Genomic DNA, 115,343 nt, shown 5'->3' with positions numbered 1-115,343 from the left:
TGCCGGCATCGGCATGATCCACCAGGAGTTCAACCTGCTGCCGGCGCGCACCGTCGCGGAGAACGTGTACCTGGGCCACGAGCCGCGACGCCGAGGGTTGGTCGACCGCCGGGAGATGCTGCGCCGCACCAGCCAACTGCTCGCCTCGATCGGGGAGACCGCGCTGCCGGCCGACGCCCAGGTGGGACGTCTCGGCGTCGCGCAGCAACAGGTCGTCGAGATCGCCAAGGCGCTCGCCCTCGACGCGCGGCTGCTCATCATGGACGAACCCACCGCGGCGCTGGCCGACCACGAGGTCGAGTTGCTGTACGGGCTGGTACGCCGGCTACAGGACCGGGGCATCGGCCTGCTCTACGTCTCGCACCGGCTCGCCGAGGTCTTCGACCTGTCCGGTCGGATCACGGTACTCAAGGACGGCCGCCAGGTGACCACCCTGCGCACCCCGGACACCACCGCCGACGAACTGGTCCGGCACATGGTCGGCCGGGAACTGTCCAGCTACTACCCGGACCGGGCCGGCCCCGAGGAGCGCGGTCCGGTCCGGCTCACCGTCCACGGTGGAGGGAACCGGAAGCTGCGCGGGGTGCACCTGGAACTGCGGGCGGGTGAGGTGCTCGGCGTCGGCGGCCTCCAGGGTGCCGGGCGGTCGGCGCTGGCCCGGGCGCTCTTCGGCGCGGACCCCTTCACCACCGGCGAGGTCACCCTCGACGGCACGCCGGTCCGGCTGCGCTCGCCGCGCGCCGCGATCCGGGCCGGCATCGCCTACGTCACCGAGGACCGCAAGGGCGAAGGCATCGTCGCCCGGCAGTCCGTGCTCGACAACGCGCTGCTCGCCAGCCGCGCAGTCGTTTCGGCCCGGTCCGGCCGCACCGCCCGGGCTGTGCGGGTCCGCGAGCTGCTCGCCGCTATGCAGGTGCGGGCCGCCGACGAGAACCAGGAGATCCGCTTCCTGTCCGGCGGCAACCAGCAGAAGGTCGTGCTGGCCCGGTGGCTCGCCATCGAGCCGCGCGTCCTGCTCTTCGACGAGCCGACCCGGGGCATCGACGTGGGGGCGAAGGCGGCCATCCACGATCTCGTCCGCCGCCTGGCCCGTGACGGTGCGGCGGTCCTGATGATTTCGTCCGACCTTCCGGAGCTGCTGGGGATGAGTGACCGGATCATCGTGATGCGGCACGGCCGCGTCGCGGGCGAGTTGCCCGGCGGCGCGACCGAGGAGGACGTCGTCGCACTGGCGCTCGGGACCGTACCGGAGGCGGTCGCGTGAGCGTGCGGAGTGAGCCGGGTCTGCGAGCCCCGGAGTCGCGAACAGAGGCGGCCCGGTGAGTGGCCTGCCGCTGCTGCCGGCCCGACGGCCCGTACCCGGCGTGTTCCTGGCCCTGACCATCGTCCTCGCGATCGGCTGGCTGGTCGTGACGATCGACGGCGGCCAACTGTTCAACCAGTCGACCACGGTGAGCCTGCTGCACGTCGCCGCCGGGCTCGGGCTCGTCGCCGTGGGTCAGACCCTGGTCATCCTCGGCGGCTCGCTGGACCTCTCCGTCGCGTACGTGGTCAGCCTCAGCACCCTGGTCGCGGCCGAGACGATGGACGGCCGCGACGGCGCGCTGCTGCCGGCGGTCGGCCTGGCGCTCGCCGTGAGCGCCGGCATCGGGCTGCTCAACGGGCTGCTCGTCACCAAACTGCGGATCAACGCGTTCATCGCGACCCTCGGCGTCGGGCTGCTGCTCAAGGGGTACCTCGACAACGGTTACGACGGCCCTGCCGGCCGTACCGCCCAGTCGCTTGTGCAGACCCTCGGGTACCAGCGCGTCGGTCCGGTACCGCTCTCCTTCCTGCTGCTGGTCGCCGTCACCGGAGCGGCCTGGGTCGTGCTCTCGCGGACCCGGTTCGGTCACCACCTGGTCGCGGTCGGCGGTGACCCGGAGGTCGCCCGGCTCTCCGGCGTACGCACCGACCGGGTCCTGGTGACCGCCCACGTGCTCTGCGCGCTCTGCGCCGGACTCGCCGGGATCTACCTCGCCAGCCGGCTCGGTGCGGGTGCGCCCCGGGTCGGCACCGAGGGCCTCTACGACCTGGAGTCGATCGCCGCGGTGGTGCTCGGCGGCACCGCCCTCGCCGGCGGTCGCGGCGGTGTCGTCGGCACGGTCGGCGGGGTGCTGCTGCTCGCCAGCATCGACGCCATCTTCAACCAACTAGAGGTGGACGCCTTCTTCAAGCAGGTGGTCCGGGGCGCCGTCATCATCATCGCGGTCGCCGTCTACGCCCACCGGGCCGTGCGGAAGGCGGACTCCTAGTCATGCAGACCGTCCAACGCCCCGCGCTGCGGATCCTGCGGCCCCGTGCCGGCGGCATCCTGCCGATCCTGGCGCTCCTCGTGGTGCTGCTGGTGCTCGTCGCGGCCCGGCAGCCCGACTTTCTGACCCCGCCGTCGCTGATGTCGTTTCTCGGCCGCTCGGCGCCGATCATCCTGCTCGCCGCCGGCCAGTACTTCGTGATCGTCTCCGGCGAGTTCGACCTCTCCGTCGGCTCCCTGGTCACCGCCCAGGTGGTCGTCGCCGCCCGGCTCATCGACAGCGAGCCGTCCCGAACCTGGCCGGTGGTACTCGTGCTGCTCGTCGGCGGTGCGCTCGTCGGGCTGGTCAACGGTCTGGTCACGACGCGGCTGCGGGTGCCCTCGTTCATCACCACCCTCGGCATGTTCCTGATCCTCGTCGGCGCGGTGTACTTCTGGTCCGACGGTGCGCCGAAGGGCGGGCTCTCCGAGGAGTTCCGCCAGTTCGGCCGGCGCGGGTTCGAGGACGTGCCGGTGCTCGGCCGTGTCCCGTACGCCCTGGTCGTGCTGCTGGTCCTCGCCGCGCTGGCCGTACTGCTGATGCGCTCCGACCACGGCCGCACACTCGTCGCCGTCGGCGACAATCCGCGTACGGCCGAGCTGACCGGGGTGCGGGTCTGGCGTACCCGGACCGGTGCCTTCGTGCTGAGCGGAGTCGCGGCGGCGGTCGCGGCGATCCTCCTCGGCGGCTACGGCGGCGTCTCGTTCCAGGCCGGCGCCGGCCTGGAGTTCGGGGCGATCACCGCGGTCGTCCTGGGCGGCGTCGCGCTGGGTGGCGGTCGCGGTTCGGTGCTCGGGGCGATGCTCGGCGCGTTGACCCTCGAACTGCTCTTCGCCCTCCTGAACTTCTACGGCGTCTCCGGCGCCCTACGACCGACCGTCCAGGGCGCGATCATCCTCTGCGCCGTGGCGGTCTCGGCCCTGCGTTTCTCGTCCAGATAAGGGGAATTGACAGTGCGACGTCATCTGGCGGCCCTGGCCGCGGTCACCCTGCTGTCGCTCGCCGGCTGTGCCACCGACGAGCCGGCCGCAACGCCGTCGGGCACCTCCACCGGCGCTGCGGGGGCGGGCACGGGGGAGCAGTCCAGGTTCTTCGTGCAGGCCGACTACGACAACGAACTATCACTGCTCGCCGCCGCGCCGACCGGGCCGGCCGACAAGCCGTGGGAGCAGGCGCTCAACCCGACGATGGTGCCGACGGCGAAGTTCAAGAAGCCCGGCCCGCACAAGATCTGCTTTTCCAACGCGGCACTGAACAACCCGTGGCGGCAGGTCGGGTTCAAGACCATGCAGGCCGAGGTCGAAGCCCAGCGGAGCCGGATCAGGGAGTTCGTGCACATCGACGCCGAGGGCAGGGACCAGAAGCAGATCGCGGACATCAACGACCTGCTCGGCCGGGGCTGCGACGCGCTCATCGTCTCGCCGAACACCACCGCCACGCTCACCCCGGCCGTCGAGGCGGCCTGCCGGGCCGGCCTGCCGGTCGTCGTCTTCGACCGCGGCGTCGACACGGAGTGCCCGGTGACGTTCATCAACCCCATCGGCGGGTACGGGTTCGGCCACGTCGGAGCCGAGTTCGTCAGCCAGCGGGTGAAACCCGGCGGCAAGGTGCTCGCGCTGCGGATCCTGCCCGGCGTCGACGTCCTGGAGACCCGGTGGTCCGCCGCGAAGGTCGTCTTCGACAAGGCGAAGATCGACGTCATCGGAGTCGAGTTCACCGACGGCGACCCGGCCAAGACCAAGAAGATCGTGAACGACTACCTCCAGCGGCACGGCACCATCGACGGCGTCTGGATGGACGCCGGTGCGGTCGCGGTGGCGGCGGTGGAGGCCTTCCAGGACGCGGGCAAGCCGGTGCCGCCGATCAACGGCGAGGACCAGCTCGACTTCCTGAAGATCTGGAAGGACCGGAACCTCACCGCGATCGCGCCGACCTACCCGACCTACCAGTGGCGTACGCCGATCATCGCCGCACTGCGGATCCTCGACGGGCAGCAGGTCGCCAACCCGTGGAAACTGCCTCAGCCGACGATCACCCGGGAGAACCTGGACAGCTATCTCGACCCGGCGATGCCACCACTGCACTACGCGATGTGCGGCTGCACCGACCTGCCCGGATACCCGCAGCGCTGGAAGTAGGTTCGGTTTGTACGCCATCGGCGTCAATCCCTGGGTGTGGACCTCGCCGGTCGACGACGCGGCCCTGGCCGAGCTGGTGCCACGGATCGCCGCGTTCGGCTTCGACGCGGTCGAGCTGCCGATCGAACAGCCCGGGGACTGGGATCCGGTCCGCACCCGGGACCTGCTGGCGACGCACGGTCTGGCCGCGGCCGGCGTCTGCGCGGTCACCCCACCCGGGCGTGACCTCGTGGACGCCGCCCCGGCGGTCGTCGAGGCGACCGTGGCGTACCTGAAGGAGTGTGTGCGCAGCGCGGCAGTGGTGGGCGCGCCGTGCGTGGGAGGTCCGGTCTACGCCGCCGTCGGCCGGACCTGGCGGATGACCCAGCCGGCCCGCGCGGCCTGTTACGCGGACTTCCGCCGGGCGCTGGCGCCGGTCGCCGACCATGCCGGCGAGCGGGGCGTGTCGATCGGGGTGGAGGCGCTCAACCGGTACGAGACGAGTGTCGTCAACACCGTCGAGCAGACGCTGGAGCTGCTCGACGGCCTGCCGTCGAATGTCGGCATCATGATCGACACGTACCACATGAACATCGAGGAAGCCGACCCGTACGCGGCGCTCGGCCTGGCCGGCCCGTACGTCAAGCATGTCCAGGTCAGCGGCACCAACCGGGGTGCTCCCGGTACCGACCATTTCGACTGGCCCCGCTTCTTCGCCGCACTGGCCGCCACCGGCTACCGGGGTGCGGTCTGTATCGAGTCGTTCACCGCCGAGAACGAGACCATCGCCACCGCCGCGTCGATCTGGCGTCCGCTCGCCCCGTCGCAGGATCGACTCGCCCGGGACGGCCTGGCTCATCTCCGGCGGATCCTTGGCTGACCGCGAACCCTCCCGCCTGCCGATGCAGGTGAGGGCTCCGGTCAACTCGATTGATTCTTGCAAATACATCATTCGTATGATGAACTTTTCGTAGTCGAGTTACCGGTGCCGCCTTCGCGGCGCTGCGGTTGGTTCCCGGCGTGGCCGTCCGGCCCCGCCCGCTGTCGGTGGCGGCTCCTGCTCAGCGCCGACAACCGCGCAGTGTCGACCAGCCACAGCTGGATCATCGGCCACACCACACCACCCCCATCCAGGCAAGGAGACCTCCCGTGTCCGTACCCTCAGTTCCCGCTGCCCGGCGGCGGGTGCTGGTCGGAGCTGCGGCGGCGGCGTTGACCACGCTGGCCGCCGCGACCGTCCTGGCCACCTCGGCCGCCCCCGCACTCGCGGCGACCACCACCCTCTACGCCTCGCCCTCCGGCAGTGGCTCCGCGTGCACCGCCACCGCGCCGTGTTCGTTGAGCGGCGCACAGAGCGCGGTCCGCTCGCGCACCGGTGCGATGTCCGGCGACATCGTCGTCGAGTTGGCCGACGGGGTGTACCGACTTCCCGCACCGCTCCGGTTCACGGCCGCCGACTCGGGCACGAACGGGTACCGGGTGATGTGGCAGGCGGCCCCGTCGGCCCGTCCCGTGATCAGCGGCGCCCGGGCGGTGACCGGCTGGTCCCTCGTCGACGCCGGCCGGAACATCTGGCGGGCCAACGTCGGCGCCGGGGTCGACAGCCGGCAGCTCTACGTCAACGGCGCCATCGCCACCCGGGCGCGTACCCAGGTCAACCGGGCCGACTTCACCGCGGACAGCACCGGCATGAGGTTCACCAACAGCGGGTTGAGCTATCTCAACAACCTGGCCAACGAGAACCGGATCCAGATGGAGAGCGTGAACTCGTTCACCGACCGGTACGTCTCGGTGCAGAGCATCAGTGGAAACCTGATCACGATGCAGCAGCCCGGCTGGAGCAACAACAATTTCGGGTACGACACCTTCACCAGCCCGCACCGGGCGGGTCCGCTCTATCTGAGCAACGCCTACGAATTCCTGGACGCGCCCGGGGAATGGCATCTCGACCCGGGCAGCGGAGCCCTGTCCTACATCCCGCTCGCCGGCCAGAACATGAGCAACGTCAGTGTGGAACTGCCGACCCTCCAGTCCCTGGTGAACGTCGGCGGCAGTTACGACGCACCCGCCCACCACATGACCTTCAGCGGGATCACCTTCACCGGTACGAGCTGGCTCGGGCCGAGCAGCAACCAGGGCTACGTGGACCAGCAGACCGGCGCCTACATCGCGGGCAACTGGAGCTGGCCCAGCTTCAGCTCCTGCCACAACGGCTGTCCGCAGTTCGAGGCCACCCGACCGAACTGGCTCCAGTCGCCCGCCGCCGTACAGGTCTCGGCCGCCAACAACATCACCTTCACCGACTCCCAGTTCGTGAACCTCGGGCAGACGGCAGTCGGCATCGGCAACGACGCCAACGCGCACACCAGCGGGGTCGGGCTCGGCACCAGCAACATCACCGTCACCAGGTCGGAGATCGCCCGCAACTCGGCCGGTGGCATCGTCGTCGGCGGCGTGCGGGCGGACGCGCACCATCCCAGCGACCAGCGGATGGTCAACCGGGACATCACCATCAGCAACAACCGGCTGCACGATCTCGGCGTGGAACACCGGGGCATCGTGTCGGTGCTGACCACCTACGTCACCAACGCCACCGTCTCGTACAACGAGGTCTACAACATGCCTTACACCGGCATGTCGATGGGCTACGGCTGGGGCTCCAACGACGCCGGGGGCAGCAACCACTACGCCGACCGGGGCCTGTACAACTACCAGCCGCGATACGCCACGGCCACCACCGCGAGCAACAACCGGCTGGTCGGCAACTACGTGCACGACGTGATGCAGCAGATGAACGACGGCGGCTGCATCTACACGCTGTCGGCGAACCCGGGCGGGTTGATCAGCGACAACTACTGCCTGCGTACCAACGGCTATTTCGGGATCTACTTCGACGAGGGCTCCCGCTACTACACCGCCCGGAACAACGTCTTCTCCGCCACCGGCACCTGGGCGACCGCCAACTACTGGTTCGCCGAGAACATGGGCAACTTCACCGTCACCAACAACTGGTCGACGAACGGCAGCACCAACGTCACCAACGGCGACCGGGGCAACGTCGTCTCCGGCAACGTCACGGTGACGAACGGCAACTGGCCCTCGGGCGCCCAGGCCGTGATGTCGGCCGCCGGGCCGCAGAGCGGTAGCGGGCAGCAGAACGTGCGGATCGTCGGGGGCCAGTCCGGCCGCTGCCTCGAGATCGGCGGTTCGAGTACCACGAACGGCACCCAGGCGCAGCTCTGGGACTGCCACGGCGGGACGAACCAGCGGTGGACCTACACCGCGAGCAGGCAGTTGACCGTGTACGGCAACAAGTGCCTGGACGCCAACGGGCAGGGTACGGCCAACGGCACCCTGGCGATCATCTGGGACTGCAACGGCCAGGCGAACCAGCAGTGGAACGTCAACGCCAACGGCACCATCACCGGCGTGCAGTCCGGACTCTGCCTCGATGCGAGCGGCAATGCCACCGCGAATGGCACGAAAATCCATCTCTGGGCCTGCCACGGCGGCGCCAACCAGGTGTGGAACCTGGCGAGCTGACCCGGGTGGCGGGGCGGATCAGGGGTCACCGGCCGGCCGGAGCGGAACCCGACCAGTGAGCGGGCCGGGGACTGTTTCTCACCTGTCCGCATAACAGGAAGTCGCCGCGGCTCTGCATCTTCGCAGTTTCCGCCCCGCCAACGGGAAAGTGTTATCGACCGAGTTCCTCCAAGGTCCGCAGCGGGCAGAGCGTCGATTTCCCGTAGGTGTCCCCGGATACCCTCTTGAAGCCTTCGAAACAATCTGGCAATCTCCATATATCAATGTGAGCGCTCTCCTGCTATGGATCCTTCCTCAGTCCGGGCCTGAGGTAGCAGCGTGTGAGCGCTCACAAATGGGCAACGTATGTGAGGACGGGCGTGTCCTCATCGGGCAGAACGCTGCCCTGTCACCAGTGTCGAGAGGCTATTGACCCATGAACGAACGCGGATATCCAAACAGACCTCCCCGGCGACGGTGGTGGACGAGACTCGTCCCGTCACTGCTGGCGACCGGACTGCTCGGGGTCGGCCTGGCGGTGCAGGTCGCGAGTCCCGCCAGCGCCGGTACCACGTTGGGCGCCTCGGCGGCGGAGAAGGGCCGGTACTTCGGCGCGGCCATCGCGGCCGGCCGAATGGGTGACAACACGTACATGACGATCCTGAACCGTGAGTTCAACAGCGTCACCGCCGAGAACGAGATGAAGTGGGTCGCGACCGAGCCGCAGCAGGGCCGGTTCAGCTACACCAACGCGGACCGGATCGTCAACCACGCCCGGTCCCGGGGCATGTCGGTGCGGGGTCACGCGCTGCTCTGGCACGCCCAGCAGCCGGGTTGGGCGGAGGGCATGTCCGGCAGTGCGCTGCGCAACGCGGCGATCAACCACGTGACGCAGGTCGCCAGCTACTACCGGGGAAAGATCCACTCCTGGGACGTGGTGAACGAGGCGTTCGCCGACGGCGGCGGGGGCGGGCGGCGGGACTCGAACCTGCAACGCACCGGCAACGACTGGATCGAGGCTGCCTTCCGCGCCGCGGACGCCGCCGACCCGGGTGCCAGGCTCTGTTACAACGACTACAACACCGACGGGATCAACGCGAAGTCCACCGGCATCTACAACATGGTGCGCGACTTCAAGTCCCGGGGGGTGCCGATCGACTGCGTCGGCTTCCAGTCGCATCTGAGCAACTCGGTGCCCAGCGACTACCAGGCCAACCTGCAACGTTTCGCCGACCTCGGTGTCGACGTGCAGATCACCGAGCTGGACATCTCAGGCTCCAACCAGGCCAGCGTCTACGGCACCGTCACCAGGGCCTGTCTCGCCGTCGCCCGCTGCACCGGCATCACCGTCTGGGGCATCCGCGACACCGACTCATGGCGTACCGGGCAGAACCCGCTGCTCTTCGACGGCAACGGCAACAAGAAGCCCGCCTACGACGCGGTGCTCACCGCACTGAACGGCGGCAGCGTCCCCAACCCGGGCCAGATCGACACGTCGGCCTGGTACGTGCTGGTCAACCGCAACAGTGGTCGAGCCCTGGACGTGTACAACATGGCCACCAACGACGGGGCGCGGATCACCCAGTGGGCCCGTAACGACGGTGCCTGGCAGCAGTGGCAGTTCGTGGATTCCGGTGGCGGCTACTACCGGCTCCGGTCCCGGCACTCGGGCAAGGTGCTCGACGTCGCCAACGCCTCCACCGCGGATGGTGCTGCGGTGGTGCAGTGGACCGATCACAACGGGACGAACCAGCAGTTCCGGCCCACCGATCCGGCGGGCGGCTACCTCCGGCTGATCAACCGCAACAGCGGCAAGGTGCTGGAGGTGCAGGGCGCCGCTCTCAACGACGGCGGGAACATCGTGCAGTACGCCGACTGGGGTGGCAACAACCAGCAATGGCAACTCGTCCGCGTCGGATAGCCGGCGCGAGGCCGGCGTGTCCGCTGGACCGCCGTGCCGGGGGGAGGGTCGGCGCGGAGCGGACGAACTCCGCGCCGGCCCGGGCCGGCGACGACGACTCGCGACGACAGCCGCGAGGAGCACCTGCGACGAATCGACCGCGCGTGTGCCGAGCGCGCGCCCCGAGGAGGAACGAATGAGGTCGAAACCCGCCATCCGCGCAGCGACCACCCGCGGCATAGCCGCGATCTCCGCGCTGCTGTGTCTCGCGATGCTGCTCCCCGGGACGGCCCGGGCGGACAACCCCATCGTGCAGACCATCTACACGGCCGATCCGGCCCCGCTGGTGCACAACGGCCGGGTGTACCTCTACACCGGTCACGACGAGGACGGCTCGACGTACTTCACCATGCGCGAGTGGCGGGTGTGGTCGTCGGTCGACATGGTGAACTGGACCGACCACGGCTCGCCGATGAGCCTGGCCACCTTCAGCTGGGCCAGCGCCGACGCGTGGGCCGGACACACCATCCAGCGCAACGGCAGGTTCTACTGGTACGTACCGGTGAAGAACCGGGCGACCGGCCGGATGGCGATCGGGGTGGGCGTGTCGGAGAGCCCCACCGGGCCGTTCCGGGACGCGCTCGGTCGTCCACTCGTGGAGAACGGCGAGATCGATCCGGCCGCCTTCATCGACGACAACGGGCAGGCGTACCTGTACTGGGGCAACCCGAATCTGTGGTACGTGCGGCTGAACAGTGACATGATCTCGATTTCCGGCGGTCCGACGCAGATTCCGCTCACCGCTGCGGGCTTCGGCGCCCGGAGCGGCAACTCGAGCCGGCCGACCCTCTACGAGGAGGGCCCCTGGGTCTACAAGCGGAACGGGTTGTACTACAACGTTTTCGCGGCGGAATGCTGCTCGGAGTTCATCGGCTACTCGACCGCCCCCGGGCCGACCGGGCCGTGGACCTATCGTGGCACCGTCATGCCCCGGCAGGGCAGCAGCTTCACCAACCACCCCGGCATCATCGACTACAACGGCGGATCGTACTTCTTCTATCACAACGGTGCGCTGCCCGGCGGCGGTGGCTTCACCCGATCCGTGGCGGTGGAAAGGTTCAACTACAACGCCGACGGCACGATTCCGATCATCAACATGACCTCGGCGGGAGCGCCCCAGATCGGCACCCTGAACCCCTACGTCCGGCAGGAGGCCGAGACGATCGCCTGGGCATCAGGTGTGGAGACCGAGCCGGCCAGCGGCGGCGGCATGAACGTCGGCTGGATCGAGAACGGCGACTGGATCAAGGTCAAGGGCGTGGCCTTCGGCGCCGGTGCCGGTTCGCTCAGCGCCCGAGTCGCCTCGGCGACCAGCGGTGGCCGGATCGAGCTGCGCCTGGGCGGCAGCAACGGCACGCTCGTAGGCACCTGCACCGTGCCGGGCACCGGAGGTTGGCAGACCTGGACGACCGTCACCTGCCCGACAAGCGGTGCGACCGGCACCCAGGACCTGTACCTGCGATTCGCCGGCGGGAGCGGCTATCTGCTCAACCTCGACTGGTGGCAGTTCCAGCAACGGTAGGAGCCGCCCTCGACGACGACGTCACGGCCGACAACCCCACCCGTTGACGGCACCGACGTCGCCTCCCGGGCCGGCCGTCGCGGTCACGGCGATCCGTGTACCGACGACGGCCGGCCCGACACCGTCGGCGATCTCGCGGCAGCCGGCGGTGGCCGCAGGGGCGGGCAGCCGTGAGCAGCGCGACAGCCCGGGGACGGGAACCCGCGCTGATCAGCCCTTGAACGCGCCCTCCATGATCCCCTGCACCAGGCGCCGCCCGACGAAGACGAACAACACCAGCAGCGGCAGCGTGGCCAGGAACGAGCCCGACATGGCCAGGCCCAGGTCGATGTCCCGGCTGTTCTGCAGGGCCTTGATGGCGATCTGCACGGTGTACCGCTCCGGAGACTTCAACACGATGAACGGCCACAGGAAGTCGTTCCAGGCGTTGACGAACCCGAACAGCCCAAGCACGAATGCGGCGGGGCGAACCAGTGGGAACGCGATGCGCCAGAAGACCTGCCAGGTCGTCGCGCCGTCGACCCGGGCGGCGTGCAGGAGGTCGTCGTCGAGGGTCGCACTCATGTGTTGACGCATCCAGAAGATGCCGAAGGCGCTCACCAGCCCGGGGACGATAAGCGCCTGGAGGGTGTCGACCCAGCCGAGCTCCGACATGATGAGGTACTGCGGGATGACCGAGAGCTGGGCCGGCACGGTCATGGTCAACACGACGATGAGGAACAGCGTGTTGCGGCCCCGGAAGTGCAGCTTGGCGAAGGCGAAACCGGCAAGCGCGCAGAGCACCGCCTGACCCACGCCGATCGCGGTGGAGACGACCAGGCTGTTGACGAGTGCCTGCACGAACGGCACGGTCTCGAAGACCAGGTTCGCCAGGTAGAGGAAGTTGCCGCCTGGCAGGACGTGCGGTGGAAGGCTCGTCGCGGTGGCCGAATCCGTCGTGGCCACCACGAACATCCAGTAGAGCGGGAACACGCTGAGGAAGACCATGGCGCCGAGCACCACGTACACCAGGAACGGGACCTGGTTGACGCGGTGTCGGCGGCGCGGTGCCCGCCCGGTGGTCGACGAGGCTGCGGATGCGGATGCGGGATTCATGGGCGCTCCGAACGGATCCGGGTGACCAACAGGTAGTTGATCGCGGCGACGATCACGACCATGACGAACAGCGCGACGGCGATGGCGGAGCCGTAGCCGAAATGGAACCGGCCGAACCCCTGCTCGTAGAGGAAGAGGGTGAGGGTCTGGCACTGCCGGGCCGCTCCGCAGGTGAGTCCGCCCACCGGGTTGACAAGCAGTGGCTCGGTGAAGATCTGTAGTCCGCCGATCGTCGACGTGACGACGGTGAAGACGATGATCGGCCGCAGCGCCGGGATGGTGACGTGCCGGAACCGCTGCCAGCCGTTGGCGCCGTCGACGGCGGCGGCCTCGAACAGTTCCCGGGGTACGGCCTGGAGCGAGGCGAGGTACAGCAGGGTGTTGTAGCCGGTCCACCGCCAGGCGACCATCGTGGCGATCATGAGGTGGCTGCCCCAGACCGACGCCGTGAAGTCGACGTGCGAGAAGCCCAGCAGTTCGAGGAACCAGTTGAGCATGCCGTAGTCGCGGTCGAACAGTTGGGCGAAGACGATAGTCGTCGCGGCCACCGACGTGACGTAGGGGACCAGTACCGACATCCGGAACATCGCGGCCGCCCGTAGCCGTACGTGGTTGAGCAGGTGCGCCATGCCGAGCGCGAGCAGCAACTGCGGGACCGTCGACAGTACCCAGATGCTGAAGGTGTTGCGCATCGCGCCCCAGAACCGGGGGTCGTCGCCGAGTTGCGCGAAGTTGGCCAACCCGACGAAGTGCCGCTCGCCGATGGGGTCCCAGTCGAACAGGGCTACGTAGAACGTGAACAGCAGCGGGAAGAGACCGAAGACGAAGAAGAGGAGAAAGAACGGCGCCACGTAGGCGTACGGCGCGAGTCGCTCGCGCAGGCCCTGCCGCAGGTACCGGTGACCGGTCGGTGGCGGGCTGGCCTCCGTTGCCGTGGCCGGGCTGACCGTGGTGGTCACAGCGATCGCCTCCCCGGCGTGCGGCGGTCGGCTGGTGCCGACCGCGCACCACCAGTCGTCCGGTCAGCCGCGGAGGGCATTTTTCACGTTGGTCAGCGCGGTTTCCCATGCCTTCGCCGGTTCGACCTTGCCCTGTTCGACGCTGGTCAGGGTGTTGAGCAGTTCCGACCCGATGGTGGCGTCGTCGGGACCGATGTAGAACGGCTTGATGTTCACGACCGACTCGGTGTAGATCTTGCCGATCGGCGCGCCGGAGAAGAACGGGTCGGTCCTGCCGACGAGTTGTGCGTCCGAGTAGACGGACGGCGTCGTGGGCAGGGAGCCCTGCGACAGGAAGTGCGCGAGCTGCCCGGCCGGGGACTGCATCTCGCTGATGTAGGCCCAGGCCGCCTTCGGGTTCTTCGCCCGCTTGGGAATGGCGAGATAGCTACCACCCCAGTTTCCCGAGCCGCCGGGGATGGTGGCGATATCCCACTTGCCGGCGGTGCCGGGCGCGTTGGTACGGATCGAGTTGAGCATCCACGACGGGGCGGAGACGACGGCGAACTCGCCCTTGCTCATGCCCGCGGTCCACCCGGTCGAGAAGGAGCTCTGCTTGGCCGAGATGCCTGTCGCGAAGATCTTCAGGGTCAGCTCGAACGCGGCCCTGACCTGCGGATTGCGGTCGTACGACAGCTTGTGATCCGCGTCGTAGTAGCGCTCTGTCCCCTGGTTGACCGCCTGGAAGAAGATGCTCGTCGGCGTGTTGTCCAGGAACGGCTTGCCGGTGGCCTGGACGTACTGCTTGCCGACCTCCGCGAACGCGTCCCAGGTCGGCCACAGCTTGGAGACCTGGTCCCGGTCGGTGGGCAGACCCGCGGCCGCGAACAGGTCCCGGCGGTACGCGATCGCCATGCCGCCCACGTCGGTCGGTATCCCGATCACCTTGCCGTCATCGGTCATCGACTGCTTCATCACCCAGTCGAGATAGTCGTCTTTCATCTTGTCGGCGCCGAGCGTGGAAAGGTCCACGAAGTTCTCCGGGGACTGCATGAACTTCGGCAGGTCGTCACCCTGGATCAACACGAGGTCGGGCACCTTGCCGCCGGCCAGTGCCGCGGTGAGTGCCTGCGCGGTCTCGCTCGTGCTGCCCACTTCGGTGAGTTTGATCGATACGTCGGGGTGCGCCTTCGTGTAGGCATCGACATCGGCCTTCTGGTTGATTCCGGTGAATGACCAGAACTCGAACCCGGGGGACGAGTCGCTCTCCGATCCTGGCGAACAGCCGGATACCAGCAGCAGGGCTGCGGCGAAGACGGCTGCGGAGGTGATGGCACGCTTCACGGGGCCCTCCATACGAGGTGCGATTCGGCGGTCCGACAGTGACCGCGATGAGTTAGGGCGAATCAGATGTCGACCGGGTGCACCGCGTGGCGGAGGGGTCTGGTTTCCACCTTCGGCTCGGGGTGCGCGCCGTGGCCCAATCGTCATGGACTTCGTTACGAAGCCGGTCGTAGACTTCGACTTATGTCGATCTCTATCATATGACGTATGAGGATACTCATCGATATGGGATCCGTCAACGACGGGCGGTGCGGCGACGTCCGGGCGCGGCGGTCGAGGGTGGGCGGCGATGAGTTCGCCGCCGGACACGGTGGCCAGGGGGCGGTGCCGGCGGGAGATCTCCTCGCGGGCACCCGGGCGGGCCGCCTGCCGAAGGCGGAAGAAGTCCGCATCGAAACATTCGACTCGATTGTTGTGGGTGAGCCCGGGAAGCGTGGTCGTCGCGCATCGACCGGGGCGGCGTAGCGGCAGGAAAGCGGCCCTGTCGCGGGATCGGGAACACCCGTCGGCTCCGCTCGCTATTCGCGTCGAGCGCCGCTCCACACAGGAGCATCTATTTAGATGTACGAGGATTCGATTGACTCGGGGGCACCCTCCGCAAGCGTCGAACGAACGGGTGGGTCGCCCTGGACGGGGCACTTGGTGATGCCGTTTTTGGCCAAACTTGGATCTTGCGTGATTGCGCGGTAAGGGGCAAGATGCGGGGAAAGCGCTTGCCCAACGAAGGGCGATGCGAGATGGGAACTAATAGTGCGAAAGACACTGCGTACCCTCGTACCCTTGCCCCTGACACTGGTCCTGAGTCTGTCCCTGTCCGGCGTCGCTTCTCCGGCTGCGAGCGCTGCCCCTGCCTCCAGCCTGCGCCAGATGGAGTACCTGACCCGTGGCCTGGTCGCCGCCCAGACCTCCGACGGCATATTGCTGAGTTGGCGCTTCCTGGGCAACGAACCTGACGGCATCTCCTGGAACGTCTACCGCAAAGACGGTGATGCCGACTTCGCGAAGATAGCCACGATCGCACCCAGGGATGTCCAGCCCGAAAGCGATTACGAGACGAACCCCGGCATCGTCAAGGAAGACGTCACCCCGTCCAACTACACCGACCCCGACGGCACGCTCACCTCAGGCTACGAGGTCGCTCCGGTCGTCAACGGCGTCGAGGGTGAGCGGCAGGGCATGAGCGTGCCCATGCTCTCGGCACTGCCCGGCCAGACGGGCCAGGCAAACCGGGGAGCGGCCACCTACATCCCGCTCAAGCCCGCGCCGGCTCCCGTACCGCTGGCGCACTTCACCTACCGTGGGCAGCGGTTCGGCCCGGGTGCCAACCTGAGCGCGGCCAACATGGTCATCCCGGACACCGGAAACCAGAACTGGTACGTCGTCGACATGAATCTGCTCCGCGAGTTCCGGGTGGCGTACGACGACCAGGCGACGGTGACCCAGGAGAAGTTGGACGGTTGGGTCGCCAGGCTCAACGAGCACAACACCACCCCGAACGCGCTCGGGGTCGCCACCTACAACGCCCCTCGGCCGGTGACGAACTCCCTGGTCAACGGCAAGATCACCGAGGCGCTCTACAAGGAACTGGAAGCCGAGTTCGTCAAGTACGTGCAGAACCTGGATTCCGGTACGTCGCTTCCGTACGCGAAGACCAGCACCGGTGCGATCCACACCTCCCAGAGCAGCCCCTACACCACCCACGACATGACTGTGGGGGACTTCGACGGTGACGGCGAGTACGAGATCGTCGTCAAGTGGCGCAGCACCCAGCAGGACCCGATGTACTCCGAGCCGATCTTCGGCGGCAGCAACACCACCACCGCCCCGGAGTACGTCGACGTGTACAAGCTCGACGGCACCCTGCTGTTCCGGGTCGACATGGGCTACAACGTCAGGGCGGCCAACGACCACGAGACCACCCTGTTCAGCGAGGACTTCGACGGTGACGGCAAGGCCGAGCTGATGCTCAAGACCGGGCTCGGCACCCGCATCGGCAACTGGGACGAGGCGTCGCAGTCCGTCGTGTACCCGAACTCCCTCGACACCGTCGTCGGCGGCGAGGACGGTCTCAAGACGACCACGAACAAGTTCGTCGAGTACTTCACCAACGGCGACACCGCGTCGCTCGACACCTACTGGTCGTTGCTGAACAGCTTCACCATCAGCTACCGCAGCCCGGTGGCCGGCGGCGGCAACGACGGAGTCAACGATCCGGCCCTCAAGCGGTGGATCAAGACGTACCACGTCGGTCCGATCGGTCCGGCAAAGGACGACCAGGAGTTCTTCTCGGCCTTCAAGTGGGACGCCGGTGCCGGCAAGGGCGTACTCCTGGACAGCGCCAGGTATCCACACCCCTACGCGGGCAGCGTCGACGGCGACAACTGGGCCATGACGCCGGCCACCCAGCGCGGCAACTACTCCTACCTGGCCTTCCCCGGCCCGGGTGCCGGTAGCGGCCCCGCCGACTACAAGTCGCAGATGATGGCTCCCTCCGAGGCGTACTGGCTCGAGCACCCGTGGAAGGCGGCCGTGTGGGGCGACGCGCAGGGCAACCGCGGCAACCGCTACGTCGGCGTCGTGGCAGCCCTGGACGGCAAGCACCAGTACGCGGTCTCCCAGCGGGGCTACTACGCCAGGACGACCCTGGCCGCGTTCCGGATCGTCGACGGCAAGGTCGTCCTGCAGGCCAGCTTCGACTCGGCCGACCCGCAGTACTGGTCGCTGGGCGGCAGCGCCTACGACTACCAGAACCGCGGCAACCACCACACCTCGTCCGGTGACCTCGACGGCGACGGCCGGGACGAGGTCGTGATCAAGGCCATGGTCCTCGAACTGAACGCCGACGGCACGAAGATCCTGCCCGAGGTGATCAACGGCGACACCATGCCGACGATCGAGGGGCAGAACAGCGTTCCTCCGGTGGCCGGCAGTTTCGAGTTCGCCACCGAGGCGGTCCGGAACAACCCGCAGAACATCTGGGCTCCGCTCCGCCACGGCGACCGCAGCGCGCTGCTCCCGGTCGACAAGGAGAACAACATCCGGATGTGGTCCGGCAGCGAGGAGAACCTGCTGGACGACATCCGTACCGGTAGGCAACTGGGCTGGATACCCGGCCCGGAGGCACACGACCCGATGAAGGGCAAGCGGCGCAACGCCCAGGGGGAGATCGTCCACGAGAACTCGCTCGTCTACGGCGTGTACGCCGGCACGGACGCCGAGGGCGCGGTGGCCGGAAACTTCTCCAACCGCTGGCCAGGTGCTCAGGGACACTCGCAGAACGGTGCCCGGAGCATGGTCACCGGCGAGCTGCTCAACGGCAACCGCAACCTGAGCAGTGGGCAGTACGCCATCTGGTTCGGCGGTGGCCTGACGGCGATGGCCGCCAGCGGCGCGACCATCAGCACTGTCGACGACCTGACCTTCGCGACCACTCCGTATCTGGCGACCGGTCTCACCTCGACCGGCAACAAGAGCACCTCGACCCTCAAGGCCGACCTGTTGGGCGACTGGCGCGAGGAACTCGTGCTCCGCGCGTCCAACAACCGGCTGGCCATCGTCACCACCCTGTCGCCGACCGAGTACGGCATCCGCACCCTGATGCACGACCCGATGTATCGCCTCGGGGTGGCCAACAAGAACACCGGCTACGACCAGTTCGGGTTCGCCAGCTTCTACCTCGGCGACGAGGCCGAGCTGCCCGCGATGCGGACCGACATCGCTGTGCCGGCCGCACCCGACAAGACCGCTCCGACGATCACTGTGAAGCCGGAGTCGCAGGGCAGGGACGGGATCTACCGCAGTGTCTCGTTCAAGCTCTTCGACGCGGGCAAGGTCGACAGGCTCACCCTGAACGGGGTGGCGAAGGACCTGACCGACAACACCTACTCCGACCTCAACGAGGTCGTGCCGGGCAGGTTCGGTGGCAAGGCCGGTAGCAACGAGCTGAAGGTGTACGACGTGGCGGGCAACGTCACGACGCTCACCTTCGTCCTCGATGTCACCGGCCCGACGGTGACGGTGAAGGACGGCGCCACCGAGACGGTCGGCACGCCCGCGACCGGCTACGAGCTGGTGTCGTTCAAGCTGTTCGATGCGGGCAAGGTCGACAGGCTCACGTTGAACGGGGTGGCGAAGGACCTGACCGACAACACCTACTCCGACCTCAACGGGGTGAAGCCCGGCGTGTTCGGGGCGGTGCTCGGGGCGAACGAGCTGAAGGTGTACGACGTGGCGGGCAACGTCACGACGGTGACCTTCACGCTCGTCGAACCGGAGCCGGCGGTTCCGGCGTGGGACTCGAAGAAGGTGTACGACAGCGGCGACCAGGTGTCCTACGACGGGGCGGTCTACCTCGCCCAGTGGTGGACGCAGAACGAGAAGCCCGGTAGCACCGCGACCGGCGCCTGGCTGGAACGGGGCGCCCTCGTCCCGGCTGCCGGGGCCGGTGTCCGGGCCTGGACCGCGTCGTGGATCTACACCGGCGGCGAGACCGTCGCGCACGACGGCCACACCTGGAAGGCCAAGTGGTGGACCCGCAACCAGCAGCCGGGTGATCCGAACGGCCCGTGGCAGGACCTCGGCACGTACTGACGATCTCGGCACGTACCGACGACTGACGCCAGGGAAGGGCCGGCCCGCTGGGGCCGGCCCTTCTGCGCTGCGGTGTCAAATTCGGGTGCGGCTGCCACCGTCGAGGCTGGCGGGGTGGCTAAAGGATCGGCCGGCGGTCAGCAGGCTCTCGTCGAGTACTGTCGCTCGGGCGTGTGCTGACCAGCCTCGCCGGCAGCGTGCGGGTGTGCCGACGCGGCAGCGTGCGGGTGTGCCGTGGCGGCACCGGGGATCGGCAGGTCCTGACCATCTCGCACGGTCGTCGCGGTCCGGCGTCGAACAGGTCCGGCCGGCCGGGGTCGTGCGGCTGTGTCGCCACCTCCGCCGCGTCCGACGGACAGTTGCCCGGCCGCGAGCGCGGTGAGTGCCAGCGCGAAGCCGACCGCCTGGATCGGGCCGAAGGTCTGGCGGAGGAGGACGGCGCCGAGCGCGGCGGCGACCAGCGGCGAGATCAGTGCGAGCAGCGCGACGGCGGCGACGGGCAGCGTGGCGATGCCACGGAACCAGAGGACGTACGCCGCGAGCCCGCCGACCAGCCCGAGCCACAGGTAACCGCCCACCGCGGGGAGGTCGACGGCGGGCGGACGGCCTTCGAGGAGCGCGGTCAGCGGGAGCAGGACCAGCCCGCCAGCGGTCAACTGCCAGCCGGCGAGCGCGACCGGGCTCACCTCGTCGGTCCGCCAGTGCTTGGTAAGCGTGACACCGAGCGCCATCGACAACGCGCCCGCGAGTCCGGCGACGAGGCCGATCGGGTCCAGACCAGCCTGCGGGCCGAGGACGACGAGGCCGACTCCGGCGGCTCCGGCGATCCCCCAGCCGATTCGCCACCACGACGGCGACTCCCGCAGGATGCCCACCGCGAGAGCCGCCACGACCAGCGGCTGGGTCGCGCCGAGCGTGGCTGCGACACCGCCGGGGAGCCGCTCGGCCGAGATGAAGAGCAGCGGGAAGAAGAACCCGATGTTGAGGGCGCCGAGCAGTAGCGAGCGCCACCACCACACGCCACGGGGGAGCACCCGGAGCACCGCCAGCACGACGAGGCCGGCCGGCAGCGATCGGAGCAGGCCGGCGAAGAAGGGGTGGCCGGCGGGCAGGAGTTCGGTAGTCACGATGTACGTCGTGCCCCACACCGCCGGAGCGAGAGCCGTGGCGAGCGTCCGCGCGCCGGTGGAAGTTCCCATTCCACCACCCTGCGGCGGCACCAGTTATGAGTCCAATACATTGTTGTCATACGTTCGATCGTGATTGACGATTGACGGGTGAACCTCCAGCAGCTCCGGTACGTCGTCGCCGTGGCCGAACTCGGCAACTTCACCCGCGCCGCCGAGCGGTGCTTCGTCGTACAGTCGGCGTTGAGTCACCAGATCGCGAAGCTGGAACAGGAGCTCGGCGCGCGACTTTTCCACCGGACCAGCAGGTCGGTGGCGTTGACGCCGGCCGGCGCAGCCCTGTTGCCGGCGGCCCGCGAGTGCCTCGCGGCGGCGGAGCGCGCGCAGGCGGAGGTCTTCGCGGCGACCGGCGAGATCCGGGGCCGGCTCGCCGTCGGCATGATCCCGACGGTGGCGGCGGTCGACGTGCCGGCCGAGCTGCGGCTCTTCCATCAGGAGTACCCGCAGGTGCGGATCAGCCTGCTGACCCGGGGCAGCGACGACCTGGTCGACCGGGTCCGCGACGGTGCGCTCGACATCGCGTTCCTCGGTCTGCCCGAGGGCAGCGAGATTCCGGACCTGAACGGCCGGCAGCTCGCCCGCGACCCGCTGGCCGCACTGCTGGCGCCCGGTCACCGGCTCGCCCGCCGCAAGCGGATCCGGCTGGCGGAGATCTGCACCGAGGAGTTCGTCGACTTTCTCGCCGGAGGCAGTGGCCGGGTCCAGGCTGACCGGGCGTTCGCCGCCGCCGGCCTGGAGCGAACGGTCGCCTTCGAGATCACCGACCCGCACGTGATGGCGCGGTTCGTGGCCGAGGGTCTCGGCGTCGCCCTCCTCGCCTCCAGCTATGCGGTGCGGCTGCCCGGCGTCGCCGTCGTTCCCGTCGTGGACACGTCGTATCGCGTCGAGCACCTGGTCTGGAGCCGGCTGGGGCCGACGCCAGCGGCAGATGCCTTCATCGCCCGGCTGGCGCCGCAGTAGCCCCGATCCGTTCGTGTCCCGCCCGCACCGGTACCTCGAGGATCGTGGCGGCGGCGTGGTCGGCGTCGACGAGGTGCTCCTCCAGGGTGGGTCCGGCGACGGTCAGGCCCCGACGGCGCAGCCAGTCGAACAGGTCGAGTCCGGCCCGGACCACTCCGGTCGTGGGTGGCACGACGGCTCGCACCACCGTACGGGCGGGCAGGTCGAGTCGTTCGCCGCCCCGCTCGACGGCGACGGCCACGGCGAAGTCCCCGGTGGGTTGCCCGGTGAGCCAGGTGAGCAGGGTCGTCGGGGCTGGCGGGCAGAGCGTGGCCAGCGCGGACGGGTGGTCGATGCGCAGGTGGCGGACGTGCAGACGGCGCGCGCCGACCGTGGCTTTCTGCGGCAGCACCGACGTCGGTGTGCCGAGCTGCTCCTCGGCCATGGCCACGGCCGCGGACCTGATCGCGATGTCGCGTCGAAGGGCGGCCACGGTCTCGGCCAACGCCTGCTGTAGCTGCGTGTCGGGGGCGTCCAGGACCTCGGCGATCTGACGCAGTGACAGGCCGAGGTCCTGTAGTCCACGGATGCGTTCCAGCCGGGCCAGTTCGGTCACCCCGTACCACCGGTAGCGGGTCACGCCGTCCACCGTGGCCGGAACCAGTAGCCCGATCCTGTCGTAGTGCCGCAGGGCGCGTTCGGAGATCCCGACCATCCGCGCCAGCTCACCGATCCGCCACACGCCATCCTCCTGCCGCCTTGACCTTCTCCGTGTGTCAGGGTCCTAGCGTGCCGTCATGAGTCCCGCTCACCATCGCTCGGCCGCCCGGTTGACAGGCGTGCTGCTGATTGTCTCGTTGTTGGCCATGCTCGCCGGGGTGGCCGTTGTCGTGCCATCGGGTTTGACCCTGAATCCGGCCGATCCCAGCGCCGTGTTGGCAGCGGTGAACGCCCGGGTCGCGTCGCATCTGATCGGGTTGGGCCTCGATGTCGTCGGCTGGCTCGCCCTCCTCGCGGCCGGGCTCGTGGTGGCGGCCTGCCCCGCCGGCCGCAGACCGCACCTGGTCACGCTCGCCGGCGGACTGCTGGCCTGCGCCGGGCTGGCGGGTCTGCTGCACGACGCGGGAAACCTCGGGTTGACCCAGTTGGCGGCCGAACCCGCCGAGCCGACGACAGCCGAGGTGGCCCGGGCGGTCCTCGTCACCGCCAAGTGGGCCGTCAACCTGGCCGGGCTGCTCTGGGTCGCCGCGACCATCACCACCGTGCTCGGCGTACCGCTGCCCGCCGCGCTTCGCCGCACCGGCCCGGCCGCGGCTGCCTCCGGCCTCGCCGGGGTACTTCTGCCGTGGACCACCGGGCTCGACGGCCCGTCGGCAACGCTGGAGCAGCTCGGCTACGGTCTCCACCTACCCGTCATGGTCTGGTACGGCGTACTGGGCTGGTGGCAGCTCCGCCACACCGCCGCCGTCCCAGCCCGACCAGCGGGCGTACCTGAGCACACCTGAGCGACGGTCGCCGGTCGGCTGTCGGTGGTGCGGAAGGTCCGGAGGTCCGGTCTCCACCGGCGGACGACACAGGCTGCCGTCCTGGATCCGGGTGCTGTGCATCCACGGGCAGCAGGGCGCTGGATCTGATCGCCCCCGGGCCGGGTCACCGGCGTCGACGCCCCCGGACCGGTCGACCGGGACATCGTGCAGCGCCTGTGCCCAGGCTGCCACGATCTGCTGGTCGCCGTCCCGGACCGTACGCTGGGTATCCGACAGACAGGCTCCGGGCCACAGGGTGACGGCTACCATTTTCTCGACGCCGGGCAGGCCGGATGTCAGCATCCGCGACCGGGCTTCGGACGGTGACCGGCGAGCGCGGCACGCACCTGGAAATCCGGCTCCGGCCATTTCGGATCATCGGAGCGGACCACTCCGGGCGTGCCTGGCGCAGGTGTGACGCCGGATCGGCTCTCGCACGCCGCGCGGCTGGACCGACGCGATGTGCGGCACACCGCGGCTGGTCATTTCGACGTGCGGTCGAGGGGAGGGCTCGTGGCGCAGAACGGCGGCGTCGCCGCCCGCACGTTCCTGGGGAGCCGAGCGCCGTCGCGTCCAGCGCACGTTCAGTCGCGGTTCAGTCGCGTTTGGCACTGTCGACAGATACAACGACGTCGAGGGAGTGCTCGTCACGCTGGCACAGGATCCGCAGTCCGTTGGTGGCAGCACCGCGCGGCAGGATCCGACGGACCGATTCGATCGACCGGTGTGGGTATGGGGCCGATGGAGCTGAGGTCCTGGACGTTGTCACCGCCGGCATCGGTACGGCGCCTCGCCGGCGCGCACGGAACCGTACCCGTTCTGCCGCGGTGGCGCGGCACGGGACGGATCCGGGCCCGGCCACCGACTTGACGGCGGTTCGGGTACGTGCCGGAAGACCGTCGCGACGGGTGCGTCCGTGGCCGGCGTCGACCGAGCCACGATCCCGAACGGCTCAACCGACATCTGGGGGGATGTCGGCGTCCGCGGCAGGGAGGGGGCAATCCGTGGACCGCATCGGGGCACCGCTGATCGCGCGATCCGGCCTGGTCCAGCAGATTCTCAGCGCGGTGACCGCAGACCGTGGCGCCGTGCTGGTGGGGAAACGGGGCACCGGCCGTACCACCCTGGTCGAGCTCGTGACCAGGCAGCTGTCGGCCGACCGGTACGCCGTGACCCGTACCACCGCGACCGAGGCGGGCCGGCCGATCCCGTTCGGACCGTTCTGCCAACTGTTTCCGGTCACCGGCGACCCGGCTCTGGTACCGGGCCGGATCCGTACCGAACTCGTCCGACGTGGACAGCCGCGTACCCCGCTGCTGGTGGTGGAGGACGCGCACTGGATGGACGACCGCTCCGCGAGTACCCTGCTCGGCCTCGCCCAGGACGGACACATCCGGTTGATGGTCACCACCCGGGCGGAGGTGCCGACGCCCGACGCCGTCGTCGCGCTCTGGAAGGACCGGCACCTGCGTCGGGTCGATTTGCCACCGCTGGACCTGACGGAGACGGCCGTCCTGATGCGGGCCATGCTCGGTGACGCGGTCGCCTCGACCACCGTGCAGCTCGTCTACCAGTGGACCGGCGGCAACCCGCGACTGGCGACCGAGCTGGTCCGGCACGGCACCGCCACGGGCCGGCTGGTGCACGATCGGGGTCTGTGGTGGTGGCGCGGCCAGCTCAGCGTGCCACCGCACCTGGTCGAACTCTTCCTGCCCGGGCCGAACCGGCTCACCCCGACCCACCGGGACGCGCTGGCGGCGGTCGCGGTGAGCGACGACCTGCCGATCGAGCTGATCGACCGGGTCGCCCCGGCCGCCGTCGAGGACCTGGAGGACCTGGACCTGCTGCGTACCACGGACACCGAGGACGGGGTGTCGGTGGGATTCAGCCATCCGCTGCTCCAGGCGATCGTCTGGGCACAGGTCTCACCGGCCCGGCGGCGCCGGGTCGCGTCGGCACTCATCGGGGCGGCCGTCGGCGGTGCGACACCCGATCCGGTCACGGCCGCCCGCTGGCAACTGGCCGCCGGCGCGCCGGTCACCCCCAGGGTGCTGACCGATGCCGCCCGCCGGGTGCGGTCGCACAGTCCGGAGCAGGCGCTCCGGCTGGCGCGGATCGCGTGCGGTCAGGACCGGTCGGCCCGCGCCGCTGTGGTATTGGCCGACGCACTCGCCGAGCAGGGTACCGGCCGCGAGGCACAGTCGATTCTCCACCAGGCGACCGCGTCCGAGCACTCGGCCACCGGGCGGATCGTGCTCTCCACAGCGCTCGCCGTGCACCGCTGTGTGGCGGAACGTGACCCGGCCGCGGCCCACGCCGACCTGCGGGCGCTACGCGCCAGCGCGTCACTCGCCGCCCCCGAGGCCGTGGACGTGGTCGACGGTGCCGATGCGCTGGTACTGCTGCTCGGCCAGCGTCCGGCCGAAGCGGTCCGGGTCGCCGACCGGCTGCTGCACCGGCTCTCCGCCGCCGGAACCGTCGGCAACCCCGTCGTACTGCGGTGCCGGATCGCCCGGACGGCGGCGCTGGCCCTCCTCGGCCGTACCGACGAGGCGGCCGCCGAGGGGGCGGCGGTACTCGCCACCGCCACCGGCGACGACCGGGCGCCGGAGACGGCGGGTCTGCTCGGAGCGGTCCTCTGCATGATCGCGCTCTGGCGGGACGGCAGCGCGGCACTGCCGGCCACCGATCCCGTCCTCGGACGCTGGCCGAGACCACCGGGGGAGGTACCCGGCACCCGGCTGCGGGCCGTCGACTGGCCGCTGCTGGCCGGCTACGCGCGGCTGCTCCGGGGCGAGTACGCCGCCGCGATCGAGCCCCTGCGGGAGGCGTTGACGCAACAGAGCGTCGGATTCCGGCTGTTCCGGTCGGAGGCGTCGGCGTGGCTCGCCGTGTCACTGGCCTCGGCGGGGCGGCCCGACGACGCGCAGCGGGTGCTCGACGCGGACCCTCCGGACCGAATGGCGGCGCTGCCGGGCCTCGGGCCGTGGGCCGCCGGGGCGGTCGCCGCCGCCCGTGGCGACACCCGGTCCGCCGGGCGCCTTCACGGCGTGGCGGCGACGGCGGCGCGCGCGGCGGGCTGCCGGAGCGTGGAGTTGCAGTACCTGACCTGGGCGGCGCGGCTGCCACCCGCCGACCGGCCGGTCGCGCTTGCCGACCGGCTCGCCACCTGCCTGAGCCACGTCGAGGCGAGCCGGCTGGCGACCGAGGCGCGCGGCGAGCTGGCGCTGCTCAACCGGGACCACGCGGGCCTGCTCGAGGCGGCCAACCGGCTCGCCGAGATGGGGCTGCACCTGCGGGCCTTCCGGCTGACCGAGGCCGCCACCAGGGTGTTGCCCGGGCGAGACCAGGACTACGCCGGGGCGGTCGCGCTGGCCGGCCGGCTCCGCAACGCCCTCGGACTGCCCGCACCGAACCTGGCCTCGCCGACCCTTACAGCCCGGGAGAACGAGGTCGCGGCCCTCGCCGCCACCGGCCTGCCCAATCGGGAGATCGCGACCCGGCTGGTCGTGTCGGCCAGGACCGTCGAGAGCCACCTGGCCCGGGTGTACCGCAAACTCGGCATCGGTTCCCGTCGTGAGCTGCGGGCGGAGTGGTTCAGCCGCTCGGTCGAGGGCGGTCCCGAACCGCCAAGCTGCCCCGACGGTTACCCGGGCTGAGCAGCGGCGGCTCGGACGGTTACCCGGGTTGGGTCGCGCCCGCCCGGACCTCGATCCCGGTCGCTCCGACGGTCGAGGGCAGCACCGTCGGGCCGGCGGCGTACGCGGCGGCGTGCAACGCGTACATCTCCGCGTAGCGGCCGCCCCGGGCGAGCAGTTCGGCGTGCGGGCCGTACTCCACGATCCGCCCCTCGTGCAGCACCACGATCAGGTCGGCGTCGCGTACCGTGTTCAGCCGGTGCGACACGACCACGGTGATCGGTGCACCGGCGGCCGGGGTGGCCGGGGCGAGGTACTTCCGTAGCAGTTCGGCCTCGCTGTCCGGGTCGAGGCTGGCCGCCGGCTCGTCGAGCAGCACCAGCGCGGCTGCGGTACGCATCCGGCCCCGGGCCAGCGCCAGCTTCTGCCACTGCCCGGAAGACAGGTCGGTGCCGTCCGGAAAGGTCCGGCCGAGCCGACTCTCGATGCCGGCGGGGAGTTCGGCGACGAAGGTGTCCGCGCCGGCCGATTCCAGCGCACTGCCCACCGCGTCCCGGTCGTCGATCGCGTCGAGCCGGCCGACGCCGACCGACTCCCTCGCCAGCAGCTCGAACCGGCAGAAGTCCTGGAACACCCCGCTGACCCGGTCGCGCCAGGCCTCCGGGTCCACCTGCGCCAGATCCTGCCCGCCGAACGTGATGCGCCCGGTCGACGGTGGGTAGAGGCCGGCCAGCAGCGCGACCAGGGTGGACTTGCCGGCACCGTTGTCACCGACGACCGCCACGGTGGCCCCGGCCGGCAGCCGCAGGTCGACCGGACCCAGCGCCGTGGTCGGCTCGCCGGGGTACCCGAAGCTGACGCCGTGCAGCACGAGGTCGCCGCGCTCGGGCAGGTCCCGGCCGGTTCCGGCGGCGGCGCGGTGCGGGTGCCGGGCCAGGCGCTGGTAGAGCGCGACGGTGTGCAGTGCGCGGCGCAGCCAGCCGATCAGCCAGCTCAGTCCGGTGGTGGCACCGACCAGCCGGGTACCGAGCAGCAGGACCAGCACCGCCTCCCCGGCGGACGCGGTGCCGGAGAGCACGGAGCGGGTGACGATGTAGAGCCCGGCCACCAGCGCGACGCAGAAGAGCAGCCAGCCGGCCGCCGCCGCGAGAGCGCCACGGGTCCGGGCGGCCTCCCGACGGCGCGCCGAGAGGTCGAACTCCGCCCGGTGCCGATCCGCGATCTCGCCGCCGAGCCGATACAGCCGGACCTCGGCGGCCGCGCCCGGATCGGTGGCCAGGGTCAGCAGGGCGGCGCGGTGCCGGTCGGCCTCGGCGCCGGCCACCTCGGCCGCGGCCACGATGTTCGCCTGCCAGCGGACGGCGAGGGCCAGCGGGACGATGAAGACCGGCAGCAGCGCCAGCATCGGGCTGACCAGGGCCATCAGCACCACCGCGGCCACGAACCGGGCCAGCAGGCCGGCGTTCTCGACGAGCGCCGCGAACGCCCCGCCGAACTCGGTCCGGCGCTGCCGTACCAGCTCGGCGGTGTCGAGGAACTCCGGGTCGTGGTAGTGGCTTAGGTGGGCGGGGCCGGAGCACAACGTCATCAGGCGGCGGTCGAACTCCAGCCCGACCCGCTGCTGGAGCACCTGCCGCAGGTCGGTGGCGACCGCGCTCGCCTGGTGCACGAAGACGGTGACCAGCACCAGGACCAGTCCGCCGGTCAGCGCCTCGGCGAGCCGCCCGGCGACCGCGCCGTCGACCATGCCACGTAACCCGAGCGCCTGCGCCGCCGCGACGATGTTGAACAGCGGGACGAGCACCATGACCAGCACCGCGCGTCGCGGGTCGGCCCGGACCGCGACGCCGACGACGAGCCGGGCGGCGCTCAACCAGCTACCCACGACGGCCTCCTGCGGAATCGGTGAAGGGCGCGGACTGCACCCGGAACATCTGGGCGTACCGGCCGTCGGCGGCGAGCAGTTCGTCGTGGCTGCCGTACTCGGCCACCCGGCCGTTGCGCAGCACGGCGATCCGCTCGGCGAGCCGGACGGTGGCGAACCGGTGTGACACCAGGATCGTGGTGATCCCGGCGGTGATCTCCAGGAACCGCGCGTAGAGCTCGTACTCCGCCTCGATGTCCAGGTGCGCGGTGGGTTCGTCGAGGACGAGGACCTTGGCGCCGTGCCGCACCGCGTAGAGTGCCCGGCTGAGCGCCAGCCGCTGCCACTGCCCGCCGGACAGCTCGGTCCCACCGGTATAGGCGCTGGTCAGCGGGGTGTTCCAGCCGTCCGTCAACCCCTGCTCGACGCCGAGGAACCCGCCGAGCCGGGCAGCCTCGACGACCGCGTCGTCGGTGGCGGTGGCCTCGACCGCGCCGAAGGCGATGTTGTCGCGTACCGAGAACGGGTACCGGCCGAAGTCCTGGAACACCACGGCCAGTTGCCGGCGCCAGCTCGCGAGGTCGTGGTCGTGCAGGTCCCGCCCGTCGACCCGGATCAGGCCGGCGTCCGGGCGGTACAGCCCGGCCAGCAGCTTGGTGATGGTGCTCTTGCCGGCGCCGTTGTCCCCGACGATCGCCAGCGAGGATCCGGCCGGGATGACGAGGTCCAGGTTGTCGACGACCGGGCGGGCGGCGCCGGGATATCCGAAGCGGACCCGCTCGAAGCGGATCTCCCGCCGCGGCAGCCCGTTTGCAGGCAGCCCGTTCGCAGGCAGTCCGGTGGTGGCCGGCCCGCTGGCGCCGGTCGCCGGGGTACCCAGCGCGCTCACCGCCAGCGCCGGCGGTACGGCGGCACTGGCCAGGTGCAGCCGCCGTTGCAGGTCACCGGTGAAGCCGAGGGCGAAGAACCCGAGCAGTGCCTGGAGGGCGATGGTCAGCTCTCCGACGGACGGGTCTCCGTTGCTGGCCCCGTACGCCAGCGGCACCACCACGACGACGTGTGCCGCCAGCAGCAGCGCGCTCGCCACCAGGTGCCGCCGGCCGTCGGTGGTCCTGCGGCGCATCTCGATCACGCCGTCCCACCACTCCCGGGTGAAGCGCTCGACGAGCCACTGGTGCAGGCCGAACAGGCGCAGCTCCTTTGCCGACGGCGCGGTCACCGCGATGTCGCGCAGGTACCCCGCGTGTCGCAGTTGGACGGTTCTTGCGGTGTTCGCGGCGACGGCCCGGGCCATCTCGCGCTCCTGCCAGCGGCCGGTGACGATCCAGGCGGCACCGAGTACGACAGGCAGCCACCACTGCCCGGCCCAGCCGAGCAGGATCGCGGCGGCCAGTCCGGTGAGCCGGAGCGGGACCAGGGCGGCGAGTGCGTTGACTGCCTGTCCGGGGGCGTACGCGCCGATCCCGACCCCGCGCGCCCGTTCGATCTGGTCGACGACGGCCGGGTCGTCGAGGTGTGCCACCCCGGCGGGGCGCAGCGCACCCTCGACGGTGCGTTGGGCCAGGCTGCCGTCGACCGCGGTACTCAGCCTCGCGGTGACCATCGCGCGGATCGGCTCCAGGGCGATGTCCAGGACGAGCGCCAGGGCCAGCAGGGTTAGCCCCGACCACGCCTGCCGGGACGCCACCGGGCCGGGGTCGGCGGTCAACGCCGTGACCAGCCGCCCGATCGCCAGCGGCAGCAGCACGACACCCGCGACCTGTACGGCGATCAACGCGCCGAGCAGCACGGTCAGCGGGGTGTCGACGCGGGGCAGCTCGCGGACGAGCGCCGCCACTGCGCCGGTGCGGCGGGACTGGCCGGCTTTCGCTGTGGTCGGCACGGGCACACTCCTTGCGACGTCGAGGTTTCGGCGATCCGGCGCCGGCGGTGGCCACCCGTCAGGGGTGGCCACCGCCATCAGGCGTCTGCCTCTTACGAGACGTCGACCGGCGGGTAGGCCGAGACGTCGACCGGCGGGTATGTGCGCATGATCCACCTCCTCTGCTGGCGACGGGACGGCGGACCGATGGCGGCCCGCCACGCCGCAACGCTAGGTGTCGCGACGCACCGGGGAATCGGTGTTCGATTACGCAAATGCGGGGCCAGCATTACCGACGGTCGACGGGTACGGAGGGCTCGTCGGGCACCCCGCCTGCGTATCCGGTCGGGGCGCTTGCGTACCCGTCGCCCGATGTCCCGGGCGGTCCGGCGCCCGTACGGTTCCGGCGACCGCACCGCCGATCCCCCGGGAGAGCCGTCTCATGAATGCCGACGCGGGTCCCAACGTCCTCATCTGGGACGTCACCTTCGCCTGTCCACTGCGCTGCTCCCACTGCTACACGGAGTCGGGGCGGCGCCGCCCGCAGAACCTGAGTCACGAGGAGATGCTGAGGGTGACGGACGCGCTGATCACCTTCCGGCCCGCCATGATCACCCTCTGCGGGGGTGAACCGCTCACCGTGCCGCGCATCGTGGAGGTGGTGCAGCGGTTCGCGGCGGCGGGCGTACGGGTCTTCCTGTACACAAGTGGCTGGTCACTGCCGGAGCAGACCGTCCGGGACCTGGCCGGCCTCGTCGCCAAGCTGGTGGTCAGTGTCGACGGTGCGACGGCGGAGGTGCACGACCGGATCCGTGGCCGGGCCGGCTCCTTCGACCGGGCGATGGCCGCGCTCGCCCTGCTCGACGCGGAGGCCGCCCGACGTGCCTCGGCGGGGGAGTCCCCGCTGCGGTTCGGCATCGACAACGTGGTGGTCCGCAGCAACTACCACCAGCTCGACGAGATGTGTGCCTCGGTCGCGCCACGGTTTGCGCACCTGAGCGACGTGGCGTTCGGTGCTGTGGTGCCGACCGGCCTGGCCAGCCGGGTGTCGTACGGCGAGCAGGAGATGCTCTCCGACGAGCAGGTCGCGGCACTCGTCGACGAGGGGACGCGGCAGCGGCTCCAGCAGGCGGCGCCAGCGTCGGTGAAGGTCACCACCACCGACAACTTCGGCGTGCAGATGCACCCCGACTACATCGCCAGTCATCCCGACTTCCGGCCACTTGAGATCGAGCCGGACGGCGGGGTACGGGCGATGCCGATCTACGAGGGGACCGTCGGCAACCTGTTGACCGAGGATCCGTACCTGCTCTGGGAACGCGCCCGGAGCCGCTGGGACGATCCCTTCGTGGTGGAGACGCTGCGCGGCATTCGCGGCCGGACGGACTGGGCCGAGGCGGTGCGCCGGATCGACTACCGGTTCGGTTCGGACGAGGTCCGGGCCCGGATCGACCGTCGCCCGGTCTTCGACCCGACGCAGGCACCCCGGCGGCTCGCGCTGCGCCCGGTCGGCGCCCGGTCGCCGCGCTGAGCCGGGTCGGAGCGGGTTCGCCCGGCGACACCCTGGACCTGCCTCACCGGCACCGGCCGGTGTCACCGGTGCCCGCCGCCCCCGGCGCGCACTACTGCCTCGGAGCGCCGCTGGCCCGGTTGGAGGCCCAGATCGCATTCCCACTGCTGCTGACCATGCTGCCCCGGCTGAGCCTGGCGGGCCGAGGCGAGCGCCGCGATCGCCTGGTGCTGCGCGGGTATTCAACGCTGCCGGTGACCACCGCCTGAGCCTGGGGCGCCGGTTGCTCCACGGTCGGGCGGTTCGGCGTTCGGCGGGCCGAGGAGAGCACCACCCAGCCCGCCGGCCCAGCAGGGCCCCGGCAAAGTCGTTAGTGATGCCAGGTGGCGCCAGCGGGCGGATGCTGTCGTGGGCGTGGTGGAGGTTGGCGGCGGCGATGTTCGTGACGCCGCGGGGATCGTAGCGGGCATGGATAGACTTCGTTGTCATCGGCGGCCGGCGAAGCATCCGGTGGTGAGGAGGATCCCGTGATACCTCAACCGTGTACGGACGGCACGCTCCAGCACCTGTCCGTGGATCTCAGCGACGAGGGCGGCGGGGAGGGCGGGATGACGGGTTACACGCTGTGTTCGGTTCCGGAGCGTCCGGTCCGGGGCAGCGACCAGGAGGCGACGGACATCCCGTACGACATGTATCGCACTGACGCGTGGGTCGAGATCGCCGCGTTGCCGCCGTGTGAGGAGTGCCTGCGGGTGGCGGAGTTACTGGCCGCCCCCGAAACGGCGCCGCCGCTGCATCGGAGTCCCCGGCTGGACTCTTCCTCCGAGTTGACCGGTGATGGGATTCGGCGTCTTCTCGCCACCGACCTCGCCACCGGCGCCACGCTCGGCCGGCGGGCCGCCGTGCATCTGCTGACCTTCACGGCCGTTCCCGACCAGCCGGGCTTCGGTGGCTTTGTGGAGCGCATCAGTCTGGTGTGGGACGCGGATGCCACCGTGGAGATAGGGCAGGTCCGCGATTGGGCGGCGGTGGTCGGCTTCGCGGCGGTCGCCGACGTGCCGGACCGTGACCGGCAGATGGTCGCGGTGGCCGCGAGCCTCGCCGGCGGGCCGCCGGTCGGCCTCGAAGCCGCCGTCAGATTCGTCGATGATCCGGCAGCGGCCCGACGGGTGATCGAGGCGATCGCGATCGCCACGGGTCACGGCGACCGGTGGGAGCTCACGGAGAGGCCGGCCCCGAGCGCCCACACCTGACCGCGGTCAGGTGCGTGCCCCGGCCCGAGAGGCACTGGGATGGCTGCCGCCCGGGCAGGTCTCCTCCACCTCGATGAAGATGCCGTGTATGGCGGTTTCGCCGATGTCCCCGCCCGTGTGCACCGGCTCGCCGGCCCAGCGTGCCGCTACGCCCGAGAACCAGGCATCCGGGGTCGTGGCAGCGACGTTGCCGGGGCCCTGGCCGGCCCAGCCGATGGCCACCTTAATGGTGATTCGTCGGTCGTGACCGACCGTCCATTCTCGCGGCAATGCGGGATCGCGCCACGGCTGATTCGGGTGCGGCTGTTTCCGGATGTTCTCCGGGGTGCGGGCAACCGATATTCGGCATCGATGGTAGGGGGTAAGGCTGATGGTAGCTCCCTTCCGTTCGTCGGTGCCGACCGAAGCACGCGCCGATTTCAGTTCTCTGACCGGCACTGAACCTATCGACCTGGCGAACCGGCGGTAGTCGCTCGAGTAGCGGCCGGAACGGGTCGTGGCCGCCGGGGACGGGCGCTCCGGACGGTTGGGAGGCGCTGCTTCCCGGTCGGGTCGGCGGTCGGCTCTCGGCGGTGTCGCCGTTCGGCTTCTGGTCGCGGCCGTCCACCTTCTCCGGGTCGGGACAGGCCCGCCTCGGCACGGTCTCGCGAACGTGGCGAACCTCACCGCCCGGCCACCCTCGCCCCAGAGCTGAGCGGGCGGTGCGGGCGTCGTCGTGGCTGGGCCGATGCCCATACAACCGGTGTGACCAGGGAGTTCCTGCCCGGCCACCGGGCCGCGCCGGGCTCGACGAACGTGATCATGTTTCCGGTACGGCGCCTCACCGGCCGTCGACCGGCGGAAACTCGCATTCACCGAGCTCTTGGTGTCGCCCTGACCGTGGGGCGGTCCGGTGCTGCCGGGTGGCCGGTGCCGACCGGTGGCCGGCGACATTTCTCAAATCAGCGCAGTTCAATGGCCCTGTGGTGTCCGAAATCGACGGGCGCAGGTGGTCCATAGTGGACCAAACTACCGCTGAACCTCTTGACAGGGTGGATAAGGTGTAGGCAGCCCAGAGAAACTCGATCAATGACGAGCATCTGAGGCGACACACGGGGATCCTTCGACGGGTAAGCATGCGGCCTACAACAGCGCCCTGATCTGCCCGATCGGCCATTCCTCGCGCGTCGGTTCGGTGCCTGTCCCTGACGACGTAGGGAATTGAAGCCGCTGCGATGCGATTCTATCGAAATAGTCCCTGACCAGTGGGACCGGGACAGCGGCGGCGACCCACGGCATGGTCGCATTGGCTGGCACCGTTGTCGTCGCCAAATCCCGTGCCGCGAAATTGACAATCACGGTTCCAGATGAGAGGGGGCTCAGGATAACCGTGGTGACAACGGACATCTTCGATCGTTGCCGGTCGTACACAGAGGCCCGGGTGGCCCAGGCAGCGGAGCTCTACCCGTACTTCACCGTCTTCGAGGGCTCGGACACCACAGTCGCCCGTACCTCGCTGGGCGACGTGCTGATGTGCGGCTCGAACAACTACCTCGGCCTCACCTCCGACCGGCGGGTACGTGCCGCGGCGCAGGCGGCGATCGAGGAGTACGGCTCGTCGCGTACGGGTTCGCGGCTGCTCAACGGCAACACCCCGCTGCACGAGGAACTGGAACGGGAACTGGCCGACTTCCTCGGGATGCCGGCCGCGCTTGTCTTCCCGACCGGCTACCAGGCGAACCTCGGCGTGATCGCCGCACTGCTGACCCGCAACGACGTGGTCATCATCGACCGCGAGGCCCACGCCTCGGTCTACGACGGCTGTGGGCTGAGCCCGGCAAAGGTGCGCCGGTTCGCCCACAACGACATGGCGGAGCTGGAACGGCGGCTGGCGGCCTGCCCGCCCGACGTCGGTCGGTTGGTAGTGGTGGACGGGGTCTACTCGATGGCCGGCGACCTCTGTCCGCTGCCCGAGACGGTGCGGCTCTGCCAGAAATACGGTGCCCGTCTCCTTGTCGACGACGCGCACGGCCTCGGCGTGCTGGCCGACGGCCGGGGCACCAGCGCCCACTTCGGGCTGACCGACCAGGTCGACCTCGTCACCGTGACCTTCAGCAAGTCGTTGGCGTCGATCGGTGGTGCGGTGCTCGGGCCGACCGACGTGATCGAGTACCTCCGCCACCATGCCCGCAGTCTGATCTTCAGTGCCGCCGCCCCGCCGGCCAGCGTCGCCGCTGCCCAGGCCGCGCTGCGGATCCTGCGCGCCGAGCCGTGGCGGTGCCGGCAGGCGCTGGAGAACGCGTCGTACGTGCACCGCGAGCTGACCGCGCTCGGGTACGAGCCGCTGCCCAGCGAGACACCCATCGTCTGCGTACCGCTCGACGGCGTCGTACCGACCATCTTCACCTGGCGCAGCCTGTTGGAGCGTGGGGTCTACGTCAACGCGGTGATCCCGCCCGCGGCCTCGTCCCGGGTGCGGGCCAGCTTCACCGCGACACACACCCCGGAGCAGCTCAAACGCGCCGTGGCGGCGTTCGCCGAGGTCCGCGAGTTGACGCCGCCGGACTGGGCGCTGGCGGACCTGCCACCGGCGGAGTACGTCGCGGAAGGCGTGCGGTGAGCCGGCTCCACGCCGGTGGTCCGGTGTCGACGGTGGACGGTCCGCAGCACTCGACGAGGTACGGCGGTGCGTCAGCCGCCCGAACGGAGGCCCGATGAGCGTCACCCAGGTCCAGAACCCCATCCGGCCCCGTGACCGGGCGGTCGCGTGGGCGAGGATGTGGCGGTTCCACTTCGTACCCCTGTCGCTGTCGGCCGGTCTGGTCGGCATGACGGCGCCGTCGGCCGGGGCGACCACCGCGAGCGTGGTCATCGGCCTGCTCTTCTGCATCTTCGGCTACGGCGTCGGCGTGGTCATCAACGACTGGTTCGACCGCAAGGCCGACGCGGTCAACGCCCCGGACCGCCCCTTCGTCGCGGGGCTGATCAACCCGCACGCCGGGCTCGCGCTGACCCTGGCGCTCTCCGGGAGCCTCCTGCTGGTGGCGGTCGTCGTGGCGCCCGCGCTGGCGATCTGGAGCGCCATCGCGATCGCCGGGCACCTGGTCTACACCTGGACCAAGGGCATCCCGATGGTCGGCAACCTCGCCAACGGGGTGGACATGTCGCTGTTCACCGTGCTCGGCGCGGTCGCGGTCCGGCCCGACGCCGGGTGGCTGGACATTCCCGCCACGACGTGGTTCCAGACGGCGCTGGTCGCGGTCGTGCTGAGCGGCTTCTGTCTCGTCGGCTACTTCAAGGACATCGAGGGCGACCGGCTGGCGGGCTACCGTACCCTGCCGGTGGCGGTGGGCACCCGGACGGCGAGCCGGGTCGCGTTGATCTTCCCGCCGGTGGCCCTCGGTGCGGCGGCGGTGGGCGCGGTGGCCGGTCCCGAACGCGGCGCCTACGCCCAGACGGCCTTCTGGCTGCTGCTCGTCGTCTCGGGGCTGGCGTTCGCCCGGAGCCTGATGAACCTGATCCAGGCGCCGCAGGCGAGGGCCTACGAGGCGCTGCTCTGGTTCACCCGGGCGACCACGCTCTTCGTACTCTCCCTCGGTGCGTTGCAGCGGCCGACGTTCTTCCTGGTCGCGGCGATCCCGATGATGCTCTACCTGGAGCTGACGTTGCGGGCGACGACCTCCTCCCGGCAGGCGTGACGTGACCTCTGTCGACTGGACCCGGCTCGGTCTGGACGCGGCCGAGGGGTCCCTGATCACGGCGATGTGCGAGGGGATCGCCCGGTCCCCCCGCCAGCTCAACGCCGCCTTCGAAGCCGACGCCGAACTGCTCGACCTGGGTGCCGCCGGGGTGCTGGCGATGACCGTCGACACGTTGAACGCCGGTGCCGAGCTGGCCACCGCCCCGACGCCGTACGCGAAGGGGTGGCTGACCACCACCGTCAGCGTGAGCGACCTCGCCGCCGTCGCCGCCGACCCGGTGGCCGTGCTGGTGTCGTGTTCGCTGGTCAGGGCGGGCTGGACCGCCGAGGACGCCCGCCAGTTCGGACGCGGCGCCTCCGACGCGGCCCAGCGGTACGGCTGTCACATCGTCGGCGGCGACACCAACTGGGCCCGGGAGGAGAGTTTCACCTCGTGCGCCATCGGGACGGTCCGGGGCGGGCAGCGCCTGAGCCGGGTCGGTGCGCGGCCGGGAGACCTGTTGTATGCGACGGGCCGGATCGGCGCCGGCAACGCCGCCGGGTTCCGTGGCATCGCGCTGGGCCGGACCGACCACGCCCGGCCCTGGCTGCCCGAGGCGCGGGTGGTCGCGGGCGACGCGCTGCGCGGGTACGCCCGGGCCTGCGTCGACACCAGCGACGGGCTGTTGACAGCGGCGGTGACTCTCGCCGAGGTCAACGGGCTCGGTGTCGAGGCGACGCTGCGGGCCGAGGTGTACGACCCGGCCGCGGCCGCGCTCGCCGACTCCTTCGGGCTGCCCCGCTGGTTGATGGCTGCCGGAGAGTGGGGCGAGTTCGAGCTGCTGTACGCGGTCGACGCCGCCGACGAGGACCGCTGTGCCCGGGCGCTGGCCGAGGGCGGGCTGGAGGCAGTCCGGGTGGGACGGCTGACCGCCGGTCCGGAGCTGCTCTTCTGCGACGAGTCCGGTGTGCGCCGCGACCTGCGGGACGTGTTGCCGCAGCTGCGGGCGATCGATCCGGCCGGCGGGCTCTTCGACGACCTCCAGAAGCTGCTGGCGAGAGGGGTGTGATGGCGCAGGGCGTGGCGCTGGTGACAGGTGTCACCGGCTGCGTCGGCCGGGCGGTCGCCGCCGCGCTCCTTCAGGCCGGCTGGTCGGTGCGGGGACTGGTCCGCGAGCCCTCCCCAGGCGGCGCGAAGTACGCGGAACATCTCGGGGACCTGACCGACCCGGCGACACTGCGCGGCTCGTGCGAGGACGTCGAGCTCGTGGTGCACGCGGCCGCGGATCTGAGCGACTGGCGGCCGGGGCGCCGCATCTGGCAGGTGAACCGGGACGGGACCCGGGCGATCCTCGAGGAGGCGCTGCGCTGCGGGGTCGGGCGCTTCGTCTACCTGAGTACCGTCGACGTCTTCGGGTTCGACCCGCGCCGGGTCATCGACGAGACCTCGCCGAAACGGGTACCCCGCTACGCGTACTCCCGGTCGAAGCTGGCGGGGGAGAACCTCGCGTGGTCGTACCAGCGACGCGGGCTGGACGTGACGGTCATCTATCCGACCTGGATATTCGGCCCCGGTGACCGGCACTTCGTTCCGGAACTGGTGCGTGGGCTCCGGGACGGCAAGCTCGTGCACATCGACAGTGGCGCCGCCCCGATCGAGTTGACCTACAGCGAGAACCTGGCCGACGCGGTCGTGCTGGCCGGCACCACGCCGGAGTGCGCGGGCGGCCGGTTCATCGTCGGCGACTCGTACGGCCTGACGGTGGGAGAGCTGTTCGACCGGGTCGCCGAGCAGGTGGGGGTACTGCCGCCGACCCGGTCGGTCCCGTTGCCCGTCGCGATGGGGGTGGCGGCGTTCTCCGAACTCGCCGGGCTGGCCGGTATCGGTGTCGGCAGTGGCCGGCCGATGCTCACCCGCTACGCGGTACGCTCCGTCGCCGGCGGGCTGCGCTACGACCTCGACCGGATCAGGGCGATCGGCTACACCCCCCGGGTGCCGGTGGCGGAGGCGCTCGGCCGCACCATCGCCGCGCTGGAGGAGGAGGCGCGCCATGGTGACGGTTGACGGCGAACGGGTCGTCTGCATCGTCAACCCGGCATCCGGGGTGCAGCGCCGGCGGATGATCGAGCAGCGGCTCTCCGCCGAACTGCCCGGGGCCGACTGCTGGCAGACCCGCTACCCCGGTCACGCCGTCGAACTCGGTCGACAGGCGGTGACGGACGGGTACGGCACGGTGGTGGCGATCGGTGGGGACGGGACGCTCTCCGACGTCGCCAACGGGATACTCGCGACGGGCGACGAGAAGGTACGGCTCGGCTACGTACCCGCTGGGACCTGCAACGATTTCGTCCGTGGCCTGGACCAGGTCACCGATCTCGGCGACCTGCTCGACCGTGGCCGGGACCGTGCCACCGAGGTCGGGTCGGTGACGTTCACCCGGCCCGACGGCACCCTCGCGCACCGCTTCTTCCTGGTCAACTGCACCGTCGGGCTGATCAGCATGGTCGGGCTGCGGTTCACCGAGAAGACGCCGGTCAACCGGGTGCTCAAGCGGGTCAACCTCCAGCTCGCCGAGGCGGCCTCCAGCGTCCGGGTACTGCTCGGCTGGCGCCCGGTCGAGGTGCGGTTGGAGCTGGACGGGGAGGAGGCACGGCATTCGATCAGCAATGTCGCGGTGCTGAAGGTCCCGTTCTTCGCCGGAGGGCTGACGTTCGGGTCGACGGAGCCGCCGGAGGCCGGTCATCTGGACGCGGTGCAGGTGCGCGGCCTCGGCCGGGTCGGCGTGCTCGGCACGATGTGGCAGGTGCTGCGCGGGAACGGGGCGCGGCATCCCGCGATCCGTCGTCGCCAGGTCCGCACGCTGCGGATCGAGGCGGAGACGCCGCTGCCGCTGGAGGTGGACGGCGAGATCGTCGGCCAGACCCCGGCCACCTTCTCGGTGCATCCGTCGCGGCTGACGACCGTGGTCTGACCGACGAGCGCAAGGGAGTGAAACACCGTGTCGCGTATTGGCATAGTTTGCCCGGACTACACCGGTCACCTCAGTCCGATGTCCACGCTCGGCCGCGAACTGCTCCGGCGTGGCCACCAGGTGACCCTCTTCTCCCTGCCGGACGCCGGACCGAAGCCGTACGTCGCCGGGTTCGAGTTCGTGCCGGTCGGCGAGCGGGAGTTCCCGCCCGGTTCCCTGGCCCGCTTCTCCGAGGAACAGGGCCGGCTGTCCGGGCTCGCCGCCATTCGTTTCATGGTCAACGGCTACGTCCGCGAGGTCGAGGTGCTGCTCCGTGACCTGCCGCCCCTGCTGCGCGAGCACGAGGTGGACGCGCTACTGGTCGATCAGGTCTACGGCGCGGCCAACACCGTCGCCGAGAGGTTCGACATCCCCGTCGTGACCGTCTGCAACGCGATGGCGCTGAACGCCGAGCCGAGCGTCCCGCCCTTCATGACGGCCTGGCCGTACCGCGACTCCGCCCTCGCCCGGCTGCGCAACATGCTGGGCTACCGGGTGATGGACCGGGTGATCGGGCCGGTGGTGAAACGGATCAACGATCGTCGCGTCGAGTGGGGGATGACTCCGGTAAGCGGGTTGAACGACGGGCTGGGCCTGGCGCAGGTCACCCAACAGCCGGCCTTCTTCGACTTTCCCCGCAGGGAACTCCCGGACTGCTTCCACTACACCGGCCCGTTCCACGACGAGGACAGCAGCGAGCCGGTCTCGTTTCCCTGGGAGCGCCTGGACGACCGGCCGCTGATCTACGCCTCGATGGGGACGCTGCAGAACCGCCTGCCACGGATCTTCCAGGCCATCGCGACCGCCTGCGCGGGGCTCGACGCACAACTCGTGATCGGGCTGGGCAGCCGGGAGTTGGCACCGCCCACCGATCTTCCGGGCAACCCGGTCGTCGTCCCGTACGCCCCGCAACTGGAACTGCTCGCCCGGGCCTCGCTCGTCGTCACGCACGCCGGGATCAACACGGCGCTGGAGTCGCTCACCCACGGCGTGCCGACGGTGGCGCTGCCGGTGGCGAACGACCAGCCCGGCGTGGCAGCCCGGCTCAGGTATCTCGGCGTGGGCGAGTTCATCCCGGTGCACCGGGCCAGCGTCTCCCGGCTGCGGGCCACCATCGAGAAGGTCCGGAACGACCCGGCGTACCGGACGAATGCCCAGGAATGCCGACGCCGGATTGCGGAACTGGACGGCCTCGGCCGCGCCGCCGACATCGCGGAGGAGGCGTTCCGGACCGGGCGGCCGGTGCTCAGGAGTACGGCCTCCAGCGTCGGCGACGGCGGCGCCCACTGACGAGCGAGGCCGCTGTCGCTCGGGTCGCCGCCCAGCGCTCACCACTGCGCGGCGTCACCGGCGCGCTCACCAGGGTTGCTACGACGGTTGCCCGGTCCCGGCTGCCGGGCCGGGCTCGGGCTCGGGTTCGAGCAGCGGAACGGTCTCGCCACGGCGGATGGCCCGCACGCCCGGTTCGACGCCCTGTCGCCGGACGAGGTCGAGGAAGTCCCGCAGCGGGGAGCGGAAGACCGGATAGTCGTCGTAGTGGATGGGTACTGTCAGGCGCGGCCGGACGAGCTGGACCAGGTCGACACCCTGCCGGTCGTCCATCGTGAGGAGTACGCCGAGGAGCCGCGTCCCGCCGAGGTGGATCAGCATGGCGTCGATGTCGGGAAAGCGTCGTGGGATCTCGGCCAGCGCCGCGTGGTTGAGGGTGTCTCCGGTGACGTAGAGCCGGAGGCGGCGCTGACCCTGCTCTTCAAAATCGAGAATGCTGCCCATCACCGTGGGCAGTGCCCGGGCCAGCAGCCCCGGCCCGTGCTTGCCGGGTACCGCGGTGATCCGCACCAGGTGGTCGCCCCGGCTGATCTCGTGACTCTCCCAGGTGGTCAACGCGGTGGCCGAGCCGAAACCCCAGCGGTCGAGTCGGGCCTGGGCCTGTGGCGTCGTGATGATCGGGAGGGTCTTCGGCAGGTTCCGCCGGGCGACCCGGTCGAAGTGGTCGCCGTGCAGGTGCGACAGGACGACACCGTCCAGGGGCGGCAGCTCGCCGATCCCGATGGCGGGATCCGTGCGCCGCCGGCTCCACAACCCGTAGCCGAGGTAGGCGCGCTGACCGGCGTGCAGGAAGTTGGGGTCGGTCAACAGGGTGACGTCGCCCAGCCTCAGCAGGGTGGTTGCCGTACCGACGAACGTGACGGTGGCCTGCGGCCGAGGCTGGGCAACCATGTGCGCTCCTTCCTCAGCTGCGAAACCGCAGAGCACGGTACCCACGAGTTCGGGAAGTACACCCGCGCCAGCCGGAAGGCGGCCACACGCAGCTCACGCTGCCGGTACGCCTCTGATCCGGCGCCTACCGGTCGGTACGCCCGCCGGGCCGGGTAGCGGCGGGTTCCTCGGGACCCGAGTCGGGGCGTTCGAGGTGCGCGCGACCGGGCGCGGTGCCAGGGTCGGAGGGGAGGGCCGGACGACCGGGCAGTGCGATCGAGGGCGGGTGGAGGGGGACGGAATGGGCAGCGTTGACCGGATCGCGCAACCCTGGGGGAGCCGGACCCCGTACGGGCCGGGAGAGTCGTGGCCGATCCGGGTGGACACGTTCCTGGCCGACGGGGTACGCCCCGAGCAGGTCGACAGGTGGGTGCAGTCCGCCTCGGTCCTGCACTCCAACGGTGACGGCCTCGACATCGCGGTCAGCGACGGCAGGATCGTCGGCGTACGGGGCCGGGCGGTGGACCGGGTGAACCCCGGAGGGTACCGAGCGTCTCTACGCCGACGGCAGGTTCTGGGCCGCTCCGGACTACTGCGAGAGCTACGGCCGGGACCTGGTTACCGGAGCGCCGCTGGAGCCGACCGAGTACGCGGCACTGAACCCCTCGGGCAAGGCGGTGATCAAGGCGGCCGAGTACCTTCCGCCGCACGAGCTGCCGAGCGAGGAGTACCCGTTCCAACTGATCACCGGTCGTACCCTGTACCAGTTCCACACCCGGACGAAGACGGCGCGGGCGCCGCAGTTGCAGGCTGCGGCACCGGAGGTCTGGGTGGAGATGGCGGCCACCGAGCGCGGCCGACCAGGGCTTTGCCGAGGGCGACCTGCTGGAGGTCGCCACCCCGCGCGGCTCGGTACGGGCCCGGCTGCGGGTCAGCGGCATCCGGCGGGACGTGCTCTTCCTGCCGTTCCACTACGGCTACTGGGACGAATCCGGCGGGTCCGGGCCGGACGGCCGGGACCACGGACGGGCGGCCAACGAGTTGACGATCACCGACTGGGACCCGGTGTCCAAGCAGCCGCTGTTCAAGTCGGCGGTGGCCCGGGTGAGCCGGGTGCGTGGCGGCGACGGGGTACCCGCGACCGCGCCGACGACCACCGGGTCCCGGCCGGTGGCGAGTGGGGTACCGGACACGGTGGGTGGCACCGCCGCCCTGACCGACGAGCGGTTGCCCGAAGCCCCGAGGGCGGCCGGAGCCCCCGTCCCGGCGGCGGGAGTCTCCGTCCCAGCCGCCGGAATCTCCGGTCCGGCGGCCGGAATCTCCGGTCCGAGGGCTGGAGGCGAGCGATGAGCAAGCTTGACATGGTCATCCGGGAGCTGCACCGGTCGGAGAACAAGCTCGCCGTCGACCTGATGCGGATGGCGGACCGGCACAGCGCTGACCACGAGGTCCACCACGTCGCCCGGGACCTCGCCCGTTGGTCCCGGCAGCACGTCACCGAACTCGCCCGGGTCGGCCGCGAGTACGGGCTGCGCCTCGACGAGGAGGCCGGGGACGACTCGGGGCTGCTCGCGACGGTGGAGCAGAAGGCGTCCGAGCTGCTCGGCCGGCGCCGCGAGCCCGGACTGCTCCTCCTCGCCGACCTGCGCCACCTCTACCGGGACGCCTCCGGTGTCTCGCTGGACTGGGAGATCCTCGCCCAGGTCGCCCAGGCCACCCGGGACCTGGAACTGCTGGCACTGGCCAAGCGCTGCCATCCGCAGACCCTGCGGCAGGCCCGGTGGGCCAACGCGAAGCTCAAGGAGACCTCCGCCCAGGCTCTGGTGAGCTGATCGACGACCCCGACCCGCGGCATCTCGCCGTCACCCGATTGATCTGCGTCCGATCGCCCGCCACTCGCAGCGGTGCCGCTTCCGCTGGCCGACGCACGTCCCACCGGCGCGGCGTATGGTGGAGAACTGCCGCCGACGAGCACTTCGAGACATCGGCGGGCCGGCGTCGAACCGGGGGCGCGGGTACCGGACCCAGCTCCGGCTGATCTACGCAGCGGCTCGCGACCGCGGGCTGCCACCGTCCGTCGTCGTTGCCGAGCACGACCGGGCGCCGTTCACGAGGACTCTCCGCATGCCTGACACCCCGCTCGAGCCCGCCGACGCGTTCACCCAACTCGGCCAGATCAGGCTGGGCGAAACGGACATCGACGGAGTGCTGGACCTGATTGCCCAGCTCGCCAGGCGTACCCTCTCGAACGCGGACGAAGTGTCGGTGACCCTGCTGGCCGGCAGTGAACGCCGTTCCGCCGCGTCCACCAGCCGGCTCGCCCGCAGGCTCGACGAGTGGCAGTACCAGCGCGGGCACGGTCCGTGCCTGGACGCCGCCCAGGCCGGCGCCACCTACTCGCTGCCCGACATCGCCACCGAGGCCCGCTGGCCGGACTGGGCCGTGCACGCCAAGGCGGAGGGGATCTCCAGTTCGCTGTCGATTGGGCTGCCGGTGCAGGAGAAGGTCTTCGGGGCGCTCAACGTCTACAGCGCCGAGTCGGAGGCGTTCGACGACGATGCTGTGCGGCTCGCCGAGGCGTTCGCCAGCTACGCCGCCGTGGCCCTGGCCAACGCCCACCTCTACGACACCACCGCCACCATGGCTCAGCACATGCAACTGGCGATGCAGAGCCGAGCCGTCATCGAGCAGGCCAAGGGCATCGTCATGGCGGAACGGCGCTGCACCGCCGACGAGGCGTTCGCGATCCTCGCGAAGATGTCGCAGGACTCCAACCGCAAACTCCGGGACGTCGCCGCCGCGCTCGTCGGGCGCGTCTCGGAGCCTTCCCGCGCTGGCGCAGCGAAGCCGCCCGCCGGCTGATTCCGGTCAACCACCTCTGACCTCGCGCCGGTCAGTCCTTGTCGCGCTGTGATTCGCGCCAGTCGCGGACGGCGTCGCGCATGCGGTCGAAGACGGCAAGCGGCGGGCCGGCCATCAGGTTCGCCGGGGCGGACTCTCCGGCGTGCGGATGCGGACGCGTCGGGGCCATCGCCTCGGCCGCGCGGAGTGCTCCGGCCATCCGTCCGAGCTGGGCGGGGGAGAGACTGCGACGCAGGGCCGGAAACTCCTCGGTCTCCTCCCGGGTGGCGTGCGCGATCACCGCCTGGGAGAACTTCGCCAGCCGCCGGTCGAAGTCGGGATGGTCGACGCCGAGGTCGTAGAGGGCCGCCAGTTCCTTCTTGGCCTCGTCCTCCTCGTGCCGGAGCTGCCCGGTGACCGTGTCACCCCGTTCGATCTTGCGCTTCGCGCTCGGGTGTACGACGATCTCCTCCGCGCTCTCGTGTACGGCGAGCAGGCGTACCAGATCCTGGAACAGTTCCCGCTTCTGGCTTCCCTCCGCACGACCGAGCTGGCCGAACAGCGTCTTGATCTGCTTGTGCTGCTCGATCAGCAGGTCCAGAACGTCCTGCTTCACCCCTGCGGTCACGTTCGTCACCCTCCTCCGGTCGACATCGGCACGCCACGTCTTTCCCGACACCACGGCTTCCATGTGTCCTGCCCGGCCGCCCGCCGCCCGGCGAGGCCGTTCGACGGCGTGGAACGGCCAACCGGCCAGCGCGGGCCTGCGGGACCCCTCGGCTCAGCCGAGCAGTACGAGCAGCGCCAGTCCGACCAGGATCGCCGGGATGGTGGTGATCACGGTCGCGGTCGCGGCGGCACGGCGGCGTAGTGCCGCGAGCGGGATCAGGGCATCCCCGTCCTGGCTGATCGCGTTCGCCACCAGCGTCGTCACCGGCAGGCCGCCGCTGACGAAGATGCCGGTGAAGACGATCTGGACGGCACAGCCGGGAATGAGGCCGATCAGCGCCCCGACCAGCACTCCGGCGACTCCGGCGAAGGCCAGTTGGGAGCCGTCGAAACCGGTGGTGCCGCTGAGAACCTGCCAGCCGACATAGGCCACCGCGACCCAGACGGTGATGAACGAGGCCTCGTGCGCGCTGTGCCGCATCGCCTCCCGCCGGCTCGACGGGGTTGCCGTGGCGACGGTGTCGTCGGCGAACCGGCCCCGTCCGGCGGCGAAGATGGCCGCCGCGATCAGCGTTCCGACGCAACCGAGCGCGAGGTAGGGGTCGACACCGCCGAGCGCGGCGGTCAGGCGTCGCGGGTCGACGGCGTGGAACACGACGGGTACCGACACCAGGAAGGCCGGCATGGTGAGTGCCCAGAACACCAGGGACATCCGGATCGGGCGTACCGGCGTCGCGCCCGCGACCATCGCCACGGCCTGGGGCGCCGCCGAAACCGGATAGCTGCCAAGTATCGCCGGCCGGCCACCGCCACTGGCACCGCCACTGGCACCGGCACTGCCACTGCCGCCGGCACCGGTACCGGTCGTGGCTGTGGGTTCCGGGCGTGGGGCGTCCACCGGCAGGAGCACTCCGGCCGCACTGGCGGCGGCGTGGCGCCGGGGCAGCCACCACTTCCGGGACCGGACTGCCTGGGCGGGGTCGATGCCGAGCAGGTCGACGACGTACCCGGTGACCAGGCCGACGACGAAGAGCAGGGCATGGATCTTGACGGCGAACTCGGGGTTCGCCGCGATGACCACCCAGGACGAGTCGCCCATGGTCGCCGCGAGGGCGGCCACGACGGTACCGAAGGAGACCTTGCCGCGGGCGTACAGCGGCATGAGGATGATGGCGCCGCCGCAGCCTGGGCTGACGCCCAGCAGTGCGCCGACCAGGGGGCCGAGCCGGGGGCGATGGGTCAGATGGTCGGTGACCCGGTCGCCGTACCGCCAGCGCAGCCAGCCGAAGAGCGCGACCATCACCGCGACGTAGACCCCGACCTGCATGAACGCGTCCGCCAGCGGACGAGCGAAGAATTCGATCATGTTCTTGTCCTCCGGGTGGGGCCACGCCGATCCACCGTCCAGGCGACGGATCGGCGTGGCGAGACGAGACGAGACGACAGGGACGGTGTGCGCCCGATCGTCAGGTGCCGACGGGCGGGGTGTTCTGCAGGCGCGGGTCGCCCGGCGGCAGCACGGGCGCGTCCGCGTACGACGTCGGGTTCGCCTGGTAGTCGAACTGGCCCTTGCCGTCCGGGCTGGGTCCGGTGGCCCAGCGTCCCTCGGCCGCCTCCTCACCCGCGGAGAAGTTGATGTACTGGTAGGCGAACTCGTTCTCCTGCTCGGCGTCCGGGAACGCCTCCGGGACCGGCATCTCCTCGAGGCCGTCCTCCTTGAGCTGCTCGATCGCGGCCAGCCACATGTTCTGGTGCATGGTGTCCCGGGCCAGCAGGAACCGGAGCATCTGCTTCACGCCGGGGTCGTCGGTCATGTGGAAGAGCCGGGCGACCTGGAGCCGGCCCTGCGCCTCGGCGGTGACGTTGAGGTGGAAGTCGGCGAGCAGGTTTCCGCTGGCGGTGATGTAGCTGCCGTTCCACGGCACTCCGGCGCTGTCCACCGGCAGCGGGCCACCGCCGGAATGGATGAAGTGCGCGGGATTCGACCCCGCGTAGATCGCGCTCAGCATCGGGTTGTCCTCGGCGGCCGCCTCCTGCATCGACAGTGGTGCGCTGTCCAGCAGGTGGGCGATCATCGTGCAGATCATCTCGACGTGCCCGATCTCCTCGGTGCCGACGTCGAGTAGCAGATCCTTGTACTTGCCGGGCAGCCGGCAACTCCAGCCCTGGAAGAGGTACTGGTTGGCGACCGTCATCTCGCCCCACTTGCCGCCGAGCACCTCCTGTAGGCGGCGGGCGAAGGCGGCGTCCGGAGCGTCCGGCTTGGCGTGGAACTGTAGTTCCTTGACATGGCTGAACACGGCGTCCTCCTGGTAGAAGTGGCAGACCGTGCCCGGCTACCCGTTCCGCCGGCCCGAGGGGGCCACCCGTGGCCCTGGCGGGTCAGGTGACCCCGGATGGCCAGTTGCCCCACAGGGTCAGGTCGCGCCGACGCCTCCGACGCGGTGGCGCGACACGGGCAGGCTCACCCGCACCGTCACGCCCCGCGTGGCGCGGTACGCCGTGATCGTGCCGCCCTCGGCGGCGACCAGGTGTCGCACGATCCACAGCCCCAGGCCGGAGACGCCGGGCGGCGGGGCGGTCCGGCGCAACGCGGCCAGCAGCGGACGGCAGGACCGGCCCTCGTCGGTCACGACCAGGACCAGGGCGCCCGCCCGCACCGAGGCGGACACCCGGACGCGACCCTCGGCCGGCCCGTGCCGCAGGGCGTTGTCGACCAGGTTGGTGATGATCTGACGGATCCGGTGGGCGTGTACCGGCCGGTCGGCGGCACGGCGGGACAGCCTGACGGTCATCCGGTGCGGCGCGTCGGTCGTGACCGCGATCGGCAACACCTGGCGGAGCGGTACCGGCCGGTCGACCGGCGCCGCCAGGCTCTGCGTCACCGACACCGCCTGGCGCCACAGGACCGCCAGGTGCGCCGCCTGTTCCTGGGCGAGCGCGGCCAGGCCACGCCGTTGCTCCGGGGTGAGCGCCACCGGCTCCTGGGCGAGTGCTCGGGTCAGCGAGCGCAGGGACTCGATCGGTGACCGCAGTTCGTGACAGAACATCCGCAGCAGCAGCGAGTCACCGCCGGGACCGGATGACCGCGCGACCTCCGCCGGTGCGCTCGCGGCGCCGGTCGGCGGCCGGACCTGACCGCCGCTTCGGTGGGCCAGCAGCGACAGGCGCCCCATGACCGCCGACCCGAGGCTGCGCAGGAACGGCGGGCCGTCACGTCCAGTGCGGCGCCACCTGGACCCGATACGAGCCGGATGAGTGCTCTCGGGTCGGCCGGGCATGATCGGTCGCAGATCGGGAAACGCCGCCGCGTGTCCGAATCCGGAGCTCTCCGTCTCGTACTGGTCGATGACCATCCCCTCTTCGTCCGGGGCCTCGAACTCCTGCTTCCGGTCAGCACCGGGGGACGGGCCCGGATCGTCGGCTCCACCGGTGACGCGGCCGCCGCCGCTGCCACAGTCCGTCGTCTCGCCCCCGACCTGGCCCTGGTCGACCTGCACATGCCGCCGCCGGGCGGGATCCGGGCCATCACCGCCATCCGGCGGACCACGCCACGGGTACGGGTGGTCGCCATCTCCGGGCTGGAGGACAGCGACCTCATGGTGCAGGCCCTGCGGGCCGGTGCCGAGGGCTACCTGCCGAAGACAAGCGAACCCGAGGAACTGCTGCCGCCGCTACTGGCGATCCTGGACGGCTGGGCCGTGCTCCCCGCCGGCCTGCTCGGATCCCTGCTCCGCCCGGCGCACAACGGCCTGCCCGCGACGGCCCTGCTCGACGACGAGGAGCGCCGTCTCCTGCAGCTTATTGCGAAGGGTTGCCGCACGGTGGAAATCGCGGAAGAGCTGAACTTCTCCGAACGTACGGTGAAGCGACTCACCGCCTCCCTGCTGCGCAAGCTGCGGGTGTCGAACCGGACGGAAGCCGCCGCGGTGGCCGGAAACGCCGGACTGCTCTGAGTCGCTCCGCCCCCGGTGCCCTGGACAGGACAGGACGGCACGGCGCAGGGAGTTTGCCCGGTTGCCCGGCGGGTAGGGCCTGTCTGGGAGGCGCCGTGTCCCCATGGGAGTTTCGGGCCCGGCGCAGGGTCGAGCCGGGGCCGGGGAACGGCCGCCGGACTTCGGGTTGGGAGGAGCGGCATGGTCGGCAGGGGCGCCAGGATCGGCGGATGGCTGGTGGTGACGGTGGCGGCCGGCGTGGGCGCCAGCCTGCTCGTGCGGCGGCGCCGGGAGTCACTGCCGGCGCGTCAGGACGGCGGGTACCGGACCCTCCGGGCGGTGACCGTGGACCGTTCGGCACAGTCCATCGTGGAGTTCTGTGGTCAGTCGTCGCACCTCTCGGCGATGCTGGACCTGCCGGTCCAGGTGCGGCCGGGTGACGGCGAACGGGGCCTTGTCCTCACTGACGGCTCCGGAACGGCCGGCTGGACCGTCGAGGTCAGCGCCGAGGCCGAAACCGGGCCGTTCCACTGGCGGGTGCCCGACGGGCCGATGCCGCACCAGGGTCGGGTCGAGCTGGTTTCCGCGCCGGGTGCCCGGGGCACCGAGGTCAGGGTCGAGCTGCGTTACCCGGAGAGCCGGATCGGACACCGGGCGGCGGTGCTGCGGGGACGTGACCTCGACCAGTTGCTCCGTACGGTGCTGCGGCGGGCCAAGTCCCTGATCGAGGCGGGGGAGGTGGTCTCCACCATGACCGAGCCGTCCGGCCGGGCCGGCATCACGGAGCGGACCACCCGGGTCGTCCGGGAGAAGCTGTCGACGGGAGGACGGCCGTGAAGGCGCTGTGCTGGGAGGGTGTCGGGAAGCTGCGTGTGCAGGAGGTGCCCGACCCGACGATCCAGGGCCCGGGTGACGCGATCGTCCGGGTGCGGGCGAGCAGTGTGTGCGGGTCGGACCTGCACCTGATCAACGGCTACCTGCCGGCGATGCGCGAGGGCGACATCCTCGGCCACGAGTTCATGGGCGAGGTCGTCGAGGTCGGGTCGGGGGTCGGAAAGCTCAGGGTCGGTGACCGGGTGGTGGTCGGGTCGGTACTGGCCTGCGGCGGCTGCTGGTACTGCCGCACCGAGCAGTACTCGCTCTGCGACAACTCCAACCCACAGCCGAACTTCACCGAGACGCTCTGGGGACACGCGCCCGCGGGGATCATCGGCTACTCGCACGCCGCCGGTGGCTTCGCCGGCAGCCACGCCGAGTACGTCCGGGTGCCGTTCGCCGACGTCGGCGCGTTCCCGGTCCCGGAGGGGGTTCCCGACGACGCCGTGGTCTTCGCCTCCGACGCGATGCCCACCGGTTGGATGGCGGCCGACTTCTGCGACCTGCGCGGCGGTGAGGTGGTCGCGGTCTGGGGTGCCGGCGGTGTGGGCCAGATGGCCGCCCGCTCCGCCCAGCTGCTCGGTGCCGAGCGGGTGATCGTGATCGACCGGCTCCCCGAACGGCTCCGCGTCGCGCAGGAGCGGCTCGGGGTGGAGACCATCGACTACAGCCGGGTCGACGTGCTCGCGGCGTTGCGGGAGATGACCGGTGGCCGGGGGCCGGACGCCTGCATCGAGGCGGTCGGGATGGAGGCGCACGACGTCGGTCCGGCGTACCGGTACGACCGGATCAAGCAGGCCGTGCGGTTGCAGAGTGACCGGCCGACAGCGGTACGTCAGGCGATCATGGCCTGCCGCAAGGGCGGTACGGTGAGCATCGTCGGGGTCTTCGGCGGCTTCGTGGACAAGTTCCCGCTCGGGGCCGCGATGAACAAGGCGCTTGTGCTGCGGATGGGGCAGATGCACGCCCAGCGTTACATCCCGATGCTGCTGGAGCGGCTGGCCAGCGGTGAGATCGATCCTGGCTATCTCGCCACCCATCCGCTGTCGCTGGCCGACGGGGTGCGCGGCTACGAACTCTTCGAGAAGAAGCAGGACGGCTGCCTACGGTCGGTGCTGCACCCGACGCCGGCCTGACCTGCGAGGGGGTCAGCGTCGGTCAAGCCGTCGTCGTCAGACCCGGGTGATCCGTACCGCGTCGGCGACGACGTAACCGGTGCCGGACGTCCATCGGCTCACCCCGACCGTGTCCGCGTCTCCTGCGGGCAGCGTGAACACCCCGAGCGACACCCACCGGCCACCGTTGCTCCGCTGGTTCACCCGTACCGTCTGATTGCCGCTGGCGGTGGCCACGATGAACGGCGTCGAGTCGTTGTATCCGGGGTCGGCCGGATACCAGACCGCCACCGCGTAACTTGCGGTCTCCGGGACGTTCACCCGGTACCAGGCGACATCGCTGGCCAGCACCGGGTCGGCGAACCGGTAGTCGGCACCGAACCGCTGGCCGGAGTAGCTGGACGTACCCCAGTTCGCGCTCGCGGTGAACCGGCCCGCCGTGGTGTTGTCGACGGTGCTGCTCCAGGGCTGTGCGGTCGAGACGAAGCCGATCCCGTTCGGCACCGGCCGTTGCGCGCCGTCCGACGGGGTGTTGCGGACCGAGACCGAGGTCGCGCCCGGCATCCGGGCGACCATGGTGCTGGAGCCTCCGCCGTCGAGGTTGATCGCGTCGTCCGCGCCGAGCGACTTCATGTAGTTGGCGAGTTCCACATAGGTCATTCCGACGCTCGCGCTGGACCGCCCGTCGACGACGACCATCCACATGGTGAGCCCGTCCGCGGAGAAACCGACGGCGGTACGCGGATTGCGCGGATGCGACACGGTGGTGGCCACCCCGTCGGCGACAAGTACGAGGTTGCCGCCGACCGCGACCTGCGGCGTGCCGTTCGCACCGCGCGGCGAGTAGTTGACGGTGACCGGGTCGCCGACCGCGATCGCGGCGAGGGCGTCGGCGCCGGCGTTCACGCCGAGCAGCACGACCGACCCGGCCGGCACCTTGGCACCGGGGGTGGTGCTGACCCTGCTGACCCGGCCGCCGGTTATCTCGACCTCCCGGCTGCGGGTGGCGCCGTCGGTCACCTGGCTGCGTGGCTCGTCGCCCCAGAGGGCGTTGTAGACGCCGATGCCGTTGGCGGCGATGTTCGGCGAGTTGAGGTTGGTGGCGGTGAGCTGGGCACCGCCGGGGAGGGTGATCCGGGCGTCGAGGAAGAGCTGGGCCAGGCCGCCCCGGGTTCCGGTGCCGTTGGCGTAGAGCGCGGCCACGTTGTTCCAGCCGGACGCGGGGCCGTGCAGCAGCGTGCCGTCGTCGAGCCCCATTCCTCGGGGAGCCCCGGTGGCACCGATGTCGAAGAAGTCGCCGTTCACCGCGGCGACCGCGCCGACCCGGTTCGCCTGGGTGCTCAGGGTGGCCGTGGCACCGACGGTCCCGGGATTGAGGTATTTCGGCTTCAGCGTGGGCTCGGAGAGGTTCGCGGTGAGGACGTTGATCTGGTTCGGCCCGGCCGCCGAGGTCGTACTCAGGGAAAGGCCGGGGGCCAGTGACGTGCTGGCGAGCGTACCGAGGTCGGAGCCGGCGGTGACCGCGACCGCAGTCCCGACGGTGACCGCGACCGCCGGGATGGGGGTTGCGGCGCCGATGCCGACGAATGCGACAAGTGTGGCGAGCGGGGCGGCGAGGGCTGGTCGTCGCATGGCGTCTCCCGGGCGGGCAGGGGTGGGACCGGAGACCTGTGGAACCAGCCCCGGAACGGCGCGAAACTTATTGTCACGTCTAAATGTATGGATGGCAAGAAGTACCGTCGCGTCGAGGGGTGGGCGGCGTTGCTAGGCTGATCCGGATGATCGGACCGGAGGCCTACGTCGAGAACGCCGCCGCGCTGTGGAGCGAGCTCGCCGTCGACGCACACCGCGACCAGACCTGCTTCCGCGCCGAACTGTCCCGGTCGACCCGACTGATCCTGCGCGCGCCGATGTCGACCGACGGCATGGCACGCCTGCTCGACTCCGCGCCCCGGGACAGGCACACCGTGCTGGAGGACGTCTTCGGTGGCGGCGCCGCCGAGCCGGTCGACCCGACGGTCCGGGTCCTGCGCATGCCGGTGATGGTCCGCCCGCCGGGAACAGCGCGTCCGGCGGGGCCGGTCACTCCGGCCGGGACGGTCAGTCCGGCGGGGCCGGTCACTCCGGCCGGGACGGAACATCGGGCGGGGACGGTCAGTCCGGCGGGGACGGCGGGGGCAATCTCCGACGGCGACGGCGTCCGCATCGACCGCGTCAGCGATCCCGAGGAACTGGCCGTGGCGGAACGGATCATCGTGGAGGGATTTCCGCTGCCGGCGTTCCTGCCGTGGCGCAGGGGAGAGGCGCTGCCGGACAGGGTACTGACGGTGTCGGGCTGGCGTGCCTGGTTGGCGTACCGCAGGGGCGAGCCCGCCGCAGCCACCTACACCTACGACGACGGCCGGATCGTGGGCCTGTACGGCCTCGTCACCTTGCCCGCGCACCGCTCGGCCGGGCTGGGGCGGGCGCTGCTGGCCCAGGCCATCGAGGCGTACCCGGACCGGCCGTTCACCCTGGTCGCCACCGAGGCCGGACGGCCGATCTACGAGGCGCTCGGGTACCACACGGTGGCGACCGCCGGCTGGTACCTGCGCTCGCCCGTCCCGCCACCCGCAGCGGACCGGTAGACCCCGCCGTCAGCGGTCGGGTGCGTCGGCCGGGGCCATCACCCGCAGCGCGTTGGCGTCGAGTCCGATCCGGATCGGGGTACGGCCGCGTACCTCGCCGTCGACCTCGACCGGGACCGGGCGGTCGGTGCGGAGCAGGATCTCACCGGCGGTCAGGAAGGGCTCGTCGTCGAGGGTGCGGCGATGACCGGTCGCCGCGTTGCGCGCCGTCGCGCGCAACAGGTCGCGCCGATTCGGACCACCCACCGGGTACGCGACGAGCAGCCGGTCGTCGGCGTTCGCGTCCGCGGTGATCGGTCGGCCGGCGTGGAAGCCGCCGTTGGCCACGAAGAGCTGGTGCGTGACGTACTCCCTTGACCCTCCGTCGGCCTGCACCGTGATCCGCATCGGACGGTGTCCGGTGAGCAGCGCCAGCGCGGTCGCCGGGTACGCCAGCCGGCCGACCACCCGCTTGAGTCGGGCCGGTGCCCGGGCCATCACGTCGGCGGAGAGCCCGACGCCGACGTGGTTGGCGAACGGCATCCCGTCGGCGGTCCCCAGGTCGACGTCGATCACCTTGCCGTCGACAAGCGTCGCGACGGCCGCGTCGAGGTCGAGTGGGATGCCGACGGTCCGGGCGAAGTTGTTGGTGGTGCCGAGCGGCAACAGCCCCAGGGCGATGTCGCGGTGTGCGAGCAGTCGTGCGGCGGCCCCGATGGTGCCGTCGCCGCCGCCCACCGCCAGCAGGTCCGGGGCCAGTCCGGCGGCCGTGGAAAGGCTCGTCTCCAGTTCACCCGGCCGGTCCGCCGGATAGCTGCCGAGCAGGGTGAAGCCGGCCTCGGTCAGCCGGGTGCGTGCCTCGTCGTAGAGCCGGCGACCCCGGCGGGAGCGGGCGTTGACCACCAGCGCCGCCCGGCGTTCCCGCCGGATGGCGGCGTCCAGCTCCTGCTTCGACCGCATGCGCCAAGACCCTATCGCCCGCCACCCGACCGGCCTGCGGCGGTGCGGGACCGGCCGGCCGGCAGCTGCCGGGTCACCCGGGGCGGGCGGTGAGTAGGTAGTCGTCGGTCTCCGGGCTCCACCGCAGCTCGACCGCCCCACTGGTGGCCGCCGCCTTGCAGAACTGGAGGAAGCTGCGGTAGCCCAGCTTCTTCTCACTGAAGTCGGGGCGCGCGCGGCGGAGCTGGTTCTTCAGCCCGGAGAGCGCGACCGAGCCGTCCGCGCCGGCCAGGTCCAGGAGCACGGTACGCAGCAGCCCGAACGCCACCTCCCGGTCGCCGTGTTCGGGCAGTGACACTCCCGGATCGCCCTTGGCCGGGCCCTCGGTCAGCTCGACCACGTTGTGCTCGGCGAGGTGCCGGAGCAACTCCCCGAACGCCCGGAACCCGTAGTCGGACTCGCTGAAGGTCGGGTCCTTGCGCAGCAGGGTGCGCTTGAGCGTGGAGGCGGTCACCTCTCCGCTGGAACTGCCCTGCAACCCCGCCACGGTCTGCGCGACCACCTCGGCGAGGGTGTCGACGTCGCGTACCGGCTCCTCGACGCCATGTGCGGGTTCGGCTGCCGGCTCGACCTGGCGGTCCGGCTCGGCCTGCTGGTCCGGCCCGGCCTGCGGCGCCTCCGGGCCGGCGCCCCGGGCCGGCCGACCCCGCCGGGGACGGGTCGACGGGATGTCCACTCCCTCCAGCCGGTCGTAGTAGAGGAACTCGTCGCAGGCGGGTGGCAGCAGCGCCGAGGTGGACTTCTCCACGCCGACGCCGATCACCCGCTTGTTGAGCTCGCGCAACTTGTGCACAAGCGGGGTGAAGTCGCTGTCCCCGGTGCAGATCACGAAGGTGGAGAGATATCCACGTTCGAGGGCGAGTTCCACGGCGTCCACCGCCATCTTGATGTCGGCGGCGTTCTTCCGGCTCGCCCCCATCCGCTGCGGGATCTCGATCAGCTCCACGTGTGACCGGGTGAGCATCCGGCGGTCCTCGTCGAAGTACGACCAGTCCGCGTACGCCCGGCGGACCACGACCCGGCCGCGCTCGGCCAGCGCGTCCGCGATCGGACGGAAGTCGAAGGCCAGGCCGCCGAGGTGGTCCCGCGCGCCGAGCGCGAGGTTCTCGTAGTCGAGGAAGAGGGCGATCCGGTCTTCTTGATCCACGTTGCTCAGCCTACGCCCGGTGTGCCGCTACGGGCGGTGGCCCGGCCCGGCGGGTCCGGTCTGCTCCGGGTTGTTGCCGGATGTCGCCGCTCGGTACGCTCCGCGCGGCAACTGTCGATGAACACGGGGGAGGCACAGTGCCGGAGCAGGTCAGTCGCCGGGCGGCGATCGGGATGGGCGCGGCCGCGGCGGCGCTGGTGGCGACCGGACAGCCCGCTGCTGCCGCGCCGGTCGGCACGGTGGCGGTCGGACGGGCACCGGTCTCCGGGCCGGGCGTACCGGGCGGCCAGCTGGGCGCGACCGGCACCGCGCAGGCGTCGATCCGGCAGGCGTACGACGCGCAGAAGGCTCGGGCCGGTGGGGTGTGGCACTCGCACATCGCGATGGTCAACGCCGCCGGAACCCTGGAGACGGTGGTGGCGGACGACGTCGACCGGGTCACCCACGGCTACAGCGTGCAGAAGCTGGCGGTCGCGGTGGCGGTGATGGACAAGATCGACCGTGGTCAGCTCCGACTCGACCAGAAGCTCGACCTCACCGCCGACATCATCCTCGGCGGCACCGGGATCTACTTCCTGCACACCGTCTGGGGCGACGACATCACCGTCGCCAACTTCCTCACCGCGATGCTGCTGGTCTCGGACAACACGGCGGTGCGGATGTGTGGCCGGGTGGTGCCGGCGTTGGAGATCAACGAGATCCTCGCCAGCAAGGGCTTCACGCACACCCGGGTCGAGCCGGTCGCCAACCCGAACCGTTTCTTCCTCGGCGTCACCACGCCCCGGGAGACCCATGATCTGCTGTGGCGGCTGGCAAACAAGACGATCGTGACGCCGAGGTCCGCCGACTTCCTGCTCGGCATCCTGCGGTGGATCAACGGGTACCACGACGGGGTCCGCCGTAACATGTCGTCGGCCGAGCGCAGCCGGGTGGCCACCAAGTACGGTGCGGACTTCGACGACTCGGGCGCGGCCCGGCACGAGGCCGGCATCATGTTCGACGCGGCGGGGGCGCCGACGCTGACGTACGCGATGTTCGCCGACTCCCTCGGCGACCGCGACAACTACGGCGCGACCCACCCGGCGGTGCAGGCGCACGCGGTGCTCGGCCGGAAGATGTTCGACGCGATCGCGACGGTCACCAACCGGACGGCGAAGGCCCGGCACACGGTCGACCCGTTCCGTCCGGTCAGCGGCGGCTGACCAACTCCCGGTTCCGGTGCGTTCGGCCGGGGCAGGGCGGATCATCCGGCCGCCCCGGCCGCCGGGCCGACGTTCCGAGCCCCGGGCCGACGTTCCGAGCTCCGGTCGCCGGGCCGGACGCTCAGAGCGTCACCACCACCTTTCCCGGGTTGTGCCCCTCCTCCTGGTAGCGGACGGCCTCCCGGATCTGCGCGAACGGAAAGCGCCGGTCGACGACCGGGGTGACGCTGCCCTCCTCGATGAGCCCGGTCAGCAGCCGCAGGCACTCCTTCTTGTCCGGGCAGCGGACGGTGTCGGCCAGCGTGATCCGCTGGGACACCAGCGGGCTCGCCGCGAGCGCCGCGAAGACCCGGCCGACGGGCTGGAGCCAGCGACCGGCCGGGCCACCGACGACGACGAGCGTGCCGTGGCGGGTCAGCGCCCGCCGGTACGCCGCCACGGAGTGACTGCCCACGTTGTCCAGTAGCAGGTCGTAGCGGCGGCCACGCCTGGTGAAGTCCTCGGTGGTGTAGTCGACGACCTCGTCCGCACCGAGGGAGCGGACCAGTTCGACGTTCCGGCTGCTGCACACGCCGGTGACGGTCGCGCCGAACGCGCGGGCGAGCTGCACGGCGAAGGTGCCGACCCCGCCCGAGGCCCCGTTGACGAGGACCTGCTGGCCGGGCTGGATCCGGCCCGCGTCGCGGAGTCCGACCAGGGCGGTGACGGCGGCCATCGGCACCGCCGCCGCCTGCTCGTACGACAGGTTCGCCGGCTTCGGGGCCAGCAGCTTCTCCGGAACGCTCACGTACTCGCCGAAGCCGCCCTCCGGCAGCAGGGCGTAGACGTCCTCGCCGGGGCGGAACTCGGTGACGTTGCGTCCTACCGCCTCGACCTGACCGGCCATGTCACAGCCGGGGATGCCGATGGCCGGAGTACGTAGCCGGGGACCGTCCGGCATCAGACGGGCGACAAGCGGCTCGCCCCGAATGTGGTGCCAGTCGTACGGGTTGACGGAGGTGGCCCGGACCCGGACCAGCACCTCGTCGTCGCCGGGGGAGGGGCGCTCGACCTCGGTGAGTTCCAGGGCATCGGGTGGGCCGTACGAACGCAGGACTGCCGCCTTCATCGTCGTCTCCTCGGATCGACCTTACGTTGTAAGTCTTACGTCGTAAGGTACTCGTACAACGTAAGGTTGTCGAGGGGTGGGGATCGATGAACAGTGCGGTGCGGGTCAGGCCCGTTCGCGGAGCCGGTCCAGGCCGTCCAGGATCAGGTCGAGTCCGAACTCGAACTCGGCCTGATCGTCGCACCAGCCCAGCGTCGAGTCCGGATCGTCGTGCGCGATCTCGGCCAGCATCCCGACCAGGTGCGGAAGCTGGCCGGCCAGTTCGGCCATCCCGGCGGCCGGGTCACCGTCGCCGCCGCTGTTCGGGTCGAAGAGTTCCTGACTGAACCCCAACGCCCGGCTGCCCAACGCGTGCATCGCGTGGTGCGCCAGATCGTAGGAGAAGCCGCCCTCGCGCATCAGGCCGAGCAGCGCGTCGTAGTAGCGCAGCACCGCCATGCTGGTGTTGGTACGTGTCTCGAAGACCCCGGGTGCCCACCGGTGCCGGAGCAGGATCTCGCGGGCGGCGAGAATGCGCTGGCGTACCGCCTTCTTCCAGTCGGCGCCCCCGGCGGGTACGTCGATCCGGTCGACGACCTCGTTGATCTCCGTCGCGATCACGTCCACGACGCCGTCGAGCACGTCCTCCTTGTTGGCGACGTGGTAGTAGAGCGACATCGCCTCGGCCCCGAGGTGCTCGGCGAGACGACGCATCGTGAGGGACTCGATGCCACCGGAGTCGGCGATGCTGACCGCGGCCCGCAGCACCCGCTCGCGACTCAACGGGATCCGGGACTCGACGCGCTCGGCTCGGCTGGCCACCTGACTCAACTCTCCTCCGCCGACGACATCGTACAAGGCAGGTTGGCTCCCGGGCCGCAGGCGGCCGGTCGGCCCGGCGACGCTGCCTCGCGCCGATGGCTTCAGTAGATCCGGCGGCCGTGCACGTCCGGTACCCCCGACTTGCGCAGAAAGTAGGTGTTGACCTTGTCCCGCCACTCCTCGGCCGAGCGCAGCTGCTCGGCGAGCCGCTGCGTCACCCGGGCGTGCAACGCCGGGTCGACCAGCCCCGCCGGGCCGATCCGCTCCCACCGGCGGGCCATCTCCACCACCTGCTCCACCCCGGTGAAACGGGTGTCGTAGACGTGCTGGATCACCGTCGACCCGGAGTGCAGCACGTGCTGGTAGGGCACGTGGTGGAAGAAGAGCAGCAACTCGTCCGGGCAGGTCTCCAGGAACTCGTACCGGTCCGCCCAGGGCTGCGGATACTGCCCGGTGAAGCCGGTACCGGTGGCCCGGGTGCGGTCCACCCCGACGCCGTACCGGTCGGCGAAGTGGTAGGTGCCCCAGCGCGAGTATTCGTAGCCGTCCACGTCGGGGCCGTAGTGGTCGCCCGGCGCGACCATGAAACCGACCCCGAGCGGCGCCGTGTACCGCTCGTAGGTGCGCCACGAGTCGTCAAGCAGTGCGTGCAGTGTCCCGCGCAGCAGGTCGGGATCGCCGGTCGCCGACGGCGTGAAGGTCAACTCGATCCACTCGTCGAGTACGGCCACCGGGTCGAGGTCGGGCGCCCAGCCGAGCCGGCCGGCGGCGTACAGGTTGGCCTGGGCGAGCGGGTGCCCGGTCCAGTACCTGTCGTCGCCGACGTTGGAGACGACCACCAGCCCGCCACCCGCCGAGCCGCCACCTGCCGAGCCGGCGACCACCGAGCCGACCGTCGGCCCGCCCGGTCCCCAGGGCGCGAACCGCAGCACCTCGCTCCAGCACGGGCCGAGATAGCAGACGTGCCGCTGCTGCCCGGTGTACTCCTGCGTCGCCTGGAACTCCACCGCGAGCCGGGTGTTCGGCATCGCCGCCAGTACCGGGGAGACGGGCTCGCGCACCTGGAAGTCGATCGGACCGTGCTTCACCTGGAGGACCACGTTCTCCCGGAACTCGCCGTCCAGGGGCGTGAAGTGGTCGTACGCCGCCCTGGCCCGGTCGGTCGACCGGTCCCGCCAGTCCTGTCGGTGGTTGTAGACGAAGGCACGCCAGTGCACGATCCCGCCGAACGGCGCCAACGCGTCGGCGAGCATGTTCGCGCCGTCCGCGTGACTGCGCCCGTACCTGGCCGGGCCGGGTTGTCCCTCCGAGTCCGCCTTCACCATGAATCCGCCGAAGTCGGGAATCCGCCCGTAGACCTCTTCGGCGGCCTTGCGCCACCAGGCCCGTACGTCGTCGTCGAGCGGGTCGGCGGAGGGCAGCTCACCGAGGACGTACGGCGTGGCGAAGTTGACCGACAGATGCACCCGGATCCCGTACGGGCGGAGCAGGTCGGCGATCGCGGCAACGTCGTCGAGCCGGTCGGTCAACAGCCGGGTGGCCGTGCCGTGCACGTTCACGTTGTTCACCGTCAGCGCGTTCAGGCCACAGGCGGCGAGCAGCCGTGCGTAGTCGCGTACCCGATCCGGCTCCTGGCGCGGCGCGCCGTCACGCCAGAAGATCGACCCGCCCGCGTAGCCGCGCTCGACCTGTCCCATCGTCGGATGCACGTCGACGTTGTCCCAGTGGCTGACCAGCCGCAGCCGCATCGCCGGTCGGTGTCGCTGCACCGCGATGTCGGCGTCGAACGCCGCCGGGCCGAGCCGGACGATGTGGAACAGGCCGTAGAGCAGCCCGGCCGGCTCGTCGGCCAGCACCACCGAGACCCCGTCGCGGCGGGCCAGCGCGAAACCTTCCGGTCCGAGCCCGTCCGGATCCGGTCCGTGCCCGATCTCGGCCGCCAGCGCCGCCGCGCCGGCCGGCAGCGGCCCGGCCTCGCCGAGCGCGAAGACCAGGTCGTACGCCCCGTCGAGCTGCTCGGTGAGCTGCTCGCCCGCGACCTCGGCCGGAACCCGGGTGACCGTGCCGCCGTAGCGGGCGCAGGCCCCGGCGACCTCGTCGTGCACCGTGTCCACCAGCGTGCCCGCACCACTCACCAGCGTCCGGCCCGACCCGATCGCCCGGAACGCCTCCGGCGGCAACCAGGCCGGGTGCGTGGACTGGGCGTCACCGGTGGTCATCGGGTCCCTCCCGGGCGTGCTGTCGAGCCGTTCATCGCTGCGTCTCCGGGGCGTCCTCGCGCAGCACCAGTACCCCCTTCGGGTACAGCCGGATCGGCTGCCCCGCCGCCACCCGCTCCCCGCCGAGCAGGTCGGTACCGGCGGCGTGCGCGGTCGTCTCGACCGGCTCCGCGCCGTGGTTGAGCAGGAACCGCAGCCGCGTCCCGTCCGGGGCGACCCGCACCGTCGACTCCAGCTCGGGCAGGTCGGCGTACGGGCCGACGAGGTCGTGCCGCTCCAGCACCCGGCGGACCACCCAGTTCACCCCGGGCTGGTCGAGGCCGGCGGCGACGTACCAGCCGTGGCCGGCACCGTAGCTGTTCCGGGTCACCGCCGGGGTGCCGGCGTAGAAGTCCGCCCGGTAGCTGCCGAGCACCTCGGCACCCTGTGCAATCACCAGCTCGAAGAGGAGCCGCGACTCGACCTCCACCTCGACGTCCGGGCCGGCGCCGTGCAGGAGTACCGGATTCACCACCTCCGGCGGGCGGGCGTCCCACTCGTCGATCCGGATTCCCATCAGCGGGCCGAGCGGGCCCGGCACGTCCATCAGGAACGCCCTGTCGTCCTCGTCGACCCGGCCGGAGAGGAAGGTGGTGAGCACCGAACCGCCGCGCTCGGCCACCGCGGCCAGCCGCTGTGCCAGATCACCCTTGAGCATGTGCAGTGCCGGTGCGACCACCACCTGGTAGCCGTCGAGATCCGCGGTCACCGGCACCACGTCGACGTCGACCCCGGCTTCCCAGAGCGCCCGGTAGTACGCGTGCACGATCTGCTGGTAGCGCAGCAGCCGGGACGGGCCGTCGGAGATCTCCAGCGCCCACCAACTGTCCCAGTCGAAGAGCAGGGCGACCCGGGCCGGGGTCCGGGCGCCCAGCGTGGCCGGGCCGAGCCGGTCCAACTCGGCGCCGAGCCCGGCCACCTCCCGGAAGACCCGGGTGTCGTCCCGGCCGGCGTGCCCGATGACGGCGCCGTGGTATTTCTCGCAGGCGCCCCTACAGGCGCGCATCTGGAAGAAGAGCACCGCGTCGGCGCCGTGCGCCACCGCCTGCCAGCTCCACAGCCGCATCACCCCGGGCCGCTTCAGCGGGTTGACGTCCCGGGACGCGGTGTAGCTCGGGGTCTGCTCCATCAACCAGAACGGCTGGCCGTCCTTGAGCCCGCGCATCAGGTCGTGCGCCAGGGCCATCCAGGCCGGCGAGTCGTCGTCCGGCGGGTAGTTGTCCCAGGAGGCGAAGTCGAGATGCGGAGCCCACCGGTGGTAGTCGATCGGCCGGTACATCCCCATGAAGTTGGTGGTGACCGGTACGTCGGGACTCGACTCCCGGATCGCCGCCAACTCGTCACGGAAGTTGGCGAACATCGCGTCGGACATGAAGCGCAGGTAGTCGAGGGTGATGCCCTGGAAGGCGGTGTGGTTCGGCCCGCGCCAGTGCTCGGTGAGCGCCGACGGCGGCTCGATCTCGGCCCAGTCGGTGAAGGTGTGCGACCAGAACGTGGTGTACCAGGCGGTGTTGAGCGCATCCAGGCTGCCGTACCGCTCCCGCAGCCAGTCCCGGAAGCCGGCCGCGCAGAGGTCGCAGTAGCAGGCGCCACCGTACTCGTTGCCGACGTGCCAGGCGACCACGGCCGGGTTGCCGGCGTACCGCCGGGCGATCCGGCGGGCGAGTTCGGTGGAGAGTCGACGGAAGACGGGGGAGCTGGGGCAGGAGTTGTGTCGCTGCCCGTACCGGTGCCGGCGGCCATCGAAGTCCGTCCGGGTCACCTCCGGATGCAGTCGGGCCAGCCAGGCCGGGTGTGCGCCGGTGCCGGTGGCCAGGCAGATCCGCCGACCCTGCGTGGTGGCCAGCTCGACGATCCGGTCCAGCAGGCTGAAGTCGTAGACGTCCGGCGCCGGCTGGGTCAGCGCCCAGTCGAAGACGCCGAGGGTGACGGTGTCGATCCGGGCGGCGTCGAAGAGCCGGTAGTCCTCCTTCCAGACCTCTTCCGGCCACTGCTCCGGGTTGTAGTCCCCGCCGAAGGCGATCTTTGGGGTGACCGGCAGGCTCACGCGGTGAACTCCTCTTCGACCTTGCTGACCAGCGGGCGGCAGTTGCGGAGCAGGGCCAGCGTCAGCACCGAACCGAGGAGCCCGAGGACCGCCTCCGAGGAGACCCAGACGATCCCGGCCATCACCACCAGCAGGCAGAGGTTGCCGATGGTCACCCCGGGGGTGTGCCCGAGGAAGTGCATCGCCAGCCGGGCGACGTCCCGGACCCGGAACCGGAACAGCGACGTGATCACCAGCGCGTTGACGCCCCAGAGCGTGACGCCGAGCCCGACCAGGAGCAGCGGCACCCGCCACCAGCCGGGTACCCCGGCGGCGCCGAAGTAGCTGAAATTGAGCGCCACGATGGTGAGCCAGGCCAGCCAGGGGACCCAGATCGCGAGTACGCCCCGGAGGTTGGCCCGGTAGCCGCGCCAGAACAGGGTCGCCGGGGTCAGCTCGGTCAGGTCCGGGCGGTGGTGACGCAGCGCGTACAGCGCGGCGGAGACGGCCGGGCCGAGCGGCAGCGCGCAGAGCGCGACCAGCGGCAGGTTGCTGGCGTGCCGGTCCAGCAGGAAGAGCGGGACCAGACCGGGCAGGGTGGTCAGCACCAGCAGCAGCTCCACCACCAGCAGGCTGTAGACGAGCGCCATCGCCCGGGAGAGCGGCCCGGTGCCGAACCGGCCACCGGCCTGCGCGGTCCTGCTCATTCCTGCTCCCTTCCGGGCGTACCCGCAGGCTGAGCCAGGCCGAGCAGCCGGGCCTCGTCCCACCACGGCGGGGTCTCGTCGACCACCGCAGTGATCTCCGCCAGGGTCACCTCGTGCCGGGCCAGGGTCAGGTCGAGTTCGACCCGGCCGTCCACCACCGGCAGGCTCCGGTGGGTACGGACCGGCTCGGCAGCCTCGCGCAGCGCGTCCAGTTGACCGGGGCGGGGCGAGCGGGGCCGGCCCATCTCGGACCAGGCCGTCCAGGCGTTGCCGTACTCCTCGTTGACCGTCGAGCGGAGCAGGAAGGCGGAACCGGTGCCCGGCGGTCCGACCGGGATCGAGAACGTCAGGCGGTGCCTGTCGAGGGGTGCCGCCCCGGTCACGTCCACCGGTGCCCAGGCGAGCACCGCGATCCGGCCGCCGGAGTCCCGGGTCACCAGGTGGTCCGCCCCGCGCGAGAGCACCTGGTCGCCGAGCCGGGCCAGGAAGGCGTACAGGTGGTAGGTGGGTTTCTTTATCTGGCGGTGGGTGAGCAGACCGAATCCGCCGTGGAAGAGCGAGGTCGGTACGCCGACCTCCTCGAACATGTCGCTGAAGGTCCAGTACGAGAAGGAGTCGACCAGGTCGCCGCCGGCCGCCAGGACCGGGGCCAGGTACGCGGCGTGGAACGCGGTGTCGTGGATCGGGTTGTCCGGCCGGTACGAGGAGTTGAACTCGGTGATGTGCACCGGCAACCCGGCCAGGGCGGTGTCCCGGAGCAGTTGCCTCGGCGTGCCGAACTGCTCCAGCAGCCGGGACGCCGGAGCCAGCGTCTGGTGTACTCCGAACGGCACGTGCTGGGCCGGCCCCGAGGTGTACGCGTGCTTGCTGACGAAGTCGATCGGCACCTCGCGGTCGGCGACGAAGTCGGCGAAGCGCGGCAGCCACTCGTCGGCACCGGGGGAGATGGCCGGTCCGCCCACCTGGAGGCCGGCGTCGACCTCCTTGACGGCGTGCGCGGTCACCTCGTAGAGCCGGTGATAGGCGGACTCGTCGGCACCCTGCCAGAACTGTTCGAGGTTCGGCTCGTTCCACACCTCGATCGGCCAGCGGCGCACCTCGGCGAGGCCGTACCGGTCGACCAGGTGCCCGACCGTGGCCTTCACCAGGTCGGCCCACTCCGACTCGGAGCGGGGCGGGGTGACGTTGCCCTGCCACCAGAAGACGGTCTGGTCGCCGGAGGCGAGTGCGGCGGGCATGAAGCCCAGCTCGACGAAGGGCCGGATGCCGAGTTCCAGATAGGCGTCGACGACCTGGTCGACGTACCCGAAGTTGTGCCGGACCCGGCGCTGCCCGTGGTGTTCGTAGGGCCGGTGGACGCCGACACCGTCGCTGAGCAGCCCGTGCCCGCGGATGTGCCGGAAGCCGATCTCCCGCTGGACCAGCGCGAGCGAGTCCTGGTAGTCACGGCGCAGCGCCAGTTCGAAGCGGCCCGTGCCGACGCAGGTCCGCCAGGCGTCGGTCAGCCGTCCGGTCGGCTGCTCCGGTACGGGGATGTGCATGGTGTTCCTCTGTTCCGTGTCGCGCGGCTCCCGTCCGCGCCGGTGCTGGTGCGGGCGGGAGCCGCTGCGCCGACGTCCGGCCCGGCCGTGCCCGTCGCGGGCACGACCGGACCGGGACGGTCAGCCGTGTTCCTTCTGGTACCGCTCGTACGCCGCCTGCACCTTTTCCATGTAGGCGTCCATGTTCTTGCCCTTGAGTTCGGTGACGTAGGCGTCCCACTGGGCGAGGTCCCGCTGGCCGAGGATGAACTGCAGGGTCGCCTGGTAGACGAAGTCCCGCAGCGGTGTCGCCCAGAGCGATATCTGCTCGCGCTCCTCGTCGGTGAACGGGAACGGCGGCATCACCGGTCGCGGCGTCCGGGCGTTCATCACCTTCTGGAACTCCTGCTCCTCCGTGGAGAAGAAGGACTGCACCAGCTCCGGCTTGCCGCCGTAGGTGAAGACGCCGTTGTAGAACCCGAAGTCCTTCTGCAGGTGCTTGGGGGCCTTGGGGTTGAGCCCGATGACGTTGACGTCGGGGTGCAGGGTGGGCTTGCCGGAGGCGTCCTTGACGAAGGTGGTGCCCTCGACGCCCCAGCGGGCGAACGTCTGCCCGTCGTCGGAGTAGAACAGCCAGTCGATGAACTGCATCATCGCGACGAAGTTCTTGCTGTCCCGGGCCTTCTTGGAGATCATGACGCCGTTCTCCAGCCGGCTGGCCGGGTTGATCTCGCCAGCCGGGCCGACCGGCAGCGGGATCTTGGTAAGCGTCGCGTTCGGCAGCGTCTTGGCCAGGTCGGGGCGGTAGTCGTTGACCAGGTTCTGCGCGTTGCTGCTGATCACGAACGACTTGCCGTTGGCGAGCTTCTGCCGGGCGTTGTCATCGGTCTGGGTGAAGCTCTCCGGGTCGAGCAGTCCCTCCTTCACCAGCTTGTTGAGGTAGGCCAACATGTCCCGGTACTTCTCGCTGGCGCCGGTGTAGAAGAGCTTCTTGCCGTTCGCGTCCCAGCTGACGTGCTGGAAGTTCCAGCCGGCACCCTCCAGGCCGTACGAGGCGGCGAGGATGTTCAGCAGGTTGCCGGCCGGGTTGGGCTGGCTGAACCGGTCGGAGAACGGGAAGGTGTTCGGGTACTTCGCCTTCATCGCCTTGAGCACGGTGTAGAGCTCGTCCCAGGTCTTCGGGATCTCCAGGTTCAGTTCCTTGAGGATGTCCGTCCGGATCGCCAGCGAGTAGTCGTGCCAGGGCTTCTCGTGCACCCCGGGCAGCAGATAGAACTTGCCGTCCGCCTGGCGGCGCTGGTTGATCTCAGGAGCCAGGTTCCACTTCTCGATCTTGTCCTTGAAGTTCGGCATCAGATCGAGGTAGTCGCTGACCGGCAGGATGGCGCCGGAGGAGACGAAGGTGTCCTCCTGGCTCGGGTAGGTCTTCGGGATGATCATCGGTGCGTCACCGGCACCGATCAACAGGCTGCGCTTCTGCTCGTAGTCGCTCAGCGGTACGGCGACCGGTTCGATCGTGACGTTGGTCCGCTTGTTCAGCTCGGTCCAGAACAGCCAGTCGTTCTTCAACGGGTAGTTCGGGTGGTTGTTGTAGAGCAGGGAGAACGAAACCGGTTCGGTCGCCTTGAACTGCTGGTTGACGCCGAGTTCGGCCATCGCGCCGGCGCGGTTCTCCGAGAGGTCTGCGGCCTCGCCCTCGTCGCCACTGCCGCAGGCGACGAGCGAGAGAGTCAGCGCGCCGGCAGCGACCACCGCTGCTCGGCGCCGGGCTCGTTGGAACATCGGGCTTCCTTTCGCTGGTGGTTCGTGGGTTCGACGGCTCACCCCCGCCTGCCGGACTATCCCTTCACCGCGCCGAGCATCACGCCGGACACGAAGTACCGCTGGACGAAGGGGTAGACAAGCAGGATGGGCAGGGTGGTGAGCACGATGGTCACGGCCTTGAGCGTCGCCTCGGCCTGTACCTCGTTCGCCTCGGTGACGGCGCCGATGTTCTCCGCGCCGACAGCTCCGGCGATCAGGTTGCGCAGATAGACGGTGACCGGCAGCAGGTCCTGCCGGTCCATGTAGAGGAACGCGGAGAACCACGAGTTCCAGAAGGAGACCGCGTAGAAGAGGATCATCGTGGCGATCACCGCCTTCGACAGCGGTAGCACGATCCGCAGCAGGATGCCGTACGTGTTGAGCCCGTCGACGGCCGCAGCCTCCTCCAACTCCACCGGCAGGCTCTCGAAGAAAGCCTTCATGACCAGCAGGTTGAACACGCTTATCGCGTTCGGCAGCACGATCGCCCAGATGGTGTTCGTCATGCCCAGGCTGCTGATCAGCACGTAGTTGGGGATCAGCCCGCCGTTGAAGAACATGGTGAAGACCGCGATGCCGATCAGCGCGGTACGGCCCTTGAGGTGGTGCTTGGAGAGCACGTACGCGAAGCAGGTGGTGAGCACCATCGCGATGATCGTGGCGACGACGGTGTAGACCACCGTGTTCCGGTAGTTGGTCCAGAAGAGCGAGTCCTTCATCACCAGCGCGTACGTGTCGGTGTTGAACCCGCGCGGCCACAGGGTCACGTTGCCGGCGATGATGTACGCCTCGTCGCTCAGCGACCTGGCCACGATGTTCAGGAACGGGTAGAGCGTCACCACCACGACGCCGGTCAGCACGATGGCGTTGAAGACCCGGAAGACGCGGTAGCCCCGGGTGTCCTGGATGCCACGTCGCCGACGGGGCCGGCCGAGCCGCTCGGCGGCCCGCTCCGGGTCGGCGGCCTCGGGCGCGACGGTGCTGGAATCCACTGTCACCACAGGCTCGTCCCCACTGTGCGGCGAGAGATCGCGTTCGCGGACAGGATCAGGGTCAGCCCGATCAGGGCCTCGAAGAGTCCGATCGCGGCGGCGTAACTGAAGTTGCTCGACTGGAACGCCATCCGGAACAGGTAGGTCGAGATCACGTCCGCCGTCGGGTACGTCAACGGGTTGTAGAGCAGCAGGATCTTCTCGAAGCCGACCGCCATGAAGGTGCCGATGTTGAGGATCAGCAGCGTGACCATCGTGGGCCGGATGCCGGGCAGCGTGACGTGCCAGGTCTGCTTCCACCGGTTGGCGCCGTCGATCCGGGCCGCCTCGTAGAGGTTGTCGTCGATGGTGGTCAGGGCGGCGAGGTAGAGGATGGTGCCCCAGCCGACCGTCTGCCACACCTCGGAGCTGACGTAGATGGTCCGGAACCAGTCCGGCCGTTGGAGGAACGGAATGGCGTCCTCACCGGCGAGCTTCACGAACTGGTTCACCGTGCCGTCGGTGGAGAGCAGCTGCATCACCATCGCGGCGACGATCACGATCGACAGGAAGTGCGGCAGGTAGGAGACGGACTGCACGAAGCGCTTGAGCTTGCGGGTCCGGACCTCGTTGAGCAGCAGCGCCAGGATGACCGGCAGCGGGAAGCAGACCACCAGGGTCAGCGTGCCCAGGATCAGGGTGTTGGTGAAGACCTCCCAGAACGTGGGGTCGGAGAGGAACATCTTCACGTACCGCAGGCCGACCCAGTACTCGCCGAAGACGTTGCCGCCGGGCTGGAACCGCCGGAACGCGATGACGTTGCCCAGCATCGGCAGGTACCGGAAGATCAGGAAGAACAGCAGCGGCAGCAGCGCCAGCGAGTAGAGCTGCCAGTCCCGGCGGATCGCCTGCCGCCACGTCCGGCGGTGTTTGCGGGACCGGCGGCGGGACGCCCCGGTGTCCGGCGGGTCGGGCTCGACGATCACGGGCGGTGGGCCCGCGGTCATTGGCGCACTCATCGGCGTACCTCCGCGGCTGTGGGCGGGAGCGGGCCGGTTTCCTCGCCGGAGGCGTCGGCGCCGGAAGGTCGTGGATCGCGCCGCGGCACGACGCTCCCCGTCGTGGCGCGGTCGGCCACGGGCAACTGGCTCTTCATGCCACCCCTTCGGGTCGACCCCACTGTCCGGTGCAGACGGTGGGGCTGTCAGGCCGGCGAGTCTTCGAAACTTTCGGCAATGTCCGCGTTACCTGTGCGGGGCAACCTATGTGGGACATCGAAGATGTGTCAAGGGTGTCTGAACTGCTCGATCCGTGACCACATCGCATATCGTGCGTAGACCGGTCCGGACGGTCAGCCGGATACCACCGCAAGATCGAAGCCCGGTCCGTCCGGTCGATGTTAGGGTTTCGCACCGAAAGTTTCGGATAGTTGCGGGAGGCTGTCGATGACGAGGTCCCGACGGATCGTCAGTACCGGTGCCGCGACGATCGCGACCATCGCCGACGAGGTCGGGGTCTCCCTGACGACGGTCTCCAAAGTCCTCAACGGCCGATCGGACGTGGCACCGGAAACCCGGGCCCGGGTCGAGGCCAGCCTCGAACGGCACCGGTACCGCCGCCGCGCGAAGCGCCAACCGAGCGCGGTGGAGCAGATCGACCTGGTCTTCCACGAACTCGACTCCGGCTGGGCAACGCAGATCATCCACGGTGTACAGGCGGTGACCAACACCGCCAACATCGGTGTGGTGCTCTCCCAGCTGGGTGGTCGGCACCGCCCCTCACAGCAGTGGTTGGAGGGCGTGCTGCTGCGGCGACCGCTCGGGGTGCTGCTCGTGCTCTGCCACCTCACCGAGGCGCAACTGCAACAGCTCGCGCGACGGTCGATCCCGCTTGTGGTGATCGACACCGACAGCGCGACCTCCGCCTCGGTGCCGACGGTGGGCTCCAACAACTGGAACGGCGGGCTGCTCGCCACCCGGCACCTGCTGGAGCTGGGCCACCGCCGGGTCGCCTGCATCTCCGGTCCGAAGGACGTGCTGTGCAGCCAGGCCCGGACCGCCGGCTTCCGCTCGGCACACGACGAGGCCGGGATACCCGTCGACCCGGCGCTGGTGCGGTACGGCATGTTCTCCGCGCACGCCGGCTACCAGTACGGGATGGAGCTGTTGAGCCGCCCCGACCGGCCCACGGCGATCTTCGCCGGCTCCGACATCCAGGCGCTGGGCGTGCTGCGTGCCGCCCGGCAGCTCAACCTCGACGTGCCGACCGACCTCTCGGTGATCGGCTACGACGACCTGCCGGTGGCCTCCTGGATGGGCCCGGCCCTCACCACCGTCAACCAGCCGCTGCGGGACATGGCCGGCACCGCCACGCAGATGCTGCTCGACCTGGCCCGGGGGGCGGAACTCTCGACCAGCCGGATCGACCTGGTCACCGAGCTGGTCGTCCGGGAGAGCACCGCGCCGCCCCGGCTGCGCGACTGATCGCCCGCCGGTCGAGTAACACCGGCTGTGCGGCGCGGGTGGTCGCCGCGGCATGCCGGGCCGGTGGACGGGGTCGGGCTGCTCGACGGGGTGGCCCGGCGGGTCACCAGTCGGCGTCCTGGCACACCTTGTGCGTGGTGGGCGGCTCGATCTGCAGGGTGCAGTGGTCGATGCCGAAGCCCTCGTGCAGCCGGGCGCGCGCCGCGGCGAGCACCGGGGCGAGATCGGCGCCCGGCGCCAGGGCGAGGTGCGCGGAGGCGACGTCCATCCCGGAGGTCAGGGTCCAGACGTGCAGGTCGTGCACGCCGGTGACCCCGGGTACCCCGCCCAGGCTGGTCGCCACGGCGGCCACGTCGATGTGCGGCGGTGCCGCCTGCACGAGTACCCGGACCGCGACCCGGGCGAGTTGCCAGGTGCGGGGCAGGATGAACAGGCCGACGGCGACCGCGACGACCAGGTCGGCGTAACGCCAGCCGGTGGTGGCGATGACGACGGCGGCGACGATCACGCCGACCGAACCGAGCAGGTCGCCGAGCACCTCCAGATAGGCGCCCCGGACGTTGAGGCTCTCCTTGGCACCGGAGCGCAGCAGCAGGAATGCCACCACATTGGCGGCGAGGCCGACGATCGCGACCGCGAGCATCGGCCCGGCCCGCACCTCCGGCGGGTCGTCGAACCGGCGTACCGCCTCGACGATCACGAAGATCGCCACCCCGGAGAGGAGTACGGCGTTGGCCAGCGCGGCGAGCACCTCCAGCCGGTAGAGCCCGAAGGTGCGGTGGGCGTGCCGGGCGGCTCGGCTGGCGGCGGTGATCGCGGCCAGCGCCAGGCCGATGCCGAGCACGTCGGTGAACATGTGACCGGCGTCGGAGAGCAGTGCCAGCGAGCCGGTCCACCACGCCGCCGCCGCCTCCAGCAGCAGTACGGTGCCGAGAACCCCCACCGCCGCCCAGAGCGGCCGGCGATGACGCTCACCGGCCCGCATCGCCTGGCCGCCGTGGTCGTGACCCGCACCCATCTGCCCAGCCTCCCGCCGTCGACGCCGCCGCAGACAACATATGCGGACATTGCAATGTATGCAAGTTGAAACTGGATGCCGATGCCGATGCCGATGCCGATGCGGTGCCACAGCCGCTGCCGCTGCCACAGCCGCTGCCGCTGCCGCTGCCGCTGCCACAGCCGCTGGCGGTTCGGGGCGCCTCGGCATGTCCCGGCGTCGGCGCCCGGGTCGGTTCAGCCCAGTGGCTTCGCCCTGTTCAGCCAGCCCGCCACGTCCCGGTAGATCGGCGCGCTGGCCCGGTAGCTGTACGGGGCGGCCGGCTTCCACGGGTAGACCTGGCCGGCCCGGACCGCCGGCAGCTGCGTCCAGGTCGGGATCTTCTCGGCCTTGCCCGCCACGCTCGTCACCTCCCGGCTGTCGTAGACGATGGCGTCGGCCGGGAAACTGCCGATCTGCTCCCAGCTGATCTCCTGGAAGTACTCGCCGGGCCCGAGTTGCCGGGACGGCAGGACGAACGTCATCCCCAGCGAGGCCAGGTGCTTCAGGTCGGGGTGCGCCTTCGGGTCGGCGAGGTAGAACTTCTCCGGATCGCGGGAGATGGCGAGGATCCGCAGCCCGGGCTTTGCCGCGACCGCCGCCTTCACCTCGGCGACCGCCGCGTCGAACTCCGCCCGAGCCGCCTGCACCGGCCCGGCCTGCGGATCGGCGCCGAGTTGCGTGGCGAGCGTCATGAAGCCGTCGATGATCTGTGGCAGGTCGAGGCCGGGCATCTTCATCCCGATCGACGGGGCGAGCGCGTCGACCTCGTCGACGCTCGCCTGCGGGACGTACCAGAGGGTCTTGTCGTCGAAGGAGAGGTCGACCAGGAGTTCCGGGCGCAGTGCGGCGTACCGCTCCAGGTTGAACTCGCCCCAGGTCGTGCCGACCACCTCCAGCTTGTCCAGCTCGATGTTCCCGGCCTGGTAGTTGAGCTTGCCGTCGGTGGTGCCCAGTTCGCCGTACACCCCGGTGACCTGGAAGCCGGCGTCCCAGAGTGCCGCGGCGGCGCTGCTCTGCGCGACCACCCTGGTCGGCCGCTCGGCGAGTTCGACGGTCCGGCCGCGCCCGTCGGTGTAGCGGAACGGCTGGGCCCCGGCGGACGCCGCGCCGCCGGGGGAGCCGGCGTCGCCGCAGGCGGCGAGTCCGAGGAGTAGGCCGGTGCCACCGGCGTAGCGCAGGAAGCCACGCCGGTTCACGAGGTGCGCAGACATGTTTCTCCAGTCCTGAGTGATCGAGTCGATGGCGACGTTAGGTTAGCCTGGCCTAACATCCTCTGCGCAACCCTTTGGGCAGACTTCCTTCGACACGGTGACCCAGGCAACATCCCCAGGTGGACCCGCAGATGGGCATGCGCCGGCAGCCCGCGAGGCCTGGCCTGCGGGCTGGAGATTAAAGATCAACTAATCGCGGACGATCGCCGGGCCGGAGACGCTCAGGCGCTCTCCCGGAGAATCAGCTCGGAGGGGTACGCCGTGGCCGGCGGCACCCAGGTCCGGTCGAGTACCGCCGCCACGGCCGCCGTGGCGATCTGCTCGACCGGATGGCTCGCCGTGGTCAGGGCCGGCGCGCTCAGTGCGGCGAACGGTACGTCGTCGAAGCCGGCCACCGCGATGTCGCCCGGCACGTCGATCCCGCGCCGCCGCAGCACCGCCAGTGCCCCGAGCGCCATCGCGTCGCTGTTCGCGAACACCGCGTCGGTGTCCGGCCAGCGCTCCAGGATCGTCACCATCGCGGCCTGGCCACCCGGGGCGGTGAAGTCGCCCGGCACCAACCGGATCGGCCGCCCCGTCTCACGCATGATCTCCCGGTAGGCGGTGACGGGCCGGCGGGTGCAGGGCATCCACTCTGGACCTGTGATCATCGCGATCCGGCGACGTCCCGAGTCGAGCAGGTGGCCGACGATGGTACGGGCGGCTCCGCCGTTGTCGACGTCGAACGACGGTACCGCGCGGGAGCCGATGCCGATCGAGACCGCCCGACCCTCTAGCGCGGCAGGTACCGCCTCCAGGATCGGTTCGGTGGTGTTGATCGTCAGTACCCCGCGGACGCCACGGTCCTCCGCCAACTGCCGCAGTCGGGCGGGCGCGTGCAGCGGCAGCCACTCCAGGGACACCCCGACCTCCCGGCGGGCGCAGACCTCGGCGGCAGCCCGCACCACCCGGTCGACGTACGGGTCGTGCAGCACCGTCGGCGCCGTACCGGCGACCGCCACGACCAGCCGTACCCCGGCACCGGTGGCCAGGGCCCGGGCGGCCGGGTCGGGTGCGTAGCCCAGCTGTGCGGCGGCCGCGACGACCCGGTCCCGGGCGGCCGCCGAGGCGGCACCGTATCCGGCGATGACCCGGGAGGCCGTCGACCGGGAGACTCCGGCGGCCCGGGCCACGTCCTCCAGGGTGGCCCGGCGCGGCACCCGGCTAGCCACGCCGGCGTCCCGTGGCGGGCAGGCCCGGAGGTGACGTGGCGACGAGATGACCTTGATGCGGCATGGGGCAATGATGCACCCCGGCCGCACGCGTCGGCGAGCCGGTTATCTCGACCGACGACTGGCGAACCCGCGTCCCGGGTTGCGTCGAGAGCGCTCTCGGGGATGCGCTTACCAGAGTCGGGCGCCATCGGCGGCTCGTCGTCGGAAAGTCGAGAAAGCGGAGGGGTACCGGGTGAACATCTCCGCCGGCGCTGTCCGGCCACCGGTCGTACCGCGGCGGGTCCGTGCCGCCCGGACCGCCGTCGCCGTGGTCTTCGGGCTCAACGGGCTGGCCCTCGCCTCGTGGTTCGCCCGGGTGCCGGCGGCCCGGGACGCGCTCGGGCTCACCCCGGGACGGTTGGGCCTGCTGTTGCTGGCCGCCTCTGGGGGCGCCATGCTCGCGCTGCCGTCCGCCGGGGTGCTGGCGCAGCGGCTGGGTACCGCCCGCACGGTGGGCACGGCGACCGGAGTGGCCGCACTCGGACTGGCGCTCGCCGGGGTCGCCACCGGAAGCTGGCAGGCGGTACCGGCCGTCGCGGTGGGACTATTCGCCCTCGGATACGGCTCCGGGACCTGCGAGGTCGCCATGAACGTCGAGGCGGCGGCGGTCGAACGGCGACTCGGCCGTACCGTGATGCCCCGGTTCCACGCCGCCTGGAGCCTCGGCACCGTGGCCGGGGCGATCGCCGGGGCCGGCAGCGCCCGGTTCGGGGTACCGATCGGGCTGCACCTCGGGCTCGCCGCCCTGGTGATGCTCGCCGGCACCGTTCTCGCGGTCCGGTCGTTCCTGCCCGCCCCCGCGACCCCGCCGACGGGATCGACGACCGGCCCGAGGCGGGGTACCGGCACACTTGCCGCCTGGCGCGAGCCGCGTACCCTGCTGATCGGCCTACTGCTGTTGGTGATGGCCTTCACCGAGGGAACCGCCAACGACTGGTTGGCACTGGCCTTCGTGGACGGTCACCGGGTCAGTGACGCGGTCGGCGCGCTGGCCTTCGGGGTCTTCGTCGCCGCGATGACAGTCGGCCGTACCGTCGGCACGGTCGCGCTGGACCGCTGGGGCCGGGTACCAGTGCTGCTCGGCACCCTCCTGGTGGCCGCGCTCGGCGCCACGGTGGCGGTACTGGCCGGTTCCTGGCAGTTGGCGATGGCCGGAGTACTGCTCTGGGGGCTCGGCACCTCGCTCGGCTTCCCGCTCGGGATGAGCGCGGCGGCCGACCAGGAGGACAGGGCCGCCGCCCGGGTCAGCGTGGTGGCGGCGATCGGTTACACCGCGTTCCTGGCCGGGCCGCCGCTGGTCGGACTGCTCGGCGACCGGGTCGGCAGCCTCCGTGCCCTGCTCGTCGTGCCGCTGCTCCTGCTGCCCGCCCTCTTCCTGGTGCCGGCCACCCGTCCGCCCGCCGAGAACCGACCCGAGGCCGTCGACTCCCGTTCCGGTCCCGACGACATCTGACCCGAGGCCGTCGACTCCCGTTCCGGTCCCGACGACGCCCGACCCCGAACCCCGGAACCTGGGGCTGGGCGGTGCCGGTCAGCCCTCCCGGAGACCCCACCGTCGGTGGAGCCGACGCAGCGGGGCCGGCGCCCACCAGTTGGCCCGGCCGGCGAGCCGCATGACGGCCGGCACCAGCAGCCCCCGGATGATCGTGGCGTCCACCAGGATCGCCAGGGCCAGCCCGATCCCCATCAGCTTCAGGAAGCTCATCCCGCTCACCGCGAAGGCGGCGAACGAGACGGCGAGTACGACGGCGGCGGCCGTGATCAGTCGCCCCGTCCGGGCCAGCCCGGTGGCGATCGACCGGACGTTGTCGCCGGTACGGTCGTACTCCTCCTTGATTCGGGAGAGCAGGAAGACCTCGTAGTCCATCGACAGCCCGAAGGCGATGCAGAACATCAGGATGGGCATCGAGACGTCGAGCTGGCCGGTGGCGGTGAAGCCGAGGATCCCGGAGAGATGCCCCTCCTGGAAGATCCACACCATCGCGCCGAAGGTCGCCGTGAGGGAGAGCAGGTTCAGCAGGATCGCCTTGACCGGGACGAGAATGCTGCCGAAGACGGCGAAGAGCAGTATCGCGGTCGCCGTCGCGATGAGCGTCAACGCCAACGGCAACCGGTCGCCGATGGCGGCCTTGGCGTCCACGAGTTCCGCCGCGTCACCGCCGACCCGGAAGTCGAAGGGCGGAGCCAGCGCCCGGATCTCCTCGACCAGCCGCTCGCCCTCGGCGGAGCGCGGCACCACCGACGGGAGCACGCTCAGCCAGGCGCCGCCGGCCGCCGTGTGCGGCGTCACCTCGACGACCCCGTCTACCGCACCGACCTGGCCGGCAAAGGTCCGCACGGCCTCGGCGTCCGCGCCGTCGGCGTCGACGCCGGGCAGCGCGATCCCGAACTCGTCGGTCCGGTTGCCGGCGAATCCGGACTTGATCGCCTCGACGACCTGCCGGGCCTCGCTCGACGGCGGCAGCGCCTGGTGGGACGGCAGCCCCGGGTCGACACCGAGGAACGGGATGCCGAGCGCGAGCAGGAAGACGACGACTCCGGTCGCGACCGGTACCGGCCGGCGCATCACCGCATTGGCGAGCCGGTACCAGAAGTCCGGCCCGGCCGTCCTCTCGCTGCGCCGACGCGATCGCAGCGACCCGGCGTTCACCCTCGGCCCGAGGAGCGCCAGCAGGGCCGGCAGGGTCAGCAGGGCCCCCGCCGCGGCGCAGAGCACCACCGCGACCCCGGAGTAGGCGAACGAGCGCAGGAAGGACAGTGGGAAGACCAGCAGAGCCGAGAGCGAGACCGCCACGGTGAGCGCCGAGAACGCCACGGTACGGCCGGCGGTCCGCACGGTTCGGAGCACCGCCTCCGCCGTGGGCCGGCCGGCGGCCAACTCCTCGCGGAACCGGCTCAGGATGAAGAGGGAGTAGTCGATGGCCAGCCCGAAGCCGAGCCCGGTCATCAGGTTGATCGAGTAGACCGAGACCTCGGTGAACTGCGCGATGCCGGAGAGCAGGAGAAACGCGCCGAGCACCGCGACCACCGAGACGGCAAGCGGCAGGGTCGCCGCCACGAGGCCGCCGAAGACGAAGAGCAGCAGGAGCAGCGTCACCGGTACCGCGATCAACTCGGCCCGGACCAGGTCGGTGTCGAGCTGCTCGCCGATGGCCTCGTCGATCGCGTACCCGCCGCCCACCCGGACGGTGAGCGGACCGCGCCCTCCGGCGTACTCCGCCGCGATGCCGGCCGCCGCCTCCTCGACCTGTTCCTCGCCGCCGACCAGGTCGACCACGACGAGCGCCGCGTGGCCGTCGGTCGAGCGGAGCGTGGCCTGCCCACCTGTCGACCAGTACGAGTCGATCCCGAGCACACCGGGCTCGTCGGCGAGTTCCCGGGTCAGCGCGGCGCCGGCCGCCGCCACCGCCGGGTCGTCGACTCCGGCACCGTCGGGTGCCTCGACCAGCAGCACAAGTTCGGGTCGGGGGACGCCGGCATCGGCCAGGAAGGCTTCGGCCCGGGTCGACTCCGCGTCCGGGTCCGCGAAGCCACCCCCGCCGAGCTGGCCGAAGAGGCCGGATCCGGCCGCACCGGCGGCGACGAGGAACAGGACGGTCAGGGCCAGCACCAGTCGGTGCCGGCGGACGACGAAGCGACCGATGCTGCCGAACACGGCAACCTCCCGGGGGTACGCGGAAAGGGGCGGGTCGTCATCGTCCGTGTCGGACTCGTCCGGCCACATCGGACCGGTGAACCCTTCGGTCCCGCCCCCGGCCGGGTGCCGCCCCGTACCGGAGACCGGGGTCGGGGCGTACCCGAGGACGGGGTGACCCGGTCCGGCCCGGCGGTAGTCTGCGGGCGTGGAGCAGACGGGGCTGCGGGCGTGGGGCGGCTCGTTCGCCACCGGCCTGGCCTTTCCGACGGCGGCCCTGGCGGCGGCGCTGCTCGTCTTCCTGACCACCGGCGTCACCGTCGGTCTGGTCGGCATGCTGGTCGTCGCGCTGCTGCCCTGGGCACTGCTGGCCGGCCAGGTCCGGGTGGGGCCGTGGCCGATGGTGGCGCTCGGCGTCGGCGTGCCGGCGCTTGTCACCTTCTGGTACGACGCGCCCGGCGCTGTCTTCCTGGCCATGCTCGCGGTGACCTGGCTGGCGGCGCTCGCCGGGTCGTGGCCGGCCGAGACGGTGGCCGTCGTCGTCACCTCCGCCGTGCCGGTGGCGCTGGTCGCGGTCGAGGGGGAGTGGCGCGAGGACTATCCCGCCGTCGTCTTCTTCGGCACCGGCACGCTGTTCACCTGGCTGATCGGCCGCATCCTCCGGCGGGAGCGGCAACTCGTCGCCGCGCTGACCGAGGCGCACGACCGACTCGACGTCGCCGCGGCCGCAGCCGAGCGCCGCCGGATCGCCTACGAGGTGCACGACGCGATCGGGCACGGGCTCACCGTCGTACTGCTCAACCTGGTCGGCGCCCGACAGGTGCTGCACCGCGACCCGACAGCGGCGGCCGAGGCGCTGGACCGGGCCGAGCAGGTCGGCCGGGAGAGCCTCCAGTCCGTACGCGCGATCGTCGGCCTGCTGCGCGATCCCGGCGAGAACACTGCGCCCGGGACGGATCCGGACCGGGGGAGTACCCCGCAGGCGCCACCCCCGCTGCCGGGCGCGGCGGAGATCGTGGACCTCGTCCGGGGTGCGGCCGAGGCCGGGTTGCCGGTCCGCGCCGAGCTGACCGGCGACCTCGGATCCGTCGACACCTACACCGGACTCGCCGCGTACCGGATCGTGCAGGAGGCGGTGAGCAACGTGCGGCACCACGCACCGGGAGCCGAGGCGGTGGTCCGGATCGTCCGGGACTCGGACCGCCTCGCGGTGTCGGTACGCAACGGTGCGCCGGCCCGGACCCGCACCTCGACCGGCCGGGGCGGTGGTGCCGGGCTGGACGGCATGCGCCAGCGGGCCGAGGCGCTCGGCGGTACCGTTTCGGCGGGACCGGACGGCGACGGTTGGCTGGTCGAGGCATCGCTGCCGGTCCGGCGTGCGGCGTCGCTGCCGGCGTGGCATACCGGCACGGAGGTGCCCCGGTGATCCGGATCGTGCTCGTCGACGACCAGGAGCTCGTCCGGGCAGGGCTCCGGCTGATCCTGTCGGCGCACGACGATCTCGCCATCGTCGGTGAGGCGGCCGACGGCCGGGCCGGTGTCGACCTCGCGGGTCGGCTGGCTCCGGACGTCGTACTGATGGACATCCGGATGCCGGTGCTGGACGGGATCGAGGCGACCCGGCGGTTGACTGCTGCCGAGCAGGCGCCGCCGGTGCTGGCGCTCACCACGTTCGGCGACGACGACGTGCTCTGGGGCGTCGTCGAGGCCGGTGCGGCCGGTTTCGTGCTGAAGGACGCGCCAGCGGCGGAACTCGTCGGCGCGATCCGGGTCACCGCCCGGGGTGGATCCTGGTTCGACCCGCAGGTCGCGACGCGGGTGCTGGCGCTGGTCCGGGCACGTCGGGCGGGCCGGCCGGCGTCCTCGGTGGCCGGGCTGACCGCCCGTGAGCTCGAGGTGCTCCGCCTGGTGGCGTCGGGTGCGAACAACGCGGAAATCGCCGGGGCACTGCATCTGAGCGAGCGGACCGTGAAGGGACACGTCTCGGCGATCTTCCTCAAGCTCGGCGTCCGGGACCGGGCCGGCGCCATCGTCCGGGCCTACGACGCCGGCATCGTGCCGGGACGGTGAGCCCGCTCCGCCTGGATCTCCGGCACCGTGGCCGAAGTGATCGCCGGGGCCGGCGGGTGCCTGGTTCGGAGCACCTGACCTGCGCCGGTCAACCTGACCGTGGGTGTACCCGGGAGTTGGTGTGCAGGTATCGGAGGCGGACCGACGCCGGACGGCCAGCCCGGTGGGGCTGGCCGTCCGGATCGGAGGGTGCCGCCACCGGCCGGGTCACGGCCGGCGGCGGCACCGTGCGGGGCCGGCGCCGAGATCGTTCCCGCAGGGTGCCGTAGCGGGTCCGGTCGGGCGGCGCCGGCCGCCCGCGTCAACGCGGTGACGCCGCCGTTCCGCCCCGAACCGGCTCGGTGGCCGGCGGGGCGCCGTCGACGGCACCGGCCGCGGTGGCGGTACTGGTGGCCGGGGTCGGCAGGTCGAGGCTGGTCCGCAGGGTGACCGGCTTGAGCAGGGCGGCGGCGATCACCCCGACCACCGCGATCGCCGCGGAGATCAGGAAGATGTGCCCGGTGGCGTCGCCGTAGGCGTCCCGCACGATGTGCACGACGGCGTCCGGCAGTCCGGAGAGGTTCAGACTGTTGCCGGCGCTGCCCGCTCCCGAGGCCGGGATACCGGCCGCGGTCAGGTCCTGGGTGATCTGCTCGGTGACCCGGCGGGCGAGCACCGCACCCAGTACGGAGACTCCGATGGTGCCGCCGAGCGAGCGGAAGAACGCCACCGAGGAACTTGCCGCGCCGATGTCCTTCAGTGGTACGGCGTTCTGCACCGCCAGCACCAGGTTCTGCATGGTCATCCCGACTCCGACCCCGACCAGCAGCATCGCCCCGCCGATGAAGACCAGGGAGGTCTGGTGGTCGATGGTGCCGAGCATCAGGAAGCCGGCGACCAGGACGATCGCCCCGGTCACGATGTACGGCTTGATCCGCCCGCTGCGAGTGATCAGTCGCCCCACCACGATCGACGAGAGGAGCACCCCGACCATCATCGGGATGGTGAGCAGGCCGGCCTCGGTCGGGCTGTAGCCACGGCCGATCTGGAAGTACTGGCCGAGGAAGACGGCGCCACCGAACATCGCCATCCCGACCGCCAGGCTGGCGACGATCGACAGTGCCGTGGTGCCCTGCCGGACGATGTCGAGCGGTACGACCGGCTCGGCGGCGCGGGTCTCGACCAGGACGGCGAGGGCGAGCAACAGTACGGCGGCGCCGACCATGGCGCCGGACTGCCAGGAGATCCAGCCGAACGAGTTGTCGACGAACGAGATCCAGACGAGCAGCACGCTGACCCCGGCCGCGATCAGGGACGCGCCGAGATAGTCGATCTTCACGTTCTCCCGGCGGATCGTGACCAGGTGCAGGGTGGCCTGGAGCACGAGCAGCGCGATGATCGCGATCGGTACCCCGACGAAGAAGCACCAGCGCCAGCCGAGCCAGGAGGTGTCGACGATGAGGCCGCCGAGCAGCGGACCGCCCACGGTGGCGACAGCCATCACGCCGCCGAGGTAGCCGTTGTAGCGGCCGCGCTCCCGGGGCGGGATCATCGCGGCGATCACCACCTGGACGAGGGCCTGCAATCCGCCGACCCCGATGCCCTGGAAGGCGCGGGCGGCGATGAGCTGGCCGGCGTTCTGGCTCAGCCCGGCGACCACGGAGCCGACGATGAAGATCACGATGGCGGTCTGGACCAGTGCCTTCTTGTTGAACAGGTCCGCCAGCTTGCCCCAGACCGGCGTCGTCGCGGTCGCGGTGAGCAGGGTCGCGGTCACCACCCAGGTGTACTGGTTCTGCGATCCGTTCAGGGCGCCGATGATCTTCGGCAGCGCGGTCGAGACGACGGTGCTGCTGAGCATCGCCACGAAGAGCACCAACAGCAGACCGCTGAGCGCCTCCAGGGTGCGCCGATGACTCATCGGCTCCGCTCCCGGCGCGGGTGCGAGGGTGGTGGGTGCGCTCATCGAGCGGCCTCCAGCTTTTCTTGAGAGTTGATCGGTCCAGGGGGCCGGTCGAGGCTGCCCTGGATGTCGGTGACGAACCGGTCGAGCGCGCTGGTCAGCGCGTCGATCTCCGCCGGGCTCCACTCGGCGAGCGCGGCGCGGAGCAGGTCGCCGTACCAGTCGCGGGCTTCGGTCAGTGCCGTTTGGCCCTCGTCGGTGAGTACGAGGAAACTCGCCCGCCGGTCGGCCGGGTCGGCGCGTCGGGCCACCAGACCCCGCGCCACGAGCGTGGCGACTGCCCGGCTGACCGTGGACGGGTCGAGCCCGGACCGGTCGGCCAGTTCCTTGGCGTGGCAGCCGGACGCCTGGTCGGCCAGTTCGTCGATCTGCAACAGCATTCCGACCAGCCCGGACGGTACGGCCGGCCGTTCGATCACGCGTCGGTGCCGGATCAGCCGCATGGCCGACATCAGGTCCCGGAGCCGGTCACCGAGCTCGGTGTGCCGAGCCATGGTGTACACCTCGTCTCCTCGGGCGGTTGGTTGTCGCACACAAGGATGTGCCTGTCACTGCGCAGTGCGCAAGTTTGCGCTTTGAGAAATGAATCACCACCGGTAAGCTCTTCCCGATGGAAGAGGCGGTGGGGCGACGGGAGCGGAAGAAGCTCGCCACGCGGGAGGCACTGCACCGCGCGGCGCTCCGGCTCGCCGCCGAGTTGGGACCCGACCGGGTGACCGTGGAGGCGATCGCGGACGCCGCCGACGTGTCCCGCCGGACATTCTCGAATTACTTCGCAAACAAGGAGGAAGCTCTCCTCCACGCCGATCTGGTCCGAATCCGTCGACTGCTGGAGCTGGTGCACGCCCAGCCGGCCGACGAGGCGCCCTGGACCGCCCTCACCCGGGCCGCCGAGCAACTCGCCAGGGAGAGCGACGGCCTCGACCCGCTGTGGTTGGCCCAGCGGCGGCTGATCCGCCACCATCCCAGCCTCGCCGCCCACCAGATCGCCGCGTACGGCACGGTCGAGCAGGAGTTCATCGTCGAGATCACCCGGCGGCTGCCCGACGCACCCGAGACCCCGCTGCACGCCCGGGTACTCGCCGGAACGTTCCTGCACGCGCTGCGCGCCGCCACCCGGTACTGGACCGATCATCCCGAACGTCCCCTGGTCGACGTGGTGCGTACCGCCCTCGGCTACGTGGTCCGATGACCGGATCGGCAGCGACCGGTCGGCGGGGCGGGCCGCGCACCGGCGACACCCGGTCCCGGATCCAGGACGTGGCGCTGGACCTCTTCGCCGCCGACGGCTACGACCGCACCTCGCTGCGCGAGGTCGCCGAACGGCTCGGGCTGACCAAGGCCGCGCTCTACTACCACTTCCGGGCCAAGGAAGATCTTGTCGACAGCCTGATCGAGGAGCGGATCGACGCTCTCGACGAGTTGATCGAGTGGGCGGAGCAGGAGCCGGACCCGGTGCGGATGCGTCGCGAGTTCGTCCGCCGCTATGCCAGCGACCTGTACGAGACCGAACGGCAGGCGGAGATCAGCCGGTTCCTCGCCCGCAACCCGACGGTCGTCAACGCGCTGCCCAGCGGCCGGCGGCTCGCCGCCCGGATACGCCGGGCCATGGACCTGCTCGTCGCACCGGACGAGCCGCAGGGCGCGCAACTGCGGCGGATCCTGGCCGTCTTCTGCCTGCACGCCGGTGACCTGCTCGGCGAGGAGCCCGGCGACGAGCGGGAACGGCAGATCGCGCTGCTGGAGATCGCGCTGGAGATGATGGAGCGCGCGGACGGGGTGGCGCACCCGACCACGGCGTCCGGTCGGTGACGGGCGGCCGGTCGCAGACCCGGACCAGCCGCCCGGTTTTCGTGTCAGATGAGGATGTACCGGTGAGCGACACACCTGAGCTCGGTCCCGTGCCGCAGCGCGTCACCGTCGACGCCGAACAGGTACGCCGGCTCGTCGCCGACCAGTTTCCCGAGTGGGCCGATCTGCCGGTCCGGCCGGTGGCCGATGGCGGCTGGGACAACTGGACCTTCCATCTCGGCTCCCGGCTGTCGGTGCGCTTGCCGAGCGCGTCCGAGTACGCCCTTGCCGTCGAGAAGGAACACCGCTGGCTACCGGTACTCGCCCCTCGGCTTCCGCTGCCCGTTCCGGTACCACTGGCGAAAGGGGAACCGGGCCACGGCTACCCGTACCCGTGGTCGATCTACCAGTGGTTGGACGGCGAGCCTGCACGGGCGGACCGCATCGCCGACCCGGTCCGGTTTGCCGTCGACCTGGCCGGGTTCCTGGCGGCGCTGCGGCGGGTCGATCCCACCGACGGTCCCCGGCCCGGCCTGCACAACTGGTTCCGGGGCGGCACGCTGCGCACCTACGATGAGCGAGCGCGGCGCGCGCTGACGGCACTCGACGGCCATGTCGACGTCGACCTGGCCCGCGAGATCTGGAAGAACGCACTGGACGCTCGCTGGGACGGTGTGCAGAGCTGGTTCCACGGTGACGTCGCCGAGGGAAATCTCCTGCTCGACGACGGCGGGTTGGCGGCCGTCATCGACTTCGGCACATGCGGCGTCGGCGATCCCGCCTGTGATCTGGCAATCGCCTGGACATTGCTGACCGCCGACGGCCGGCAGGCGTTTCGGGAGCGACTTCCCGTCGATGATGCGACATGGGCGCGCGGTCGCGGCTGGGCGCTCTGGAAGACGCTCGTCACCTGCTCCTACACGGTGGGCGAGGCCGACGATTCGGCCGCGAGCGCACTGCGCGTCCTCGACGAGATCTTCTCCGAGTACGCCGCCGGTGCCGTCATCACGCCCGAACCATGACCAGCCACAATCAGCGCAACACCGCTCACCCGCGCGCTGTCGATGATTGAATGCTGCGGTTCAGCAGGCCCCTGGCTTGATTCGCGGTAGTACCCTCGGGCAGCGCAGAAATTGGGCGGATTATGCGTCTGATGCTACTCGGTGACAATGGCCACCGGTGGGTGGCGGCCGGATCGAGATGAGGGTTTCATGGGGCAGCGGCGCGCAGGTCGGCGCAACAAGGCAGCGAAGCCGGGTGCCACGGCAACGCGAGAGGTGGTTGCCGCGCCGCCCCGCGCCCGGGCTGCCGCGACACCCAGCACCGAGGAGCCCGAAGCGCCGTACAGGTCGATGATGGAGCGCGCCGCACAACCTGGTCCGGCGCTGGCGATTCTCCTGCTCCTGGGGCTCTTCGCGGCAGGCTGGCTGGCCCCGAGGTACGTCGCCGACCCTACGGCTGTGCAGGGCCCGGCGCGTTACGTCGTCGCTGCGGGTCTGGCGGTGGTGGCATTTCTGGCGTTCTCCACCCTCAACCTGGTGGCCTATTGTCTGATCGTCGCGAGGCGGTCGGAGCCGACGAAGAGATTCGTCGCGGCGGTCGGAAACCGCGCCGCCATCGGCGCCATCCTGGGTACGCTGTTGGGCTTGCGCATGGCGACGATGATGGGCGATCGGTCGACTGCCGGCACCGTCACCGAAGGCATCACCTTTCTGGAGTTCGAGAGCAACCTGAGCAATACGATCACGCTGGCGACGCTGGCTCTGATCGGGACCGCCTGGCCGTATTGCTGGGGTCCGGTCAAGACCTCGATGGCCGCATTCACCTCGAAGTCGCCACTCGAACCCTACTCGGGCAGAATTGGGTTCGTGCTGGGCGCCGTTCTGCTGCTGAGTACCCACTTCCTGGGATTCGGAGTGGCGATGTCCGTCTATCAGGGTGTCGCGCACCCGTAGCCTCATCGACCAAGGCTCGTCGACGACGCGTCCCGGTGCCCCGTCGACCCGATCCGCTTGCGGACGCATGTGGTCGATGATCGGATCCCCTCATGACAGCCTGTCGAGAGTCCTCGATGCTCTATCAGGCCGCCGACGGCAGCGAGCTGCCCTTGCTGGTCTTCGAGCCGGCTGACGGCACCCGGCCGCGTGCTGGCATCGCCCTGTTCCACGGCGGGGCCCTGCGCGAGGGATCGGCCGACGGGCTCGCCCCGCACTGCCGGCTTCTGGCGTCGCGCGGATTCCTCGCGGTTTCAGCCGGGTATCGGCTGGTCGGTCGTGGCGCTGTCAGCATCGATGACTGTATCGCCGACGTTCGGCGGGCGATCGGGCAGTTCGGCCGGCTGGCCGCGTTGCGCGGACTCGAGGCGGCCCAGCTGGCCTCGGGGGGCAGCTCAGCCGGTGCTCATCTCGCGATTCTCGCCGCGATCACGGCATCGGCGTCGGCCACGGCACCCGAGCCCGGCATCGCGGCCGTGGTGGCCCTCAATCCTGCGGGCTTGAATCTGTGCGCCCTGGAGCCGGCGGTGCAGCGCCGCCTCGAACAGCAGGTGGGCATCGCTGCGGGCAGGTTGCGCGAGTACTCGCTGATCCAGTTCGTGCGGCCGGGCATACCGCCGATGCAGATCCACCACGGCACCCGCGACGAGGTCGAGCCGATCGAGTCCGTGCGGCAGTTCCGGGACGCGATGGTGCGCTCCGGCAACGAGTGCGCGCTACTCGAGTACGAACACGCCGGACACGGATTCCACCACGCCGGCAACAGCAGGCACTTCGACGACGTCATCGACGCCACGGCGCTGTTCCTCCTCGACCGGATCGCGACCGGGTGAACGGCACGGCTCCGCCCTCGGAGCGGCGTTGTTTTCCGGAACTTCTCCGATAAAAGAGATCCGTAGAGCCGTCGCTGACCGCCATGGCAAACCGCGCTTTGCTTCCAACCAGGACAATCGGTAACGACCTGCGCCTCGGCGGCCCTGGATGGCGCGCTGCCGCCACCCGGTCGCCTTAACCTCTCGGCAGAGGGGTGACGGCGTGGTGGCCGGACCGCGATGGTGGCCCAGCGCTCGGCTCCGAGGTGTCTCGGAAGTTTCAGAAACATGTCTTGTCTTTCTCGGATCGGTCTGCGAGTCTTTGCCTGCCGATAGACACCTGGCGTGACGTCCGACCCATGTGATGACAGTCGTTGGCGGCTGCGACGTGGGTCGCCGGACCGTGCCTGTCGGTAGGAAGGGACGGCTCTCGCCGTTCACCCTGGACATCTGGCACCAGCGATCTCTACTGCCCAGACGACGCGTCATCTGGGTGTACTCGACAGAGAGGACGTGTTGATGAGGGCAGGAAAGCTACTGACGATGTCGGTAGTCATGGTGACGGCCGTCCTCGGAACAGCCGCCTGTGCGGGGGATTCGGACGGCGGCGGCGAGAGCGGTGGCAACGTCACGATGACCTTCTGGCACAACGCCACCACCGGGCCGGGCAAGTCCTTCTGGGAGAAGACCGTCGCGGACTTCCAGACGGCCAACCCGAAGGTCAAGATCCAGCTCCAGTCGATCCAGAACGAGGACCTGGACGGCAAGCTCCAGACCGCACTCAACTCCGGCGACGCCCCCGACGTGTTCATGCAGCGCGGCGGCGGCAAGATGGCCGCGATGGTCAAGGCCGGCCAGCTGATGGACATTACGGGCGGGATCAGCGAGGACACCAAGAAGGTGGTCTCGGAGGGGTCCTTCAAGGCCCAGACGATCGACGGCAAGGTCTACGCGATGCCGGTCGCGGTGCTGCCCGGCGGCTTCTTCTACAGCAAGGACCTCTTCGCCAAGGCCGGCATCACCCAGACGCCGACCACGCTCGCCGACCTCCAGAGCGCCGTCGAGAAGCTGAAGGCATCCGGTACCCAGCCGATCGCCCTCGGCGGCAAGGACGCCTGGCCGGCCGCCTTCTACTACTACTTCTTCGCGCTGCGCGAGTGCAGCACCAACACGGTCACCGAGACCGCCAAGAGCATGAGCTTCGACGACCCCTGCTGGCTCAAGGCCGGTCAGGACGTGCAGGCCTTCGCCGCGACCCAGCCGTTCAACAACGGCTTCCTGACGACGTCGGCACAACAGGGTGCGGGCAGCTCGGCCGGTCTGCTCGCCAACCACAAGGCGGCGATGGAACTCATGGGTGCCTGGAACCCGGGTGTCATCGGCTCGTTGACGCCGGACAAGAAGCCGCTGCCGGACCTGGACTGGTTCCCGTTCCCCAGCATCGAGGGCGGCGCGGGTGAACCCGGCGCGATCCTCGGCGGCGTCGACGGCTACTCCTGCTCCGCGAAGGCGCCGAAGGCGGAGTGCACCGCCTTCCTCAACTTCATGCTCCAGACCCCGGTCCAGGAGGCCTACTACAAGGCGTTCCAGGCGCCGCCGGTGAACAGCGAGGCGCAGGGCGCGGTGACCGAGACGCACCTGAAGTCGGTGCTCGAGGCGTACAACAAGGCGCCGTTCGTCTCGCAGTGGCTGGACACGGTCTACGGGCAGAACGTCGGCAACGCGCTCAACACCGCCGTGGTGAACCTGCTGGCGGGCAAGGGCAGCCCCGAGGACATCGTCAAGGCGGTCAAGACCGCCGCGAAGAGGGCCTAGAGATCCGTACATGTTCGACACGGACCGCGAGACCGTACGGCTCGCCCAGGACGACCGGTCGGCGGATCTGACCACGGTCGGGGGTGACGCGCCTGTCGCGTCGCCCCCGGCCGGGCGCCGTGCCCGCAGGAAGGGCATCGGCTGGCCCGCCCGGCTGGAGATCGCGCTGATGACGGGCCCGACGCTGCTCGTCTTCCTCTCCTTCGTCATCTTCCCCGTCGCGATGGCCGCCTACTACGGCTTCTTCAGCTGGCAGGGGTACGGCCCGCCGACCGAGTTCGTCGGGCTCCGCAACTACCTGCTCGTCTTCCAGGACGGCACGTTCATCGACGCGTTGCAGCACAACGCCGCGATCGTCGTACTGTCGCTGGTGCTCCAGGGGCCGGCAGCCGTGCTGCTCGCCCTGCTGATGAACCGGAAGATGCGCGGGCAGACCCTCATCCGGGTACTCGTCTTCGTCCCGTACGTCATCTCCGAGGTGGTGGTCGGCACCGGCTGGAGCCTGATGCTCCAGGGCAACGGTGCGGTCAACGCCTATCTGGAGCGGCTCGGACTGGGCTGGTTGCAGAGTGACTGGCTCTCCGATCCGGAGAAGGCGATCTGGACCCTGATGGGGATCCTGACCTGGAAGTACATCGGCTTCGCCGTGATCCTCTTCCTCGCCGGGTTGCAGGGCATCCCGGACGAGCTGATCGAGGCCGCCTCGATCGACGGGGCCTCCTACTGGCAGATCCAGCGCCGGATCACGCTGCCGCTGCTCGGGCCGACGATCCGGATCTGGGCCTTCCTGTCGATGATCGGGGCCCTGCAACTCTTCGACCTCGTCTACATCATCTGGGGCCAGTACGTCGCCTCCACGGCCGGGACCTCGACGATGGCGACGTACATGGTGGCCAACGGCCGCAACGCGGGGGAGTACGGGTACGGCAACGCCGTGGCCGTGATCCTGTTCTTCGTCTCCCTCGTCGCCGCGCTGGTCTACCAACGGTTCGTCCTGCGCCGTGACACCGAGGGCGCGATCACCGGAGGGAAACGTTGATGGCCGCGACTGCCGTAGCCGTGCGCAGGCCGGTGCGGGCCAGCCGGAAGCTGCCCTGGGGAAGCCCGGCGGTGTACTTCGTCGCGATGCTGCTCATCGGGGTGATGCTGGCCCCGATCGTCTACATCGTCCTCGGTGGCTTCCGCACGAACGCGGCGATCACCACCGATCCGGCCGGCTGGCCGAGCCCGTGGGAGACCACGAACTACCTCGACGTGCTGACCGGCGGCGTCTTCTGGCAACAGGTGCTCAACTCCACAATCGTCGCCGGGTTCACCACCGCGGGCGTGGTCACGCTCGGCCTCATGACGAGCTTCATCCTGGCCCGCTACCGGTTCCGGGGTCGGGGGGCGATGTACTCGCTCTTCGCCGCCGGCCTGATGTTCCCACTCACCGTGGCGATCACCCCGCTCTACATCCTGGTCCGGAGCCTCGGGTTGATGAACACGCTGCCCGGGGTGATTCTTCCGCAGATCGGGTTCGCCATCCCGATGACGATCATCATCCTGGTCCCGTTCGTGCGGGCGATCCCGGACGAGATCCAGGAGGCGGCGTCGATCGACGGATGCAGCCGACTCGGCTTCTTCTGGCGCATGGTGCTGCCGCTCTCCATGCCGGGGGTCGTCACGGTGGCCATCCTGACCTTCATCTCCAGTTGGAACAGCTACCTGCTGCCGCTCTTCATCCTCAACCGGGAGGAGACCTTCACGCTGCCGCTCGGCGTGCAGGCCTTCGCGTCGGTGTACTCGGTCGACACGGCGAAGGTGCTGGCGTTCACCTCGCTGTCGATGCTCCCGGCGCTGCTGTTCTTCAGCCTGTTCCAGCGCCGGATCGTCGGCGGGTTGACCGGCGCCGTGAAGGGCTGACCGGCGCCATGACGCGGCTGACCGGAACGGTCAGCCGCGTGGGGTGAGGTAGCCGCGGGAGAAGGCGGTGGCCACGGCCGCGGCCCGGTCGTTGACGCCGAGTTTGGCGTACACGTGCAGCAGGTGGGTCTTCACCGTCGCCTCGCTGATGAAGAGCTGCCGGGCGGCCTCGCGGTTGGTCGAGCCCTGGGCGATCAACTCCAGCACCTCAAGCTCACGCTGGGACAGCGGTTCGGTGGCCGGCTGGCGGATCTGCCCCATCAGCCGGGTCGCGACGGCGGGGGAGAGGACCGCCTGTCCGCGCGCAGCGGCCTCGACCGCGCGGAACAGCTCCTCCCGCGGCGCGTCCTTCAACAGGTACCCGGTGGCGCCCGCCTCGATCGCCGGCAGCACGTCACTGTCGGTGTCGTACGTGGTGAGCACCAGTACCCGGGCCGGCACCCCGCGCCTGGCCAGTTCCCTGATCGCGGCGACCCCGTCGGTCCTCGGCATCCGCAGGTCCATCAGGATCACGTCCGGCCGGAGCCGCTCCCCGGCGGTGATGGCCTCGGCGCCGTCACCCGCCTCGCCGAGCACCTCGAAGCGCGGGTCGGCGCTGAACATGCCCCGCAACCCGTCCCGCACCACCGGGTGGTCGTCGACGATGAGCAGCGATATCACGTGGCACCTCCGGCGGGGATGGCCGGCACGGCCGCCGAGATCGCCGTGCCGCCACCCGGCTCGGACTCGATGTCCAACCGGCCCGCGAGACGCTGCACCCGCTGCCGCATCCCGGCCAGCCCGAACCCGCCGTTCGGAGATCCGTTGGTCCGCCGGACCCCGGGCTCGAAGCCGACCCCGTCGTCCCGTACGTCGAGCGTCACCAGATCCTCCATGTACGACAGGGTCAGGCCGACCCGGCTGGCCCGGGCGTGTTTCGCCACGTTCGTCAGCGCCTCCTGCGCGGTACGCAACAGTGCCACCTCGACGTCGGCGTGCATCGGCCGGGCGTCGCCGGTGGTGGCGAGTACCGTCTCGATGCGGTGCACCTCCGCCCAGCGCCGGGCCACGTCGTTTATCGCATCCGGAAGTCGGGCCTCGGCGAGCATCGTCGGCTCCACCGCGTGCACCGTACGCCGCGCCTCGGTGAGGCTCTCCCGGGCCAGGTTCATCGCGTTCGTCACGTACCGGTTCGCCGCCGACGGCTCGTCCAGGGTCTGCTCGGCGGCCTGGAGCTGGGTGAGGATGCCGGCGAGCCCCTGGGCGAGGGTGTCGTGGATCTCGCGCGCCATCCGCTGCCGCTCGTCGAGTACTCCCGCCTCGCGGGCCTGCACCAGCAGTTGGGCGTGCAACCCGGCGTTCTCCTCCAACGCCGCCTCCAGCCTGGTGTTGGCCTCGCGCAACTCGGTGAGCGCCTGCCGCTGCCTGTGGTTGCGCCGGTGGGCCAGATCGGCGAAGTAGAAGAACACCCCGGCCAGCACGATGGAGAGCGCGGTAACGGAGATGCCCTCCCACCACGCCCCGGCGGCGATGTCGGCGGCCCCGCCCAGGTATCCGATCGCCGAGACGATCGCGGTGGCGGCGACACCCGCATAGCGCCAGCGGCCTTTCAGGTAGAGGAACGCCTGGGGATAGCCGACGAAGGCGAAGAGGGCGAAGATGGGAGCAATCGCCACCAGGCCGGCGGCCAACGCCATCAACCCGGTGAAGTAGAGGCCCATCAGCGGGCCCCGCTCGTGCCACTCCGGGTGCAGGGTGTGGAAGTAGAGCAGCCAGAGCGTGGCCGCGAGCGTCAGCCCGAGCACGGCCGGGACGTGCACCGGCGTGTCCCAGGTCGGTTGCAGCAGCGTGATCAGGGCGCTGGCCGCCAGGAGGAGGTACGGCAGCACCTTGAACAGCGCCACCTCCCTGCGCTCCCAGCGGTCGAACTCGGCCCGCAACTCCGCCTCGATGCTCACGACTACCTACTCCCAGCGGAAGTACCGTGCGGCCAGCCCACCAGCCACGATCGTCCACCCCAGCATGACAGCCAGGTGCAGCGGCTGCGGCCAGTGCCCGGCGGTGGCGTCCTGCAACGCCTGCGCACCGGCACCGAGCGGGGTGAGGTCGCTTATCCTCCGGAGGAGGTCGTTCATGCTGTCCCGGGGGATCCAGAGGCCGGCGAAGAAGACGATCGGGAAGAACAGCACCGTACCGATCGCACCGGCACTCTTGCCGGTGGGTGCGAGCGCGGCGACGAGCAGGCCGATCGCGAACATCGCCAACGCCGCCAGCAGGTAGCCCAGCAGGTAGGCCGGTAGCTGCCGGGGTAGCCGTACGTCGAACACCAACCGGCCGACGGCCAGCACCACCACCATCGTCAGCACGGACAGGATCGTGGACATCAGCAACTGCGCGCCGAGCAGCATCCCCGGCCTGACCGGGGTGGTCCGCATGCGTCGCAGTACGCCCTTCTCCCGGTAGCTGGCGAAAAGCTGGGAGAGGCCGTTGAGGGCGAACATGGCGAGAGCCATCACGACGATGATCGGCACGTACAGGTCGATCACCCGCAGGCCGCCGAGGCTCTGCTCGGGTTCCCGGAACGCCGGGATCGCCCCGAAGATGCCGAGCAGGATCGGCGGGAACGCGAGCGCGAAGAACACGACCATCGGCTCGCGGAAGAAGAGCCTGGTCTCGGTGACGGTGAGGCGGGACAGGGCGGACAAGGCGTACTCCTCAGGCTTGGAAGGGTCGGCCGGTGAGCGCGACGAACGCGTCCTCCAGCGAGGTCTGCTCGATCCGCAGGTCGGCGGCGACGACCTGGTTCCGGGCGAGCACGGTGGTCACCGCGAGCAGCACGTTTCCGGTACCGGTGACCACGAGCTGGCTGCCGGCCCGCTCCACCGACGTCACCTCGGGCAACTCGGTCAGCAGGGCGTGGTCGAGCGGCGCCGACGGCCGAAACCGGATCCGTTGCCGGTCGTCGACCCTCGCGACGAGCCCGGCCGGGGTGTCGAGCGCGACCAGTCGACCCGCGTCGATCACGGCGAGCCGGTCGCAGAGCCGTTCCGCCTCCGCCATGAAGTGCGTGACCAGCAGGATCGTCACGCCCCGTTCGCGGACGTCCTCGATCAGGTCCCAGGTGTCGCGGCGAGCCTTCGGGTCAAGCCCGGTGGTGAGTTCGTCGAGCACCGCCACCTTCGGGTTGCCGACCAGCGCGAGCGCGATCGACAGCCGCTGTTTCTGCCCGCCGGAGAGCCGCCGGAACTGCGTACCGAGCTTGTCGGTGAGTCGCAGGGTGTCGACCAGGTCCCGCCAGTCGGCCGGCTGGCGGTAGAAGGAGCTGAACAGCCGCATCGCCTCACCGACGGTGAGCTTGTCGGGCAGTTCGCTCTGCTGGAGCTGTGCGCCGAGCAGTTGCCGCAGTTCACCGCTGTCGCGCTGCGGGTCGATGCCACATACCCGGATGCCGCCGCCGTCCGGGGTACGCAGCCCTTCGACGCACTCGACTGTGGTGGTCTTACCCGCCCCGTTCGGTCCCAGGATGCCGAAGATCTCGCCCGGCTCGACGGCGAAGCTGATCCCGTCCACCACGGTGTGCTCGCCGTAGCGCTTGACGAGGCCGTCTACCTCGATGATTGCCATACCGAGAAGCCTGCCGCCGGTGCCCCGGCGCCGAATCGACCACGCGGCCACCGCCGTCGCCGACCGCGACGGGTACGCCGATCAACCGATCGGTGGATGTGCGCCAACCGATTCGCAGGCGCTCAGCGAGCACTGCACAAGCGACACGGGCGGATCTGCACGACCTACTCCGACGAGCTACGACCGCCCTGCTCGGGTTGGTGACGATCTACTACCAGGCGGTTCGGCTCTTCGGACGCCCGAGGGGGATCCGGCGCTCCGGCCCCTGTCGTATCCTTCCGCCGGTTGGACCCTCGATCCGGAATCTGACGTATGGGTGTCGACCACCAACCGTCCTGCTCTATGAAGCGGGCATCGGTCGTTGACAACGGGAAACGCGGTGATGTTCGTGGAGCGGTCGAGCAGACTGTTCGGGGTGGAGTTGCGTCGCCGCCGGGTCGAGGCGGGCTACTCCCTTGAGGAGTTCAGTGGCCGCGTCTACTACAGCAAAAGTCATCTGAGCAAGGTTGAGACCGGTGTCAAGCAGCCGAGCGACGACCTGGCCCGGCAGTGCGATTCCGTACTTGATTGCAAGGGTGAACTCGCTGCGCTCCTGGACGAACACGTCGGTGGGCGGCCGGACCGACAACCCGACGGTACGAGCAACGACGGTACGAGCGAGGTGTTGGCGCTGGACATCGGAAAGGAGCGCGTCGTCAAGGCGACGCGTCGCGAACTGGTCGCCACCGGTCTGTTGAGCATGGCCGGACTGGTCGCCGAGCCGGACCGGCCGGCAGGGGCGTCCGGGCGGCGCCAGGCAGTCGTGCCGAACTCGGCCCTGGACACCTTCAGATCCTGGTACGAGCAGGCCCGCCAGGTGGGACAGATCATGGACGCCGAGCTGCTCCTGCCGACCCTGACCTCGCATGCACACACGCTGAGCCTCCTCGCTGGCCGCAGCCGGGGTACGGACCGGCTGCGGACGCTGGCGCTCGTCGCCGACTACGCTGAGTACATAGGGTGGATGGCGCAGGAGGGCGGCGGCGACGACACTGCACGCTGGTGGACCGACCAGGCCGTCACCTTCGCCTCGGCCGCCGGTGACGATGGCATGTCGGCGTACGCACTGGTCCGACGTGCGCTGATCGCGATGTACCAGGGGAGGGCCGCCGAGACGATCGCGCTGGCGCAGCGGGCCCAGCGGGCCTGGTGCCGGCCACGGATTCGCGGGCTCGCCGCGCAACGGGAGGCACAGGGACATGCGCTGGCCAACGACGCCCGGGCCTGCTTCGAAGCGCTCGAACGGGCCCGGAATCTTCTGACGGCGGACCCGCCCGCGGCCGGGAGGACAGTGATCGGCAGCGCGAACGTCTCCGACCCGGTGCAGGCCGCCACCGGCTGGTCGCTGTACGATCTCGGCCGTCCCGCAGAGTCCGCCGACGTACTGCGTGAGGTGGTGGACGCGATTCCGTCGCACGCCACCAGGGCGAGGAACAGGTACGAGGCGCGGCGTGCCCTGGCCCTGGCCGCGTCGGCTCAGATGGACGAGGCCGTTGAACTGGCGAACCGGGTCATCGATGTGCAGACGGAGATGCGCTCCGCCACCGTGGCAGCCGAGCTGCGGCGGCTGGCGGAGGTGCTGCGGCGGCGGGCCAGCCATTCCGGGACGGTCGGGCTCGCCCTGCGCCTGCACGGACTGCTGCCCATCCGATAGGAGATTTTTGCCGGCCGGGCTGGGTCCGGACCGGCGGCGTGGACTGCCACCTGGAGGTCAGCAGGGGCGGTGCTTCGCAGCCGTGGGACGCAGCAGCCGGTAGCCGTTGCCGTGCCGCGTCAACTGGACGGTGAGATCCCATTGTGTACACGTCTCGTTCGGTCTGCCCTTCGGGCCGTAGCCGGCCGCCTGGTTGCTGGTGAAGGTCACCCGGGCCCGTACCGGGTCCAGTCGTGGATCCACCTGCATCAGTTCGACGTTCGAATCCTCTGTGGTCGACATCGCCTCGGTGAAGGAGTCGCGACTGCCCGGCTTCGTCGGGTCGACTACACCGTCCGGGTCGTAAAGCGCGAGCAGGGTGTCCCAGTCCTTGTCGTTGACCGCCTGGAAGTAGCCGTCGAAGAACTCGGCTACCTCGATCACCTCGGTGCTGTCGCCGGTACCAGCCAACCGGACCATCCCGACCCGGTCACGCGACGGCGTGCTGGAGAACCCGGGGTCCGGCGTCGCGGTGGTGGGCGTCTCCGCTGCCGGCGGAACCACACTCGCGCTCTCGGTCTGGGTGCCGTCGTCGGTGCGACCGCCGACGTAGACCAGCAGCCCACAAACGGCGGCGACGATCCCGGCAGCGACCAACGCCCGTCGCGCGGTCCTGGACCGCGTCGCCCGGGGTCGCGCATTGCCTCCCGCTGGCCCACGGGCCGCTCCCGACAGACCTTCGGCGGTGACTCGCCACCACTGCGGTCGCTGCGGCGGGGGAGGAACGACTTCGCTCGAGTGCGGCAGGACGGCGTCGAACGCGGCTGTCCACTCAGCCCAGTCGGGGCGTGCGTCCGGATCCTGCCAACTCCGGGCGGCGAGATCGGCGACGTCAGCGAAGAGTGGCTGCGCGGCCGTGAGTTCGGCGGGGTCGCGGGCCGCCTGGTCCGACAGCAACAGCCGGAGCACGAGCAGACCGAACTTGTACCGGTCACCCGCGGCGGTGCCGAGCGTCTCGCCCTCGGGCAACCTCCAGTCCGGCGTCTCCACCTGCGGCGCCACTGACTCGCCGTCGATGCAGACCGCATCACAGTCGAGAAGGAAGCAGCGCGGCGGATCCACCGTCACCAGGACGTTCTTGGGGGAGAGGTCACCCAGGACGACGCGCTCGCCGTGCAGAACCTCGAGCATCCGGACGAACTCGCGCAGCAGCCCGACTCGGTTGCGCTCCGAGACCCGAAGGCCGACCCTCGCCATGTACTCGATCGGGTTGAGCAGGAACTCCATCGCGAGTGGCTGGGAACGACCGTCGCCGGAGAGGGCGAGCGTCACCGTGTATTCCGGCGGCGCCGGTGGCATGAGGAATCCGCGAAAGTCCGCGCCGCGACGGACGGCGGCGAGCGGCCACGCGGCCCGCTCGGCGAGCAGGGTGCGCAGATTGTCGCCGGCCGACGCTCGCAGCGCCACCAGCCGGTCGAGTACGTCGGCCCGCACCGAGGCGAGCGTCTCCGGGTCGTACTCCTTGAACGCGAGCCGTCCTGGGAAGATTCTCGGCGCCTCCACCAGCCTGACCCGGCCCTGCCCGCCGGAGCCGAGTTCCCCGATCACGGTGAGCGCGTCGGCATCGACCGGCCCGCCGATGAACACGTTCATCCCGCTCTCTCCGACCACCCGGGACGCGGCCACACCGCGACGAGCGTCCGATCGTCGTCGAAGGTGTCCCGGGAGAAGTCGAGCGCGTGGGCCAGCCCCAACATCGGCGGTGGCTGGTCCAGGACCGTGGCGAATAGGTCGCCGACCAGGCCGGTGCCGTCGCCGAGCGGATCACCGAAGCCGTCCGTTCCGATCAGCAGCACCGATCTGGTGAGCCGCACCTCGACCGGTACGATCCGCTCTGGCAGCCTCGGCAGGGCCCGCACTGCCGAGTCGACCAGCCCACCGCTTGAGTACTTCGACGGGAAGAGGCTGCTGAACCGGGAGCCGTCGAACGACCAGGCACCGGAGTCACCGGCGCGGACCAGTTCGGCGGTCGCGCCAGAGCGGGTCGCCCGGACCACGCCGGCGACGATCGTCGTGCCGAGCCGCCGCTCCACGTCCTCGGCCCGCTCACCCGGCCGCAGCCCGTAGCGGCCATGTCCCAGCAGCGCGTTGGCGGCGTCGGTCAGCACCCGCCGCCAGTCGATGAGTCGCTCACGGTCGAGCTCCTCCGCCAGGGCCTGAAGGGCGGCCTGGCCGGCCAGCCTGGCGCCGACCTCGGCAGCCATCGCGCTGGCGACTCCGTCCATCACCGCGAACAGCACCGTTCCGGTAGGCCGGTGCAGTAGGACGCCGGCGTCGTCCTGGCGGTACTTTCCGGCGTGCCGGTGGGCGTTTCCGCGTACCGAGGCCATCCGAACAACGAAGTCCGGCGTCGTCCAACCGTCGCAGACCGTGTCAGGTTGGCGCCCGGGCGTCGGCCGGGGATCGAAGGAGTCGGCGGGCTCGTCGACCACGATCGGCGCCCACTGGCCGGGTGCCGGGCCGTTGCGGATGCGCGGCTGCCCACTGGAGCTGTCCGGCGGTTCGTCCCGGACATCTCCGGCGGTGGTGGTTCGCGGATCGGCCACCCGGCCACGTCGTAGTAGCATCCTCACACCACGTCGATCGCCATGTGAAAGCCCTCCGGGCGGCCTACCCGGAGTTCGGCCTTGCCGCTTGCCATCGACCGGCCCGACTCGATCACGCTCTTGGTGAGCGCGGCGCAGAACTTCGCGATGGCCTGCCCGATGTCGGAGCCCTGGATGGAGACGAATGCGTACTCCGGGCGCGTGGCGACCTCCAGGATGGTAGATGCCTCGGCATCGCCGATGCCGCAGGCGATGATGTTCGGCGCGCCAAGGGTCTGGTTCCGGTCGACGAGTTGCTGGTGGGGCCGTCGCCAGTTCCCGCCGTCACTGGGTTGGCCGTCGCTGAGAAAGAACACCGCCGGGCGGTGCACTGCGTACTGTTGTGACTTCAGCTGCCCGATATCGGTCGGGATCTGCCGTAGCAGCATGTGGAACGCGGCGCCGAAGTTCGTGGCGCTCCGACAGGTCAACGGTGGCATCGCATCGACCCGGCGCAGGTCGGCCAGGTGCATCCGCAGCACGGCGGTGTCGGAGAATCCGATGACGGAGAAGCGCACCTTGGCCGCCGCCATTGGTTCGGCCAGCAGCGCCTGGTGCAGCGAGGCGAGGCCCGCGTTCAGTTCACCGACGAGGCGCCGCATCGAGGCTGACTCGTCGGCCAGTACGTAGATCGGCAGTAGGTGTCCGCGTACGTCCGGCATGTGCTGGATCACTCTCCCTGGGGTGGCGGCGCAAGCAGTTCGCTGGCCGGGCGGAAACCGTCCGGCCCGGTGACGACGGAGTTCTGGTCGCCGTCGAGGACGGCGCGGCCGTATTCGAGGACCCGGCGTAGCGCGAAGGTGCAGAATCGGCGGGCCGCCTCGGCGACGTCATCGGCCGGGGCGACGAAGGCCAGCTCCGGCCGGGTGGCGATCCGGAGGACCGTCTGCGCCGAGGCCGGGCCGACGCCGCAGGCGATCAGGTCTGGCGCGTAGCGTTGACTGGCCCGATCGGAGAGTTGGCGGTGTACGTCGGTCCAGTGGTCCTCGGCGGGCCGGTCACCGCTGAGCATCAGCACCTGAGGGCGGCGCAGTGACGAGGTTTCCTGTTTGAGCGCGACCGCGTCCTGTGGGATGCAGTTCAGCAGGCGCGAGAACGCGTTGGCGAGCCTGGCGGGTCCGGCGCCGACTGTGAACGCCGGAAGGCGGACGCCCGGCCTCGCGGTGCTCACGGGTATCCGGACCGAGGCCCCGTCGGCATAGCTCAGCACCGCAAGCCGCACCACCTCGGCGACCTCCGGGGTGGCGACCAGGGTGTCGTAGAGAGTCCGCAGGCCGGCGTTGAGCGCGTCGATCCCGGCGGCCATCGCCGGTGACTCGTCGATCACCAGGTAGATCGGTATCAGGCCGGGCGCCCGACTGCCCGACCGGTCTGCACCCTCCCCGGCCTCGGGCAGCGGTACGTCCCAGCCCGACGCGGTCGAGGGGGCGCTGCCGAGCGGGAGGTGCGGGTACCCCGAGGCACCGCGGACGACCTCGTCTCTAACCTGGCCCATGTCGTACGCCTCGACCAGGTTACGGCCCGCCATGTACTCGAACTTCTCCCAGTTCCGCTTGTCCGCCTTCTCCCGTTCGGCAGCCAGCCGGGCCTCCATGTCGGCGGCCATCTCCAGAGCTCTGGCGGTGTCGCCCGGGTTGCTCTCCAGGTGCAGCGCGAGCAGGTCCTGCATGCTGAACGGTCGCCCGGCGAGCGCGTCGCGTTCCCTGGCCCGCTGTTCGATCGCGCCGCTTTGCCGGATCAGGTCGATGCTGTTGGCTCGCCGGGCCTCGTCCGCGTCGCGCTCGTGTTCGGCGGCCTTGACCACGTTGTCCCGCCTGGCCTCCTCCTCTTTCTGCAGGTAGGCGACCGCCGCCGCGTCGGGCTCCAGCCGGGCCCGGCACATGTACAGCTCGATGCATCCGCCGATCGTCACGCCACGCCGGAAGCGGGAGTTGATTGCGTCCTCCGCCGCCTTGGCCTCCTCGATGGGAAAGACGGCGGTGATGTCGCGAAACTCCGACATCAGGTAGTCGGAGACCACCCGGAGCCCGTCCTGGATGTTGCGGCTGACGATCTGCCTCGGATCGGTCACCCGGAAGCCGACGTTCACCATCGTCGCGAAGTGGTAGATCCCACCGCGCGCCGGTGGCGGCGAACTGCGCAGCTCGATGGTGCGCTGGTGATCGCTGAGGTCGACGTCGTACCTCGTCCGGTATCGGAGCAGGAGTTGGTCGCCGAGCCCGATCGGTCGGCCGCCGTCCAGAATTTCGATCTGGCCGTCGGCCGTCACATACACGGCGGCGACGTGCGGGTCGCGGACCCGTTCGGTGGCATCGAACCGCGACACCGGTCCGGACCTGAGAATCAGTTGAACGGACATGCTCGGGTTCACCTCGCGGAGTGGTCGGAAAGCAGCACGGCGTTCACCGCCTGCGCGACATTCGGCATCGGGATCAGGTCGTCCTCGCTGTCCCAGCGGCGAGTCTGGCGGGTGACCACCGCGCCCGCCCAAGGATCGAACTCGGCGACAGCCCGCGTCAGCCGGGTGAACGCCTCCCGGATCGCAACGTCGGACTCCGCATAGCTGGCCCAGACTCGCAGCACATGCTCTGCGGCCGAGCCGTAGCGGCTGCCCGACAGGCTGCGGGCCCAGAACTCGATGAGCGGCCGGCGCAGATGACCATGACGGGTGGCAAGCAGCAGCAGCGTCGGCCACCGGGTCTTCGCACCGTTCGCGTCGGTGACGTCGCTGAGCAGGTCCGCAGCGACGAGCAGGAACATGAGCTGCGCGGTATCCATCCGTTTCGGATCGGCCAGGCATCGCTCGACCACGCCGTAGAAGAGCGGAAGGTACTGCTCCGGGTCCTCGGCCAGCAGCGCCGCGAATCCTCGGCAGATGCCGACCTGCACCTGCTGGTCCGTGACCATGGTCAGCCGCTCCAGCGCGCGGACCGACCTGGTGGTGTCGGTACAGCCGAGCCGGGTGCCGTGCGCCAGCGCCGCGGTGGACTGCAACCTTGGATCTCGGGCCCGGTACCAGCCATCGACGAGCCAGGTCACTGCGGTCTGCAACTCCGGCACCCCGGCCGCCACCCGCAGCACGTCGGCGACCGCCTCCCGGCGGTAGGTATGGTCACTGGCCGCCCAGTCGTGCAGGACGGCGCGGCGGACATATTCGAAGGCGAGCGTCGACAGGAAACCGACCGCCGTGCCCGCCGAGACGCGTATCTGGTCGGAGCGGTGCATCGACAGGTCGCCGAGCCAGCCGAGGATCTCCTTCTGGATCCGGTAGCCCTGCCAGGCGCGTTCGATGACCCGGCGCGGATAGTCGGGGTTGCGGTACGAGATCTCTGTGGCCGGCGCGTACCCGTAGGGTGTGCGAATCATCCCCTCCGCGGTGTGGGCCTGTAGCGCCCGCAGGAGCTGGGTGGGCGGCATCCGGAAGGGATCCGGATTGGCGACCCGGAGTGATGCGTTGTCGTCCATGACGAGCGGGCCACCAGTCGACAGGCGCTTGTATAGCAGTCGCGCGGCGGCGGCGACCTCCTCGAGCGGCTGCCCGTCGAGCACCGCGAGTGCGATCGCGAAACAGCGCAGATCCAGGTCGGCGAGCCCGTCGAACCAGATGCCGAACTCGTCGACATCCCGGCGCATCAGCATCGCCCGGATGTGGGCGACGTCCACCGTTTCCGAATCGCGGCTGAGCAGCATCGCAAGCACGGCGGCGACCTCACAGGTGATGCCGTCCCGGTCGAGCTTCTCCTTGACCAGCTCGGCCACGTCCGGCTGCGCCAGCAGACCGTCGGCGCGGGTCTCGTCGTCGAGGCGATAGCTGAGGTGGGTACGCAGAATCTCCCGTCGTGACGGTGCCGCCGGCAGGCTTATCCGATGCCGGAGCAGGCTCTCGTCCCGGATTGGTGCCTCGGAGCCGACGGTGAGCACGAGCCGCGCGTCGGCGGCCTTGAGCGCCGCCTCCAGCCGGTCGAAGGTGGAGGCGTCGAGCCGCCCGACGTCGTCGGGCTGGCAGAGGAGGAAGGCGGTACCGCGCTCGAACTGACGGGCTGTCAACTGCTCCGCCATCCGGCTCAGGTCGATCCGGCGGTCGAGCTGGTAGATCACTCGGGACTCGACGCCGAGCAGGAGCCGGATCGCCATCGTGACCCGTCCGCCCCCGGTGGCTCCCTGGAGCAGGACGCTGCGGCGGTCCTGGAAGTCGGCCCGGCAGGCGTCCCAGCGCTCGGGGAAGACGAAGGCGTGTCGGGCGTACTCCTCCAGTGTTGGCGCCAGCCTCGTCAGCGGCGCGCTCTGCTGCCCGCCGGTCAGATAGAAGACGATTTTGTCGCCGGAGACGGCGTCGCCGCCGAATCGTTGCTGCGCGTCGCGTACGAACTGGTGACGGTCCGATCCGCGCCCCGGCTGGTCGTGCAGTCCGTCGGGAAGCGAGGTGGCGCCGCCGGACCGGTCGGCGCTGGCGCCGTCCCCTTCACCGCCCTGCTCCGGTGGGGTGGTCCCGGAATTCGTTCCGCCGTCGGCCCGTGGAGGGCTGCCGTCGGCTTCACCGGCGGCAGCAGGCCCGACCGGCGCGCCCTCGGGTGCCGGTCCCGTGTTGGTCGGTGCTGCGACCGGTTGGTCCGGCGCGCCCGCTGCTGCCCCGCTCATCGGTACCCCGCCTCGTCGCCATGGACGGTCTTGTGGCCGTTGACCCAGTCGCCGCCGACCTGGGGGCCGTGCACCGGTCCGTGGTTGTTGAAGTGCACGCTGTGGCTGCCCGCGGGTGTCGGGCTGCCGGCGGCGGGTTCGGGCACGGACCGGACCTCCGGCGCCGACCGGAGGCCCGGCGGGGACGAGTAACCCGGAGCGTGCACCCAGCAGCGCGCTCGGCCCTCGGCGATCGGCACCGGAAGGTAGGTGGACGGATCGGCCGCCAGTGGGTGGATCCGCACCACGCCGTCGTAGAAGGCGTCTGGCAGCACGAGGACGAGTCCCGCTTTCGTCGCTCGACGTCGTACCTCAGCGACCGCTGGAAGATCCAGGAGGTAGGCGATCTCGTCGGAGGCATCCGCTTGACCACTGCGCATCGTCGAGTGGTGCAGGCCGGCGCGGACGCGCAACGGGCCGCCCTCCGCAACGGGTTGGTCGGCCAGGGCCGCCTCGAGGGCGCTGACCAGCCTGGAGAGCACCCGGATCGGCGGAACGGCAGCCGGGACGAACATGGTGAGCCTCGTCGGTCGGGTCACCGTCTCCATCTCTGGCATCTCCGCATCCGCCGTGGCCCGCTCGATGGCCTGGTGCAGGGCCGTCACGTGCCACTCCCGAACAGGTGGCTCTGGCCGCAGCATCAGAATGGTCCCGTCCCGTCCCGCCGCCGGCCCGCTGGCAGCCGCAGCGGGCTCGCCTCGGGCGAGGCTGGCGAGTTCCTCGATCAGGAGGGGAAGGTCCCGCTGGATGCCCCTCGTACTCAGCCGCCGGTACTGCCGATGCGCCAGCTTCGCGATGTCCTCCGGAAGGTTGTCGGCGCGGAGCACAGGTACCTCTCCGACCAGGACCGGAACGACAGCGATTCCTATCGACAGCGCCCCGGCGATCTCCCGCCGTACGAAGTCCTCCGGGTTGTCGATGCGCCTGCGCCCGCGACCGTCCCGGGCCAGCCACCTCTTCCCGATGACGACCACCAGCACCACGCTCTTGGCGAGACTGCCCCAAAGTTCGGGGCGGAAGTCGCGTCCCAGCTGGATCGACCGGTTGTCCCGGAAGACCCGCTTCGGTCCGATTCTCGCGCACAGTTTTTCGTCAATAAGGACGGCGACGCCCGCCTCGTCGTCAGAACGGTAGTTGATGAATACGTCCGGCACCAGGAAATCCTTACTAGGATGGACTCATTCCCGATCGCCGCGGCCGATGGAACCAGTGCATACAGAATCGCGCGGAGTTTGCCGGCCGCCGCGCTTTCAAGCGATGCCAATCGTCCCAACGCAGCCGAGCCGGGACAAGCGGTTGTTGGGTCCTTCGGCAATGGACAACGGGAAACATGAAACAGATTCGGTACGGCTGGTGGCGCCGATCATGTAGAGCGGCCTCGCTGAATCCCCGAAAGGACCCCGACGATCCGGAGCACCCGGGCGGGACGGCTGCGGCGGAAGCCTGAATGACCGGTCGGGCGGGTGCGCCGGTCGGCCAGAATTGTCGTACCGTTGGACCGGTCGGTTCCGCTGACCTTCGCTTCGTCCCATGTTGGCCCGGGGTGGAAGCGGCTCAGGCGCCGGGTGGCGGCAGCACGGACGTCTGCGTCACGTCCTGGTCCCGGAGCTTGCGGTAGACCACTTCGGACGTGAAGCCGCCGATGAACCCGATCGCGAGCACGAAGAAGATCAGGCGGCGTGCGCCGTCACCGACGAAGAGATCCGGGTTGGTCGCCAGCTGTGCCGCGACGAACAGTAGGAAGGCGATGGTCCCGGCGGCGGAGCCGAGCGCTGCCGCCCGGAGCCATTCCGCGCCGCCGTCGTGAGCATTGCGGATCACCGCACCCCAGATCGACGACAACAGGGCGGCCGTGACCAGTGCGGTCAGGTTTACCCACAGGCCGGCTGGGAGCGCGAAGGCGATCGGGATCGTGGCCAGCGCCATCGCCAGCAACAACAGGGCGAATCCGAGCCCGGCCAGGGTGCGGCGCTGGGCGGAAAGCGCACTACGGCGGGCTTCCGCCTCCGCCGCCGTCCGTCGATCGTGCTGAGCGAGCAACGATCCGACGATTTCGACGGCGCTCGTGGACCGCCACGACTGGGCGAGAGTCGCGACGTCGTCCTCGGTGTAGTGGCCCTGCTCGCTGGCGAGCCGTTCCCAGACGCGCTGAGCCGCACCCCCGAAGGCCGCCACCGGCGCGACCGCAACCCGGCGGGACAGTGCGATCAAGCCGGCGACGAAGGTAGAGCGGCCCCCGCCGATCAGCAGCACACCGTCGGCGGCGAGTAGTCCACGGAAGTAGGACACCTCCCAGTCGCCCGAGGGCTCCGGCTTGACGAGGAAGACGTCCCGGTGCAGGTTCATCTGCTCGAACACGGTGTCCGCGCCGTAGCGGGCCCTGACCTCGACCGAGCCGGGTCGCGCCTGGCCCGATCCGACGAAGCCGCGTACCACCGCATACTCGATATATTGCGGGCGGCTGGAAAAGACGACAATTCTGCATCCCCTGGTCGCCAGCTCATGGCCTATCGCGGTCGCCGCCGCCCACGCCGTGTCGGTGTCCGCGCAGGGCGGGTTGTAGTTCCGGACCGAATCCATGCTGCCGACAACCGCAATTACGGGTGACATGGGGCTCCCAAAAGAGGGCGAGCGGGTGGGCATCAATATACGCGGAACGCGCCATCCTCAGGAGTCGCTCGTGCTCCGCGTAGCCCGTGTCAGGTCCGAGAAGGCGAGCCGGCACAAATGATCTTCGGCGGGTGTCGTCCTGCTGTCCGTACTGGGTGAATAGCCGATCAAGGTCGTTTCATCGCGGCTGGCTCGTACGCCTGCGCCGACGTTATCGCTGATGCCCCCGAAACCCGTTGGCGTCCGAACCTCGATCCCGGCAGCGGCCCGGTGAGGTGGCGCCGCCCGGCGAGCTACAGGGGTGGTTACTCGTCGGGCACCCGCTGGTCACCGAGCGCGGAGACGGTCACCGAGACCGTCCCCGACTCGTCGGCCTCCAGCGTCGCCGGAGCGTCGACGGCGAGGCCGACCCGGGCGGTGGCGACGTACCGGTGGCCGGCTCGGGCGGTGAAGGTCAACCGGTCGCCCCTCGCCGTCTGGTTGATCCTCGTTCCGGTACCCGCGTCGACCAGTTCGAACGGCCCGGCGAAGAGCGGACTGCGCAGGGTCACCTCGCCGGCCCGGTCGGCGGTGACCGCGATCTCGGTGGCGGCCCCGGCCGACCACCTCGTGTCGACGGTCAGTCCACCCCGGGCCCGCAGCCCGTGCACCGCCCCGTCGCGCCAGGCGCCGGGCAGCGCCGGCAGTACGTGCACCTCACCGCTCTGGCTCTGCAACAGCATCTCGGCGATCCCGGCGGTCGCGCCGAAGTTGCCGTCGATCTGGAACGGCGGGTGGCTGTCCCAGAGGTTCGGCAGGGTGCTCTGCCGCAACTGCTCGGCGAGCATCCTGTGCGCGTGGTCCCCGTCCAGCAGCCGCGCCCAGAAGTTGATTTTCCATGCCCTGCTCCAGCCCGTACCGCCGTCGCCGCGTGCGGTGAGCGAGACCTTGGCGGCGGCGGCCAGCTCCGGGTCGTCCAGCGCGGTGATCTGCGCGCCCGGGTGCAGGGCGAACAGCTGCGAGACGTGCCGGTGGTGGTCGTCCGGATCGTCCAGGTCCTCCTTCCACTCCTGGAGCTGCCCCCAGGAGCCGACCCGCAGACCCGGGTCGAGCCTGGCCAGCGCGTCGCGCAGCTCCCGGCGGAACGCGTCGTCGCCGCCGACGATCCCGGCCGCCTCGACCGTGTTGGTGAGCAGTTCCCGGACGATCTGCTGCGACATCGAGGCACCGGCGGTGAAGTCGCCGTTCTCCGGCGAGTAGCTCGGCGAGACCACCAGCCTGCCGTCGCGCGGGTCGACGACCAGCTCGTCGAGCCAGAAGAGCGCCAACTCCTTCAGCATCGGGTACGCCCGCTCGCGCAGGAACTCGCCGTCCCCGGTGAACCGGTAGTGCTCGTAGTAGTGCTGGGCCAGCCAGGCACCCGCCTCCGGAAACCAGAACGACTGCGGATAGTCGTGCAGGCCGGTGAAGCCGTACGGGTTGGTCTCGTTGTGCACCACCCAGCCCCGGTTGCCGTGGATCTGCCGCGCCGTGATCCGGCCCGGTGGCACCATCGCGTCGACCTGGTCGAAGAGCGGGGCGGTGGTCTCCGACAGGTTCGTCGTCTCGGCCGGCCAGTAGTTCATCTGGAGGTTGATGTTCACGTGGTAGTCGGCGTCCCAGGGCGGGTTGGTGACGTTGTTCCAGACGCCCTGGAGGTTCGCCGGCAGCGAGCCGGGCCGGGAGGAGGCGATCAGCAGGTAACGGCCGTAGGCGAAGAAGAGCGCCTCCAGCGCGCGGTCCGCCGCCGACGGCCCACCACGGTACCGCCGCAGCAGCTCGTCGGTGGGGACAGCCGGCATCTGCTGGCCGATGTCCAGGCGTACCCGGTCGAAGAGCGCCCGGTGGTCGGCGGTGTGCGCGGCGAGCAGCTCGGGGTAGGACTTCCCGGCCGCCGCGTCGACGGTGGCGGTGACCCGGGCGTGCGGGTCTGTTCCCCGGTACGTCGGATACGTGGCGGCATAGTCGGTGCCGGCGCCCAGCACCAGCGTGGCGGCGTCGGCTCCGGCCACCGTGACCGTGCCGTCGACACCGTCGCTGACCGTACCGCAGTCTGCGGTGACCTGGATCTGCGACTCGTACCGCAGCTCGTTGTCGTCGAGGGTGCCGGCGAAGGTGATCCGGCCGCCGCTGGCGGTGACGATCCTCGACCGGTTGTCCGGCGCGGTCACGCGTGCGGTGAAGGCGATCTTTCCGGGCTGGTCGGCGCCGAGCCGCACCACCAGTACGCCGTCGGGCTGGCTGGCGAAGTACTCCCGGGTGTAGCGCACTCCGTCGTGCACGTAGCAGACCCTGGCGACGGCCCGGCCGATGTTCAGTTCGCGGCGGTAGTCGGTGACCGTGCCCGGGTCCTCGGTGAGCCGCAGCGACAACTCTCCGAACGTGTCGTACGACCCGAATCCGCTCTTCGGCTGGCCGAGCAGACCCGCCACCTCCTGCGGGCCGAGCCGGCCCCGCTCGTCGATCAGGCGCCGCACCTCCTCGATCGCGCCGGGGCGGGGCGAGGTCCAGTTGCCGAAGTCGTATCCGCCGACCGAGCCGGGGCCGCCGGTCCAGAGTGTCTTCTCGTTGAACTGCACGATCTCGGCAGCGACCCGGCCGAAGACCATCCCGCCGAGCGCGCCGTTGCCGATCGGCAGTGCCTGGGTCTCCCAGTCGACAGCCGGCTCGGCGTACCAGAGGATGAGCGGGTCCTCGGCGGTGGTCGCGCCGCCCGACGTGCTGTCGGGGTCATCCACTGTTGCCTCCGGATCGTCCAGGTGGGCCGGGGGAGAGCTGCTGGCGGGGCGGACGTCGCGGCGGGATCACGGGCCAGGTACGCATCCGATGTTTGGCGATGAGGTTACAAAGGACACCTCGGCGAGACAAGCGAGGTGTCCGACCACGGTTACCGGTCCGCTCTTGTGTCCCGGCGAGCCCACCTGATAGACATCGGATGTATTTATCGACTATCGCGGTCTGGGGGCGACGGGTGAGGCTGTTGCGGGTGGGCGCACCGGGGCGGGAGTCCCCGGCGCTGCTGGACGAGGCCGGGCGGTTGCATGACCTCGGTGGGGTGGTCGACGACCTGGACGGACCGTTCCTGGCCGGCGGCGGCATCGAGCGGCTGGCCGGGATCGACGTCGACGGGCTGCCCGTGCTGCCCGAGGGAGTGCGGGTCGGGCCACCGCTGCGGCCGGGAAAGATCATCTGCATCGGCCTGAACTACCGGGACCACGCCGCCGAGACGGGCGCCCCGCTCCCGACCGAACCGGTGGTCTTCATGAAGGCCCCGGACACCGTGGTCGGCCCGGACGACGAGGTGCTGGTGCCACGCGGCAGCACCAAGACCGACTGGGAGGTCGAGCTGGCCGTGGTGATCGGGCGGACCGCCCGCTATCTGGACAGTCCCGAGGAGGCGCTCGGCTGCGTCGCCGGCTACGCCGTCTCGCACGACGTCTCCGAGCGGGAGTTCCAGCTCGAACGCGGCGGCCAGTGGGACAAGGGCAAGAACTGCGAGACCTTCAACCCGCTCGGGCCGTGGCTGGTCACCGCCGACGAGGTACCCGACCCGCAGCGGCTGGGCCTGCGGCTCTGGGTCAACGGCGCGCTCAAGCAGGACGGTGACACGTCGAACATGGTCTTCCCGGTCGCCGAGATCGTGCACTACCTGAGCCAGTTCCTGGTGCTGCACCCCGGCGACGTCGTCAACACCGGTACCCCGGCCGGGGTGGCACTCGGCCAGCCCGAGCCGAAGCCGTACCTGCGGGCCGGCGACATCGTCGAACTGGAGATCGACGGGCTGGGGCGGCAGCGCCAGCGGGTGGGGCAGGCATGATCTTCACCGGGCTGGAGATCGCCGACATCCGCTTCCCGACCTCCCTCGAACTCGACGGCTCGGACGCGATGAACCCCGACCCCGACTACTCGGCCGCGTACGTGGTGATCAGCACCGACGCCGGGGACGGGCACGAGGGGCACGGCTTCGCCTTCACCATCGGACGGGGCAACGACGTACAGGCGGCGGCGATCGCGTCGCTGCGGCCGTACCTGGTCGGGCGTCCGGTCGAGACGGTGCTGGCCGACCTCGGCGGCCTCTGGCGCGAACTGGTGCACGACTCCCAACTGCGCTGGCTCGGCCCGGAGAAGGGCGTCATGCACATGGCGATCGCCGCCGTGGTCAACGCGCTCTGGGACCTGCGCGCCAAGCGGGCCGGGCTGCCGCTGTGGCGACTGCTGGCCGGGATGAGCCCGGAGGAACTTGTCGACCTGGTCGACTTCCGCTATCTCAGCGACGCGTTGACCCGCGACGAGGCGCTGCGGATCCTCCGGGCCGCCCGCCCCGGCCGGTCCGAACGGGAGGAACACCTGCTGCGCGAGGGTTTCCCCGCCTACACCACCTCGCCGGGCTGGCTCGGCTACGACGACGAGAAGCTGCGCCGGCTCTGCCAGGAGGCGCTGGCCGACGGCTTCACCCAGATCAAGCTGAAGGTCGGTGCCGACCTGGACGACGACATCCGGCGGATGGGCATCGCCCGGCAGACCTGCGGGCCGGACATCCGGATCGCCGTCGACGCCAACCAGCGCTGGGACGTGCCGCAGGCGATAGCCTGGGTACGCGAGCTGGCGCCGTTCGACCCGTACTGGGTCGAGGAGCCGACCAGCCCGGACGACGTCGTCGGGCACGCCACCATCGCCCGGGAACTCGCCCCGGTCCGGATCGCCACCGGCGAACACGTGGCGAACCGGGTCGTCTTCAAACAACTGCTCCAGCTCGGTGCGATCTCCTATCTGCAGATCGACGCCAGCCGGGTCGCCGGGGTCAACGAGAACATCGCGATCCTGCTGCTGGCGGCGAAGTTCGGCGTGCCGGTCTGCCCGCACGCGGGTGGGGTCGGGCTCTGCGAACTCGTCCAGCACCTGTCGATGTTCGACTACGTCGCCGTCGCCGGCTCGATGCGGGACCGGGTCATCGAGTACGTCGACCACCTGCACGAGCACTTCGTCGACCCGGTGGTGATCCGCCGGGGCCGGTACGTGGCACCGACCGCGCCCGGCTTCAGCGCCACGATGCGCCCGGAGACCCTGACCGGGTACGCCTATCCGAACGGCCCGGTCTGGGCCGTCCCACCTGCCGGGGTGACGGTGCCGTGACCGCCGAGATCCCGCCCGGTGCCGGGAGCGCCGGGAGCGCAGGGATTCCGCCCGGTGCCGGGGCGGGTGGCGGCGAGTTCACCGGGCTGGCGGCGGTGGTGACCGGCGGTGCCTCGGGGATCGGACTGGCCACCGCCACCCTGCTGGCCTCCCGGGGCGCCCGGGTCGCCTGTCTTGACCTGCTCCCGGGCGGTGTACCCGAGCCGCTGCTCGGGATCGCCGCCGACGTCTCCGACGACGCCTCGGTACGTGTCGCGGTGGCCGCCGCGGCCCGCTCGCTCGGCGGGATCGACGTACTCGTCAACAATGCCGGCATCGGCGCGCAGGGCACCGTCGAGTCCAACCCGGACGACGAGTGGCACCGGGTGCTCGACGTGAACGTGGTCGGGATGGTCCGGGTGAGCAGGGCGGCCCTGCCGTACCTCCGCCGCTCCCCGCACGCCGCGATCGTCAACACCTGCTCGATCGCGGCCTGGGCCGGGCTGCCCAACCGGGCGCTCTACAGCGCCAGCAAGGGTGCGGTGCAGTCGTTGACCCTGGCGATGGCGGCCGACCACGTCCGGGAGGGGATCCGGGTCAACTGCGTCAACCCGGGGACCGTGGACACCCCCTGGGTACGCCGGCTGCTGGACTCGGCCGACGACCCGGCGGCGGAACTCGCCGCGCTCCAGGCCCGCCAGCCCACCGGTCGGCTGGTGGGTGCGGACGAGGTGGCTGCGGCGATCGCCTACCTGGCCAGCCCGCTGTCGGGGGCGACCACCGGCACCGTGTTGGGAGTGGACGGCGGCATGTACGGGCTGCGGCTGCGGCCGGACCCGCCGGGCTGACCACTCCCACCCCGACGGGCGGCGTCCACCGCACCGCCGGGTCGGGGACGGCCAGCGGGGGCCACGGATCGACTGGAAGGAGCTTCGCGGTCATGGAGCGGATCGCCCTGCACACCCGGCTCAAGGCCGGGCGCGAGGACGAGTACGACAGTGTCCACCGGGTCATCCCCGCCGAACTGGACAGCGCGCTGCGCGCCGCCGGGGTACGCAGCTGGCGGATCTGGCGGGACGGGCAGGACCTGTTCCACCTGGTCGAGGTGGAGGACTACCGGCGGATGCGGCACGAACTGCGCGACCATCCGGCGAACGTGCCGTGGCAGGCTCGGATGGCGGAACTGCTGGAGGTACGCGACGACTACTCCGGCGCCGACTCGGGCCTGTCGCTGGTCTGGGAACTGCCGGCAGACGGTGAGGAGACGACATGACCGGGATCAGGGTGGGGCGTTCCGAGGTGCTGGTCAGCCCGCTCGGCCTCGGCTGCGCCCCGATCGGCAACCTCTACACGGCGGTGGCCGAGACCGAGGCGCTGGCGACGGTTGCGGCGGCCTGGGAATCCGGCATCCGTTACTTCGACACCGCCCCGCACTACGGGCTCGGCCTCTCCGAGCGCCGGCTCGGCGACGCGCTGCGTACGCTGCCACGTGCGGAGTACACCGTGAGCAGCAAGGTGGGGCGGCTGCTCGTACCTGACCCGGCCGGGGCGGGACGGCGGGACGACGAGGGCTTCGACGTACCGGCCGACCACCGGCGACGCTGGGACTTCAGCGCCGACGGTGTCCGGCGGTCGCTGGAGGCGAGCCTGGTCCGGCTCGGGTTGGACCGGATCGACCTGGTGTTGATCCACGACCCGGAGGACCACCGGACACAGGCGCTGGAGCAGGGCTATCCGGCCCTGCACGAGCTGCGCGCCGAGGGGGTCGTCGGTGCCATCGGGGTCGGCACGAAGCAGTGGCAGGTGCTGCACCGGTTCGTCACCGAGACCGACATCGACGCGGTGATGGTGGCTGGCCGGTACACCCTGCTGGAGCAGCCGGCACTGGACAGCCTGCTGCCGGAGTGCGAACGGCGCGGCGTCTCGGTGCTGAACGCTGGCGTCTTCAACAGCGGACTGCTCGCCGTCGACCGGCCGCACGCCGGGCTGCCCTACGACTACGCCGACGCCCCGGCCGAGATCCTGGACCGGGCCCGGGCGATCGCCAGGCTCTGCGTCGCGCACGGCAGCACGCTGCCGGCGGCGGCGCTCGCCTTCGCCGCCGCGCACCCCGCCGTCGCCTCCGTGGTGGTCGGCGCGCACAACCCCGAGCAGGTACGCCGGAACGCCGCACTGCTCGCCGCCGAACCCCCGCCCGGCGAGTTCTGGTCGGAGCTGGTCGCCGTGGGACTGCTCCGCCCCGACGCGCCCGTCCCGACCCGGGTGGCTGCGCCGTGATCGTCGACGCGCACCACCACCTCTGGCGGATCGAGGACGGCTACCGCTGGCTGGACGCACCCGAGCTGGCCCCGATCCGCCGATCCTTCCTCCCCGCTGACCTGGCCGCCGAGCTGAACGCGGCCGGGGTCGACCGGACTGTGCTGGTCGAGGGCGGCAGGTGCGACACCGCCGAGGCGGAGATCCTGCTCGGCTACGCCGCCGGCTGCCCGCCGATCGCCGGGGTGGTCGCCTGGGCCGATCCGGCCGACCCGGCGCTGGCCGAGACCATCGCCGGCTACCGTCGGCTGCCCGGCGGCGAGCTGCTGGTCGGGATCCGGCCACAACTGCAGGCCGAGACCGACCCGGACTACCTGGACCGGCCGGAGGTGCGGCGCGGACTGCGTACCGTCGCGGAAGCCGGACTGGCTTTCGACGTGGTCTGCCGGGCGGACCAGGTGGCGGCGGTGGCCCGGGCCGCCCGGGACGTGCCGGAGCTGCGGTTCGTCCTCGACCACCTGGGCAAGCCGGCGATCCGGGACGGCGCGGCCGGGTTGGCGACCTGGGCCGGCCCGGTCGCGGAGCTGGCCGCCGCGCCGAACGCGACGGCGAAGCTCTCGGGTCTGGTGACCGAGGCCGACTGGCGGCGGTGGCGTCCGGCCGACCTGCGGCCGTTCGTCGCCGAAGCGATCCGGCTGTTCGGGCCGGAACGGCTGATGTTCGGCTCGGACTGGCCGGTCTGCCGGCTCGCCGCCGGCTACGGCGCGGTGCTGGCGGCCCTGACCGAAGTGCTGCCGCCGCTGTCGACGGGCGAGCGGGAGGCGGTCTTCGGCGAAACGGCGATCCGGACCTACCGGCTCGGCACCTAGCCGGCGCCTGGTCTTCGCGGTACGGCGCAAGGATGTGGGAGGCACGCGTGGCGGTCACGGACGAGGCGATCGACAAGATCAAACAGATGATTGTCGCCGGTGAACTGCGTCCCGGTGACCGGCTGCCCCGGGAGCCCGACCTGGCCGAACGACTCGGCCTGTCCCGCAACTCGCTGCGGGAGGCGGTCAAGGCGCTCTCACTGATCCGGGTCCTCGACGTACGCCAGGGCGACGGGACCTACGTGACGAGCCTCGATCCGGCGCTGCTGCTTGATGCGCTGACCTTCGTCGTCGACTTCCACCGCGACGACACGGTGCTGGAGTTCCTGGAGGTACGCCGGATCCTGGAACCGGCCGCGACGGCGCTGGCGGCGCAGCGGATGACCGAGGGGCACCTGGCGAAGCTGCGGGGTGTGCTGGACGGGCTCGGTGAGGACCCCAGCATCGACGAACTGGTCGCCAACGACCTGGAGTTCCATCGGCAGATCGCGGCGTGCGCCGGCAACAACGTGCTGACGTCGCTGCTGGACAGCCTCTCCGGCCCGACCACCCGGGCCCGGATCTGGCGGGGGCTGACCCAGGAGGGTGCGGTCAGCAAGACCAGGGAGCAGCACGCGGCCATCCTGGACGCGGTCGCGTCCGGGCAGCCGGAACTGGCCAGGGCCTGGGCGACCGTGCACATCGCCGGGGTGGAGGAGTGGCTGCGCCGGGTCCTCTGAGCCGGCTGGCCGGCCCCCTTGCCGGAGCGCGCGAGCGTCCCAGGGAGCCGGCCAGACCGGCTGCTGCGTCGAGCCGGGCAGGCTGCTGCATCGAGGTACGTCAGGCGAGGATTGTCACCCTGCCCCAGACGTGCCGGTGATCCGAGCAGGGTCCGCCGCACTCGTTGGAGATGGAGACGCTGTCCGAGTCGTAGGCGCCGACGTACTTGTTGTCCCGTACGAAGATCAGGTCGAGCTTCTTGCCCTGGTCGCAGAGTCCTCCGGTGTGCCCGGGTGGCGAGGTGGTCTCGCCGTAGCCGTAGCAGCGGGAGTCGGTGTCGTCGAGTTCCCGGTAGCGGCCGGTGTTGTCGTGGTTGTTCGGGTGGTCCAGGGTGGTGGAGTACCACTGGTTGATCCGGCCGTAGTGCGGCTGCGCGTTGAAGTCACCGGCGATGAGCACCGTGTGCCCCGCGGCCTCGAACTCCTCCATCCGGGCCAGGACGAAGTCCAGTTGGACCCGGTTGATGTTGGGTACCCCGTTGAGTCCGGTTCCGAGGTGCGTGATGTGGGTGGTGCAGAACTT

At 70.5% G+C, this 115,343-nt stretch carries 93 protein-coding genes and 1 pseudogene (2 of these 94 running past the window's edge); 50 read left to right on the top strand and 44 right to left on the bottom strand.

Translation table 11 applies throughout. The features are described 5' to 3' along the window. The 8 genes from CLT71_RS08155 to CLT71_RS08120 form a co-directional block, all read left to right on the top strand. Nucleotides 1-1,264, top strand: the 3' portion of a protein-coding gene (locus tag CLT71_RS08155) for a sugar ABC transporter ATP-binding protein (protein WP_101366575.1). It extends 248 nt beyond the left edge of the window; 1,264 of the gene's 1,512 nt are visible here — the last part of the coding sequence; the start codon falls outside the window, past its left edge; its stop codon occupies nucleotides 1,262-1,264. A 55-nt stretch (nucleotides 1,265-1,319) separates the two neighbouring features. Further along, a complete protein-coding gene (locus CLT71_RS08150) occupies nucleotides 1,320-2,294 on the top strand; it encodes an ABC transporter permease (protein ID WP_101366574.1) in 975 nt (324 codons plus the stop codon). A gap of 2 nt (nucleotides 2,295-2,296) precedes the next feature. Next, the gene (locus CLT71_RS08145; RefSeq protein WP_101366573.1) at nucleotides 2,297-3,274 is read left to right on the top strand and encodes an ABC transporter permease; all 978 of its coding nucleotides are present in this window, start codon (nucleotides 2,297-2,299) and stop codon (nucleotides 3,272-3,274) included. A 12-nt stretch (nucleotides 3,275-3,286) separates the two neighbouring features. Next, complete coding sequence (locus tag CLT71_RS08140) at nucleotides 3,287-4,471, top strand: type 1 periplasmic-binding domain-containing protein (RefSeq protein WP_486483136.1); 1,185 nt, start codon at nucleotides 3,287-3,289, stop codon at nucleotides 4,469-4,471. A gap of 7 nt (nucleotides 4,472-4,478) precedes the next feature. Then, the gene (locus tag CLT71_RS08135) at nucleotides 4,479-5,330 is read left to right on the top strand and encodes a sugar phosphate isomerase/epimerase family protein (protein ID WP_101366572.1); all 852 of its coding nucleotides are present in this window, start codon (nucleotides 4,479-4,481) and stop codon (nucleotides 5,328-5,330) included. A gap of 269 nt (nucleotides 5,331-5,599) precedes the next feature. Next, entirely contained in the window at nucleotides 5,600-7,993 is a 2,394-nt protein-coding gene (locus tag CLT71_RS08130; RefSeq protein WP_101366571.1) for an RICIN domain-containing protein, read from the top strand. Nucleotides 7,994-8,408: 415 nt separating this feature from the next. Continuing rightward, nucleotides 8,409-9,893: an endo-1,4-beta-xylanase gene (locus CLT71_RS08125; protein ID WP_101366570.1), complete on the top strand. Its 1,485-nt coding sequence runs from the start codon at nucleotides 8,409-8,411 to the stop codon at nucleotides 9,891-9,893. A 175-nt stretch (nucleotides 9,894-10,068) separates the two neighbouring features. Beyond that, nucleotides 10,069-11,454: a glycoside hydrolase family 43 protein gene (locus tag CLT71_RS08120; RefSeq protein ID WP_101366569.1), complete on the top strand. Its 1,386-nt coding sequence runs from the start codon at nucleotides 10,069-10,071 to the stop codon at nucleotides 11,452-11,454. 210 nt (nucleotides 11,455-11,664) lie between these two features. Here the strand turns inward: CLT71_RS08120 and CLT71_RS08115 are convergent, their stop codons facing one another. From CLT71_RS08115 to CLT71_RS08105, 3 genes are all read right to left on the bottom strand, one after another. After that, on the bottom strand, nucleotides 11,665-12,549 hold the full coding sequence (locus CLT71_RS08115) for a carbohydrate ABC transporter permease (RefSeq protein ID WP_101366568.1): 885 nt from the start codon (nucleotides 12,547-12,549) through the stop codon (nucleotides 11,665-11,667). Next, nucleotides 12,546-13,508: a carbohydrate ABC transporter permease gene (locus tag CLT71_RS08110; RefSeq protein ID WP_101366567.1), complete on the bottom strand. Its 963-nt coding sequence runs from the start codon at nucleotides 13,506-13,508 to the stop codon at nucleotides 12,546-12,548. Before CLT71_RS08110 ends, CLT71_RS08115 begins: the two co-directional genes overlap by 4 nt. 63 nt (nucleotides 13,509-13,571) lie before the next feature. Next, nucleotides 13,572-14,831: an ABC transporter substrate-binding protein gene (locus tag CLT71_RS08105; RefSeq protein WP_101371254.1), complete on the bottom strand. Its 1,260-nt coding sequence runs from the start codon at nucleotides 14,829-14,831 to the stop codon at nucleotides 13,572-13,574. A 207-nt stretch (nucleotides 14,832-15,038) separates the two neighbouring features. Between CLT71_RS08105 and CLT71_RS08100 the strand changes: the two genes are divergently transcribed. After that, nucleotides 15,039-15,296 carry a hypothetical protein gene (locus tag CLT71_RS08100; RefSeq protein ID WP_101366566.1) on the top strand — a complete coding sequence of 86 codons (258 nt, stop codon included), beginning with the start codon at nucleotides 15,039-15,041 and terminating at the stop codon, nucleotides 15,294-15,296. A gap of 402 nt (nucleotides 15,297-15,698) precedes the next feature. Further along, nucleotides 15,699-19,421, top strand: a complete 3,723-nt coding sequence (locus CLT71_RS37405) for a rhamnogalacturonan lyase family protein (RefSeq protein WP_199187552.1) — start codon at nucleotides 15,699-15,701, stop codon at nucleotides 19,419-19,421. A gap of 137 nt (nucleotides 19,422-19,558) precedes the next feature. On the opposite strand, the gene CLT71_RS08090 is transcribed toward CLT71_RS37405, so the two are convergent. After that, on the bottom strand, nucleotides 19,559-20,620 hold the full coding sequence (locus tag CLT71_RS08090; protein ID WP_101366565.1) for an EamA family transporter: 1,062 nt from the start codon (nucleotides 20,618-20,620) through the stop codon (nucleotides 19,559-19,561). A gap of 78 nt (nucleotides 20,621-20,698) precedes the next feature. Between CLT71_RS08090 and CLT71_RS08085 the strand changes: the two genes are divergently transcribed. Continuing rightward, the gene (locus CLT71_RS08085; RefSeq protein ID WP_101366564.1) at nucleotides 20,699-21,568 is read left to right on the top strand and encodes a LysR family transcriptional regulator; all 870 of its coding nucleotides are present in this window, start codon (nucleotides 20,699-20,701) and stop codon (nucleotides 21,566-21,568) included. Here the strand turns inward: CLT71_RS08085 and CLT71_RS08080 are convergent. Continuing rightward, nucleotides 21,543-22,289 carry a MerR family transcriptional regulator gene (locus CLT71_RS08080; RefSeq protein ID WP_101366563.1) on the bottom strand — a complete coding sequence of 249 codons (747 nt, stop codon included), beginning with the start codon at nucleotides 22,287-22,289 and terminating at the stop codon, nucleotides 21,543-21,545. The genes CLT71_RS08085 and CLT71_RS08080 overlap by 26 nt on opposite strands. Nucleotides 22,290-22,344: 55 nt before the next feature. Here CLT71_RS08080 and CLT71_RS08075 point away from each other — a divergent pair, with 55 nt between their 5' ends. Further along, entirely contained in the window at nucleotides 22,345-23,052 is a 708-nt protein-coding gene (locus CLT71_RS08075) for a hypothetical protein (protein ID WP_101366562.1), read from the top strand. A gap of 1,025 nt (nucleotides 23,053-24,077) precedes the next feature. Next, entirely contained in the window at nucleotides 24,078-26,732 is a 2,655-nt protein-coding gene (locus tag CLT71_RS08070) for a LuxR family transcriptional regulator (protein WP_101366561.1), read from the top strand. 19 nt (nucleotides 26,733-26,751) lie between these two features. Here the strand turns inward: CLT71_RS08070 and CLT71_RS08065 are convergent, their stop codons facing one another. Next, nucleotides 26,752-28,596, bottom strand: a complete 1,845-nt coding sequence (locus CLT71_RS08065; protein WP_101366560.1) for an ABC transporter ATP-binding protein — start codon at nucleotides 28,594-28,596, stop codon at nucleotides 26,752-26,754. After that, on the bottom strand, nucleotides 28,589-30,457 hold the full coding sequence (locus CLT71_RS08060; protein WP_143743409.1) for an ATP-binding cassette domain-containing protein: 1,869 nt from the start codon (nucleotides 30,455-30,457) through the stop codon (nucleotides 28,589-28,591). The genes CLT71_RS08065 and CLT71_RS08060 overlap by 8 nt, the downstream gene beginning before the upstream one ends. A 421-nt stretch (nucleotides 30,458-30,878) precedes the next feature. On the opposite strand from CLT71_RS08060, the gene CLT71_RS08055 reads away from it, so the two are divergent. The 3 genes and pseudogenes from CLT71_RS08055 to CLT71_RS08045 all read left to right on the top strand — a co-directional run bounded on the left by CLT71_RS08055 (nucleotide 30,879) and on the right by CLT71_RS08045 (nucleotide 33,199). Next, nucleotides 30,879-31,967: a radical SAM protein gene (locus CLT71_RS08055; RefSeq protein WP_101366558.1), complete on the top strand. Its 1,089-nt coding sequence runs from the start codon at nucleotides 30,879-30,881 to the stop codon at nucleotides 31,965-31,967. Nucleotides 31,968-32,050: 83 nt separating this feature from the next. After that, nucleotides 32,051-32,215: pseudogene (locus CLT71_RS08050) on the top strand (cytochrome P450); the annotation flags it as partial. 213 nt (nucleotides 32,216-32,428) lie between these two features. Beyond that, nucleotides 32,429-33,199 (top strand): hypothetical protein, encoded by a 771-nt coding sequence (locus CLT71_RS08045; protein ID WP_486483135.1) that lies wholly within the window; start codon nucleotides 32,429-32,431, stop codon nucleotides 33,197-33,199. A gap of 6 nt (nucleotides 33,200-33,205) precedes the next feature. On the opposite strand, the gene CLT71_RS36400 is transcribed toward CLT71_RS08045, so the two are convergent. Continuing rightward, nucleotides 33,206-33,637: a hypothetical protein gene (locus CLT71_RS36400; RefSeq protein WP_143743408.1), complete on the bottom strand. Its 432-nt coding sequence runs from the start codon at nucleotides 33,635-33,637 to the stop codon at nucleotides 33,206-33,208. A 934-nt stretch (nucleotides 33,638-34,571) separates the two neighbouring features. Here CLT71_RS36400 and CLT71_RS08035 point away from each other — a divergent pair. The 6 genes from CLT71_RS08035 to CLT71_RS08010 all read left to right on the top strand — a co-directional run bounded on the left by CLT71_RS08035 (nucleotide 34,572) and on the right by CLT71_RS08010 (nucleotide 41,158). Then, nucleotides 34,572-35,798: an aminotransferase class I/II-fold pyridoxal phosphate-dependent enzyme gene (locus CLT71_RS08035; protein ID WP_199187551.1), complete on the top strand. Its 1,227-nt coding sequence runs from the start codon at nucleotides 34,572-34,574 to the stop codon at nucleotides 35,796-35,798. 94 nt (nucleotides 35,799-35,892) lie between these two features. Then, complete coding sequence (locus CLT71_RS08030; RefSeq protein ID WP_101366554.1) at nucleotides 35,893-36,876, top strand: UbiA family prenyltransferase; 984 nt, start codon at nucleotides 35,893-35,895, stop codon at nucleotides 36,874-36,876. 1 nt (nucleotide 36,877) lies between these two features. Then, the gene (locus CLT71_RS08025; RefSeq protein WP_101366553.1) at nucleotides 36,878-37,927 is read left to right on the top strand and encodes an AIR synthase related protein; all 1,050 of its coding nucleotides are present in this window, start codon (nucleotides 36,878-36,880) and stop codon (nucleotides 37,925-37,927) included. Continuing rightward, entirely contained in the window at nucleotides 37,927-38,922 is a 996-nt protein-coding gene (locus CLT71_RS08020; RefSeq protein WP_101366552.1) for an NAD-dependent epimerase/dehydratase family protein, read from the top strand. The genes CLT71_RS08025 and CLT71_RS08020 overlap by 1 nt, the downstream gene beginning before the upstream one ends. Continuing rightward, complete coding sequence (locus tag CLT71_RS08015; protein WP_101366551.1) at nucleotides 38,909-39,829, top strand: diacylglycerol kinase family protein; 921 nt, start codon at nucleotides 38,909-38,911, stop codon at nucleotides 39,827-39,829. The genes CLT71_RS08020 and CLT71_RS08015 overlap by 14 nt, the downstream gene beginning before the upstream one ends. 78 nt (nucleotides 39,830-39,907) lie before the next feature. After that, nucleotides 39,908-41,158 carry a nucleotide disphospho-sugar-binding domain-containing protein gene (locus tag CLT71_RS08010; RefSeq protein ID WP_199187550.1) on the top strand — a complete coding sequence of 417 codons (1,251 nt, stop codon included), beginning with the start codon at nucleotides 39,908-39,910 and terminating at the stop codon, nucleotides 41,156-41,158. Nucleotides 41,159-41,236: 78 nt separating this feature from the next. Here the strand turns inward: CLT71_RS08010 and CLT71_RS08005 are convergent, their stop codons facing one another. After that, nucleotides 41,237-42,088, bottom strand: coding sequence for an MBL fold metallo-hydrolase (locus tag CLT71_RS08005; RefSeq protein ID WP_101366549.1), 852 nt, complete (start codon nucleotides 42,086-42,088; stop codon nucleotides 41,237-41,239). Nucleotides 42,089-42,877: 789 nt separating this feature from the next. On the opposite strand from CLT71_RS08005, the gene CLT71_RS08000 reads away from it, so the two are divergent. From CLT71_RS08000 to CLT71_RS07990, 3 genes are all read left to right on the top strand, one after another. Next, nucleotides 42,878-43,417, top strand: coding sequence for a molybdopterin dinucleotide binding domain-containing protein (locus CLT71_RS08000; RefSeq protein WP_199187877.1), 540 nt, complete (start codon nucleotides 42,878-42,880; stop codon nucleotides 43,415-43,417). Further along, nucleotides 43,414-43,899: a hypothetical protein gene (locus tag CLT71_RS07995; protein WP_101366548.1), complete on the top strand. Its 486-nt coding sequence runs from the start codon at nucleotides 43,414-43,416 to the stop codon at nucleotides 43,897-43,899. The genes CLT71_RS08000 and CLT71_RS07995 overlap by 4 nt, the downstream gene beginning before the upstream one ends. A 292-nt stretch (nucleotides 43,900-44,191) precedes the next feature. Then, nucleotides 44,192-44,929, top strand: a complete 738-nt coding sequence (locus CLT71_RS07990) for a GAF and ANTAR domain-containing protein (RefSeq protein WP_101371252.1) — start codon at nucleotides 44,192-44,194, stop codon at nucleotides 44,927-44,929. A 31-nt stretch (nucleotides 44,930-44,960) separates the two neighbouring features. On the opposite strand, the gene CLT71_RS07985 is transcribed toward CLT71_RS07990, so the two are convergent. The 4 genes from CLT71_RS07985 to CLT71_RS07970 form a co-directional block, all read right to left on the bottom strand. Further along, nucleotides 44,961-45,536 (bottom strand): hemerythrin domain-containing protein, encoded by a 576-nt coding sequence (locus CLT71_RS07985; RefSeq protein WP_486483134.1) that lies wholly within the window; start codon nucleotides 45,534-45,536, stop codon nucleotides 44,961-44,963. A 153-nt stretch (nucleotides 45,537-45,689) separates the two neighbouring features. Beyond that, nucleotides 45,690-46,943, bottom strand: coding sequence for a putative manganese transporter (locus tag CLT71_RS07980; RefSeq protein ID WP_101366546.1), 1,254 nt, complete (start codon nucleotides 46,941-46,943; stop codon nucleotides 45,690-45,692). Nucleotides 46,944-47,043: 100 nt separating this feature from the next. Next, a complete protein-coding gene (locus tag CLT71_RS07975) occupies nucleotides 47,044-47,877 on the bottom strand; it encodes a manganese catalase (protein WP_101366545.1) in 834 nt (277 codons plus the stop codon). 117 nt (nucleotides 47,878-47,994) lie between these two features. After that, complete coding sequence (locus tag CLT71_RS07970; RefSeq protein WP_101366544.1) at nucleotides 47,995-48,753, bottom strand: sensor histidine kinase; 759 nt, start codon at nucleotides 48,751-48,753, stop codon at nucleotides 47,995-47,997. Nucleotides 48,754-48,888: 135 nt separating this feature from the next. On the opposite strand from CLT71_RS07970, the gene CLT71_RS07965 reads away from it, so the two are divergent. From CLT71_RS07965 to CLT71_RS07955, 3 genes are all read left to right on the top strand, one after another. Continuing rightward, nucleotides 48,889-49,533, top strand: coding sequence for a response regulator transcription factor (locus CLT71_RS07965; protein WP_101366543.1), 645 nt, complete (start codon nucleotides 48,889-48,891; stop codon nucleotides 49,531-49,533). Between the two features lie 180 nt (nucleotides 49,534-49,713). Beyond that, on the top strand, nucleotides 49,714-50,349 hold the full coding sequence (locus CLT71_RS07960; protein ID WP_101366542.1) for an SRPBCC family protein: 636 nt from the start codon (nucleotides 49,714-49,716) through the stop codon (nucleotides 50,347-50,349). Then, complete coding sequence (locus CLT71_RS07955; protein WP_101366541.1) at nucleotides 50,346-51,524, top strand: zinc-dependent alcohol dehydrogenase; 1,179 nt, start codon at nucleotides 50,346-50,348, stop codon at nucleotides 51,522-51,524. The genes CLT71_RS07960 and CLT71_RS07955 overlap by 4 nt, the downstream gene beginning before the upstream one ends. A 36-nt stretch (nucleotides 51,525-51,560) precedes the next feature. On the opposite strand, the gene CLT71_RS07950 is transcribed toward CLT71_RS07955, so the two are convergent. Beyond that, a complete protein-coding gene (locus CLT71_RS07950; protein ID WP_101366540.1) occupies nucleotides 51,561-53,135 on the bottom strand; it encodes a golvesin C-terminal-like domain-containing protein in 1,575 nt (524 codons plus the stop codon). A 146-nt stretch (nucleotides 53,136-53,281) separates the two neighbouring features. Between CLT71_RS07950 and CLT71_RS07945 the strand changes: the two genes are divergently transcribed. After that, on the top strand, nucleotides 53,282-54,130 hold the full coding sequence (locus CLT71_RS07945; RefSeq protein WP_101366539.1) for a GNAT family N-acetyltransferase: 849 nt from the start codon (nucleotides 53,282-53,284) through the stop codon (nucleotides 54,128-54,130). Between the two features lie 9 nt (nucleotides 54,131-54,139). Here CLT71_RS07945 and CLT71_RS07940 read toward each other — a convergent pair whose 3' ends face one another. Both CLT71_RS07940 and CLT71_RS07935 read right to left on the bottom strand, forming a co-directional pair. Beyond that, nucleotides 54,140-55,069 (bottom strand): YegS/Rv2252/BmrU family lipid kinase, encoded by a 930-nt coding sequence (locus CLT71_RS07940; RefSeq protein WP_101366538.1) that lies wholly within the window; start codon nucleotides 55,067-55,069, stop codon nucleotides 54,140-54,142. Nucleotides 55,070-55,142: 73 nt separating this feature from the next. Further along, on the bottom strand, nucleotides 55,143-56,255 hold the full coding sequence (locus CLT71_RS07935) for a PIN domain-containing protein (protein WP_101366537.1): 1,113 nt from the start codon (nucleotides 56,253-56,255) through the stop codon (nucleotides 55,143-55,145). A gap of 137 nt (nucleotides 56,256-56,392) precedes the next feature. On the opposite strand from CLT71_RS07935, the gene CLT71_RS07930 reads away from it, so the two are divergent. After that, nucleotides 56,393-57,457, top strand: coding sequence for a serine hydrolase (locus CLT71_RS07930; protein ID WP_486483133.1), 1,065 nt, complete (start codon nucleotides 56,393-56,395; stop codon nucleotides 57,455-57,457). A 121-nt stretch (nucleotides 57,458-57,578) separates the two neighbouring features. Here CLT71_RS07930 and CLT71_RS07925 read toward each other — a convergent pair whose 3' ends face one another. The 9 genes from CLT71_RS07925 to CLT71_RS07885 all read right to left on the bottom strand — a co-directional run bounded on the left by CLT71_RS07925 (nucleotide 57,579) and on the right by CLT71_RS07885 (nucleotide 69,670). Beyond that, a complete protein-coding gene (locus tag CLT71_RS07925; protein ID WP_101366536.1) occupies nucleotides 57,579-58,565 on the bottom strand; it encodes an NAD(P)-dependent alcohol dehydrogenase in 987 nt (328 codons plus the stop codon). A gap of 105 nt (nucleotides 58,566-58,670) precedes the next feature. Beyond that, a complete protein-coding gene (locus tag CLT71_RS07920; protein ID WP_199187548.1) occupies nucleotides 58,671-59,366 on the bottom strand; it encodes a TetR/AcrR family transcriptional regulator C-terminal domain-containing protein in 696 nt (231 codons plus the stop codon). Between the two features lie 101 nt (nucleotides 59,367-59,467). Beyond that, nucleotides 59,468-61,585, bottom strand: coding sequence for an alpha-glucuronidase (locus CLT71_RS07915; protein WP_101366535.1), 2,118 nt, complete (start codon nucleotides 61,583-61,585; stop codon nucleotides 59,468-59,470). A gap of 31 nt (nucleotides 61,586-61,616) precedes the next feature. Continuing rightward, nucleotides 61,617-63,671 (bottom strand): beta-galactosidase, encoded by a 2,055-nt coding sequence (locus CLT71_RS07910; protein WP_101366534.1) that lies wholly within the window; start codon nucleotides 63,669-63,671, stop codon nucleotides 61,617-61,619. Beyond that, nucleotides 63,668-64,357 (bottom strand): DUF624 domain-containing protein, encoded by a 690-nt coding sequence (locus CLT71_RS07905; protein ID WP_101366533.1) that lies wholly within the window; start codon nucleotides 64,355-64,357, stop codon nucleotides 63,668-63,670. Before CLT71_RS07905 ends, CLT71_RS07910 begins: the two co-directional genes overlap by 4 nt. Beyond that, complete coding sequence (locus tag CLT71_RS07900; RefSeq protein WP_101366532.1) at nucleotides 64,354-65,898, bottom strand: GH39 family glycosyl hydrolase; 1,545 nt, start codon at nucleotides 65,896-65,898, stop codon at nucleotides 64,354-64,356. Before CLT71_RS07900 ends, CLT71_RS07905 begins: the two co-directional genes overlap by 4 nt. Nucleotides 65,899-66,018: 120 nt before the next feature. After that, nucleotides 66,019-67,659, bottom strand: a complete 1,641-nt coding sequence (locus CLT71_RS07895) for an ABC transporter substrate-binding protein (protein ID WP_101366531.1) — start codon at nucleotides 67,657-67,659, stop codon at nucleotides 66,019-66,021. Nucleotides 67,660-67,715: 56 nt separating this feature from the next. Next, entirely contained in the window at nucleotides 67,716-68,678 is a 963-nt protein-coding gene (locus CLT71_RS07890) for a carbohydrate ABC transporter permease (protein ID WP_486483132.1), read from the bottom strand. Then, nucleotides 68,675-69,670, bottom strand: coding sequence for an ABC transporter permease subunit (locus CLT71_RS07885; RefSeq protein WP_101366530.1), 996 nt, complete (start codon nucleotides 69,668-69,670; stop codon nucleotides 68,675-68,677). The genes CLT71_RS07890 and CLT71_RS07885 overlap by 4 nt, the downstream gene beginning before the upstream one ends. Nucleotides 69,671-70,096: 426 nt before the next feature. On the opposite strand from CLT71_RS07885, the gene CLT71_RS07880 reads away from it, so the two are divergent. Then, entirely contained in the window at nucleotides 70,097-71,134 is a 1,038-nt protein-coding gene (locus CLT71_RS07880; RefSeq protein ID WP_101366529.1) for a LacI family DNA-binding transcriptional regulator, read from the top strand. A gap of 103 nt (nucleotides 71,135-71,237) precedes the next feature. Here the strand turns inward: CLT71_RS07880 and CLT71_RS07875 are convergent, their stop codons facing one another. The 3 genes from CLT71_RS07875 to CLT71_RS07865 form a co-directional block, all read right to left on the bottom strand. Next, nucleotides 71,238-72,152 carry a cation diffusion facilitator family transporter gene (locus CLT71_RS07875; protein ID WP_101366528.1) on the bottom strand — a complete coding sequence of 305 codons (915 nt, stop codon included), beginning with the start codon at nucleotides 72,150-72,152 and terminating at the stop codon, nucleotides 71,238-71,240. Nucleotides 72,153-72,367: 215 nt separating this feature from the next. Continuing rightward, nucleotides 72,368-73,384 (bottom strand): ABC transporter substrate-binding protein, encoded by a 1,017-nt coding sequence (locus CLT71_RS07870; protein WP_101366527.1) that lies wholly within the window; start codon nucleotides 73,382-73,384, stop codon nucleotides 72,368-72,370. A 221-nt stretch (nucleotides 73,385-73,605) separates the two neighbouring features. Next, the gene (locus tag CLT71_RS07865) at nucleotides 73,606-74,595 is read right to left on the bottom strand and encodes a LacI family DNA-binding transcriptional regulator (RefSeq protein ID WP_486483131.1); all 990 of its coding nucleotides are present in this window, start codon (nucleotides 74,593-74,595) and stop codon (nucleotides 73,606-73,608) included. Nucleotides 74,596-74,830: 235 nt separating this feature from the next. On the opposite strand from CLT71_RS07865, the gene CLT71_RS07860 reads away from it, so the two are divergent. After that, nucleotides 74,831-76,090, top strand: coding sequence for an MFS transporter (locus CLT71_RS07860; RefSeq protein ID WP_486483130.1), 1,260 nt, complete (start codon nucleotides 74,831-74,833; stop codon nucleotides 76,088-76,090). A gap of 78 nt (nucleotides 76,091-76,168) precedes the next feature. Here the strand turns inward: CLT71_RS07860 and CLT71_RS07855 are convergent, their stop codons facing one another. Beyond that, a complete protein-coding gene (locus CLT71_RS07855) occupies nucleotides 76,169-78,292 on the bottom strand; it encodes an MMPL family transporter (RefSeq protein ID WP_486483129.1) in 2,124 nt (707 codons plus the stop codon). A 187-nt stretch (nucleotides 78,293-78,479) separates the two neighbouring features. Here CLT71_RS07855 and CLT71_RS07850 point away from each other — a divergent pair, with 187 nt between their 5' ends. Both CLT71_RS07850 and CLT71_RS07845 read left to right on the top strand, forming a co-directional pair. Further along, entirely contained in the window at nucleotides 78,480-79,697 is a 1,218-nt protein-coding gene (locus CLT71_RS07850) for a histidine kinase (RefSeq protein ID WP_101366525.1), read from the top strand. After that, the gene (locus CLT71_RS07845) at nucleotides 79,694-80,341 is read left to right on the top strand and encodes a response regulator transcription factor (protein ID WP_101371246.1); all 648 of its coding nucleotides are present in this window, start codon (nucleotides 79,694-79,696) and stop codon (nucleotides 80,339-80,341) included. Before CLT71_RS07850 ends, CLT71_RS07845 begins: the two co-directional genes overlap by 4 nt. 301 nt (nucleotides 80,342-80,642) lie before the next feature. On the opposite strand, the gene CLT71_RS07840 is transcribed toward CLT71_RS07845, so the two are convergent. Then, the gene (locus CLT71_RS07840; protein WP_101366524.1) at nucleotides 80,643-82,286 is read right to left on the bottom strand and encodes an MDR family MFS transporter; all 1,644 of its coding nucleotides are present in this window, start codon (nucleotides 82,284-82,286) and stop codon (nucleotides 80,643-80,645) included. Then, nucleotides 82,283-82,777, bottom strand: coding sequence for a MarR family transcriptional regulator (locus tag CLT71_RS07835; protein ID WP_101371245.1), 495 nt, complete (start codon nucleotides 82,775-82,777; stop codon nucleotides 82,283-82,285). Before CLT71_RS07835 ends, CLT71_RS07840 begins: the two co-directional genes overlap by 4 nt. Before the next feature lie 116 nt (nucleotides 82,778-82,893). On the opposite strand from CLT71_RS07835, the gene CLT71_RS07830 reads away from it, so the two are divergent. From CLT71_RS07830 to CLT71_RS07795, 8 genes are all read left to right on the top strand, one after another. Beyond that, complete coding sequence (locus tag CLT71_RS07830) at nucleotides 82,894-83,475, top strand: TetR/AcrR family transcriptional regulator (RefSeq protein ID WP_101366523.1); 582 nt, start codon at nucleotides 82,894-82,896, stop codon at nucleotides 83,473-83,475. Then, nucleotides 83,472-84,095 carry a TetR/AcrR family transcriptional regulator gene (locus tag CLT71_RS07825; protein ID WP_101366522.1) on the top strand — a complete coding sequence of 208 codons (624 nt, stop codon included), beginning with the start codon at nucleotides 83,472-83,474 and terminating at the stop codon, nucleotides 84,093-84,095. The genes CLT71_RS07830 and CLT71_RS07825 overlap by 4 nt, the downstream gene beginning before the upstream one ends. A 62-nt stretch (nucleotides 84,096-84,157) precedes the next feature. Then, nucleotides 84,158-85,096 (top strand): aminoglycoside phosphotransferase family protein, encoded by a 939-nt coding sequence (locus tag CLT71_RS07820; protein ID WP_101366521.1) that lies wholly within the window; start codon nucleotides 84,158-84,160, stop codon nucleotides 85,094-85,096. A 189-nt stretch (nucleotides 85,097-85,285) separates the two neighbouring features. Beyond that, a complete protein-coding gene (locus CLT71_RS07815) occupies nucleotides 85,286-86,029 on the top strand; it encodes a hypothetical protein (RefSeq protein ID WP_143743407.1) in 744 nt (247 codons plus the stop codon). Nucleotides 86,030-86,145: 116 nt separating this feature from the next. Beyond that, nucleotides 86,146-86,901: an alpha/beta hydrolase gene (locus tag CLT71_RS07810; RefSeq protein WP_158242204.1), complete on the top strand. Its 756-nt coding sequence runs from the start codon at nucleotides 86,146-86,148 to the stop codon at nucleotides 86,899-86,901. A gap of 522 nt (nucleotides 86,902-87,423) precedes the next feature. Beyond that, a complete protein-coding gene (locus CLT71_RS07805) occupies nucleotides 87,424-88,695 on the top strand; it encodes an extracellular solute-binding protein (protein ID WP_199187546.1) in 1,272 nt (423 codons plus the stop codon). A gap of 10 nt (nucleotides 88,696-88,705) precedes the next feature. Further along, nucleotides 88,706-89,734, top strand: a complete 1,029-nt coding sequence (locus tag CLT71_RS07800; RefSeq protein ID WP_101366517.1) for a carbohydrate ABC transporter permease — start codon at nucleotides 88,706-88,708, stop codon at nucleotides 89,732-89,734. Beyond that, nucleotides 89,734-90,600, top strand: coding sequence for a carbohydrate ABC transporter permease (locus CLT71_RS07795; protein ID WP_101366516.1), 867 nt, complete (start codon nucleotides 89,734-89,736; stop codon nucleotides 90,598-90,600). The genes CLT71_RS07800 and CLT71_RS07795 overlap by 1 nt, the downstream gene beginning before the upstream one ends. 30 nt (nucleotides 90,601-90,630) lie before the next feature. Here CLT71_RS07795 and CLT71_RS07790 read toward each other — a convergent pair whose 3' ends face one another. From CLT71_RS07790 to CLT71_RS07775, 4 genes are read right to left on the bottom strand one after another with little or no spacing between them, the layout of a single operon-like run. Further along, entirely contained in the window at nucleotides 90,631-91,260 is a 630-nt protein-coding gene (locus tag CLT71_RS07790; RefSeq protein WP_101366515.1) for a response regulator transcription factor, read from the bottom strand. Continuing rightward, a complete protein-coding gene (locus CLT71_RS07785; protein WP_101366514.1) occupies nucleotides 91,257-92,537 on the bottom strand; it encodes a sensor histidine kinase in 1,281 nt (426 codons plus the stop codon). The genes CLT71_RS07790 and CLT71_RS07785 overlap by 4 nt, the downstream gene beginning before the upstream one ends. A gap of 6 nt (nucleotides 92,538-92,543) precedes the next feature. Next, on the bottom strand, nucleotides 92,544-93,284 hold the full coding sequence (locus CLT71_RS07780) for an ABC transporter permease (protein WP_101366513.1): 741 nt from the start codon (nucleotides 93,282-93,284) through the stop codon (nucleotides 92,544-92,546). Between the two features lie 10 nt (nucleotides 93,285-93,294). Further along, nucleotides 93,295-94,203 carry an ABC transporter ATP-binding protein gene (locus CLT71_RS07775; RefSeq protein WP_101371244.1) on the bottom strand — a complete coding sequence of 303 codons (909 nt, stop codon included), beginning with the start codon at nucleotides 94,201-94,203 and terminating at the stop codon, nucleotides 93,295-93,297. Nucleotides 94,204-94,564: 361 nt separating this feature from the next. Between CLT71_RS07775 and CLT71_RS07770 the strand changes: the two genes are divergently transcribed. Further along, on the top strand, nucleotides 94,565-95,896 hold the full coding sequence (locus CLT71_RS07770; protein WP_143743406.1) for a helix-turn-helix domain-containing protein: 1,332 nt from the start codon (nucleotides 94,565-94,567) through the stop codon (nucleotides 95,894-95,896). A 57-nt stretch (nucleotides 95,897-95,953) separates the two neighbouring features. Here the strand turns inward: CLT71_RS07770 and CLT71_RS07765 are convergent, their stop codons facing one another. The 8 genes from CLT71_RS07765 to CLT71_RS07730 all read right to left on the bottom strand — a co-directional run bounded on the left by CLT71_RS07765 (nucleotide 95,954) and on the right by CLT71_RS07730 (nucleotide 108,563). After that, a complete protein-coding gene (locus CLT71_RS07765) occupies nucleotides 95,954-97,528 on the bottom strand; it encodes a hypothetical protein (protein WP_143743405.1) in 1,575 nt (524 codons plus the stop codon). Next, nucleotides 97,525-98,481, bottom strand: coding sequence for a protein phosphatase 2C domain-containing protein (locus CLT71_RS07760; protein ID WP_158242203.1), 957 nt, complete (start codon nucleotides 98,479-98,481; stop codon nucleotides 97,525-97,527). Before CLT71_RS07760 ends, CLT71_RS07765 begins: the two co-directional genes overlap by 4 nt. Nucleotides 98,482-98,504: 23 nt before the next feature. Next, on the bottom strand, nucleotides 98,505-99,182 hold the full coding sequence (locus CLT71_RS07755) for a vWA domain-containing protein (protein ID WP_101366509.1): 678 nt from the start codon (nucleotides 99,180-99,182) through the stop codon (nucleotides 98,505-98,507). Nucleotides 99,183-99,190: 8 nt separating this feature from the next. After that, nucleotides 99,191-100,846: a hypothetical protein gene (locus CLT71_RS07750; RefSeq protein WP_101366508.1), complete on the bottom strand. Its 1,656-nt coding sequence runs from the start codon at nucleotides 100,844-100,846 to the stop codon at nucleotides 99,191-99,193. A gap of 41 nt (nucleotides 100,847-100,887) precedes the next feature. Next, nucleotides 100,888-103,158: a hypothetical protein gene (locus tag CLT71_RS07745; protein ID WP_101366507.1), complete on the bottom strand. Its 2,271-nt coding sequence runs from the start codon at nucleotides 103,156-103,158 to the stop codon at nucleotides 100,888-100,890. Beyond that, nucleotides 103,155-104,351, bottom strand: coding sequence for a TIR domain-containing protein (locus tag CLT71_RS07740; protein WP_101366506.1), 1,197 nt, complete (start codon nucleotides 104,349-104,351; stop codon nucleotides 103,155-103,157). The genes CLT71_RS07745 and CLT71_RS07740 overlap by 4 nt, the downstream gene beginning before the upstream one ends. Nucleotides 104,352-104,751: 400 nt before the next feature. Further along, a complete protein-coding gene (locus CLT71_RS07735; protein WP_143743403.1) occupies nucleotides 104,752-105,840 on the bottom strand; it encodes a hypothetical protein in 1,089 nt (362 codons plus the stop codon). Nucleotides 105,841-106,112: 272 nt separating this feature from the next. After that, entirely contained in the window at nucleotides 106,113-108,563 is a 2,451-nt protein-coding gene (locus CLT71_RS07730) for a glycoside hydrolase family 95 protein (protein WP_486483128.1), read from the bottom strand. A gap of 248 nt (nucleotides 108,564-108,811) precedes the next feature. On the opposite strand from CLT71_RS07730, the gene CLT71_RS07725 reads away from it, so the two are divergent. The 7 genes from CLT71_RS07725 (at nucleotide 108,812) to CLT71_RS07695 (ending at nucleotide 114,781) form a co-directional block, all read left to right on the top strand. Further along, entirely contained in the window at nucleotides 108,812-109,642 is an 831-nt protein-coding gene (locus CLT71_RS07725; protein ID WP_486483127.1) for a fumarylacetoacetate hydrolase family protein, read from the top strand. Beyond that, nucleotides 109,639-110,958 carry an L-fuconate dehydratase gene (locus CLT71_RS07720; RefSeq protein ID WP_101366503.1) on the top strand — a complete coding sequence of 440 codons (1,320 nt, stop codon included), beginning with the start codon at nucleotides 109,639-109,641 and terminating at the stop codon, nucleotides 110,956-110,958. Before CLT71_RS07725 ends, CLT71_RS07720 begins: the two co-directional genes overlap by 4 nt. Continuing rightward, the gene (locus CLT71_RS07715; RefSeq protein ID WP_486483126.1) at nucleotides 110,955-111,785 is read left to right on the top strand and encodes an SDR family oxidoreductase; all 831 of its coding nucleotides are present in this window, start codon (nucleotides 110,955-110,957) and stop codon (nucleotides 111,783-111,785) included. The genes CLT71_RS07720 and CLT71_RS07715 overlap by 4 nt, the downstream gene beginning before the upstream one ends. A 92-nt stretch (nucleotides 111,786-111,877) precedes the next feature. Then, nucleotides 111,878-112,210: an L-rhamnose mutarotase gene (locus tag CLT71_RS07710; RefSeq protein WP_101366502.1), complete on the top strand. Its 333-nt coding sequence runs from the start codon at nucleotides 111,878-111,880 to the stop codon at nucleotides 112,208-112,210. Further along, nucleotides 112,207-113,214, top strand: a complete 1,008-nt coding sequence (locus tag CLT71_RS07705; protein ID WP_101366501.1) for an aldo/keto reductase — start codon at nucleotides 112,207-112,209, stop codon at nucleotides 113,212-113,214. Before CLT71_RS07710 ends, CLT71_RS07705 begins: the two co-directional genes overlap by 4 nt. Further along, entirely contained in the window at nucleotides 113,211-114,062 is an 852-nt protein-coding gene (locus tag CLT71_RS07700) for an amidohydrolase family protein (protein WP_101366500.1), read from the top strand. The genes CLT71_RS07705 and CLT71_RS07700 overlap by 4 nt, the downstream gene beginning before the upstream one ends. Nucleotides 114,063-114,109: 47 nt before the next feature. Continuing rightward, nucleotides 114,110-114,781 (top strand): FadR/GntR family transcriptional regulator, encoded by a 672-nt coding sequence (locus CLT71_RS07695; protein ID WP_101371241.1) that lies wholly within the window; start codon nucleotides 114,110-114,112, stop codon nucleotides 114,779-114,781. Between the two features lie 100 nt (nucleotides 114,782-114,881). Here the strand turns inward: CLT71_RS07695 and CLT71_RS07690 are convergent, their stop codons facing one another. Then, a protein-coding gene (locus CLT71_RS07690; RefSeq protein ID WP_101366499.1) for an endonuclease/exonuclease/phosphatase family protein crosses the window boundary here: on the bottom strand, nucleotides 114,882-115,343 show its 3' portion. It continues 492 nt past the right edge of the window; 462 of the gene's 954 nt are visible here — the last part of the coding sequence; its start codon lies beyond the right edge, outside the window — the gene reads right to left on this strand; its stop codon occupies nucleotides 114,882-114,884.

The organism is Plantactinospora sp. CNZ320, assembly GCF_002846275.1.
This window is presented reverse-complemented; position numbering and strand designations above follow the sequence as displayed.

What these genes read in the sequence shown, in the direction of transcription:
- CLT71_RS08145 (WP_101366573.1), top strand. Translation starts at nt 2,297, where the DNA reads ATGCAGACCGTCCAACGCCCCGCGCTGCGGATCCTGCGGCCCCGTGCC.
- CLT71_RS08125 (WP_101366570.1), top strand. Translation starts at nt 8,409, where the DNA reads ATGAACGAACGCGGATATCCAAACAGACCTCCCCGGCGACGGTGGTGG.
- CLT71_RS08120 (WP_101366569.1), top strand. Translation starts at nt 10,069, where the DNA reads ATGAGGTCGAAACCCGCCATCCGCGCAGCGACCACCCGCGGCATAGCC.
- CLT71_RS08115 (WP_101366568.1), bottom strand. Translation starts at nt 12,549, where the DNA reads ATGAATCCCGCATCCGCATCCGCAGCCTCGTCGACCACCGGGCGGGCA.
- CLT71_RS08100 (WP_101366566.1), top strand. Translation starts at nt 15,039, where the DNA reads ATGAGGATACTCATCGATATGGGATCCGTCAACGACGGGCGGTGCGGC.
- CLT71_RS37405 (WP_199187552.1), top strand. Translation starts at nt 15,699, where the DNA reads ATGGAGTACCTGACCCGTGGCCTGGTCGCCGCCCAGACCTCCGACGGC.
- CLT71_RS08090 (WP_101366565.1), bottom strand. Translation starts at nt 20,620, where the DNA reads ATGGGAACTTCCACCGGCGCGCGGACGCTCGCCACGGCTCTCGCTCCG.
- CLT71_RS08075 (WP_101366562.1), top strand. Translation starts at nt 22,345, where the DNA reads ATGAGTCCCGCTCACCATCGCTCGGCCGCCCGGTTGACAGGCGTGCTG.
- CLT71_RS08055 (WP_101366558.1), top strand. Translation starts at nt 30,879, where the DNA reads ATGAATGCCGACGCGGGTCCCAACGTCCTCATCTGGGACGTCACCTTC.
- CLT71_RS08030 (WP_101366554.1), top strand. Translation starts at nt 35,893, where the DNA reads ATGAGCGTCACCCAGGTCCAGAACCCCATCCGGCCCCGTGACCGGGCG.
- CLT71_RS08020 (WP_101366552.1), top strand. Translation starts at nt 37,927, where the DNA reads ATGGCGCAGGGCGTGGCGCTGGTGACAGGTGTCACCGGCTGCGTCGGC.
- CLT71_RS08015 (WP_101366551.1), top strand. Translation starts at nt 38,909, where the DNA reads ATGGTGACGGTTGACGGCGAACGGGTCGTCTGCATCGTCAACCCGGCA.
- CLT71_RS08010 (WP_199187550.1), top strand. Translation starts at nt 39,908, where the DNA reads ATGTCCACGCTCGGCCGCGAACTGCTCCGGCGTGGCCACCAGGTGACC.
- CLT71_RS08005 (WP_101366549.1), bottom strand. Translation starts at nt 42,088, where the DNA reads ATGGTTGCCCAGCCTCGGCCGCAGGCCACCGTCACGTTCGTCGGTACG.
- CLT71_RS07995 (WP_101366548.1), top strand. Translation starts at nt 43,414, where the DNA reads ATGAGCAAGCTTGACATGGTCATCCGGGAGCTGCACCGGTCGGAGAAC.
- CLT71_RS07990 (WP_101371252.1), top strand. Translation starts at nt 44,192, where the DNA reads ATGCCTGACACCCCGCTCGAGCCCGCCGACGCGTTCACCCAACTCGGC.
- CLT71_RS07980 (WP_101366546.1), bottom strand. Translation starts at nt 46,943, where the DNA reads ATGATCGAATTCTTCGCTCGTCCGCTGGCGGACGCGTTCATGCAGGTC.
- CLT71_RS07970 (WP_101366544.1), bottom strand. Translation starts at nt 48,753, where the DNA reads ATGGGGCGCCTGTCGCTGCTGGCCCACCGAAGCGGCGGTCAGGTCCGG.
- CLT71_RS07960 (WP_101366542.1), top strand. Translation starts at nt 49,714, where the DNA reads ATGGTCGGCAGGGGCGCCAGGATCGGCGGATGGCTGGTGGTGACGGTG.
- CLT71_RS07950 (WP_101366540.1), bottom strand. Translation starts at nt 53,135, where the DNA reads ATGCGACGACCAGCCCTCGCCGCCCCGCTCGCCACACTTGTCGCATTC.
- CLT71_RS07945 (WP_101366539.1), top strand. Translation starts at nt 53,282, where the DNA reads ATGATCGGACCGGAGGCCTACGTCGAGAACGCCGCCGCGCTGTGGAGC.
- CLT71_RS07940 (WP_101366538.1), bottom strand. Translation starts at nt 55,069, where the DNA reads ATGCGGTCGAAGCAGGAGCTGGACGCCGCCATCCGGCGGGAACGCCGG.
- CLT71_RS07925 (WP_101366536.1), bottom strand. Translation starts at nt 58,565, where the DNA reads ATGAAGGCGGCAGTCCTGCGTTCGTACGGCCCACCCGATGCCCTGGAA.
- CLT71_RS07915 (WP_101366535.1), bottom strand. Translation starts at nt 61,585, where the DNA reads ATGACCACCGGTGACGCCCAGTCCACGCACCCGGCCTGGTTGCCGCCG.
- CLT71_RS07905 (WP_101366533.1), bottom strand. Translation starts at nt 64,357, where the DNA reads ATGAGCAGGACCGCGCAGGCCGGTGGCCGGTTCGGCACCGGGCCGCTC.
- CLT71_RS07900 (WP_101366532.1), bottom strand. Translation starts at nt 65,898, where the DNA reads ATGCACATCCCCGTACCGGAGCAGCCGACCGGACGGCTGACCGACGCC.
- CLT71_RS07895 (WP_101366531.1), bottom strand. Translation starts at nt 67,659, where the DNA reads ATGTTCCAACGAGCCCGGCGCCGAGCAGCGGTGGTCGCTGCCGGCGCG.
- CLT71_RS07885 (WP_101366530.1), bottom strand. Translation starts at nt 69,670, where the DNA reads ATGAGTGCGCCAATGACCGCGGGCCCACCGCCCGTGATCGTCGAGCCC.
- CLT71_RS07880 (WP_101366529.1), top strand. Translation starts at nt 70,097, where the DNA reads ATGACGAGGTCCCGACGGATCGTCAGTACCGGTGCCGCGACGATCGCG.
- CLT71_RS07875 (WP_101366528.1), bottom strand. Translation starts at nt 72,152, where the DNA reads ATGGGTGCGGGTCACGACCACGGCGGCCAGGCGATGCGGGCCGGTGAG.
- CLT71_RS07870 (WP_101366527.1), bottom strand. Translation starts at nt 73,384, where the DNA reads ATGTCTGCGCACCTCGTGAACCGGCGTGGCTTCCTGCGCTACGCCGGT.
- CLT71_RS07840 (WP_101366524.1), bottom strand. Translation starts at nt 82,286, where the DNA reads ATGAGCGCACCCACCACCCTCGCACCCGCGCCGGGAGCGGAGCCGATG.
- CLT71_RS07835 (WP_101371245.1), bottom strand. Translation starts at nt 82,777, where the DNA reads ATGGCTCGGCACACCGAGCTCGGTGACCGGCTCCGGGACCTGATGTCG.
- CLT71_RS07830 (WP_101366523.1), top strand. Translation starts at nt 82,894, where the DNA reads ATGGAAGAGGCGGTGGGGCGACGGGAGCGGAAGAAGCTCGCCACGCGG.
- CLT71_RS07825 (WP_101366522.1), top strand. Translation starts at nt 83,472, where the DNA reads ATGACCGGATCGGCAGCGACCGGTCGGCGGGGCGGGCCGCGCACCGGC.
- CLT71_RS07815 (WP_143743407.1), top strand. Translation starts at nt 85,286, where the DNA reads ATGGGGCAGCGGCGCGCAGGTCGGCGCAACAAGGCAGCGAAGCCGGGT.
- CLT71_RS07810 (WP_158242204.1), top strand. Translation starts at nt 86,146, where the DNA reads ATGCTCTATCAGGCCGCCGACGGCAGCGAGCTGCCCTTGCTGGTCTTC.
- CLT71_RS07805 (WP_199187546.1), top strand. Translation starts at nt 87,424, where the DNA reads ATGTCGGTAGTCATGGTGACGGCCGTCCTCGGAACAGCCGCCTGTGCG.
- CLT71_RS07800 (WP_101366517.1), top strand. Translation starts at nt 88,706, where the DNA reads ATGTTCGACACGGACCGCGAGACCGTACGGCTCGCCCAGGACGACCGG.
- CLT71_RS07795 (WP_101366516.1), top strand. Translation starts at nt 89,734, where the DNA reads ATGGCCGCGACTGCCGTAGCCGTGCGCAGGCCGGTGCGGGCCAGCCGG.
- CLT71_RS07775 (WP_101371244.1), bottom strand. Translation starts at nt 94,203, where the DNA reads ATGGCAATCATCGAGGTAGACGGCCTCGTCAAGCGCTACGGCGAGCAC.
- CLT71_RS07765 (WP_143743405.1), bottom strand. Translation starts at nt 97,528, where the DNA reads ATGAACGTGTTCATCGGCGGGCCGGTCGATGCCGACGCGCTCACCGTG.
- CLT71_RS07755 (WP_101366509.1), bottom strand. Translation starts at nt 99,182, where the DNA reads ATGCCGGACGTACGCGGACACCTACTGCCGATCTACGTACTGGCCGAC.
- CLT71_RS07745 (WP_101366507.1), bottom strand. Translation starts at nt 103,158, where the DNA reads ATGAGCGGGGCAGCAGCGGGCGCGCCGGACCAACCGGTCGCAGCACCG.
- CLT71_RS07735 (WP_143743403.1), bottom strand. Translation starts at nt 105,840, where the DNA reads ATGCCCACCCGCTCGCCCTCTTTTGGGAGCCCCATGTCACCCGTAATT.
- CLT71_RS07720 (WP_101366503.1), top strand. Translation starts at nt 109,639, where the DNA reads ATGATCTTCACCGGGCTGGAGATCGCCGACATCCGCTTCCCGACCTCC.
- CLT71_RS07710 (WP_101366502.1), top strand. Translation starts at nt 111,878, where the DNA reads ATGGAGCGGATCGCCCTGCACACCCGGCTCAAGGCCGGGCGCGAGGAC.
- CLT71_RS07705 (WP_101366501.1), top strand. Translation starts at nt 112,207, where the DNA reads ATGACCGGGATCAGGGTGGGGCGTTCCGAGGTGCTGGTCAGCCCGCTC.